This window comes from Oceanobacillus jeddahensis (assembly GCF_000750635.1).
GTDB classification, from domain to species: Bacteria; Bacillota; Bacilli; order Bacillales; family Amphibacillaceae; genus Oceanobacillus; species Oceanobacillus jeddahense.
The window spans coordinates 115,344-230,686 of sequence record NZ_CCDM010000001.1; the positions used below are offsets into that span (position 1 = coordinate 115,344).

The following is a 115,343-nucleotide window of genomic DNA, read 5'->3' on the forward strand; positions in this document are numbered from 1 at the left end:
GTACAATGATTTTGGGAATTGCTGCAGGGGGAATCGGTTGCTTAGCTTATTGGAAAAGACAAAATCTGATGAGTGACGCCCTATCCCACGCAGCGCTTCCCGGAGTTGTTGTAGCTTTCTTGATTATACAGGAAAAAAATCTATTATTACTTGTCATTGGTGCAGCACTTAGTGCGCTTTTGGGGGCATTTTTAATTCAATGGTTTTCAAGTGCGACTAGAATTACGGAAGACACTGCCATGGGGATGACCTTATCCGTTTTTTACGGTGTGGGCATCATGCTTTTGGCGATTGCCAACCGTTCTCCCGGCGGGAACCAGAGCGGATTAAATAACTTTATATACGGGCAGGCAGCGGCGATGGTTCGTTCCGATGTGATTACGATGATTGCACTAGCATCGATTGTAATTTTGATTATATTCGTTGCTTTCAAGGAATGGAAATTATTCTTATTCGATGCTAACTTTGCAAAAGGTGTCGGGTTGTCTATACGTGGTATGAACGTACTGTATACCATTGTACTGGTAACAACCATTGTTATTGGTATCCAAGCAGTTGGTGTTATTTTAATGGCTGCGATGCTGATTATTCCGGCTGTGAGTGCAAGATACTGGACACATTCCTTTAAAATGATGATTTTGCTTTCTGCTGCGATAGGAGGCTTAGCTGGTGCATTTGGTACATGGGTAAGTTCCACAGGAAGCGGATTGCCGACAGGACCATTCATTGTTCTTACTTCCTCCGCTGTTTTTGTGATTTCCTTATTGTTTGGAAAGGAAAAAGGAATTATTATCAATTTCATCCAATTTAAAATCCAGCAGCGAGCGTCTCAAAAAGAGCATCCATTAGCAGCTGAAAAAGGAGGATCACAATGACTTACACGATGTGGATTATTTTAACAGCATCTCTTGTTGGTCTTTCCTGCGGCTTAATCGGTGTGTATCTTATCCTGAAAAAACAGGCAATGATGGCAGATGCGATTAGCCATACGGTATTGCTCGGGATTGTGTTAGCCTATATGGTAACACAGCAGTTATCAGGAACAGCAATGCTGGTAGGCGGTATTTTTGCCGGAATCCTTACAGCGTTCCTTGTGCAATCTCTTAATAACTTGAAGGTGCAGCATGACGCTTCCTTGGGAATTGTATTTACAACCTTGTTTGCTATTGGTGTTATTTTGATTTCTACCTCTGTTGGGAATGTGCATTTAGATGTACAGCATGCATTGATGGGAGAAATAACGTTTGTTCCATTTACAACGATGGATATTCCGTTGATCGGATCTGTACCTAAAGCCACTGCAATCCTAGCACTTGTGTTAATTGTTGTGATTTTCTTTATTATTGCCTTTTATAAGGAATGGAAAATTACTTCTTTTGACCCGGCGCTGGCAGCAAGCATAGGTATACCGGTGATTTTCTTTCACTACTTATTTATGACACTTGTGTCGGTAACAACGGTGGCATCTTTTGATGCGGTCGGTGCAATACTCGTTGTTGCCATGCTGATTACTCCAGCAGCAGCAGCTTACCTATGGACAGATAAATTAATCTTAATGCTGTTTCTAAGCGGCGGATTTGGCATCATATCTGCTGTTGCAGGATATTGGGTAGCTACTTGGCTGAATACGTCTATTTCAGGATCCATGGCGCTGATGACAGGCTGTATCTTTTTTATAACCTTCCTGCTCTCGCCAAAGCATGGCCTGATTTCGAGATGGGTCCGGCCGGCTGAACTCAGAGAAGAGGCATAAAAATTTTTTGAAAAGGAATTTCGTATCTGAGATAGGATATGGAATTCCTTTTTTATTTGCTATACTATTTATAAAAGAAAAAAGCGGGAGTAATCAATGTATGGCGAAAATTTTAGTGGTAGAAGACAATAATGAAATCAATCAAATGATAGCAGACTTATTATCAGAAAACGATCATGTGATACAAGCTTACTCAGGTACTGAAGGATTACTATTATTTCAACAGGAATCTCCTGATTTAGTTTTGCTGGATATCATGTTACCGGGAAAAAATGGTGATCAAGTATTATCAGAAATCAGGAAAGTGAGTCAGGTACCTGTGATTATGCTGACGGCTTTAGGGGAGAAGAAGTTGGTTAGTGATTATTTGCTAAATGGTGCCAATGATTATATTACGAAACCTTTTGATGATGATGAGTTATTTGCCAGAGTAATGGTTCAGTTACGTCATTTTAGGCAGGAATTCAAAGCGGATGGCTTGCAGTCTGTCAAAAATATTATAGTAGATATGTCTAATTTTGAAATCTTTCGTGAAGGGAAGCGTGTACGGCTTGGGAAGAAAGAATTTGAGATTTTAACCTATTTATTAGAACATCCGAATCAGATTTTCACGAAAGAGCAGCTATACGAAGTCATTTGGAAGGAGAGCTATCTGCCGGGGGATAATTCTTTAAATGCACAGTTAAGTAATTTGCGGAAAAAGATCGGTGCTTTAGATTCAGAAGAAGAATATATTGAAACAATCTGGGGGCTCGGGGTGCGTCTGGCAGGTGATAAAAAATGATAAGCTTGATTATTTTAATGTTTGTTTTATGCTGTGTTTTTGCTTTTCTTTATTTCCAGCAAAAAAATGCTTTGAAAAAGTTGTTGATGGATATAGAAACGAAGAAAACTTCAGAAACCAATTTGTTATTAACAAGTCAAACGCAAAATACAGAAGTAACACATGTGATAAACGCGTTTAACCTGCTTTTTACAGAGTTAAAACAGACAAAAGTGGCAAGTCAACAAGAACAGGAAACATTAAAATTAGCTCTTCACAATATTACCCATGATATTCGCACACCATTAACCGTTGCCAGTGGTTATACACAGCAACTTTTGAGAAAGAACATCAGTGAACAGTCAGTATTAGAGAAAATTCAAGATAATATTCGTACCGTTGCTGGCCGTTTAGATATTTTACTTGAATACCAAAATCTTTTAGAACAATCAGTTCAACCAGTTTTTCAGACTGTGAATCTGACGGAGACTGTTAAACAGGAATTATTACAATTTTATGATGTTCTCCAAGAACAAGGTTTTAAGGTAGAGGTTGATTTAGAACAAGCGTGCATGATGACAAGTGATGCTGATTTATTAAAGCGAATCATGCAAAATCTTTTTGGAAATGTGTTGAAACATGGAAGGGAATACTTACAAGTTCAAGTAAGGGGGACACAAGAACGGATTCAGGTAAAAATGTCCAATCGAGAAAGGCATTCTATCAAAAACTTGGAAAAGCTGACAACACGTTTTTATTCAGAAAACTTATCAACGACAGAGGATTCTTCTGGATTAGGATTATATATTGCGCGGGAATTGACAGAATTAACAAATGGTCATCTACTTATTCAAGAGACCGATGATTTATTTACGGTTGTTTTAGAATGGCCCTACCAGTGAAAGGGGAAGTAGAAAAAAAGGGCTCTGCTGTTTAAACAATAGAACCCTCTTTTCCTTATAAGCTTTTATGCCGAAAAGCTTGATAAGCGATATAACTCATTATAATGATAATACCTAAATTACAGCTGAGGAAAGCCAGCCAGGAAAAGTCCGGTAAGTCACGAATCCAGGCTACATTTATCCCAGTTTGAAAATCAAAATATTTCAGCCAGTCCATGGTGAAAAAAGCACTTAGGACATTGATAATCAATGGGATGACAATAACACTAATGATGCCACTGACGTTAGAAAATGTGATCACGAGAATGCAAAGGCTGATCATAAAAATGGCTTGAAATGCTATAAATTGAACACCGATGGTTTGTAAAGCATGGATCCAGAAATATGTTGGGGCAGTACCGATTCCATTAGTAACTGCTGCAGTAACAAAAGCAGAAGTATAATAAAAAATAAACTGCAGAGCAGTGACTACCGCGAAAATAAAATATTTTGACCCGAAGTATTGAAGACGGGAAACACCGGAAGTCAATTGATTTTTATAACTTTGGTGAACAAAGTCATAACCAACAATCATAACTAGTAATGGAAGACAGAAATAGATCAGAAAGCTTGCCATGCTGGAAAAAGCGATAAATGTCTGATAACTGTCCCAATCATGAACCTGCAGGTGACTTTGCATCCCTGCCATTTCATCAGAATCAACAACTCCGACACTTCCGGTAGCTTCTGCTGAAACACTGATGATGACAAAAAGGATTAATAATAGCTGCGTGATATAAAATCCTTTGGTACGAAATAAACGATAAAAATCTGCTCGCATCGCATTAATCATTGGTAACTTCCTCCGTTTCCTCATGGACCAAGCTTGTAAAATAACTTTCTAAATCTTGTTTTTTGTAAAAAATCCCGTCGATAGGAACCTGATGCTGAACCAATAACGTTATAATCTGATTGATTTGATGAGATTCAGCAAAAATATGCATGTTATTTTTTGCTATGATTTTCATCTGATAATGATGGCTTTCTCTTAATACACGGCTGGCATTTTCCATTTGGGGAGTTTGTAATACGATATAATCTTGACTCATCACCTCAAATTCATTTTTGGAGATTTCTTTTACAAGTTCGCCATGATGGATAATTCCAAAGCGAGTGGCTACATGATAAAGTTCGGATAAGATATGACTGGAAATGATGATAGTCATCCCTTGTTCTTGCTGCAACCGTTTTAACAATTGGCGAAATTCAACGATGGAAAGGGGATCGAGTCCGTTAATTGGTTCGTCCAGGATGAGAAAATCCGGGCGAGATAAAATCGCGATGGCAATCCCCAGCTTTTGCTTCATCCCTAAAGAATAATTTTTGAATTTCTTTTTATCTTTTGGGTCCAAACCTACGATATTAAGTGTTTCATGAATGACAGCATTTTCATTAGTAATTCCACGTAACTTGCAGTAATAGGCAAGATTTCCCCAACCAGAAAGTGATTCATAGGCAACCGGGATTTCGATAACACTGCCGGTTCTGCGTAAAGCTTTTACCCAGCTTTTGTCTGAGGCAGAACCGAATAAAGCAATTTGTCCACTCGTCGGGTCGATTAGTTTTACAATGGATTTTAATAGCGTTGTTTTTCCAGCTCCGTTTCTACCAATCAGCCCATAGATTTCTCCTTTTTGGATGGATAAAGAAATATTTTTGAGAGCGTATTGATGTTTATATTTCTTATTTAAATGTTTAATTTCTAATACCGTTTCCATTTTATTTGCCTCCTATTTCCTTATACACTTTATCATAAAGGATCTTTCTCAGATTTTGCTCAATCAATTCTCAAATGTTTCTAAAAAAATTCAAATGCAGTTTGATTTTTAAGCGGCTTATTAGATGAGAAAAAAGAATTGCAAATGAAGAGAAATTTGATTATAATGCTCTTTAACTCTTTGTCTGACATGACTGGTTAGAAAGAAAAGATGGAAGCAGCTAAAATGAAGAAATTGCTGTATAACTGTTTATTCTTCAATGAAACGGTAAAGTGGAGTAAAACCATAATGGTTACCCTTTAAATCAATACATATAGCGCATTTAGGCAAGAATGTTTCACGTGGAACATTTTATAGAGTAATTCTGTAAAACTTTAACCGTTGTGGTTATACAGGCACATGAGGATGGAATTACTGGGCCTGTTAAAAACTTAAAATAGGAGGCAGGAAGTGGCTTTATTTGGAACCATTGTTAATTTAGTATTTATTATTATTGGAAGTATTGTAGGTTTATTTTTCACAAAAATTCCGGAACGATTTAAAGAGACGGTTATGAATGGAATTGGGCTGGTTATTGTTTTAATTGGTTTGCAGATGGCCTTGCAGACGGAGCAAATTATTGTCGTTTTATTAAGTTTATTGTCAGGGGCAATCATCGGAGAAGGGCTAAAGATAGAGGAAGGATTAAATCGTTTTGGAAAATGGATTGGTTATCGTTTTGCCGCTAATGAAAATGATACAAGTATTTCTCAAGGATTTGTTACAGCATCTCTTATATTTTGCGTTGGAGCAATGGCAATTATTGGAGCATTAGACAGCGGTATTCGTGGAGACCATGGTATTTTGATAACAAAAGGGATTATTGATGGATTTACTGCGCTTGTCTTAACGACGACATTAGGTATTGGAGTTATCTTATCAGCAATTCCAGTTGTGCTTTATCAGGGAACGATTACGCTTTTGGCAACACAAATTGATAGGTGGGTGTCGGCTGCTTTGTTAGACGGGTTAATTGTCGAGTTAACGGCGGTTGGTGGTCTGCTTATTTTAGCAATTGGTCTTAATTTATTAAATATCACTAAGATTCGTATTGGAAATTTATTACCTAGCATTTTGACGGTAGTACTTGTTTATTACATATTTACCTTATTTTAATACGAAAAAAATCGGGCAGAGAGAAGCCCGATTTTTTTGGTGTGCTTAAATCATATTTTCAGCTGTGTTTGGTTGCTGGGAATATGATAATTGCTTGTCGATTTGTTTGAGTATACTTGCTATTTCTAAAGCCATATCCATAACGAGTGATAAGCGGGTATTTTGTAAAACAGTATGTTCCATAAAGCCACTGACATTGACAACTCCTGTGATGTTCATATTTCCGACTTGTGGAAGTTGTTTATTTAATGCCAGACCAGGTTTCAAAGGTTTGTTTTCAGCAATAATACTCCCAACAGAGCTGCTTTTTCCCAGACATGCATCAATGGCAATGAGATAAGGTTTATCATATTTTTTATAAATGCTAAAGAGTGATTCTTGTAAATTTACTGCATGGACAGGATTGTGAATTGTTCCATAAACATGTAAATTCCTAGGTTGCATTTCCTCGAAATAAGTGCCAGCAAGCGGACCCAATGCGTCCCCGGTTGAACGATCGGTCCCGATAAAGACTGCAATAAAATTATTTGCTTGCAAAGGAAACCAGGGAAGTACTTGATTAGATAACGTTTTAGCTATGTCAGGTTCTTTATAATTTGCTCTGAAATGGTTTGATTGTATGCGTAGACGATTTTTAAGATTCATAGCAGTTCCTCCAAAATCATATTGTTACAGTATACGGTAATTTACGAAGAACTATACGTATGAATTGGAGGAAATACCATGTGGAGAAGAGGCCTGCAATGGACGGCATTAATCCTTGGTGCAACGATTGGTGCCGGATATGTATCAGGAAGAGAACTATGGCAGTTTTTTGGGCATGAAAGTGGACTGGCTATTGTACTATTTTCCGTTCTTTTTTCATTCTGCTGTTATGTGATCATGGCGATCAGTTACCAATTGAAGAGTGCCAATTATTTGCCTGTTTTAGAAATTATAGCTGGAAAAAGGTTAACAAAGGCATTTGACGGATTAATTCTTCTATATCTTTTTACAACGACAATGATTATGATTGCGGGAAGTGGAGCAGCCGGACAAGTATTTCATTTACCATATTCTTTAGGGATTGGTATTACCGCGGTCGTACTTGTGTTGTTATTTATTAAGGGAATAAACGGACTACTCACTTTTAATGAGCTTATACTACCCATTTTGATTAGCGGGCTTTTGTATGTGCTAGTGATGTATGTCTTTAACCAAAATTTACAGTTGTTTGCATATTGGCATGAGCAACGAAATTGGTTCTCTGCCTTTCCCTTTACAGCACTAAATATCCTTCCGTTAATAGCTATTTTAGGAGCTGTTGGAAATAAGGTGAAAGGGAGAGGGGAAATCATTATTTGCTGTATTGGGACAGGACTGTGCCTGGGTATACTCTCGTATATTTATAACAGCAGCCTGATTCAAATAGCGGATGAAATTATTCTTTATGAGATTCCTTTATTTGCTATTTTAAAAGAGTTTCCACTGGGGATGATTTTATTCATGTCTATTCTTCTCTGGCTGGCGATTTTTACAACTGCCGCTGCAGGAATGCTGGGAATTGCTACGAGAGTGCAGTCATTTTTAAAAGAAGAAAAGCCAATGTATGTGATAGTACTTATTTCAGTATTGCTTATGCTGCCGTTGACAGGGTTTGGTTTTGCTAATTTGGTAAGCTTCCTCTATCCGTTATACGGTATACTTAATTTATATATTCTAGCCAGGCTGCTAACCTATCCATTATGGAAAAAAACAAGATAATATATTGCTTATGAATAGTATGCATATAACTTCTCAATAAAGGACTGTTAAAAAAATGCAGGTATCGGAGAATAGTATAACTCCGATGTTCTAAAACCAGTTACACTGCGATAAACAAAAAAACTTGCAAAATAAAAGATTTATATGTTTATATTTTTTCAGATGGGAAAAACATTACGGTAGTATTTTTTTAACATCCAATAGAAAAACTGTTTATAAGAAAGTGAAAGGAGTTATATACGCATGAACTTGAATTTTATAGGTAATCAAATAAATCGGGTATGGGACTATTTAAGCAATCCTGAGCTTTGGCTAACCATTTTAGGAGGCGCCATCCAGATACTGTTGATTCTCCTTATTTCCTGGTTGGTAGTCCGTATCGTTCGGAAAGTTGTCGATAAATTATTCGTCCAAAAACAGCGTGGACCTATAAAAATTCCGAAACGACGCGAAGATACCCTGAAGCAATTGATTAAAAGTGTAGTTGCGTACGTCGTTTACTTTATGGCGCTTGTCATGATATTGGAAGTCTTTAACTTTGCCATTGGACCACTATTAGCCAGTGCCGGTGTTGTAGGTTTAGCGATTGGTTTTGGTGCACAGAATCTCGTTCGAGATATCATTACCGGTTTCTTCATTATTTTTGAAGATCAATTTTCAGTAGGAGATTATGTGTTAGCTGCTGGTATAGAAGGAACAGTGGAAGAAATTGGATTACGCACATCAAAAATTGTTTCTTGGACAGGGGAGCTAAATATTGTTCCTAATGGAAATATTGACCAGGTAATTAACTATTCTTCCCGAAATGGCCTTTCCGTTGTAGATGTGAATGTGCCTTATGAAAGTGATGTTGCCCAAGTAGAACAAATTATTCATGAAGTAGCAGAAACATTACCGGATAAGTATGAGTTTATTTTAGGTGTTCCAGAAATTATCGGTGTTCAGAATCTGGATGTATCTCACTTTGTTGTTCGTATTATTGCTGAAACAGAGCCAGTTTTCCAGTGGGCTGGAGAACGGAATATTCGCAAAGAGATTCAGGACAAGCTATATAAATCAGGTATTAAAATCCCTTCTCCTCGCATTGTCACTTATTCCGAGGAGCAAATGGATCAACTAACACAAGAACGTCAGCAAAATCGAGGATAAACGTCTCTTAAATTTGCTATAATGGATGTAAGAAAAGCACCAAGTATCTATTTTAAATGATGCTTGGTGCTAAACAGTATAATTTCAAAAGGAGCAGGAGTTATGGATAAAGAATTTGGTTTGCGTGACGTTGTCCAAATGAAAAAGCCGCATCCATGTGGGGAGAACCGCTGGCAAATTATCCGGATGGGAATGGACATCCGGATTAAATGTCTTGGGTGTGGGCATAGTGTACTTATCCCGAGAAGAGATTTTACCAAAAAATTAAAAAAAGTTTTAGAAAAACATGAAGAATAGTAAAATGCTATTTTGCTGAAGAAAAGATAAGGTAAAATGTAATATTCCCCTGGAAGAAAACTCAAAATCAGGCCCGATCATGGTCTGGTTTTGAGTTTTCTCATGCTTGTCTTTTTGTAGTGGACTATCTATAATTGGAATTACGTAGTGTACATGAACGAATCCTTAAGGAGTTGAAGAAATTAAGATGGCATTAACAGCAGGAATTGTCGGTCTTCCAAATGTAGGGAAATCTACTTTATTTAATGCAATCACACAGGCTGGAGCAGAAGCAGCAAACTATCCATTTGCTACAATCGATCCGAATGTAGGGATTGTGGAAGTCCCAGACGAACGTTTAAATAAATTAACAGAGCTTGTAAAACCGAAAAAAACAGTCCCGACTGCATTTGAATTCACAGATATTGCCGGAATTGTAAAGGGTGCGAGCAAAGGAGAAGGATTAGGAAACCAATTCTTATCCCATATCAGACAGGTAGATGCAATTTGTCAGGTCGTACGCTGTTTTGAAGATGAAAATATTACACATGTTTCTGGAAAGGTCAATCCGATAGATGATATTGAAATCATTAATCTGGAGTTGATTTTAGCAGATTTGGAATCAGTAAATAAACGATTTCAGCGTGTAGAAAAGCTGGCACGCCAAAAGGATAAAGAAGCATTGGCAGAGTATGAGATTTTAAACAAAGTGAAAGAGGGTTTGGAAAATGACCAGCCGGTACGTGCTTTGGAGTTTACGGAGGAGCAAGAGAAAATAGTTAAGGGTCTTCATCTGTTAACAAGTAAACCAACCTTATATGTAGCCAATGTGAGTGAAGAAGAAGTTGCAGACCCGGATTCGAATGAAAATGTTCAAAAGGTAAAAGCGTATGCAGCGAATGAAAATGCAGAAGTAATTGTTGTTTGTGCACGGATTGAAGAAGAAATAGCAGAATTAGAACCGGAAGAGAAAGAAGAATTCCTGGAGGATTTAGGTATTTCGGAATCAGGCTTAGACCAATTAATTAAAGCATCTTATAACTTACTTGGACTGGCTACGTATTTTACAGCGGGTGAACAAGAAGTGCGTGCATGGACTTTCCGTCAGGGAATCAAAGCCCCTCAGGCAGCGGGGATTATCCATACCGATTTTGAACGCGGGTTTATCCGTGCAGAGACGGTGTCGTATGACGCTTTAGTGGATGCTGGCAATATGGCAACAGCAAGAGAAAGAGGTCAAGTAAGGCTGGAAGGAAAAGAATATATCGTTCAAGATGGTGATGTTATTCACTTCCGATTTAACGTATAGGTGCGTTCTCTAAAATAGTTGGAATAACGGTGAATGTTGAAAATAAAAGTAAATCAGGTTCTCTCGAAGGCTTGTCATAACATAATTTATTTGGTATAATGTCCAAATGTGAGTAATTAAATAATTATTCCTTGCTCTTATATCCGCAATTCATACGGAATTGCAGAGAATAGAGCCGCTAAGACCAAAAGGAGGTGTAACGGATGAGAAAATACGAAATTATGTACATCATCCGCCCAGATATCGAGGAGGAAGCACAAACTGCTTTAATCGAGCGTTTTAACAAAATCCTTACTGATAACGGAGCGGAAATCGAAAAAGTTGATGAAAAAGGCAAGAAACGTCTTGCATATGAAATCAATGACTATCGTGATGGATATTATGTTGTAATTAATTTCCAAGGTGATGAAAATTCAGTAAATGAATTTGACCGCTTAGCGAAATTCAGCGATGATATTATTCGCCATATGGCAATTCGAGATGAAAAATAATAAGGAGTGGTTCTGATGTTAAATCGTGTCGTATTAGTTGGCAGATTAACGAGGGATCCTGATTTACGCTATACTCCAAGCGGTGTGGCAGTAGCTAATTTTACGATTGCTGTGAACAGACCTTTTTCCAATCAACAGGGAGAACGCGAAGCAGATTTCATTAACTGTGTCGTTTGGCGCAGACCTGCTGAAAACCTGGCGAATTATATGAAAAAAGGGAGTATGATTGGTGTAGATGGCCGTGTACAGACACGTAATTTTGAAGGCCAAGATGGTAAACGGGTTTATGTAACAGAAATTGTTGCAGATAGTGTCCAATTCCTGGAAACAAAAGGTTCTCAAGGTGGAGGACAGTTTCAATCAGATGGATACCAGAATAACCAAAATAATCAGAACCAATATCAGCAAAATCCATTTTCATCAAATCAAAATCAAGGATTTAATCAAAACCAAAATCAGGAAGATCCATTTAAAAATAATGGAGAACCGATTGATATATCAGACGATGATTTACCGTTTTAAATCATTATCTAAATTAATTAAAAGGAGTGTATTCACATGGCAGCTCGTCGCGGACGCGCAAAACGTCGTAAGGTGTGTTATTTCACAGCAAACGGAATTACACACATCGATTATAAAGATGTAGATTTGCTAAGACGTTTCGTTTCTGAACGTGGAAAAATTCTTCCTCGTCGTGTAACTGGAACTTCTGCAAAATATCAACGTAAATTGACTATTGCAATTAAACGTGCTCGTCAAATGGCTTTATTGCCTTACGTAGCAGATTGATTAATAAACCCTCAAGTTCAAAAGAGCTTGAGGGTTTATTTTATATGATGCAAAATATTAGAGAAACGATCGATTTGCTTAACGGAAGCACGGGCGAAACGATCTTTTTTTCAATTGACGTGTGAAGCTTTTGTAAGAAAAATGGAAATTGTGAGGATACATCTTGTTCGTTTAAATAAAAAACCATATCAGCACAGCAGCTAAAATAATGGCAGGCAGGCCAATAAAGTAAATATAGGAAAGACTTGAAAAGCTTTTCTGTCGCTCATAATTATCATCTAACCGTTTCGTAACAAAAATGGTACCAGCTAAGGCAAAAATGCAGACAATAATAACGAGGATGATAAGAATATGGAGCAGCTCCACGTAACTTCACCTCCCTGTATTTCTAACATACTGAAAAACTCTCTTCAAGCATGGAAGACTGATTGACTACGCTTGAAGAGAGTATAGGAGTCTGTGAATCTAATTTTAAAGTGAGACAACACCAATTAAAATTGCACAGCCTAATAGAATGATACTAAATCCCCATAACCAGAAGAAAGAATATTTGATATGTTTCCCCATGTTGGCTGAGGCAAGTCCGATTCCTAACCACAATGCTGGAGAGAAAGGACTTACAAAAGTTCCGATGATATTTCCAATCATCATAGAATATGCTGTAGACACAGAAGGAATTCCCTGTGTGCTTGCAATTTGATCAACAATTGGCAGCAATGCAAAATAATACGCATCTGTACTGGTTAATAAATCTAACGGAACCCCTAATATCCCAACGATCACATGAATAAATGGAATAACAAAAGCTGGCATAATTGCTACTGCCGCTAGTGCAATTTGTTCAAGCATGCCTGATTTATTGAGGACTCCCAGAAAGACACCCGCAGCCAGGATAACGGCAGCCATCATTAAGGCGTTTGGCGCATGTACTTTAACACGGTTCATTTGGTTATCGACGCCCTGATAGTTTAATGGCAAGGCGAGCGCGACCCCTATCATAAATGCATATTGCGGCTCGAGTAAGCCGGCCATCATCGTACCTAATACGAGAACAGTTAGAATCAGATTTGCCCAATTTCTTCCTTTAATATCCCGTGGTTGTTCTTTCGCAGCTGCCATTTCTTCATTCTGTCTTTGTGTGAAGTTATCAGCAATAGCAAGAATATTTATGTTTTCCTCTTTTGTAATCTCACCAGCAGCAGCTTTTTTACTGATTTTTCTTTTTTCACGGATTCCCAGGAGAGCTGCTAAAGCTAAAATAAGAACAATTCCAATTCCCTGTATAGGAATAAGCGGTAAATAAAATTCAATTAATTCCATATCAATAGCTGTTGCTGCCCGAGCTGATGGTCCGCCCCAAGGAATCATATTGATAACACTAGCACTTAAAGCAACTAATAATAACAATAAATAACGACTCATATGTAATTCCTTATATAAAGGAAGTAATGCAGGGATACATAGAAGGAATGTAGATGCCCCGGCGCCATCCAGTTGTGCAATCATTCCAATAACTGCTGTAGCCATTGCTACAATGATTACGTTTCCTTTAGTTACTAAAATCATAAAGCGTATAAAAGGGTTGAATAATCCGCTATCTTGCATAATGCCAAAATAGACAATGGCAAAAATAAACATAATTACAACGCCCATTACCCGCTCAGAGCCATCTGTTAAAAATGCAGAGAGATCTGTAAAATTAAATCCCGCTAGAAAAGCTCCAATAATTGGAATAATTGTCATCCCAACAATCGGGCTGACTTTACTTGCTATAAGCAATCCAACAATTGAAAAAATAATTAATAGGCCGACAATTGTCAGCCAAACTGAAACATCTTCCATAAATAAACCTCTTTCCTTGTAAGCGCTTCACCAAATCTTTAAGTAAATCATATTATTACTATAAAGCGTAAACAAAAGAATTTCAATCATTTCTTCGTAATGGAAGAAAGAGATGAAACAATATTTAGAAATAGTTTGGCTGCGTTTTAAGTGAATAAAAACATAAAATTTCTTTAGCGGACTCTTTTTTGTGGATATAAGAAAATCATCCGTGTTACCAGTAATAATGGATAAATAAAAAAGATAAATAAACTCCAATCTGGAATGGACCAGATAAACGAGATTAATGTAAAGATGAAGAGCGGAACCGTTACAGAACAAGCTGTTAATTTCCATAGCGTGCCATAGTAGAGTTTCCTATTTGCGAGATGAACCACTCCTTTACTTATGTATGCGATTAATGAAATAATGCCCAAGAGTAAAATAGATAAAATTAAATAGTAAAACATAAAGAAATAAATAAGCTGGAAGATAATATTCATTTCCCCTCCTAAACCAGTCCAATTTGTTAAACGGGATACGAGTTCAGGTAATGATACGACCATAAATAAAATAAAGAGATAGATCATAATTTTGTCCATTGCAATTCGATTGATTTGAAACATCGCTTTTTTTTGTGGCAGTAAAAAGCTTTCCTTTAATATTTTTATAAATTTCATTTTTTTCATCCTTCACTTATGCTGTGATAAATCATTCATAGGTATAGTTAGGTATCTACAACGAAATGATATGACTTAATCCACACTTAGTTGGCAACACTACTATTATAAAGGAATAAGCGTTGTAAGGGTAAGAAAATAGCGTTATTCGACAAATTTCCCGGGAAATAATATAAAGATTTATTTATCGCCTATTCTATGTAAGTAATCGAATATAAATATAGCTATTTATCCATAAGCATAGATTCATGCTGGAAATTTAATGAAGGATTAACTGGCTTTAAGGCGCTATTAATTGAAGTTTCCCCTCATATTTCTTGTCCTTTTAATAATGTGCAATACAAGCTATTCTATTAAATTCATGTTATTATAGTAGAATATGTGTTGAATTATTTTATAGTCATCTTCCATCGAACTTTAAGAATCATTTTATAGAGAAGAATGGAAGCATGTAACGAATTTGATTTATCATGGAGAACTGCCCGTAAAATTCCCACCACAAAATAAAGAGGGAGAATAAATTTATTTAGGTAGGAGATCAGGTGAGCTAACTCCCTGAATCACTCAGGCTAATTCAGTGAGAGAAAAGCAGCAGACTAAGTTCGCGACGTCCTGGGACTGGGACTACGATTACTCGCCCCCTCGTAAAGAGCTGTGCGTCGAAAACTCCCACTGAATGAAGTTTCGTTTTATTTCGATGAATATTTTTGCATAGAAGAGGAAATCCCTTCATCAAAGGTTTAAACATCCTTTATTATTATCTATTTTGCTAGAACGAGGTGCAGTATATGAACAAATCGAGACAAGTTACAGAAGGAGCAATGATGATCGCTATTTTAATGGTAATGCTGATCGCTTCTTTATTTCCCATACTTAGCTTAATTACAATTTTTGTATTACCTGTTCCTTTTATTTTCTATGTGAAGCGACATGGAGTAAAGGCAGGTCTGATTATGACACTGGCTGTTATTGTTATATCTTCATTGTTAATGTCCCCGGTTATGCTACCACTATTGTTAATTGCAGCGGCTGGTGGTACTTTTATTGGTTACGCAATGTCTAAAGGAAATACAGCATATGAAACGTTAGCCCAAGGAACATTTGGTTTTCTTGTTGGGATGTTATTGGCTTTTATTTTTAGTCAGACACTGCTGGATGTTAATATTGTAGCAGAGTATGAAAATATTGTAGAAGAATCTGTGAATACGAGTGCAACTATGGTGGAAAGCATCAACCCTTCATTAGGGGAAGAAGATATGGAAATGCTGCAAGAAACGCAGATTAATTTATTACAGCAGTTAATTCCTACTTTTATGGTTGTATTTGCTTTAATAACAGCTTTTATCACACAATGGATTAGTTATAAGTTATTTAACCGAATAGGGAATGAAAAATTAGCCTTTCCTCCATTTCGTCAATTACAATTTCCAAGTGTGATTATTTGGATTTACTTGTTAGCATTAATTCTATCTGTAATCGGCTTTGAAGAAGGAAGCACGATGAATTTTGGAGTACAGAATCTGTTGATGATAGTTGGAATTGCTTTATCACTGCAAGGATTCTCCTTTATCTTTTACTTTGCTTATATCAAAAAAATAGCCAAAGCAGTACCAATTTTAATTGTTGTTGCCACAGTTCTTTTTCCAGGATTTCTTCTTTATTTCGTTCGAATCTTAGGTATAATTGATATAGGATTCCGGTTAAGGGAACGGTTAAAGTAAGAAAAGTGATGAGCTTGTATGTCAGCTCGTGATTCTTAAGTTAAGGGCAAAACACCTAACTGGAACAGCCCGAGAATAGATGTAGAAAAACAGAAAGATTGTTGGATTTTGAAGGAGCTGAATGCCGTGCCAGATTTGCAGAATAGACCAACATTAAGCAAGCATGTATGGATTATTTATATCCTTACTTTTCTATTGCTTTTATGTGTGTGGTACTATCAATGGATAGTTGGCTTAATAATGACAATTGTCTTCGCTGCTTCATTTTATTATAGTATTCGAACGGAGAGAGTGCTTCTAGATGAAGCGGAAGAATATATATCAACCATTTCTCATCGTGTAAAAAAAGTTGGTTCTGAGGCTTTATTAGAAATGCCTTTTGGAATTATTCTATATAATGATAACTATCAAATAGAATGGTCTAATCCATTTATGAATCAATTTAAAACAAGTAAGGATACGATTATAGGCGAATCTCTGAATAATTTATCCGAAGATTTAATTCCAATGATTTTAGAAAACAGAAATGAGATTTGGGTAGAAATTGGAGATTATACGTTCCTTTGTGTGATTAAAAAGGAAGAGAAATTGCTCTATTTCCTTGATCGTACAGAGCATCAAAATCTGAAAGACCGTTATTATAATGAACAGACGGTGCTCGCAATCATTTTTTTAGATAACTATGAAGAGATTACACAAAATATGGATGATACAGCTAAGAGCCAATTAAATTCTCAAGTAACAGCTGTTCTGAATAGCTGGTCCAGTCATTATGGGCTTTACTTGAAACGGACGTCACAGGAACGATTTTTAGCTGTTGGAAATATAGAGATTCTGCAGGAACTGGAGAAAGTAAAATTCTCTATTTTAGATGAGGTCCGAGAAATGGGAGGATCTGAAAGTAACCCAGTGACGTTGAGTATTGGGGTTGGTGTTGGAAACATGACACTGCCTGAGATCGGAGAAGTCGCGCAGTCCAGTTTGGATTTAGCTTTAGGCCGTGGTGGTGACCAAGTTGCCATTAAGGATGAGAATGGAAAAGTGCGTTTTTATGGCGGAAAGACGAATCCGATGGAAAAGCGCACCCGTGTACGAGCCCGTGTGATCTCTCATGCGTTAAAAGAATTGGTTCGTGCAAGTGATAATGTTATGATTATGGGACATAAATCACCGGATATGGATGCGATTGGTGCAGCTATTGGTGTTTTAAATATTGCTAAAACAAATAATGTCCCCGGCTACATTGTATTTGATGAGAATGACGTGGAGACGGGTGTTTCTAAGCTGATGAACCACATTCGTAAAGATGAGGAACTTTGGGATCAATTTATCAGCCCAGATGAAGCAGAAGAATTGATGACAGATCAGCAGAGTTTATTAATTGTTGTTGATACGCATAAACCGAATATGGTTGCGGTAGAAAGTTTATTAAACTATACCGATTATAAAATTGTTATCGACCACCATCGCCGTGCCGAGGAATTTATTGATAATCCAACACTTGTTTATATGGAACCTTATGCTTCATCTACAGCAGAACTGGTGACAGAGTTGTTAGAATATCAGCCTAAAGGGACCAAGTTGAAAGTACTGGAAGCAACAGCGCTTTTAGCTGGAATTATTGTTGATACGAAAAGTTTCACTTTGCGTACAGGTTCCAGAACGTTCGATGCTGCATCTTATCTTAGGTCGCAAGGAGCGGATACAGTGTTGGTTCAACGCCTCCTTAAAGAAGACTTAAGTGTATTTGTCGAGCGCAGTCATATTATTGAGAGAGCCCAAATATATAATGATCATATAGCTATTGCAAAAGCGCCTAGTGGAAAAGCATATAGTCCGGTGCTGATTGCACAAGCTGCAGATACTTTATTGACCATGGAGGGGATCTCCGCGTCGTTTGTTATCTCGGAACGATCAGACGGCAGAGTTGGAATTAGTGCGAGGTCACTTGGCGATGTAAATGTACAGGTCATCATGGAGGAAATGAATGGTGGCGGGCATTTAACCAATGCAGCTACGCAAATGGAGAATAAAACCATCGATGAAGCGGAAGAAATACTTGTTGAAATTATCGATGAACTAGAGTATAAAAAAGGGAGAGATTCAGAATGAAAGTTATTTTCTTAAAAGATGTCAAAGGGAAAGCGAAAAAAGGCGAAGTGAAAAATGTTCCTGACGGCTATGCCCGTAATTATCTATTAAAAAATAATTTGGCAGAAGAAGCTACTTCTGGAAATCTAAAAGCACTTGATGCGAAAAAGAAAAAACAAGATCGATTAGAGATAGAAGAAAAAGAAAATGCGATTCAATTAAAAGATAAATTAGCCGATTTAACTGTAGAGCTGGAAGCTAAATCTGGAGAAAATGGTCGTTTATTCGGTTCGATTACAAGCAAACAGATTTCGGAAGGGCTAAACAAGCAACATGGTTATAAAATTGATAAGCGAAAATTAGAATTAGATGAGCCGATCCGTGCATTAGGGTATACGAATGTACCGGTTAAATTACATCCAGAAGTATCTGGCTCTGTAAAAGTTCATGTGAAAGAAAAATAAGCTTTAATAAATTGAGTTAGAGGTGAAGGTAATAACTCAGCTTATATACTAATTCAAGAGAAAAAGAAATTGGCGTAAGAGAAATAAGCCGATTTCTTTTTTTCACGATAGAAAAGTGTAAGAGCAGCGATTTTGATGGAGCGAGTAATCGCATTCCCAGTCCCAACTAAGGCATTTGCCGAAGGGATTAGCGAATGCCAAGTTTTCTTTATAACGCATATAACAAGAATACGGAGGAGAGGTAATGAGTGCAGCTTTGAATGATCGTACCCCGCCGCATAATTTAGAAGCAGAGCAATCTGTTCTAGGTGCTGTTTTTTTAGAGCCGACAGCATTTGTACAGGCTTCGGAAATATTAATTCCAGAGGATTTCTACCGGGCAAGTCATCAGCTTATTTTTACAGCAATGATGACCTTATCCGAGCGTGGAGAACCAATTGATGTTGTTACGGTTACCACGTTTTTAAACGACCGAAAGCAGCTGGAGGAAGTTGGTGGTGTATCCTATTTAACAGAGCTGGCAGAAAGTGTGCCAACTGCAGCAAACGTAGAGTATTACAGTAGGATTGTGGAAGAAAAATCAACCCTTCGCAGCTTAATTCGAAAAGCAACAGATATTGTAACAGCATCTTTTGAAAAAGAAGATGAGGTTGAAGATGTATTAAATGATGCAGAAAAAAGTATCCTAGAGGTTTCAGGGCGTAAAAATTCTGGAGCTTTCAAAAATATAAAAGATGTCTTAATTGATGTATACGATAATATTGAACAGCTTCACCAACAAAAAGGTGATGTAACAGGTGTTCCAACTGGCTTTTTAGATTTAGACCGAATTACATCAGGTTTTCAGCGAAATGATTTAATCATCATTGCTGCTCGTCCTTCCGTGGGGAAAACAGCATTTGCATTAAATGTAGCTCAGAATGTTGCGGTGAAGACAGATGAAAATGTAGCTATTTTTAGCCTGGAGATGGGAGCAGATCAGTTGGTTCAGCGTATGCTTTGTGCAGAGGGAAATATCGACGCCCAGCGCCTTAGAAATGGTCAACTGCAAGCAGATGATTGGAGTAAACTCACTATGTCCATGGGCTCCTTGTCAAATGCAGGTATTTATATTGATGATACACCAGGGGTGCGTGTCAATGAAATTCGTTCCAAGTGTCGACGTCTGAAGCAGGAGCATGGGCTGGGCATGATTTTGATTGATTATCTGCAGCTGATCCAGGGAAGCGGAAGCTCGAAGGAAAACCGTCAGCAGGAGGTTTCCGAAATTTCCCGGGCGTTAAAAGCGTTAGCCCGTGAACTGGAAGTGCCGCTGATTGCTTTATCTCAGCTCTCGCGTGGAGTGGAATCAAGACAGGATAAGCGCCCGATGATGTCCGATATTCGTGAATCCGGAAGTATTGAGCAGGATGCGGATATTGTAGGGTTCTTATACCGTGATGATTATTATGATAAAGAGACGGAGAAAGAGAATATTATTGAGATTATCATTGCTAAGCAGCGTAATGGTCCAACAGGTACGGTAGAGCTTGCTTTTGTAAAAGAATATAATAAATTCGTGGATTTAGATCATCGCTATGGGGAAGGCGATATTCCGCCGGCGATGTAGATAATAGTTATTTCTTCTAAAAGGTTGTAACAATTCAATAACAAATTGGTTAGTAGAGAAAAGTGAAAGATGTCTTTAAAAAGGCATCTTTTTTCCTTTAGTAAAGGAAAATATTAGGTTTTTCAGAAGAAACGACATAATAAGACATAAGAACTAGAAATGTTTGTAGAAAGAAAATACTGGTGATTTTAGAAAAAGCAAACAGGTACTATAAAAAATATCATATGAAATCGCGCAAACCTTGTATAGACGGTATTTCTAAAGAGCTTAGAATTTCCTATGATGGTGAAAATAAAGTTAAGTCTATCTATTTAAAATAGAATATTTACTTGAATATGTATATTGAGATATTTCAAAATTTTAGTAAATTAATACTATTATTGAATTTATTTGATAGATAGATTAAAATAGAGAAGTAAGACTATACAATATTCTAATTGAGGGGAGTACGAATATGAAATTGTCAAAAAAGTCTTTATTATTATTAGTTTTTGGCCTGTTAGTCAGTGTTGTTCTCGTAGCATGTGCTAGTGAACCAGATGAAGGCGGTAACAATGATTCAGATGGAGATGAGGAAGGCACTTCAGAAGAAGCTACTGAGGGTGGCGAACTAATTATTTCTAACCAGTCTGATATTGTTGCAATGGATCCGGCAGGTTCGAATGACGTGCCATCCAGTAACGTTCAAAATAATGTTTTTGAAACACTAGTAACTTTAGATGAAAATATGGAGATACAGCCTCTGCTTGCTACAGAGTGGGAGCAGGTAGAAGATACTGTGTGGGAATTTACTTTACGTGATGATGTAACATTCCATGATGGAACGGAATTTACTGCAGAGACAGTAAAAGCAAATATTGAACGTATTTTAGATCCGGATGTAGCATCTCCACGTTTCTTCCTTTATGAAATGGTAGAGGAAGTAGAAGTAGTAGATGATCATACCGTACGCTTCACTACGGAGTATCCGTTTGGCCCGTTCTTAGCACATTTAGCACATAACGGTGGTTCCATGGTATCCGAAGAAGCCATTGAAGCAGACTATGAAGCAATGGAAGATGGAGAAGATCCAGGAAGCTATATTAACCAAAACCCAATTGGTACAGGCTTTTTTGAATTTGATTCCTGGGACCCTGGTTCAGAAGTTCGTTTAGTAAAAAATGAAGACTATTGGGGAGAAACAGCTCATCTTGATTCTGTAGTATTCAAGGTTGTAAGTGAAGGCCTTACCCGGGTAGCTGAGCTTCAAACTGGCGATTCACATATTAGTGATCCGCTAAGTCCAAATGATGTGGAACAACTTGAAAATACAGATGGTACGCATGTTGCACCGCAAGAAAGTGTAAGTTTATCTTATATTGGGTTTAATGTAGAAAAAGAGCCATTTGATGACCCAGATGTACGTAAAGCGATCAACATGGCAATTGATAGAGATCAAATAGTTGACGGTATTTATAATGGACATGGTATTCCAGCAACTGGGCCATTGGCACCGCCAGTAATTGGTTATGATGAAAATGCAGCTAGTGGCTTAGAATATGATTTAGATGAAGCGAAACAATTACTCGCGGATGCAGGTTATGAAGATGGATTCTCTACGACGATCTGGACAAATGACACCCAAGAACGTGTCGACGCTGCTACAAATGTTCAATCTCAATTACAAGAATTGAATATTGATGCAGAAGTAGAGGTTCTTGAGTGGGGTACGTATTTAGAAAGAACAGCTCAAGGAGACCATGATATGTTTGTTCTTGGCTGGTCTACTTCCACTGGGGATGCGGATTATGGGTTATATCCACTATTCCATTCCAGTAATCTAGGAGACCCTGGTAACCGTACTTTCCTTCAAGATGATGACTTAGATCAAATGCTTGAAGATGCGCGTCGTGAGGTAGATGAAGATGCTCGTATGGAAATTTTAAGTGACATTCAAGCAGAACTTGCAGAAATTGCACCAATGCTCTACGTGCACCATCAGGAATTATTACTTGGTGTTAGAGATGAAGTACAAGGGTTAACACAGTTACCAACTGGTATTCTGCAATTACAAGATGTATCTTTAGAACAATAATGAAGAAATCAACAGCCGCTTTTCTTATTAAGGGAAGCGGCTGTTTTTCTTGCTTCATAGGAAATTATAGAATTATTGCCTTGTGGATAACTATTTATAGTAAAACAGCCACGTCCAGCTCCGAGCGCCAAAAACTAGGAGATTTCACGTCGCGCCCTACGATAAGTCAACATCGGTTCGTCACCTCACCGTGTTTCCTTTATCTCAGTTGCGCTGCTCCAATCTCTACGTTTTTAAACAGGCGCTCTGCGCTTTTGTTCCTTCATTTGAAAAACTCGTATTTCCTTGTTCTTTATTGAATTCCTTATTTTTAATTTACAAATGCGTGGTCTAACTCTACGGTTTTTAGCCTTATCTGCGTTTTGTTCATACGAACAAGTGGAGCGGCGGAAGAGATAACTGGAAATTATATAGCTAATCAATTCAATGAAAACAAAGAAAATATATATTTAAAATGGAATATTGAGTTCAGTCCTATTTTGAATATACTTCAGTTTAAGAGTGATAAGAAGGACTTCAGCCTGAAGAGCGACTTTAAGCCGTAGAACAAACCACCAGTGTAAACGGATGGTTTTGATTATGCAAACATAGGGAACAGATTCAAAAGCCATATTATGAAGGTGGTAAGGAAATGAGTAAAGGTTTGCAGATCCCTCTTTTTATAATGATTCCCGGAATTGTTGCAGCTGCTATTATGTCAATATTGAGGCTTATTAATAATGAGAGTGTTTCCATGCAATCTGCAGGAACGTCGTTTTTGATAGGTGCAAGCATTGGTGTGATTCTTATTATATTGAGATTGTTAGTAAAAGGAAATTTATGGGGTAGTGGTTGAGGCCAAAAATTGAAACGAATAATTCGCGCAAAAAAGTCACATGATTTTGATATCATGTGACTTTTATTATATTATTACGCATTTACAGTTGGTTGATGCTCACCGGAACGGATTGCCTCCATATGATGACATGCTGCACGATGTCCGTCTTTCATGCCTTCTGCGTTACGCAATTCAGGTACTTTTGTACGGCATATGTCTGTTGCAAATGGACAACGTGTATGGAAACGGCAGCCTTCTGGCGGATCAATTGGAGAAGGGACATCTCCTTTTAACGTTATACGTTCTTTTTTGGCTTCTAAATCGGTACTAGGGATTGCAGATAGCAGAGCCTTTGTATAAGGGTGCATATTATTTGTAAATAATGATTTTTTATCAGCTATCTCTACCACTTTTCCTAAATACATAACAATAATGCGGTCAGAGATGTGTCGGACAACACCTAAATCATGTGAAATGAACAGGTAAGTCAGTCCAAATTCACGCTGCAGCTTTTTCAGAAGGTTAATAACCTGTGCTTGAATAGATACATCCAGTGCGGAAACAGCTTCATCAGCAATAATCAGTTTTGGATCAACAGACAGAGCCCGGGCGATTCCAATACGCTGGCGCTGTCCGCCGCTGAACTCATGTGGATGCCGATCAGCTTGGTGTGGTCCAAGTCCAACTGTATCCATTAGCTCTTTTACGCTATCATTTCTGTCCTTTTTAGGAACAGCATTTTGAATTTCCATTGCTTCGGTTAGTATTTGTCGTACGGTGTGACGCGGATTAATCGATGCATATGGATCCTGGAAGATAATCTGCATATCTTTACGGAATTTATTCATTTCTTTCTTGTTCAGCTCAAGGATATTTGTACCGTCAAATTCTACTTCTCCCTCAGTAGGTTCATCTAATCTGAGAACAGCTCGTCCGGTTGTAGATTTCCCACAGCCAGATTCGCCTACGATGCTTAGTGTCTCGCCTTCATAAACGTCAAAGGAAACATCATCTACTGCCTTTACATGATTCACTGTTCGCCCGAGAATCCCGCCTTTGATCGGGAAATATTGTTTTAAACCATTTACTTTAAGAAGTGCTTTTTGATTGCTCATGAATGTTCACCTCCGGATCTCCATCCCATTCGTCCGAATAAATCCAGCAACGAATTTGGTTACCTTCTTCATCTGTTTCTAAGTCAGGTAAATTATTTCTGCATAAATCGGTAGCAAATGGGCATCTTGGCGCAAAACGACAGCCTTGTGGCATTTCAGCGGGACTAGGGACAGACCCTTTGATCACTGCTAAATCTCCGTCCACATCTTGGTCGTGTTGTGGAACAGATTGCATCAAGCCAACGGTGTATGGGTGCTTTGGATTCGTAAATAATGTTTTTTTATCCGTAAATTCAACGACTTTACCACAATACATAACGGCAACGTAATCACATGTTTCCGCAACAACGCCAAGGTCATGTGTAATTAATAAAATACCCATGTCCAATTTTTCTTGCAATTCTTTCATTAAATCTAAAATTTGTGCTTGTATCGTTACATCTAATGCCGTTGTTGGTTCATCGGCAATCAATAAATCAGGATTACAGGCAAGCGCAATCGCGATCATCACACGCTGACGCATTCCTCCGGATAATTCAAAAGGGTACTGGTCAATACGTTTTTCTGGAGAAGGAATTCCTACCAGCTTTAACATATCAATGGATCTCTTTTTAGCTTCCTTTTTGCCAAGACCTTCGTGAATTTGGAAGGATTCACTGATTTGTTGTCCAACGGTAAAGGTTGGATTTAATGAAGTCATTGGTTCCTGGAAAATCATTGATATTTCATTACCGCGAATTTTACGCATCTGTGCTTCGCTTTTATCCAGGAGGTTTTCTCCTTTAAAGAGAATTTCTCCTCCTTTAACTTTACCTGGTTCTTCGATAAGACGGAGAACCGACAGAGCAGTAATACTTTTTCCTGAACCAGACTCTCCAACAACACCAAGTACTTTTCCTTTTGGAATATTAAAGGAAACCCCATCTACAGCCTTTACTTCTAAATCTTTTGTGAAGAAAGAAGTCTGTAAATCTTTAATTTCTAATATATTGTCATATGAAGTGTTAGGTGCACTTGTCATAGTAAGTAGCTCCTTTCAAAAATCTAGTAATGCAAAAATACTAGTCTAAATCAATTCGCTTGTTCAAGAATCTATAAGCAACATCAACAATCAAGTTTACAAGAACGAAAAGAAGGGATGCAACTAAAATAGTTCCTTGAACAACCGGGAAATCACGAGCTTCAATAGAGTCAATAATCAATTTTCCCATTCCGTTAACAGCGAATACAGACTCTGTTAATACTGATCCACCAAGAAGCCCGCCAAACTGTAGACCGACTACGGTAACAATCGGAATGAGTGCATTCTTTAATGCGTGACGGTAGATAACATATCGTTCTTTGACCCCTTTTGCACGGGCTGTTCGAATATAATCTTGGCCGATAACATCGAGCATACTTGAACGCGTCATCCGTGCAATAATGGCAGCACTACTTGTACCTAATGTGATAACAGGTAAGACGATTTGGCTAAAGCTGCCCCAACCGGAAGGACTGAACCAACTTGTATTATTAAAGAAAGGCACCCATGATGGCAGATCGATTCCAATTGCAAACCACTGAATTAACATGAGACCAAGCCAGAAGTTTGGCATGGATAGACCAAATAAAGCTATCACCATCAGCGTAGTGTCAATAGCAGAATATTTGCGCGTTGCAGAAATAATACCAATAATTAATCCTACGAATACAGCTAATACGGTACTGTAAAAGGCCAGTTCGACCGTTACCCAGAACCTGGCACCAATTTCAGCGGAAACATCCCGTCCACTTCGCATGGAAGTTCCTAAATCTCCTTGAACGGCACCGCTCACATAATTGAAATACTGTGTTGGTAGTGGATCATTTAAGCCTAAGCGTTCTCTGATATTTTCAACTTGTTCCCGTGGAGCACCTTCACCGGCAATGACTTGCGCAGTATCTCCGGGAACCAGATGCATCATGCTAAATACGATAATAGATACACCGATTAGGACGGGTATCGTTTGTAACATACGTCGAATGATAAATTGAATCAAAATGGTTCACCTCTTTCTATTCTCTCGTTTTTGGATCAAATGCATCACGTAATCCGTCTCCAAGTAAGTTAAATGCTAATACAGCTACGACAATAGCAAGCCCTGGGAATAACGCTACATGAGGTGCATTATATAAGTAGTTTCGTCCATCACTCAGCATAGCTCCCCATTCCGGTGTAGGAGGCTGTGCGCCTAAACCTAAGAAGGAAAGTCCACTGGCGGATAGAATCGCTGTAGCAATACTTAACGTAGCTTGAACGATAATTGGAGAGGTGATATTAGGTAAAATATGTTTGAAAATAATTCTGGAATCGCTGGCTCCTAATGCTCTCATCGCATCAATATACTCCAGCTTTTTCACAGATAGCGTAGAACCTCGAACAATTCTCGCGAAAATAGGTACAGATGAAACAGCAACAGCAATAATGACATTAAACATGCTTCCGCCTAATACAGTAACGATAGTTAATGCTAATAGAATACTAGGAAATGCTAATAAAACATCCATAATACGCATAATAATACTGTCTGTCCGTTTTCCATAGTAGCCGGCTATAATACCGAGGAATACACCAACTGTTGCCCCGAGTAAAATAGAGAAAAAACCAATCATAAGCGTTAATCCAGTACCTTGGATTACCCTGCTAAATATGTCTCTGCCAAAGTTATCTGTCCCAAACCAATGATCCGATGAAGGAGTAGCTAATTTATTGGTTACATCCTGATCATATAGAGGGTCGTAAGGAGCCAAGTGTGGTCCGACAAGGGCAATAAGGATAAGTAAAATGATTAATATACCGCCGACAACAGCCGACTTATTTTTTTTAAGTTTATTAAAGACACTCTTCCAGCTTTTAAGTCGAGGATTTGGCGCCTTAACAGCTGTTTCTGACTTTTCGATATGTTCGTTTGAACGACTCATCGGTTTTTTTCATCCTTTCTATCGTGTTATAGGTCAGTCTTGATTATATCATGAAAAGGGTTGAAGAAATATAATTCATTTTAAAATCCTTAGAAAATGCATGGTTTTTAAAACTATCAAAAAACGGAAATCGTTGCCATAAAAGGATTTACACAATTGGGTAAAAAAGGGAATGGTTTAAATTCGTAAAAATAGACCAAATAAGAAAATTGTCATTAATTAAAAAATGAAAGTGCTGTCTAAAGACAAAATCAATTTTGTGTCGTATTCAAGATTATTAAGAAGGATTGCAGAAAATCTTGTATAATGATAATAATTAATTAGTTATGTCATTAAGAAGAGGTGAAAATCCATGAAAAAGAAATTTATTTGGAACCCTGCTAGATTTTTCTTTCATTATATAGGAACAGAAAAATTGGAAGCTCTTGCAAAAGAAGGCTGGGGCGTAGAAAAATTACGATTGGGCGGCCTTCTTATTCAATTAAAAGAAGATCAACCAAAAGACGTACAATATCATCTTGAATTTCAACCTATTCAAAATATAGAGGAAGATACACTACAAACGGGGGAAGGCTGGGAGCTTGTAGATGCAGTAGATTATGTACAAATTTTTCAAGGTTCTCCGGAAGCTTTACCGATGGAAGCGCAGTATGAGGGACTATTGGAGCAGCTGAATCAGGAAGGGCGTTCACTCGGAAAATATACGATCATTTCAAGTTTGTTTTTAATTCTTTTCTTTTTCTTACATATAAAAGCAGGTTGGGCTGTAGTACAAATGATTCTGCTTGGTGGAATGTTAATGCTGGCCATAACGTTTATTTTGATGTTGGCTTTGTATATTTTAAATAAGTACCGGCAGTATAATTTAAAAAACCTGTAATATTATAAATGTAATTGCAAAAAAATAGTAATTATTCAGAAATAAACTCCCCCATTTGTAAAATAAATGAAGTATCTTAAAGGATAAAGGAGAAAAAGGCAGATAAGCTCGGTTATATTAGAGAGAAGGTATATATTGCTTGAAACTCTTAGAATACCGCATGATAAGCGATTTGAGCTTTATTCAGAACTTAACTATAATGAATATTGTTGCCTAGAAACAGGTAAATACATCTATTTAGGTGCCATAAAATAAATGAGTCTATTGTGGGTTCATTTATTTTTCTTTTTAGCATAAATGGTTCAAGAGTACCAAAGGTTTTTTGAATTTAGATGTTTTACAAAACAATATAATTATAGAGAGGTGATTACATGGCAGTAGTTGAAGCAAAAGACCTGTCTAAAATCTTTGGTAAAAATATCAACCAATCTATCAAAATGTTAGATGAAGGTATGTCTAAAGAAGAGATATTGAAAAAAACAGGGAATACTGTCGGAGTAAATCGTGCCAGCTTTTCAGTTGAAGAAGGAGAAACATTTGTTATTATGGGTCTTTCTGGAAGTGGGAAATCTACTTTAGTTCGTTTAATCAATCGATTAATTGAGCCAAGTGAAGGATCCATTCTTATTGATGGAAAAGAGCTGGCAACATTAGATAAAAAAACATTAAGACAAGTTCGGCGTGAAAAATTAGGAATGGTATTCCAGCAGTTTGCACTTTTTCCGCACCGTACCATTTTACAAAATGCGGCGTTTGGATTAGAAATACAAGGTGTTGATAAATCGGAACGGGAAAAGAAGGCCGAAGAATCATTAGAACTTGTTGGTTTAGGTAGCTATATGCAGCAGAAACCTGGTCAATTGTCTGGTGGAATGCAGCAGCGTGTAGGACTTGCTCGTGCGCTAGCTAATGATCCTAAAGTATTATTGATGGATGAAGCTTTCTCTGCACTTGATCCGCTTATCCGCAAAGAAATGCAGGATGAGCTGATGGATCTGCAGGCTTCTATGAAAAAAACGATCATTTTTATTACACATGATCTTGATGAAGCACTTCGTATAGGTGATCGGATTGCATTAATGAAAGATGGAGCTATTGTACAAATCGGAACTCCAGAAGAAATTCTGATGAACCCTGCAAATGATTATGTAGAGAAATTCGTTGAAGATGTGGACCGCTCAAAGATACTAACAGCAAGCCATATTATGAAGCGGCCTGAAACCATTAATATAGCGAAGCATGGGCCTCGAGCTGCGTTAGAAAGAATGCGCAAGGAAGGTATTTCCAGCATCTTGGTTGTTGATGAAAGCCGTCGTCTGCAAGGTTATGTGACAGCAGATGATGCTTCAGATGCACGTAAAAAAGAAATATCAGATATCAAAGAAATCATGCAAACGGATATTTTAAGAGTATCCCCAGATACACCAATGCAAGAAATTTTCTCTATGATTTATGACACGCCTGTACCAATTGCGGTAGTGGAAGATAGCGGACGTTTAAATGGAATTATTGTTCGCGGTGCTGTGTTAGCCGCACTTGCAAATGATGGTGAGGTGAACTTAGATGCTTGATTTTATCGATCAAATACCGTTAGCAGAATGGACTGAAACTGCGACAGATTGGATTCAAGATAGCTTTGCATTTCTTTTCGAACCAATCAAAGATCATCTTGGTAACTTTATGGATTTTGTATCTTCAAATGTTTTAACGGGGATTCCGCCCATTTTATTTATCCTAATTGTTGCCGTGATTGCATTCTTTGTTTCTGGTAAGAAGTTAGGATTAGCCGTATTTTCTATCGTTGGTCTATGGTTTGTTTATAACCAAGGATTATGGGATTTGCTCATGTCTACAGTGACATTGGTTATTTTAGCAAGTATATTATCGGTCATTGTTGGTGTCCCAGTGGGAATATTGATGGCTAAAAGTAAAATTGCCAATTCTATTTTCACACCAATCTTGGACTTTATGCAGACCATGCCGGCATTCGTTTATTTAATCCCGGCAGTAGCGTTCTTCGGAATCGGGATGGTTCCAGGTGTATTCGCATCCCTTATTTTTGCGACACCGCCGACTGTCCGTTTTACAAACTTAGGAATTCGTCAGGTTTCAAATGATTTAATTGAAGCATCGGATTCATTCGGTGCAACAGGATCACAGAAGTTATTTAAAGTAGAATTGCCTATGGCCAAAGGAACGATTATGGCCGGTATTAACCAAACGGTAATGTTAGCATTATCCATGGTTGTTATCGCTTCTATGATTGGTGCACCAGGACTCGGAAGTGAAGTACTTTCTTCTCTCCAACGCGCATCTGTTGGTACCGGATTTGTTGCTGGTGTTGGAATTGTTATTTTGGCAATTATTATCGATCGAATTACCCAAAATATGAACAAAGCGAAAGAATAAACTTGTGTGACAATCTTTTCATGGATGAGAGAGGATATTCCCTCTCATCCATGAAAAGTGTCAATAGATAAGAGAAAAATAAATTTTTAGAAAAGGGGAGTTTTATTTATGTCTAAATGGAGTCTTAAGCGTGCTGGACTTATCGGTTCATTAGCACTTGGACTAGTTGTTGCTGGTTGTGGAAGTGATGATAGTAATGGTGAAAACGGAGATGGTGATTCTGATTCTGCGGAAGGCGGTGTAGATGGAGAAATCGAATTAGCTTACGTCGAATGGGATACAGAGGTAGCATCTACAAACGTTGTTGGAAAAGTATTGGAAGATTTAGGTTACGATGTTACAGTGACTGCACTGGATAATGCATTTATGTGGGAAGCAGTTGCTAACGGGGAAGCAGACGGAATGGTGGCTGCTTGGTTACCAGGAACACATGCTGAACAATATGAAGCTTATGGTGATCAGGTAGAACAGCTTGGCCCAAACTTAGAAGGAGCAGCAATTGGTCTTGTTGTGCCTGAATACATGGACGTTGATTCAATTGAAGATCTTACAGATGAAGCTGGTCAAACCATTACAGGCATTGAAGCGGGTGCTGGTGTTGTAAACGCGGCAGAAAATGCTGTGGAAGAGTATGATAATCTGGAAGACTGGGATGTACAAACTTCTTCCAGTGGTGCAATGGCAACAGAATTAGGTGGTGCTATTGACAGTGAAGATGAGATTGTTGTTACTGGCTGGTCTCCGCACTGGAAATTCCAAGCTTATGACCTGAAATATCTTGAAGACCCAGATGGTGTATTTGGTGAAGCAGAAACAATTGAAACCATGGTTCGCGAAGGTCTAGAAGAAGATGCTCCAGAAGCATATCAAGTATTAGATAACTTCTATTGGGAGACAGATGATATGGAAGAAGTAATGCTGGCTATTAATGAAGGTGCTTCTCCTGAAGATGCAGCAGCTGATTGGGTAGAAGCTAACCAGGATAAAGTAGATGAGTGGACAGAAGGTATTGAATAATTATTCATTATCTAGTCTTAAAGAGCTATTCCGGTAATCATATCGGGATAGCTCTTTTCTTTATCTGATGACAAAATAACTAATTTTCTAAAAAGGCTAATTAATTTAATGGATGCTGTTAACAACAAAGGGATAATATGCTAAGTTAAATAATAATTAAATTATAAAGAGGATAGAAGCTTGATTTAACTTTGTATGAAAAAACAATATAAAGGAGAAAAGAGATGCAAAAATTTCATTTTAACAAAACATATGCATTATTCTTATTTATTTTAACAGCACTTTTTTTAAGCGCATGCTCCAACAGCTCGGAAAAGGCAGCACAAGACTTTAAGGAAACCGTAGACGACAGAGATCCGGAAGGTTTACTGGAGTTAGTAACAGTGGATGAGGGTACATATTGGACAGAGCAGCAAGCGCAGCAGGTTATCGAAACTTTTCATGATGATAGCGGTAAATATCAGGAGCAGCTTCGATTGCTTGAACAACAAGTAAATGCGTTAGATGAAGATACGATGCTATCAAATGAAGAAGGTTTATTCTATTTTGATGATGAAGGTGAATTAAAAGTACGGAACTATGAGGTTACCGTAACGAATGAAACATCCGACCTTGAACCAGATCAAATAACCATAACAGTAGATGAAGGAGACGCACTGGAAGTAGAAAACTTGGATGATACGCTTGGTTTGTTTGGCCCTGGTGAGTACACGTTTGTAGCTGAAGGAGAATTCCCTTATGCGACGGTGAATAGTGAAGGGTCATTTTCGTTATTGAGTTCTGACTCTTTTAACCAATCGATTAATCTAGATTTACAAGGGAGCTTTGTTTACATCACCTCTTCGGTAGATAATACAAAACTTCTCGTTAATGGTGAAGAAGCAGATACGGAGATAACAGCAGATGAGTATGGATATATGGATGGAGTGGAGTTTGGTCCGGTTAGTGATGGAAATACACTACAAGGAGTTGTAGAGTTCCCTTGGGAGGAAGCGCAAAGTGAAGAGTTAACGATTGGTAGTGAAGAAGAGTATGATATAACGCCGGGGATATTAACAAGTGAAGAGGACCGGGAAGAGATGACAGAGCTTCTCAACAACTATTTCGAAAGCAGGATGGCAGCTTTAGTTGAATTAGAAATAGATGAGTTGACAGAGGACGTATCTGAAGAACTACGGGAGTCTCTGAATGATGATATTAAAAGCGACATTAATTCAGAGAGCTCACATGATGGAGAAGTATTTGGAACAAGAATTGATTTTGGGTCTCCATCTTATGAACTTGGCTCGGGAGGCCGTCACTATGTGACTTTGCCAGTAGAAGTTCATCGGGAATATGGAAAAAATTATAAGTATGGAGGAGATGATGACCCGAAAGAAGAATATGTAGATAGGTCCATGACTTTGGAGTATCTGGAAGAAGAAGATAAGTGGATTATTTCGGAGGAAAATTCGAGCGGATTTGGTTCTAACGAGCCAATGACCGGTGATGATATTGTAGAAACAGAATTATAAATTGAAACTTCCCTCAGTGGGAGTTTGACGGGCGGTTCTCAATGATAAAGGAGAATTTCCCTTTTTGGAAGGCTTTCAACTAATTGGTTGGGAGTCTTTTTTATGGCGATAGAATGCAGGATATAACTTGAATTGACGACATCATGAAGCAGCTGATACACTAAAATAGAAAGGTCGTTCTATATAAAAATGTTTTAATCAAAGAGAAGGAGTAGGAGAGTTTTCATTATGTCAAAAAAGAAATTTAATCGTGCCGGCCTTATTGGTTCATTGGTATTTGGATTAGTAGTTGCTGGTTGTGGAAGTGACGCTAGCGGTGAAAAAGGAGATCTTGAAATAGTTTATGTAGAGCGGGATTCAGAGGTAGCCTCTACATACGTTATTGGTCAAGTACTTGAAGAAGCTGGGTATGATGTCACGTTAACGGGGATTGATAATGCTTTAATGTGGGAAGCAATAGCGAACGGTGAAGCAGATGGAATGGTATCTGCATGGTTGCCATTAACAATGAAAGCGCAATATGAAGCATATGCTGATCAAGTTGTGGAACTTGGTCCTAACTTAGAAGGAGCAAAACTTGGTTTGGTTGTTCCGGAATATATGGAAGTCAATTCTATTGAAGACCTTTCTAAAGAAGCTGATCAAAACATTATAGGTATTGATCCTGGTGCCGGTGTGATGGATGCGGCTGCAAATGCTGTAGAAGAATATGATAACTTAGAAGGATGGACCGTACAGACCTCTTCTTCTGGTGCGATGGCAACAGAATTAAGAAGAGCTTATGAAGAAGAAGACGAAATTATTGTCACTGGCTGGACTCCACACTGGAAATTCCAAGAATATGACCTGAAATATCTAGATGATCCGGGCGGGGTATTTGGTGAAGCGGAAACAATAGAAACCATTGTGCGTAAAGATTTGGAAGAAGATGCTCCAGAAGCATATCAAATATTAGATAACTTTTACTGGGAACCCGAAGATATAGAAGAAGTGATGTTAGCTATGAATGAAGGTGCTTTTCCAGAGGATGCGGCAGCTGACTGGATTGAAGCTAATCAAGATAAAGTAGCTGAATGGACAGAAGGTATTGAATAATAAACCTATTAATCTTAGAAAGCTATTCCAATAAGGATGGCTGGGGAGGCTTTTTGGACTATAAAATTAATTGACGTTTTAATTAAGTTACTGATACACTCAAATTAGAAAGGTCGTTCTTCACACAAAAGGAAGTGAAACAATGAGTCGTTCGACAAAAAAAGAAGCATTACTTCGTGTTGCTGAAACGTTATTTTATGAATATGGATTTCGCGGTGTAGGACTGAAGCAAATTATTAAGGAAGCAAATGTCGCCACAATGACGCTTTACAATCATTTCCCTTCCAAAGATAATTTAGTTGAAGAAGTATTGAAACAACGGGAAGCGCGTTATTGGTCTTATTTAGATTCTTATGTAGAAAAAGATTCAGAGTCTCCATTTATTCTTGCTGTGGAAGCGCATGGTTTATGGTTAAAAGAACAATCTTACCAAGGAGATTTATTTTTAAGAGCAATAGAGGATTATGCAGGAACAGATAATGAGATTGAAAACATTGCACGAAGCCATAAAGCAAAACTGCTCAAGTACTTTCAGGATCTTGCTAAACGAAAAGGGAAAGAGAATAAACAGGATTTAGCGAATCAATTTACATTGTTGTTAGAAGGCGCAACTTCTATGACAACATTAATTGGAGCAGAGAAAGCAACAGAATATTCTATTGCGATGGCGAGGACATTAGTCCAACATTCATCGTAATTTTTTTATCTCTAAATTAGAAAGGTCGTTCTATATAACATTATAAAGTGAGGAGGAATATTGGATGAAGTTTTCAAAATTAGTGTTGCCTGGAATTACAATGATTGCTGTTACATACGGTCTGGCAAGGTTTAGTTTTGGTCTGCTTTTACCGGCAATCAATGAATCATTGGAGATGAGAGATTCGACTTCAGGAGTTGTTTCTTCTTTATTTTACGTTGCCTACTGTGTAACAATTGTTGTCTCAACCGTCATTACCACACAAGAAGGGCCAAGAAGAATGATTATTTTAGCCGGATTATCCGCCTTTTTGGGTTTATTGCTGATGGCGATTGCTCCTAATGTATGGCTGTTAGGGTTAGGGGTTCTTCTTGCTGGAGGAAGTACAGGTCTAGCGTCCCCGCCTTATGGTGCAGCTGTATCCATCTGGATGAAAACAGAAAAACAAGGAAAAGCAAATACATGGATTAATTCAGGAACCGGTTTTGGTATTGCTCTTTCTGGGTTAGGAGCTATTTTATTAATGCCACATTGGAGACTTACCTATGGTATTTACGCAGCATTGGCATTATTTATTCTTCTATGGAATTACAAAGCAATTCCAGAAATGAATACGGGTTTTGGAGCAAAATTAGTGCTTAAGAAAGGAAACTTCTCGTTGCAGGGAGTAAAAAGAGCGAATCGATTGATGATAGCTTCTCTTGTACTTGGCTTTTCCACAGCGGCTTTTTGGACATTTTCGAGGACTTTTATCGGAACAGCAGGTGATTATAATGAATGGCAACTGTCAGGATTTTGGGTTATAATCGGCCTTTTTGGCGTTTTGGGAGGTTTTTCAGGCTCTTTAATTGAAAAAAGCGGGCTGCCATTAGCTTATAAAGGAGGCAGTCTTGCAATTGCTTTTGCATCGATACTTCTTGCTTTAGCACCAGAAAATTTCTCGATAGCTTATATATCAGCGGGGTTATTTGGCTGTGCATATATTTTTTTAACTGGCGTTCTACTCGTTTGGGGGATTCGTGTCTTTATTAAGAATGCGTCATTAGGAATTGGTGTGCCTTTCTTGCTATTAGCGGTTGGACAAGTGATCGGCTCATCATTTGCCGGTGTATTTATTGAATCATGGGGTTATTCCTTTACGTTTATGCTGTATGGTCTAGGCGGCATAGCAGCTGCTTTCATAGGACTAGAAAAAGGATAAAACAGCATTACTGCAATATAGACGTTAAAATCCGAACATTCCTTTATTTTTATGCTTTTTAATTCGTCTTTCTTTAATAGAAATCAATAAAATAAGGTGAATTAAGCGAATGATAAAGTCAAAAAGAAAAAATAATGTTCGTGTTTTACATTGACGTCTCTTTTTTTTACTGATAAAATACTAAAAGGTGAGTAAAAAGCAAATGATAATAAGAGATTGTTCTGTTATGGATGAATAAAAAATTCATGCAGGACAAGAATCTTCATATATAAAATCAATCTTGGAGGTGCACCATGTCCTCAGTAGTAGTTGTAGGTACGCAATGGGGAGATGAAGGGAAAGGTAAAATTACTGATTTCCTATCTCAAAATGCAGAAGTAGTTGCTCGTTATCAAGGCGGAAATAACGCTGGTCATACGATTAAATTTGATGATGTAACATACAAGTTACACTTAATCCCATCTGGAATTTTCTTTAACGAAAAGACATGTGTTCTTGGAAATGGAATGGTTATCGATCCCAAAGCATTTGTAGAAGAAATTGCTTATTTACATGAGCGTAATGTTTCTACAGAAAATCTCCGTATCAGCAATCGTGCGCATGTGATTCTTCCATATCACTTGAAATTGGATATTCTTCAAGAGGAAGAAAAAGGCGAGAATAAAATTGGTACGACGAAAAAAGGTATTGGTCCTGCTTATATGGATAAAGCGGCACGTGTCGGCATCCGTGTTGCAGATTTAATGGATAAAGAAGTATTCCATGGAAAATTGGTACAAAACTTAAAAGAAAAGAATCGTTTATTTGAAAAAGTATATGAGTCTGATCCAATTTTAGTAGAGAATATTCTCGATGAATATTTTGAGTATGGACAGCAAATGGCTCCTTATGTGGTAGATACATCCGTTGTTTTAAACGATGCGATTGATGAAGGAAAACGTGTCCTCTTTGAAGGTGCACAAGGAGTTATGCTTGATATTGACCAGGGTACGTATCCATTTGTAACGTCTTCTAACCCGATTGCTGGTGGAGTTACCATTGGCTCTGGTGTAGGTCCTTCCAAAATCAATCATGTAGTAGGTGTATCAAAAGCATATACAACACGTGTTGGTGATGGTCCTTTCCCAACAGAATTACATGATGAAATTGGGAACCAAATTCGTGAAGTTGGTCGTGAATATGGAACAACCACAGGACGTCCGCGCCGTGTAGGCTGGTTTGACAGTGTTGTTGTCCGTCATGCACGCCGTGTGAGCGGAATTACGGATTTATCGCTAAACTCGATTGATGTTCTGACTGGCATTGAAACATTGAAAATCTGTGTTGCTTATCGCTACAAAGGGGAAGTTATTAAAGAATTCCCGGCAAGCTTAAAAGCATTAGCAGAATGTGAACCGGTATATGAAGAAATGCCGGGCTGGACAGAGGATATTACAGGAGTGAAGACATTGGATGAACTTCCAGCCAATGCACGTCACTACTTAGAGCGAATTTCTCAGCTAACAGAAATTCCATTATCTATTTTTTCTGTGGGTCCAGATCGTTCTCAAACAAATGTCGTAAGAAGTGTGTATCGTCCATAATAGATAGTAAATAGATGATTGAAAAGAGGCTGTCTCGTTACAGTCTCTTTTTGCTTTATATAAAGTTACGCTCTATTTGTGAAATAATTTTTAAATGTTTAATTTGTTTTATCCAAAAAAGATTATCTTAAAGAACAGAGTGAATGGTTATAGAGTATATGTAGAGCACTTGTAAAGTACATGTCAGGTACATGTAAAATAGTTGTAGAGTAGTTAGTAATTGTAGAGTATATGTAAAGTACATGTACTCTACAATAATTAAACATTTCGTCAACAAGACATAATTGCAATTTTACGTTAAAATAGAATGAGTAAGTCTATGATTCAGGAGCTTTGTCGTAATTAATGTTACTCTAAAAATGTCACTGTATTTGTGAATTAAACAGAGTGAAGGGCTTTATAATAAAGAGGAATAAACCTTGAATTTACATTAAACAGATTAAAATAAACAAAATGACTACAAACAAAAAACAAATATTTAACTAAAAAAAGGATGTGCAATCAATGAGTCAAAAAATATTAGTTGTTGATGATGAACAACCAATTGCTGATATATTACAATTTAATTTAGAAAAAGAAGGTTATCAGGTAGTTGTAGCCAACGATGGAGATACAGCGATTGAACTCGCTGAATCAGAGCGTCCTAATTTAATCTTATTAGATATTATGCTCCCGGGAAAAGACGGGAATGAAGTATTGCGTGAGATACGTAAGACACAAAGCGTCCCTGTTATTATGCTGACTGCAAAAGACGCCGAAATTGATAAAGTACTCGGATTAGAGCTAGGTGCTGATGATTATGTAACGAAGCCATTTAGTAATCGTGAATTAATTGCACGTGTAAAAGCGAATCTACGTCGTGAGAATGTTCCAGCAGATGAACCCGCAAAAACAACTAAGGATATCGTAATTGGCGATTTAGTCGTTCATCCAGATGCTTATGTCGTTTCCCGTAAAGGAGAAGAGATTGAATTAACGCATCGTGAATTTGAGTTGTTACATTATTTAGCACGTCATATTGGACAAGTCATGACACGTGAACACTTGTTAGAAACGGTATGGGGTTATGATTATTTTGGAGATGTGCGTACAGTCGATGTAACTGTTCGACGCCTCCGTGAGAAGATTGAAGAAAATCCAAGTAACCCATTATGGATTGTGACAAGAAGAGGTGTCGGATATTATTTGCGTAATCCTGAACAGGAGTAAGGCATTATGAATAAAGTTGGTTTTTTCAGGTCGATCCAGTTAAAATTTATTATTATTTACATTTTATTATTAATTTTAGCTGTGCAAGTCATTGGGTCTTTTTTTACAGACCGGTTAGAAGAAGATTTATCGGAAACGTTTAAAGCTTCTGTTAACGAACGTGTGGAGATGCTGAGCTATAATTTGGAACAGGCTTTTGCAAGAGAACGTTCGGAAGAAGAACCGAATTTAGAACAGGAAATTCAAGCAATTATTGATGATGTAAATACAGAAAATTTGGCGACCACCATTCATGTTTATGATGGTCAGAGCCGAATTTTAGGGACAAATCAGATTGATGGACAGTCAGAAGTCGGAAGAAAATCTACGGATATTGATGTAAAGAATACCATACTTTTCGATCAGCCCCGGAAAAATACGTACTTTGACCGGCAAACAGACAGTAGAGTGTATGTACATGTGGAACCATTAATCGGAAATGAAGGGCTTGCAGTTGGAGCGATCCAGTTTAAAGCCTCTTTGGAAGAAGTGTATGATCAGATTGAAGAGATTAATAATATCTTTTTGCAAGGTTCTATTTTAGCAATTAGTATCTCTGCAATACTTGGTATTCTTGTTGCGCGTACAATTACAAAACCAATCAAAGAAATGCGCGAACAAGCGCTGATTATGTCTAATGGAGACTTTACCCAAAAGCTGGATGTTTACGGACAGGATGAGATAGGTCAGCTGGCGGAGACGTTTAATGATTTGAATAGCAGGCTGAAGCATTCCTACGCTACGATTGAAGAAGAGCGAAGGAAGTTGAGCTCAGTTCTTTCCTATATGAGTGATGGTGTTATTGCGACAGATCAGACGGGATCAGTAACATTGATGAATGATGCTGCGGCAAGAATGATTGGGGCGAATCCAGATGATGTAATTGGTGATGATCTCATTGATGTTTTAAATCTGGAAGAAAAAATTGTCGATATTAGTAAGCTTCCAGACAGTGGTTCGATGATTATTGATTTTAGTGATGAAGAAACACCGTTTATCATTCGTGCAAACTTCTCGACCGTCGTAGATGAAGAAGAAGAAATGACTGGCTTTATTACCGTAATTAGTGATGTTACGGAACAGGAGAAAATCGAACAGGAACGGCGAGATTTTGTATCGAATGTATCCCATGAACTCCGTACACCGCTGACGACCATGAAAAGCTACTTAGAAGCATTGTCAGATGGAGCCTGGGAAAACAAAGAAATTGCACCACGCTTTTTAGAGGTCACGCAGAAGGAAACAGATCGTATGATTCGAATGGTAAACGACCTGTTGCAGTTATCTAAAATGGATTCGGATGAACTACCAATGCATAAGGAAAGAACTGAGTTTGTGAGTTATGTGCATCAGGTTCTCGACCGATACGAAATGAATTTACCAGAAACGATTAGATTAGAGCGTAATATACCAAAAGGAAAATCACACGTATGGATGGATAGAGATAAAATAACGCAGGTGTTTGATAATATAATCACCAATGCTTTCAAATACTCACCAGAAGGCGGGAAAGTACGTGTGAATCTCGATGTAAGACGGCATATGACAATTGTTAGTATTCAAGATGAAGGAATGGGTATTCCATACGATAAGCTCGAAAAGATATTTGATCGTTTCTACCGTGCAGATCGTGCCAGAACAAGAAAGTTTGGTGGAACAGGACTTGGTTTAGCAATTACGAAAGAACTTGTAGAAGCTCATCATGGAAAGATCTGGGCGCAGAGTAAGGAAGGGCGCGGAACGACAATTCTATTTACCTTGCCACTCATGGGATCGAAGCGGGGGAAAGGCAAATGAAATTAGAAACTGCAAAATCATTATTACTGATTATTTTAATAGGAACGAGTTTAATTCTCACCTTTGGAATGTGGAACTATCGAGCGGAATATGAGCCATTAAGCGATGTGGAATCCATTGATGAAGCTGATTTAGGTGGCGAGCCAAGTGAAGTAAGTGATGTCCTAAAACCAACAGACGTTGTTTTTAAAATGAATGGACAATTTTTTGCGTATAAAGACCCTGCGGATAGTATGGAGTTTTTTGAGGATATCCAGCAATGGGAATTGACGAATATCCAAAATAGCGATTTAGAAGAAGATAGGGAGCCTGGCGCGGAAGTAGAAATTATTTTTCCAACAGAGGTTCCATTATCATTATTTGACAATATTTTAAATGTGGAAAATACGTTGACGGGTAACACAAATTTTTATGTCGATCGGTTTTATATTGTTTTACAGGAGGATGAGGAGACATTAAATGTTCGTTTTGTTTCCAATGATGAGGAGCAAATGGTTGAAGCTGATATCCAATCCATGTCCGACTATGATAACTTATTAACCATATTTGGCGAGCTCACAGAGGAAGAATATGAAGAGAGGCAGCTGCTGACGGAGACGGATAGGAATATTTATATCCCAAGTGGGAAGAAAACATTGACATCTTATACGTATACTTTTGATACAATCCCTGCTGTCAATGTTAGAAATATTATGTTCCCTAATCCTAATTTAGTGAATATATCCGAATCAGCTCCTGGATCGATTATGTATCGGACGGATAATAGACAATTAAATATTTCTGGTTATGGGATGAAATTTATTGATGTAGCAGAGAGAAATAATGACCCGACAGATAACAGCATTTTGCAGCAAAGCTTAAATAATATAAATGGCCATGCGGGCTTTACCGATGATTATCGTTTAGAGGGCTTTACCGATGATAGTATTGCTTTCCGTCTATTCCATTTCCATTATCCCGTGATAAATAATTCGTACATGGATTTATCAATCATTTATCAGGAATGGCAGAATGATCAATTAAGTGTGTATAACCGCTCCTTAATCTCACTAGAAACAGTTGTTAATACCTCTTCAATAGAATTAAGGGATAGCAATGAAATCATGGATAGTATTCAACAAAATGAGAATGAAGCAGATATTCAGGATGTGAAGATTGCGTATCGTTTAACTATAGAGTCAGACGATAACGGTGACTATGTATTACTAGAGCCGAATTGGTATCAGCGAATAAATAATAGCTGGTCAATTGTGCCAGAACCAAATACAGATACGCAACAAACTATAGAAGGGGGAAGTTGAGAATGCAATGGTCACATATTAAAACACTATTTATTCTCAGTTTCCTCGTCTTAAATGTTTATTTGTTATTTCAATTTATTGGAAAACAGCAGGAAATGAATATTCCGGAGCTGGAGGTTACAGATATGAACCTGGAGGAGGAGCTGGAACAGGAGAATATCACTATTTCTGCAGACACTGATTTTGAAGTGCCAGAACTGAGTTATATTTCATCCTCACAAAAAGAATTTTCCCAATCGGAAGTCAGCGATTTAAATGATATAGACGAAATAGATGCGGTAAGAAGTATGGATAATCAATTATTAACGGTAGAATTCGATTCTCCGTTAGAGATTCCGGAAGATTTGGAGCGGGGTGCACTGTCTGAGTTGGTTAGCCCTTATGTTCCAAACGCCTTTGAATTCAGTTTCGGTACATGGAATCATGATTTAAATATTATCGTCTTCTTTCAAGAAAAAGAAAATTATCCGATTTATTTAAATCAGCATGCCATGCTCACCTTTTATGTTAATGACGATAGAGAGATCACACATTATACGCAAACCATGATCGGTGACACGAGTACACAAGGCAGTACCAGCTTAAACACACCGAAGATTGCTATCCGTTCTTTGCTTCACAATCGTTATTTAAATGCTGAAGAAGATGTGACAGATGTTACCTATGGTTATTATTCAAGAATTGAGGATGAAGGGACGCAAGTATTTGCCCCGACCTATAAAATAACTGTAGATGAAGAAAAGGATTATTATGTCAATGCTGCAGAATCCTTTACGTATCCAGGAGATTATACGGAATACCTTGCAACAATGTTAGAAGATAACTATTTAAAAAAGCTTTATTCAATGGCAGATGAGGATGAGGAAATAACAGATAATCTTATTTCCATCATTGAAGAGAAGATTGAGCCTTTTAGGAGTGAGCCAGAATGACTTTACGTTTTAGTGTGCTTGCATCAGGGAGCACAGGCAATGCATTTTATATAGAAACCGAGCAGCAGCGCCTGTTAGTAGACGCTGGATTAAGTGGAAAAAAGATGGACGGGTTTTTTCAGGAGATTAATATTGATCCATCACGACTGGACGGAATTCTTGTAACACATGAGCATAGTGATCACATTAAAGGTCTTGGGATCTTTGCACGTAAGCACCAACTACCTATTTATGCAAATGAAAAAACTTGGCAGGCAATGGATCATTCTTTAGGCAAATTAACTTTAGATCAAAAATTTCAATTTGATATGGGATCTGTCCGAAGCTTTGGCGATATCGAAGTCGAATCCTTTGGTGTATCTCATGATGCCGCAGAGCCAATGTTTTACACATTTCGCAATAACGGCCAGAAAGTAGCACTTGTTACTGATTTAGGCTACGTATCCGAACGTATTAAAAAGACCGTTGAGGACGCGGATGCTTATATATTTGAAGCGAATCATGATGTGGAGATGCTGCGGATGGGGCGTTATCCATGGAATGTGAAACGACGTATCCTGGGAGACTCCGGACACGTTTCCAATGAAGATTGCGGTCTAGCCTTAACAGATATTATTACGAACCGTACAAAGCGGATTTACTTAGCCCATCTGAGTTTGGATAATAATATGAAGGACTTGGCACGTATGTCTGTTAACCAGATTTTGACGGAGCGTGGAATAGAGGTAGAATTGCACGACACGGACCCAGCAGTGCCAACTCCATTATATGACGTTGGCGCTATAACAGAGCGTGTATAAAAAAGCAGAAAAAAATAGAGTGAAGATACAGAGGCTTGTATTCGGGATAAAAATTTCATTTATGCATAAACTGAAATTAATCGCACCCAATCAGGCCTCTGTTTTATAGGGTATAAGAAATGGTTAAAGGATACTCTGTTTTCTAAGCGATAATAAAGGACAAATGATGATAACGGTTCCTATAAAGCGATGTTAACAAATAAATTACCATATTGCGTTTATTAATAAATGCGTTTCGGGAATACTTAGGTAGATAAACCGATAAGGAGAAGGATATATGGAATATAATGATCAGCCGAACCAGCCGCAGCCAGAACCCAAACCGGATAAGGAGAACAAAAGAAAATGGCTTGTTCCATTATTATCAGGTATTATTATTGGTGGAATACTCGTGTTGCTTATTAATCCCGATTTTCTTCACAGGGAGAATGCGGAGCAAATAAGTCCTGCAGCAGAAGATGAAACCAATGAAAATACTAGTGATAGTGGAGGATTAGAGGATCAGCCGCTGCAGGTAGATGTTTCCACGCAGTTGACAGATATTATCGAACAAGTAACTCCTGCTGTCGTAGGTATTACCAATATCCAGCAAAATGTCTCGTGGGGAGCTGGTGCTGACGGTATTGAAGCCGGCACAGGATCAGGCGTTATTTATAAAGTAGAAGACGATGAAACATATATCGTAACGAACCATCATGTTATTGAAAATGCTGATGCCGTGGAAGTAATTATGCATGATGAGACACATTTAGAAGCAGAACTTATTGGAAGTGATTTATTTACCGATTTAGCAGTACTTAAAATGGAGAGCAGGAATGAAGATAAAGCGATAGAAATAGGGACCTCTGAGAGCCTGAAGGTAGGAGAACCCGCTATCGCTATCGGAAACCCATTAGGCGCATACTTATCGAGCACGGTTACCCAAGGTGTTATTAGCGGCATGGAGCGAACGATTCCAATGGACTTTAATTTTGATGGGCAGCCGGATTGGCAGGCTGAAGTTATTCAGACAGATGCAGCGATTAATCCAGGAAATAGTGGCGGTGCATTGATTAATTTATATGGGCAATTAATCGGGATTAATTCCATGAAAATTAATGAAGAGGCAGTAGAAGGAATCGGTTTTGCGATCCCAATTGATAGTGCTATCCCGGTTATTCAAGAGCTGGAGGAAAATGGAGAAGTCGTCCGTCCGTATTTAGGCGTGGAAATTTATTCGATTGAGGAACTTCCACAATACGAGTGGAGAAATACATTACAGCTTCCTGTAGAAGTAGAAGGAGGCGTATATGTATGGAGCGTGGAAAACTTATCCCCAGCTGATAAAGCAGGAATGGAGCAGTATGATGTTATTGTAGCGTTGGATGGAGTTCCTGTGCACAACACGATCGATTTACGAAAAATCCTTTATGAAGATAAAGAAGTGGGGGATTCGGTAACAGTTGACTATTACAGGGACGGCGAATTAAACCAGGCAGAAATAGAGCTGGAAGTTCAATAACAGCAAAAAGGAGTGGATGAGGAAAAACATCCGCTCTTTTTTTAATCAGCATTATTATCCACAGAAATAAAGAATTATGCACAAACAGTGGATAAAAAAAGAAGATATTTCTATATTTGGTGTGGAAAATATGTTCTTACACAATATAACTGCGAACGTTTGTGCATATGTGGATATAATTGTGGATAAGTTGTGTTTATCCATATACTATAAACAGAAATTTAGAATTACACAGATGTTGTCCACAACTGGGTGTGAGAAAGTTAAGTGAAGGCTTCTTTATCCTTCCGCTGCGTCCAGAGAAAAAGAAGTAGTATAAGTAACGTAAGGTCTAATCGTGATGCAAAGAGAAATGCGAATACGCCATCCTCTGATAGAAGAGGAAGTTTAGTGAAAAATAATGCCCCAAGTAAAATAAAAATAAGAGGAATAAGACATATGTGGATAAATATCCTGCCGATTAATAACATCCCTGCCATGACTTCAAAAAGTGCAACAAAAAAATAAACATAGTTAGATAAAGGAACGCCCATCTGTTCAAAACTGCTGACCATTGAAAGATCCACAAATTTCATTAGTCCGGAAACAAGAAATACACATCCTACTACATAGCAAATAAGCTTCGTTGGTTTCACGTGAAACACCCTCCTTTTCTAAATGATATGCAGAGAGCAGGACAAACTTTCCCAAGAATATTAAGTGAAGTATATTGTTTTCATACAAAATTAAATATATAATTCATTAGTATGCACATCATAGCTTTTATAATAGAAAATAAAAGAAAGGGAGGATAAGCATGCTGCGTCAATTTTTTTCATACTATAAACCGCATAAGCGGTTATTTATTATAGATTTTTCAGCTGCAGTGATTGTGGCGCTGATGGAATTAGCCTTTCCGGTAGCAGTTCAGTGGTTTATTGACCAATTGCTTCCTGGTCAGGACTGGAACGCGATTGTTGTTGTGTCGGTTTTACTGCTGATTGTGTATATCATAAGTACTTATTTGCAATATGTTGTTTCCTATTTAGGGCATAAGCTGGGAATTAATATCGAAACAGATATGCGACGTGATTTATTTTATCAGGTACAGAGACAATCTTTTCATTTCTTTGATAATACGAAAACAGGTCATATTATGAGCCGTATTACTAATGATTTATTCGATTTAGGAGAACTCGCTCACCATGGACCTGAAGATTTCTTTATTTCAATTATGACATTTTTAGGTGCTTTCTTTATTATGTTCACCATTAATCCGGTTTTAGCTCTTATTGTTCTTATTACAGTACCTATCCTGATTTTCCTGATTACATTTGGAAATATTCGTATGAATAAGGCTTGGAGGAGGATGTATGCAAATATTGCAGGAGTCAATGCAAGGATAGAAGACGCTGTCTCTGGTGTACGTGTGGTACAATCCTTTACCAATGAAGAGTTCGAGAAACAGCGTTTTCAGGAGAATAATGAAAAGTTTCGCCTTGTAAAGGTCGGAGCATATAAAGTAATGGGGATTGTCCATTCGAATATTTTCCTGCTGATGCGTTTAATGACGCTGCTTGTCCTTGTGGTAGGTGCCTGGTTCACTTATACAGATCGCCTCAGTTACGGGGAATTAGTCAGCTTTATTCTATTTGTTAACGTGTTGACCACACCAATTAATAAAATTACAGCACTTTTAGAACTGTATCCAAAAGGAATGGCAGGCTTCAAACGTTTTTCAGATATGATGGCAGTAAATCCAGATGTAGAGGATAGACCAGATGCTGTAGCAGTCAGCGAATTAAAAGGGGATATCCGTTTTAATCAGGTGAGCTTCAGTTATGATAAAACGAAAAAACCGGTTCTGAATGATATTAGCTTTCAAATTAAACATGGAGAAACGGTTGCTTTTGTCGGGCCATCTGGTGCAGGGAAAACAACGATTTCTGCATTAATTCCAAGATTTTATGATGTAATCGATGGAGCGATCACCATTGACGGTATGGATATCCGGGATATGACGAAGGAATCTTTGCGTAGTCAAATCGGTGTCGTGCAACAGGATGTATTTCTATTTACAGGAACGTTGCGGGAGAATATTGCGTATGGAAACCTGGAAGCAACAGATGAGGAAATTGAACTTGCTGCTAAACGCGCACATATGGAAGACTTTATTAAGGAGCTGCCAGAAGGTTATGAAACACAGGTTGGAGAAAGAGGCTTGAAACTATCAGGAGGTCAAAAGCAGCGCATTGCAATTGCACGGATGTTCTTGAAAAATCCGCCAATTCTTATTTTAGATGAAGCAACTTCTGCCCTTGATACTGAGACCGAAATGATTATTCAAAAAGCATTGAACGATCTTGCAGCCAACCGTACGACGATTGTAATTGCACATCGTCTCGCTACGATTAAAGAAGCCGATCGCATTATGGTAGTAACGAAAAATGGAATTGAAGAAGAAGGAACGCATGAAGAACTGTTGCAGAAAAAAGGGATCTTTGCCCATTTACATGGCGTACAAATGAAATAGTAGAACAGGCTGTGCTAAGTGCAGCCTGTTTTCTTCTATGCTACCAAAGGGCAAGCAATTCAATCGTTTTTAAAGCTCTACCTTCATTTCCCGGGAAATAAGCGTACACCAATCTATTTAGTATAAAAACATAAAAACAACAAAAGCTAAGGCTAAATAGGAGGTGGCAACATGAACCGGATGTATCGAATTTTTATCATTGCTGGTATTATTATCATTCCTTTACTGATTGGGACCTGGGTGAATGCAGAGGAACCCGAATATGCTGAGTGGGGACAAGTCGCCATGAAAGAAGTGAAAGCTAAATATCCACAAGAAAAAATTGTAGATTATTTGCATGTAGGTAGACAAACAGAAGGCGAAGAAACTGTCGAAACATTTAAGTTATGGCTGGTCGGCAAGGAAAAGGAGTTTGGTGTTATTATTGATATTTATTTTAAAACCGAAACAAAAGACATTGTTGATATAAGAATGAGGGAAACAAAGAAATAAATTATCCTTTAATGTTTCCATTCCCTTGCTAAAAGTCCATACACAACTAAATCCTCATAATGGTCGTAGAGCCATTCTCCTTGCCTAATAATGCCTTCTTTCTGGAATCCGAGCTTTTCAGGAATGGCTCTACTTTTTTTGTTGTAAGTTGCAGCACGAATTTCAACACGATTTAACCGTAACGTATAAAACGCGTAATCAATTAATACTTGGACAGCGGATGTCATAATCCCTTTCTTTTGATACTTTGGATCTAACCAGTAACCGATAGATGTACTGCCATTTTGCCAATCAATAAAATTATAATTGATGCAGCCAATTAGCTTCCGATTCTCAAAAATTCCAAGATTTAATGACTGTCTACGCTCAGCACTTTGAAGGCATAAATCAATAAAAGCTAAACAATCGGAGGGCTGCCTTGTGGCCTCAATCCATGGAAGAAATTCACGAAGATCTTCTCTGCAGCTTTCTACAGCCATAAACATTGCCTTTGCATCATCCATTTGTAACTGCCGTAAAATGAGATGATCATTTAATTTATAGTGAAACATAGGTAATCCCCCATATTCATATTTCCTTTATTATCATCTTCCTATATCATACGTTATTTACGCGTAGATGTTTAATTATTCGGTGAAAATGTATTACAATAGATTATACAAGTTTTTAACAAGAACTCCGTGTTGGAAGGAAGAAGGATGGTAAATGAATGAGGAAAACATTACAAGGCTCCACTTGAATGGAAAAGAATATATACTAATTGGAACAGCTCATGTTTCCAAAAATAGTGCCGAACAGGTCAAGGAAGTTATTGAAAAAGAACAGCCTGATGCTGTATGTATTGAGTTAGATGAACAACGTTTTCAATCGGTAAAGGATAATAATAAATGGAAAAATACAGATATCTTTCAAGTCATCCGTGATAAAAAAGCAGTAATGCTCTTAATGAACTTGGCGGTTTCTTCCTTTCAAAAGCGGATGGCTAAGCAATTTGGTATCCGTCCAGGAGAAGAAATGATACAGGGAATCGAGTCTGCCGAAGAAACAGGGGCAGAACTTGTGCTAGCTGACCGGGATATTCAAATTACCTTCGCTCGAATTTGGGGAAATATGGGTTTTAAAGGGAAGTCTATGCTGCTCATGCAAGTATTTGGAAGTATTTTCAGCAGAGAGGAAATTTCGGAAGAAGAATTAGAAAAAATGAAGCAGCAGGATACGATTAATGCGATGTTGCAAGAGTTTACAGCGCATTTTCCCGATTTAAAGAAACCATTAATTGACGAACGGGACCAATATTTATCGCAAAAGATCAAAGATGCACCAGGTGATAAGGTTGTCGCTATACTTGGCGCAGCGCATGTACCAGGTATTACAAAGGAAATTGAAAAAGAGCAGGATTTATCCCAATTAACAACACGTCCAAAAAAATCAAAATGGCCAAAAGTGGTTGGATGGATGATACCTATTTTAATCATTGGGATCATTGCCTACACATTTATGACAAATCCATCGGCAGGCTGGCAGCAAACGATAAGCTGGATGCTCTGGAATGGGTCTCTTTCAGCACTTGGAGCTTTTGTTGCCTTCGCACATCCATTAACTGCGTTGACGGCATTTATTGTAGCACCATTTACATCGCTGAATCCATTGCTTGCAGCAGGTTGGTTTGCAGGATTTGTACAAGCGTATATTAAGCGGCCAAATGTAGGAGATTTTGATTCATTAGCAGATGATGTACATTCTGTAAAAGGATTTTGGAATAATAAAGTAACACGTATATTGCTTGTGATTGTGTTTGCTAATATAGGCAGCTCTTTAGGAACGTTGATTGGCGGGGCGGATGTTATCCGTGTGTTTATCCAGAATTTATTATAAATAAATGTTTTTAAACGGCTTTTAACGTCTATATTGTTTAGAAAAGATAGTTTTTAAATGAAGGGAGCTATTCTTTTCTGTTCTACATAGTAATGAAGCATACCAAATTAAAATGTCATTTAGGAGGAATTTACTCGTGATCATTGCGATCATTTTTTTGCTATTTGTATCACTTTTCTTTTCAGGAAGTGAAACAGCTTTAACAGCTACCAATAAGGTAAGATTGCAAGCAAGAGCAAATGATGGAGATAAAAAATCAGAAAAACTGCTTCAGCTTGTTTCTAAGCCAAGTGAATTTATAACAGCTATTTTAATCGGAAATAATGTGGCAAATATTTTGCTTCCTACCCTTGTTACGATGTTGGCGATAGACTATGGAGTAAATGTCGGTGTTGCCTCAGCAATGCTTACGATTACAATTATTATATTTTCTGAAGTTATCCCAAAATCTATCGCAGCCAGCTTTCCAGACCGGATTGCAGCTTTGGTATTCCCAATTATTCGGGCTGTTGTATGGATTTTAAAACCAATTACCTTTTTGTTAAATGGATTAACAGGCATGATTACGAAAGCACTCTCAAAAGGAGAAGTGCAGGCAGAGTCTGTTTCCAAGGAAGAACTGCGGGCAATTGTAGATATTGCCGACTCAGAGGGAGCTTTCCAAAAAGAAGAGTCTTCCCGGATCCGTGGTGTATTTGATTTTTATCATTTGAATGTAAAGGATGTGCTCAAAACACCACGCGTTGAAATTGCGGGAATAGAGCATGAAGCAAGTTATGAAGAGGTTAAAGAACTGGTTCTCTCCAGTCCCTTTACGAGATACCCTATTTACGGAGAGGATGTCGATGATATTACCGGTATTTTTCATTCTAAATACTTAATTTCCTGGAGCGACAATAAAGAAAAAGCACTTGTGGATTATAGTGATATGGAGCCGCTCCGTGTCTATGAATTTAATAATATTGAATGGGTATTTCATAAAATGCTGGAAAAAAAGAAGCATATGGCTATTGTATTAGATGAATATGGCGGCACCGAGGGAATTGTTACACAGGAAGATATTATTGAAGTGATGATTGGACAGGAAATAGAAGATGAAACGGATGTAGAAGAGGATGCACTTATCGAAAAGCAGACAGATACTGAAATTATTTGTGATGGAAAGATAACGCTGCATCAGCTGAATAATACGTTTGATACAGATATCCCAGAGGAAGATGATGTGCTCGCAGCATATATTCTGAGAAACTTTACTACCTTTCCTGTGGAAGGTGACACCATGGAAAAGGAAAATTTAACATTCCACATTTTAGAAATAGATGGCCGATACATTAAGCGGGTTCAAATTATTAAATAGATAGTAGAAAAGAGATGAAGGCTTCTTTGGTTTGTGGCATGATAAAAAGTGCAAGAAATACTTTCGGTTTAAAGGAACCTCGACTATGTTTCCGACAACCTTGTGGGAATGAAGAAATCAACACCTCCTTGAGCCAATAAATGTGTACGAATACAAATTTTTCTAAATTGGTTCGTACAAAAGGTCTTCAGTCTGTTTCCATTGTCCGCATTTCAATATGACAAAATTCGTAACATCGTGATTTATCGCATATGAGCCTGTCTCTTTCCTGCAGAATTCGTTATAATGTAGGGAAAGGAACAGGGTAGAGAGGAGTGCGGTGCATTGAAATCTATCAGCGTACAGAACTTGGTAAATGAATTTCGATTAGAAGTATTGGCTGGAGCAGATGAATTAGAACGTACTATAAAAAAAGCCAGAACCCATCGTCCAGGCTTAGAATTTATCGGCTATTTCGATTTTTTTCCAATGGAACGTGTACAAATTTTAGGAAAAAAAGAAATTAACTTTTTGAAGCAACAGAGCATTGAAGAACGTAAGGAACGGATTGACCATGTGGTAAGTTATCATCCACCATGTTTTATTGTGACATCCAATCAAGATGGACTTACTTATTTAACAAAATTCTGTCAGGAGCAAAATATTCCGCTGCTTCGTACAGCGGAAACGGCAGTTGATTTTATTGCCAAGTTAGATAATTATTTAACGCGCAAGCTGGCATCGGAAATTGCAGTTCATGGTGTCTGCTTAAATGTTTTTGGAATTGGCATTTTAATTCGCGGAGAATCTGGTGTCGGGAAAAGTGAATTGGCTCATACCTTAATAGGACGCGGACATCGTCTCGTTTCCGATGACATCGTTATTTTGAAAAAATTGAGCCATCAGACAGTTCTCGGTACACATAATGATATTAACCGTGAATTTCTCGCGCTTCGCAGTGTGGGGCTGTTAAATATTGTTCGGATGTATGGAAGAAAAGCGTTCCAGGATGAATCGCGTATCTCTTTGGTTATTGAATTGACAAAATGGGAGAAGGATGCCCTTAATAATGATTTAGAGCTGAAGACAGAAACAGAAGATTATATGGGAGTAAAGATTCCAATGATTGAAATTCAGCTGCAGCCGGGGAGAGATGTTGCTGGATTAGTAGAGGCAGCAGCCAATAACTGGTATCTGCAGCAGCAGGGATATAAAGCTTCCGCAGAATTTATGCAGCGTGTACAGTGGGAAGAAGGAGACGATTGATTGATCGTTTTCCTGCCATAAAATGAGAGGAGAATATAGAATCTCCTCTCATTTTTAATTAATGAAACATATTTAGTTTTTCTTGCAATTCCTCCTGATAATCCTCTGAATCATCCCAGCCTTCCACATAGATAGATTGAATCCTGGAGTCTTCCAGTGCAATGACTGCTTCAAAATCCGTTGCTTCATTCGTAACATAAACCTCAGACTCTGAAGTATCAGAAGGAGACGCTATTGCTGATACACTGGCATTTGCTAACTGTGATATATAATCAGCTTCTGCATTTGCTTCCAGATGCTCAGCGATATTAGCAGTCGTTAAGGTTTGAATGCCCTCTATATTGATAGCACCATCATCAAGCAGGGAGAGAAATTGATTTACGTGTTCTTCACTCTCCTCAAGGTTCGCAGCCTCTGCGGATTCCTGCAGCCCCTCTATGTTTTCTGTCAAACTGTCCGCACGCTCTTGGGAAGTATTTTGAAGATGCTCTTTTAGATCCTCATCTACCGGCTGTGGTGCGCCCTGGTCAGAAAACTGAGGATAGTATTGAATAAACATAGCAACAAGGCTGACTGCTATAGAAAGAAAAAGTGCTGCATAATTTGCCTTTCCTTCCTTTGGATAGCTTAAGAGACCCGTCTTTTTCTTATTCTTTGTTTTTTCAGTCTGATCCCTTTGAACGTGTAAGCTTTCTGGTGCCTTTGTTTTTATTTCCTCTATTTTTTCAGAATCTGATTCCCAAATGGTTGCAAGATTTTCTTCCAGGCTTTGAAATGCTTCATAGTCTATAGTTGTACTAGAGGCGGTTTCTGTAAGATAATTAGAAAAAGCTTCTAAATCTTTATTGATTTGCTTCTGTATTTTTCGCAGCCGGAAATCTGTCTGCGTATCAAGACCACCCTGTTCAGAATCGGAAAAACCGGCTTTTTGTAGGGTTTTCTTTCCAACACGCCCAGATATGATTGACCAAATGATAAACCCGCCAAATAGGTAGAAAGCACCTTTTCCAGTTAATGCATAGAAGCCTGCAAAAAGAATAGCAAACATCATAAGTATGGAGATTGCATATGTCAAATAGGGATGTTTCGCAGTTTGTTTTTTAGGAAACAAGCGCAAAGGAAGCTGAAAATACTTTGATAATAGTCTGTTTGTTGCTCGTTTTAACCGAACAAAACGGTTCGATACAGGATAAATAGAAGAATAATGATAGCGGACAAATTTACTATCCGGCTCTAATCGCATCGCCTCCTTAATAAGATGGAGTGATTTATTGTATTTACCTTGATCGTAGGCATTCTTTGCAAATGTTGTCAGATGGACTGTATTTTCTGGATCCGCTTCTAAAGCAAGTTGTTCATATTTCTTATAATCCTTCCAATTTCGAAAAAAGATGCTAAAGGCAGCAATAGTTTCCGGGTATTTTGCATTTTCTGGATCCATCCGGGCAGCTTCTTTCACATGTTCTAAACCTGCTCCATTCTCATTTAAAAAAGCTAAACCATACTGATAGTGATAAAAAGCATCTTCTGGGTATTTTTCAAAGCCTATTTTCGCCAATTCCCCCCAGCGAAGAAGATCAGCCTGTGAATCTTGATAGAAACGTAAGGCAGACTGGAAGACAAAAGGGTTGTCAAAATCCACCTTGAGCGCTGATTCCATCCATTTTTTTGCTGCATCCAGATTACCAGTGATGAAATGACAGTGGCTTAATAATACATAGTTTTCGCCTTTTTCCTCTTCTTCTCGTATTATATCTTCTATGGTATACAAAGCTGTTTTGGAATCATTCTTCTTCAATAAGTTAAAAATGAGCGCATATTTTTCTTTTAATGAACGCGGATATGGCATAACTCCTTCAACATCTGCGAGCACTTCTTGAAATTCATGGCTGGTATCATGATGCGCTGCATAATCTCCAGCAGTCTCAAGCCACTCCAGTGTTATCGGTTCATGGTAATCGAGCGCATATAATAAGTCATGATTATCCAAAGGCTGAATGGTACCTGTTTTAAGTGAATGTGTGATTGCTGAATCAATCGCCTCTTGTATTAGATGAATAAGGTCCGCTTCGGAAAAATCTTCCGTATAATCTGCAATTAAATCCAGCTCCAAGTTATCTGCTACGGGCTTATTTTCCAGCTGTGCTGATAAAATTTGCTCCCTGGCTTTGTTATCTGGAAGCGGGAGATAGATGAGTGAATCAAACCTGCCTGCTTGGCGAAGTTCGGGAATCAAGTCCCAAGGGGCACGTGTTGCTCCAAGAAGATGAACCGCTTCGTTGTTGGATACAGATCTGTCTAATTCATGTAATAAGACGTGCTGCATTTCTTCGGAAAAATCCAGGTTATCAATAAATAGTACACTGGGAGCCTGTTTACTTGCTGCTACAAAAACTTGCTGGATAATCTGCTCTCTTTCCGTATTTTGTTTGGAAAGAAGAGATTGCAAGTTTAAATAGATGAAATTTGCATGAATCTCTCCGGCAATGGCCTGAGCCAGAGATTTTTCATCGAATCCCGGTGGTCCATAGAAGAGCAATCCGCCTAATTTCTTATCGAAAGCTTCTAATATCTCTGGCGATTGGATAGGCGTAATGAATTCTGTCTGTATTCGATTTTTCACATCTTCTAACCCGATAATATCATGAAGTATTGTCCGTTTTTCTTCGGTTTCAACAATTTTATTTACATTTTCGTCAAAGGAAATAACCTTTAAATCATGTTGATCGTCCGCTTCCAATGATGTCCCTCCTTTTATCACGGAGAACCGTCCGTAAAACTCCCGCCTCCAAATAAAGCGTAAAAATAAATTTATTTAGACGGGAGATAACGGACGCTAACTCCCTGAATCACTTAGGCTAATTCAGTGGGAGAAGAACAGCAGACTAAATTCGCGACGTCCTGGGACTGGGGCTGCGATTACTCGCCCCACCGAAGAGCTTTTGCGGTTACTCGTCCCATCGTAAAGAGTTGTGCGTCGAAAACTCCCACTGAGTGAAGTTTCGTTTTATGAATGATTGAAAATAAATAATACTATTAGTTTAACAAAAAATGAATTAATTTCCATGAGTCCCAGGTACTTAAATCCTGTTTGATAGATTGTATGGATATTTTATACGGATAGGAAGAATTGCAAGTGTAAAAGAATACCTTATTGATTTAAGCTGTAGATCTAGCTTTATTTTTATTAAAAAAAGAGGTATACTAAAAATAACAACGTTGTTATTTGGAGGGGTAGAAAATGGGCAATTTTAATATGCTTACACATGAGTCGAATCAGATCATGCTATATAATCAAGATCAAGCAATTTATGCACAAATTAGAGTACTAGAATCATCTATTATCAATGTGAAAATAAGCGACAAGAAAGAAATTGAACTGCCGACTTGGACTATTACTCCGGCAGATACGGAACTTCCTTATGAAGGCGTTTCACGCAACGATTTGAAACCGTTCTCTTTGCCGGAATATAAATTTTCAGAGTCAGATGAAGCGATTACCATTACAACAGCAGATTTAAAACTGGATATTCAAAAAGAGGGATTATATTTAACGTGGTTCCAAAAAAATGCGGATGGTTCTTTTGAACAAGTGATGACAGACCGCAGAACACAAAGCTATCAGCATCACATTAGTCCTAATCAGCCTAAATGTCATTACCTTGAACGAGATTTAGAAGATATGTATTTTGGATTAGGAGAGAAATCCGGTGTTGTGGATAGACATGGCAGACGATTCCGAATGAATAATATTGATGCAATGGGCTACAATGCAGAGACGACAGATCCATTGTACAAGCATATTCCTTTTTACATTACGTACAAACCGAATATTCGTCAATCCATTGGAATTTTCTACGATGATTATCAAAATTCTGTACTTGATTTTGGGCAAGAACTAGATAATTATCATGGATATTATCGTTATTATGAAACAAATAGTGATTTCCTGGATTACTATGTCGTCGCTGGACCACAGATTAAAGATGTTACGAAACGCTTTAGCTGGCTAACAGGAAGACCAACAAAAATGCCAGCATGGGCAATTTCTTATTCAGGATCTACCATGCAGTATACAGACTTGCCAGATTCGCAGGAACGATTAAATGGTTTTCTAGAACAATGTAACCATCACGATATGAAAGTACGCTCGTTCCATCTATCTTCTGGCTATACGTCTATCGATGGAAAACGCTATGTATTTAATTGGAATTATGATAAATTTCCGGATCCCAAGGCATTTGGAAAGCATTTTGTTGATCAAGGAGTGGAAATTGTCGCAAATATTAAGCCATCTCTTATGCTGAATCATCCATTACTTGATGAGGTCTTAGCATTTGATGGGTTTATTAAAGATGAACATGGAAACCCTTTATTAGTTCAATTCTGGGATGATGAAGGATATTATTTAGACTTTACCAATCCAGATACGATTGACTGGTGGAAAAAGCAAGTCAAAACGAAGCTGTTGGATAACCACATTAACTGCACCTGGAACGATAATAATGAATTTGAGGTTTGGGATGATAAAGCTAAGGTACATGGATTTGGAAAGGGCGGTCATTTCCAAGAATACCGGGCAATTATGCCGCTTCTTATGGTGAAAGCATCTAGAGAAGTACAGCTTGCCTATAATGAGGAGGAGCATCCTTATATTATTAGCCGTTCAGGCTGTGCAGGAATCAGTAAATATGTGCAGACCTGGACTGGAGACAATCGTACAAGCTGGCATACGTTAAAATTCAATAATAAAATGGCACTTGGACTAAGTTTATCGGGTGTTTATAATTTTGGTCATGATATCGGTGGATTTTCTGGACCAAAGCCGGACCCTGAACTATTCTTAAGGTGGGTGCAGTGTGGTGTGTTTTATCCTCGTTTTTCCATCCATTCATGGAATGATGACGGGTCAGTAAATGAAGCTTGGATGCATGAAGAGGTGTTGGAAGAGGTGAAGGCAGCAATGCACCTTCATGAGCGTCTAAACCCTTATATTCAAGGTCTTGTTGAAAACTCCCATGATCATTATGAACCAATTATTCGTCCAACATTTTATGAATTTGAAGAAGACGACAAAACGTTTAAAGATAGTGATGATTTTATGCTTGGAGATAAATTACTTGTCTGCCCAATTGTAGAAGAAGGACAAACAAAGCGGCAAATTTACTTGCCAAAAAACCCAAAAGGCTGGGTGGATTATTATACTGGTGAGGCTTACGAAGGAGGAAGCACCATTACGTTAGATGTTTCCTTTGCGAATATTCCTTTCTTTGTTAAAAAAGGAGTTACGTTACCAATGTATAATGATGAACTAACAGAGGTGGAAACAAAGACATTTTAATATATAAGTAGAAACCCCATTTGTATTCTTTGATTCGGAATACAAATGGGGTCTTTTAAATCCTGCTTTAACAGATTGGACTCCTCCAAAAAATGGAGACTGCGATTTAATCAGCAGCCTCCATCTTATTTCTATACACCTGAGTAGGAAGAAAATCCTCCATCTACTGGGACGACAATACCTGTAACAAAACGACTCGCATTTGGATCCAACAGCCATAATAATGTGCCAACTAAATCTTCCGGATCTCCAAAGCGTTTCATAGGTGTTTGACCTAGTATTTTGTGTGCACGTTCTGAATAAGATCCATCTTCATTTCGAAGTAGTCCTTTGTTTTGTGCTGTTTCAAAAAATCCTGGTGCAATCGCATTTACCCTTACTTTTCCTTCAAAATACGTGCTTAGCCATTGGGTAAAGTTACTGATAGCTGCTTTAGCACCGCTGTAAGCTGGTATTTTTGTTAAAGGTTGAAAAGCATTCATGGATGAAATGTTAATAATCGAATTTCCTTCCCCTTCTACTAAATCCGTTCCAAACACTTGAATTGGGAGGAAGGTTCCAGTGTAGTTTAAACGAAATACACTTTCCACGCCTTCTTCACTCAATCCAAATAAATTTTTGTCGATGCTCTTCTCAAAATGCTCATCATTTGTCGTAGCGTCAGGATGATTTCCGCCGGCGCAATTAATCAAGGCATTCACTGCGCCGAATTTGTTATTAAAGATTTGTTTTGCATTCTCAAGGGAAGCTTTATCTAAAACATCCGCTTCTAAAGCAATTGTATACGTACCATTAGTATCTACTTCCTCGATAAGCTGCTCCAATTTTTTTCTGTTGCGGCCAATTAAGCCGACATGTGCGCCTTCTTGAACAAGAGCTTTCACAAAAGTACTTCCAATTACACCGCTTGCTCCAGTGACTATAACCTTAAGTCCTTCAAATGATAATTTCATGGCTTACTCCACTCCTTCAAACAAACCATTAATATAAGTTGCACCTAATGCACGATCAAAAAGACCATAGCCTGCTTTTCCAGTTTCGCCCCAGATCATTCGGCCGTGATCCGGGCGAATGGTTTTCCGATAGTTAATATCCTTCAACGCACGGGCCACTTCTTTCATATCAATGGATCCTTCTTTAGATAGGTGTGAAGTCTCTATAAAAGAATGGTTATCTAACCGTTTAATATTCCGCATATGCACAAAGTGAATATGATCTCCAAACTCACGAATCAGTGCAGGAAGATCATTTTCTTCTAAGCAGCCAAGTGATCCCGTGCAAAAGCAAATGCCGTTATTTTTAGCATTATTAATGGATAGCAAGCGCTGATAGCTCTCTCTTCCCTTCATAATCCGTGGAATACCAAAAAGAGACCAAGGCGGATCGTCTGGATGAATAGTTAGATCAACGTCATGCTCGATGGCAACGGGTAGTACTTCATTTAAGAAATAGCCAAGATTTTCCCAAAGATTCTCTTCGGAAATGTGGCGGTATTTTTCAATTAAAGCAGCCATTTCTTCTTTGGTATAACTTTCATCCCAACCAGGTAAATTTAAATTTGTTGTGACAGGGTCAATTTTTTGAATAAAATCATGGTCATATAATAAGGCAGTAGAGCCATCCTCCAATTCATGCTCTAAGTCCGTTCTTGTCCAGTCGAAAACAGGCATAAAATTGTAGCAGACTGTTTTTATCCCTGCCTCGGCAAGATTTTTCAGGGATTCTTTATAATTAGCGATATAGTCATCGCGATCCGCTTCACCAAGCTTGATAGACTCATGGACTGGGAGACTTTCGATCACTGCTAAAGAAAGTCCTTCTTTTTCGATAGATGCTTTTAAACTATTAATTCGTTCCTTTGGCCAAATTTCGCCGACAGGAACATCATAAATAGCAGAAACAATGTTTTTCATATCGGGAATTTGTTTTATTTTATCTAATGTTACTGGATCGGTATCTCCATACCATCTAAAAGATAATTGCATTAGTGTACCTCCTTGATATTTTCAACCTTAAATAAGCGTGCTGCATTGTTAAAGCAGATATCTTTTAAAATACCTTCTAGCAATGCTGGATTATCTTCAATTTCGCCCTGTTCGACAAGAGAGCCGATCAGCTGACAAAGAATTCTCCGGAAATATTCATGCCGGGAATAGGACACCAGACTTCGTGAATCTGTAAGCATTCCTGCAAATTCAGAAAGCAGGCCAATATTTGCATAATCGATTAAATGCTGCGTCATTCCATCCTTTGTGTCATTGTACCACCATGCTGCGCCGAGCTGGACCTTCACGTCTTTGGAGGTGAAATTACCAGCAGTAGCCTGAACCATTTGATGATCATGGGCATTATGAGGGTAAATAATGGTGTTCGTTAAAGCATCATTTTGGTTAAGATGGTCCAATAATTGATTTAATGCTTCTGCATTAAGCAGATTTCCAAGGCTGTCAAATCCTGCATCCGTTCCTATTTTCTCAAACTGACGTGTATTGTTGTTACGAAGCGGCCCAAGATGCAGCTGCATCACCCAATCATATTTTTTATACGATTTTGCTAGTTGAGCTAATAGATAGCCTGCTAGTTCTTGTGTTTTTTCATTATCAAGTGCTTTTCCATTTTTTAAATCCGTGAAGTATGCAGCAGCTTTTTCTTCAGAAAGCCCTGTTAGCACCACCTCAGAAAAGCTTTGATCAGCGCTTTTTGCACCGTGCTCGTTGAAATAATCTACTCTATTTTCCAGAGCCTGGATATAATCAGATAAATGATTAATTTCTAACCCGGTAGCTTCCTGTAATTTTTGAATCGCTGTCTCGATATTTTCCTGCTTCAAGCTGATATAGAAATCTGGCCGGAATGTTGGCCGGACTTCGATCTCAAACGATTTATCTTTCGCGAGTTCCTGATGATAGCGTAAATCGTCACAAGGATCATCCGTCGTACAAACTACTTGTACATTACTTTTACGCAGGAGGTTTCTTGGTGACATATCCGGCTGTGTTAGCTTTTCATTCAATTTTTGATAAAGCTCTTTTGGTTCGCTATGCTGTACGCCTTCAAAATGATCAAAATAGCGAGCTAATTCTAAATAGCACCAATGATACATTGGGTTCATAATGGCTTTTGGAAGCATCTCGATAAAAGCTTTAAATTTCTCAAAGTTGTCTCCATCTCCAGTAATTAGCTTTTCATCAATGCCAAAAGCACGCATCAAACGCCATTTATAATGGTCATGACCAAGCCATAAATCTGTAATGGTAGTGAAATTTTTATCTTCATAGATTTCCTTTGGACTTAAATGACAGTGAAAGTCAAAAATCGGAATATCTTTGATAGATTGATAGAGCTCTTTTGCTTTATTCGTGGTTAGTAAAAAGTTTTCAGTAATAAGTGCCATAAACTACTCTCCTTAGATTAATTAATACTTATAGTTCAAATAGGTTTGGCAGGAACATAGATAATTGCGGGATAAATGTAATTGCCAGGAGCATAACGATAAGTGCAATGAAATAAGGAACTAAAGTCCGGATAACACTTTCAATCTTAACATTGGCGACACTGGCTCCCACAAATAGCGCACTTCCTACAGGTGGTGTAATGTTACCAATACATAGGTTAAACGCAATTACAATCCCGAAATGTACTGGATCTAAGCCGATTGATGTAGCAACCGGAAGAAAGATCGGTGTAAAAATAAGTACTGCAGGCGTAATATCCATAAATGTACCGATAATCAATAGAATAACGTTCATTAAAAGCAGTAATAAAATTGGATTCTCTGTTAATGATAAAATTCCATTTGAAATTGCTTCTGGCAATCCTGTGAAACTCATGACTAATGAAAATAATGCAGAAGCAGTAATTAATAACAAAATCATCCCTGTAATTTCAACCGTTTCTTTAACAATGACAGGAATATCTTTTATTTTAAAACTTTTATAAATCAGCGAAAGAATAAACGCATATAATACAGCGATTGCTGCTCCTTCTGTTGCTGTAAATATACCGCCAACGATTCCACCAATAACGATAATAATTAACAATAAGCTTGGAATTGCATCAAGAATAAGAAAGAACCGATCTTTCCAGCCAATTTTTTCAGATACGGGGTAATTATTCTTTTTTGCTAAAATATACGCGATCACCATTCCAGTCACTCCCCATAGAATGCCTGGAATATACCCAGCCATAAAGAGTGCTGCTATAGATGTACCGCCGCTGACCAAGGAATATACAATTAGCATGGAACTAGGTGGAATCAAAAGTCCTGCTGGTGCAGATGCGATATTTGCAGCAGCGGAATAATCCCTTTTATACCCTTGCTTGTCCTGAAGCGGCCCCATAATTCGTCCCATTGCGGCAGCTGCAGCAACACTAGAGCCAGAAATGGATCCAAACAGCATGTTTCCGACAATATTTGTATGCGCTAAAGATCCTGGCATACGTCCCACTAATACTTTAGAAAAATTGACTAGGCGAAACGCAATACCGCCGTTATTCATTAAGATACCGGCAAGAACGAACAGAGGAATAGCGAGCATGGTAAAATTATCAATTCCTGTAATCATTCGCTGCGCTGCAGTAATAATTGTTACATCAAATGGTAAGATTAAAAGTAAAGTCAAAATGGAACTTAAAATAATCGATATCGCAATTGGTATACTTAACAGCAGCATGATGAAAAAGGAAATAAATAATACGAGTCCTGCAATAACCGTCATAGCTGCTCACTCCCTTCCTCTGCCGATATAATGTTTCCTGTTATCAAATTGTAGATGGCATAAAACACAACAAATAACCCAGCAACAGGCAGGGCTCCATACATAAATGCCATAGACATACCCGTAGAAGGAGCTGCTTGAGTAAGCGTTAAGTTAACGACTTGGATGCCTCCCCAAATCATCAGAACAATGGCAACGAATAATAAAATGATATTGGATAATCGAAGCAGCCAGATTTGCCCTTTCATAGGCAGCTTATCGCGAACAAAAACGATGGCAATATGCTTTTGCTGTCCAAAAACATAGGCGGCACTTGTTAAAGCAAACCAGATTAAAAGCATACGGATGACTTCTTCGCTGGTTGTACTGGGTGTATTCAGAATGTATCGAGCCAACACTTGCCAAACAGATAAAACGGACATGACAGCAATTAAAATTCCAGTAAGTACGAGAAGGGCTTTGTCTATATATTTTTTGACATTACTCATTGTTATTTTCCCCCATAATTAAGTCATACTGTTCCCTGGTAGCTTCATTTTCTTGAAAAGATTCCTGCAATGGTTCAACCGCTTCCATAAAACTGCTTTTATCAACATCATGGAAGGTGACTCCCATTTCCTCTTCGGCGATTTGACGCGCTTCTTCCATGCTTTCATCCCAGCGGGGTTCATGGAGCTCAGTTGATTCTGCCGCTGCTTCCTGAACCCATTCCTGCTGCTGTTCGGATAATTCGTTAAAGGCATCTACGTTCATAATAAGAATATCGGGAACCATCGCATGTTCTGTGTAGAAATAATGCTTGGCAACTTCGCCATGATTATTATCTGTCAGTGCAGATTCATTATTTTCAGCCGCATCAAGCATTCCAGATTGGAGAGCCGTGTATACCTCCCCGAATCCCATTGGTGTTGGTGTACCGCCAAGCGCTTCGATCATTTGTACACTTGTTTGGCTAGGTTGTACCCGAGTTCTTAATCCTCGCATATCGTCATTTGTTTCTAAAATACGATCATTGGTGTACATATTCCGAACCCCAGCATCATAGTAAGTAATTCCAATAAATCCATTATCTGAAGTTTTATTATAAAAAGCTTCTTGAATTTCCGGCATTTTCATAGTTTCACGATATTGTTCTTGTGAATCAAACAGGTAAGGCATGCTAAACAAGGAATAGGATTCGGAGAACCCTTCCAATGCACTTGCAGATACTTTCGTAAACTGTATAGCATTAGTCTGTGTCATTTCAATAGCTTCTCTCTCACTGCCAAGCTGTTCATTTGCATAAATTCGAAGCTTCATAGTTCCATCTGATTTTTCTTCTAAAATCCTTTGAAAATCAACCAATGATTCATGAATAGGATGGTCTGTAGGCATGTTGTGAGCAAGCGTAAATTCCTCTGTATCAGATGACTCTGATGATTGCGCACAACCAGCCAATAAAGTTAAAACGCTTACAACCCCTAATAAAAAAATCCGCATGAAATTTCCTCCTTATACTCATAAAATAACAACGTTGTTATTTTTGTGCAAAAAAATTTATCCAGCTAATTCTTATGATATAATGTTACTAACTAAAAATCAACAGATAATTTTAAGGAGTATAGAAATGGCTGTTACTTTAAAGGATATTGCAATCGAATGTGGCGTAAGCTATTCAACGGTGAGCAAGGCATTGAAGGACTCTCCGCTTGTTACAGAAGCCACAAAGAGAAAAATTAAAGAAAAAGCGGAAGAAATGAATTATATCCCTAATAATTCTGCCAGATCACTTGTGTCGAACAAAAGCCATACCATTGGTTTGATTTGGCCAGCAGTGGATAGAGTGGCAATAACAACGTTGGCAACGCAAGTAAACAAAGCATTAAAGCAAGCTGGATACTTTATGGCAGTTTCCATTGATAATCCGGTTACAGCAGCAAGTAAATTTTTAGAGCTTCGTTTTGATGGCGTGATCGTTTTTGATGAAGGGGAATATACAACACTTCCAGACAAAATTACGAATAATATCCCAGTCATTGCCTATGGAGTGGCTCGAAAATTACCTTACCCAATCATTAATGTTCATCATGATTGGGCTATGAAACAGGCGGTTGACTTACTCATTGAAAAGGGATATCAGACGATTGATTATATCGGTGAACTTCATACAAAAGATATCCGGCAGATTGTAAAGAAAGAAACTATAGAAAAGTACTGTAAGGAAAAACAAATAAACTTTCGCCTAATTGATTCAGGTGGTTTGACGGAAATGGCAACCAAACAAACGATCAAAGAATTTTTAAAAACAGAGACACTGCATGGAGGCATTATTTGTGGAAGTTATGATATTACGATGGGCGTTTTACATCACCTCGATGATTTGGAGACGAAAAAAACCATCGTCGCCTATGATAATATCAAGCAATTCAAGTCCATTGAGATGCCAATATACTCTGTCGGTGTACCAGCTGAGCAAATTGCGGAAAGTTTGGTGAAGCATCTTACTAGAAATATAGAAACAGACCGGAAGAATAAACGTGAGGTTATTGATCTCTTTCCAACGTTACAATATCATGAGAAGAAATAGGAAAAAAGCTTTCCCAGAGTATACATGGGAAAGCTTTTTAAACTAGAAGAGTGTAGATTTTGTTTGGTTAGCAAATGTTTACTACATCCGCTTCAATCCTTTACGAATTGGCGGAAGCTCCAACTTCCCTTTCTCAAATAGCTTCTTAATCGTCTGCTTGGAATAGTTCGTTATCTGATCATAAGATAACTTTCCTGGAATTGGCGGTTCATCTTCAATACATACATCTATAATGGTCGGCTGATTAAACGACTTTGCCGCTTCCAGAGATGGCTTCAGATCTTCAAATTTTTCGACGCGATACCCTTTACCGCCGCAGTTTTCCGCAAATTGAGCAAAGTTAAAGCTTTCTAAGCCGGTCTTATAATCCAAATGTCCGCCAGCCTCTTGTTCGTATTTAATCATGCCAATCCGTTCATTATTAAAGATAACAATGATCATAGGAAGTTGATACTTCACAGCAGTCAGAAAATCCTGCATGTTCATGGAAAAAGCCCCGTCACCGCATAGGCTGATTACTTGCCGATCGGGGAATGCGATCTTACCAGCAATCGCTCCAGGAAGACCACATCCCATGGTTCCAAGCCAGCTGGAGATTAAGAAATCCTGCGTCGTTTTCATACGGAAATGGCGCGTCGCCCATACAGTGACATTGCCGACATCAACAGAGAGGACAGCATCGTCTGCAGCAATATCTTGGACAGCATGGATAACTTGTTGCGGCTTAATTGGTGTGGAGGTTAATTCCTCGTCCGCTTTCATCTCTTCCCACCAGCTGTTCATTTTCTCCTGATATTTCTCTAAGAAATCACGTTTCTCTGTGCGGGGGAGCTGTTCAATGAACCAAGTAAGCGTCTTTTTTGCATCCCCGGCAACACCAATATCAACAGGATATCTTTTACCTATTTGCAGTGGATCACTATCAATTTGGATGCATGTAATTCCTTCTGGTAAAAATTCTGTATATGGATAAGAGGTGCCGAGCAGAATTAGCAGATCTGCATCCTCCATCGCTTCATAAGCGGGCTTCGTGCCAATCATGCCAAGGTTACCGAGGAAGTTTGGATGTTCATCCTCCATGACGCCTTTAGCAGGTAAGGAAATAACGACAGGAGCGGCAATTGTATCAGAGAATGTCGCCAGCTCTTCCTTTGCTTGCTTTACCCCTGTGCCTGCTAAAATAATTGGTTTCTTTGCCTTTTCAATCGCAGCAGCAGCCTCCTGCATCGTAGCTGTATCTGGTGTAAGCGCAGGTGTTTCATACATGACTGCATTTTTCTGCACTTTATTTTTAATTTTTTCTGTCGGAATATCATCCGGCAAGGTCAGCACAGCAACCCCATTTTCCGCATAAGCTGTACGAATAGCCTGGTTAACCATAGAAGGCAGCTGTTCTTCTGAAGCTACTTCTTTATTATAAACGGCTACATCATCAAAAAGGCGTTCCATATTCACTTCCTGAAAGCTGTCTGTGCCAATCTGATCAGTTGGAACCTGCCCAGCCAGAACAAGGACAGGAGCTCCATCTTCCTTGGCATCATATAAGCCGTTTAATAAATGAATCGCGCCCGGTCCTGCAATTGACAGGCAGACGCCAAGCTTTCCAGTCAATTTTGCATAAGAAGCAGCAGCCAGTGCTCCAGCTTCTTCATGACGCACTTGAATAAATTTTATTTTATCCTCTACTTTTCGCAGCTCCTCCATTAGATTATTAATGGAGTCACCGGGCATCCCATAAATATGGTTCACGCCCCAGTCTTCTAGTAAATCTACGAGTACTTTTCCTGCACGATCATCAAACATATATCATGTCTCCTTTTTGTGAGTATGAGTTGGTTTATATGTCTATCGCGTGGTTTAGAACGACGAATGTATTCTCTTTTGTGCCTACTTAGTCTATTCCACAATGATACGTGTATGAAACTAGAAGGCATCGGAAAAAATGGAAATAAAAACAATTCGGAAAAATATCGAATGCCTAGCTTTTCATCTCGTTATCTTTTAGAATAAGGATACAATTATGATTACTCCATTAGGATTTATGGGGAGGGCAAAAAAATGACGAAAAAACCCGTTGTATTTTTTGATTTAGACGGAACTTTATTAACAAGTGAGAGTAAAGTATCACAAAGCAGTATAAAAGCAATTGAAAAATTAATTGAAAACGATGGAATACCAGTATTGGCAACAGGCAGACCCCCATTTGAAACAAAGGGCATCCGTGCAGAAACAGGTATAGCTTCCGCAGTATTAATGAATGGCCAATTCCTTGTACATGAAGGAGAAGTCATTTCCCGAAACCGGATCGACCCGATTCAATTAAAAAAATTGGGAGATTACGCGACAGAAAGAGGCGTTACACTTTCCTTCCACACAGCCGAGCAAATTTTCACAACCAATAATCAATGTGAGCTGTTAAAAAAGGACTGCGAATATTGTGATCGGGAGATTCCAGAAGTAGATGATGATATTTATATGAATAAGCCGGTCTACCAGGTCGAAATATACTTGGAAGAAGGGGAAGAGGAGTATCAAGAGAAATTCCCAAAGCTCCACTTTGTCCGCAACTCTCCTTACAACTGTGATGTCTTTCCGGAAGGCGTATCCAAAGCTACAGGCATCAAGGAATTTTTAGAGATCACAGGATTACCGAAAGAGAATACATATGCTTTCGGTGATGGATTAAATGACTTAGAAATGTTTGAATTTGTCAAAACATCCGTAGCAATGGATAACTCCGTGGAGAAGATCAAACAAGTAGCAACGTATGTTACAAAGTCCGCTGATGATGATGGGGTTGCGGAAGGATTGAAGATGTGTGGGCTGATTGAACAGGAAGAGAGTGAAAAAGCTGAATAAATATTTATGGAGAAAACCGAGGTTTTTGTGTGATAGATGCAGGAAACCTCGGTTTTTATATATAGGCATCAAGAGAATTTTAAAAGTTGAAGTAACTTTAGAAGGGGAAATATGGTAAAATAAAGCATATTAACAGAAACGAAAAAGCTGAAATGATAAAGGAAGATTTTAATGAATATAACCCTTGTGACTGTCGGAAAATTAAAGGAAAAATACTTAAAGCAAGGCATTGAGGAATATAAAAAGCGATTAGGCGCTTATGCCAAAGTGAATATTGTCGAAGTAGCGGATGAAAAAGCTCCAGAGACGATGAGTGAAGCGGAAATGGAAGAGGTGAAGCGTAAAGAAGGAGAACGTATTCTTGCGCAGATCAATCCGGATGCGTTTGTGATTACCCTTGAGATTGATGGGAAAATGCTAAGTTCGGAGCAGTTGGCGAAAAAGTTGGATGAGCTGGCGACTTATGGGAAGAGCAAGGTTGTGTTTGTGATTGGTGGTTCGCTTGGGATTAGTGAGGATGTGCAGAAGCGGAGTGATTTGGGGCTGTCGTTTTCTAAGATGACGTTTCCTCATCAGTTAATGCGGCTGGTGTTGTTGGAGCAGGTTTATCGGAGTTTTCGGATTAATAGGGGGGAACCGTACCATAAATGAATGAGGTTTTTAATTTTTAAAGGGGTGAAGTAATGAGGTTATTAGATCTTTTTAAAAGAAAGAAGAAAATAAAAAAAGAACCAAATATCGATATAAAAAAAACGGTTAAAAGTGAATTAAGCATTGCAAATAATTTTTTCGTAGTTCATTCCGATATTAAAGATCTTGTATGGATCAAGAATGGTCCTAAAAAGAATTACATACCTGCATCACCTAAAAATCAAAAATTTGAATTAGATAGCTTCATTATCACATTTTCCATAATGAATGAAGAAGAGCCCAGCTTAATTGACTTAAATAAAACTGTAAACAAGCCTTCAAAAGAAATTGATAGACCACCGTACTACCCGACTTATGAAACTCTAACTCCCGAACAGAGGTATCAGTATTGGGCATTTTTAGCTAACCCATACAATAATTCTGTAGACACTGGGTATCTGTTTATATTTTACTATGGATTAGAGAGACACTTATTAGAAGGAAAAATAGAAAAAGCTATAGAAATAATAGTTAGGTTGAGGGATGTACATTCGAATAAATCATTTCAGTACTATTCAGGAAATGCAATTACCTTATCTTGTATCAAGAATAAAAGACCTGACTTAATGCAACGATTTTTAGACTCATTGGATAAAGAACATGAATATCATTTCTCTGATTCTTTACTATTGCTGGCCCTTTATAGCTTCAACAAACCACTAACTGCTAAAGACATTATCAGACTCTCTAAATCATTCGGATACACAAAAACAAATTATGTAAAGGGCTACCCAGAGCTTTTTGAAAGAGTTCTTTCAGATAGGATTCAAAGTAATTATGGACAAAAAGATATTATGCTTGCGGATTTAATAACTGACTTATCTCAAGTTAAATCTAGTCGTCTTCAACTATTTGCAAATATGTCATTAATGAATAAAGAGGTCGCTTTTCCAGATATACTATTAGATACTAAATTTACAGGGGTAATCAATACTTTATTAAATGATACTCATGAACAATTAAAATCAGACTTAGCCGAAATGAGAAAAAATAATATTGCGCCTCAAAAAAAGAACAATTCCAAGCCTAAAAAGGTAATAAAATTTGATCAAATGGAAGAAAGGCGTCTTCTAAAAGAATTAGGCAAGAATAAAGAAGATCCAGTGAACAAGCATTTTACGTATATTCAGTTGCAAGACTTCTATTATAAATACAGAAATCTAGACCCTAAATATTTAAACGAATGTATAGCATATTGCTTTAAAGATATAGAATCATTAAAGGAGCTGCATGAATCCTATGTCAATCAAAGAATAAAAGATGAAATGAGTTTAATAGATTACCGCTCTAAATTGGAGTCAGACAACAACATTGATAAGATAGTGAAAGAAAAATTTCAAGGTAGAATTCCTGCTTTTAATAGGTTAGCAATTATTTATGAAAAGAAAAAAGATTATGAAAAAGCTATTGAAGTTTCTAAGCAGGCAATAGCTTATTATCAAGATTTAAATGATGAGGTTAACTTAGACGATTTTGTTAAGAGAATTGCTCGATTAGAAAAAAAGGTTTCAAATGTTTAATTTCCAAATGCGTGGTCTATCTCGACCATCTTTAGACAGTATCCGCTTTTAGCCTTATCTTTTTTGTCCATACTAAAGGATGAGGTGATAGTATGGACGGTTAGCGAAAAAGCGATCATGCAGTAAGAGCAAGAGAATTCATAATTTCGGTGATTTTATTAGGGTCATGAACTTATTAATTTCAGTTTGTTAGATTGGCTATGTATTCGGTGAATCTATCAAGAAGAAACCCTAAATCAAAAAGAAAAATAGTAAAACAAGTTTGTGAATTGAGATACCAAAGAAAGAGGGAATGGATTGAAATTTATTTACTATAATGATACAGGAAGAAGGGTAACTGTACATCCAGCTACTTTTTCACATGGTTGTATTGGATCAAGAGAAGTAATTAAGCCTTTAGAACAAAGAGAATTTGTACTACCAGAAGGCACGTTTCCTTGGGTAAAGATGTGGGATTACGGTACAAGTGGGTTAAGTATATTGATTTCTCCTATGCAAGAAGACGAATAAACCACCTATCAATATATGTGATGCATGCTAGTTTATTGTGTTAATGTAAGAAGCTCTACGGTGGAATAATAAAGCATAGAAATAGAGTTGGTCTAACATAATAAGTATAAGGGCAATCTCAAGTCAATATAGTGAGAGATTGTCCCTTTTTATAATCAATTACCTTTAGATAGTTACGGTGAGACTTATCCTAAGTAATAGTGAATAAAAAAGAGAGTCTAATGTGAAAACAGTGAAAAAAGTGACTGAAATGACTATACTCCTATGAAGCATATCTAAATACACAAAAGATGACTACATTTCGAAAACACAAATTCTATGTTAAGACACCGACATTATTAAAAACCAAAAACACATAAATCAAACTATTCCTAAACGTTATCTAGTTAATTTTATCATCGCTTGGAATTGATGTTTTAGAGCTGAAAAGAACGATCAACAAGAATGAATTAACGAACCAACATGAAATGATCTATAAGCTCACTATAAAAGATGCAAAAGCTCAAATGAAAAGAAAAAAGACAAGTATATTGTGGTACAATGATCAATAACGACAGTCGACGATAGAAAGTCTATAAATAGATCATTTAAAAAGATTCATCACACATTAGTTCTTAGCAGTATTTTACAACTGAATGATGACAAAAACCTTTATGAATCCAAGTTATGCTTCAGCTGTTGTTGTAAGAGAAGTAGAGAATGGTAAAGTGTGATAGAAATATAAAGGGAAGAATCTCAATGAAATAAAAGCCGAAGAAATTGATCTTTATCTTTAGTAGCATATAACGTATAGCAAAAATAATATATGGGGGGTCTATTATGTGGAAACACATCCTGGTAGTATTTTTATCAGCAATTATTATTCTTAGCGGGTGTGCAAATGATACAGTGGAGAATGAAAATAGCTCTTCGGATAGTGAAAAGGATAATATGGTTGAAGATAGTAATGATGAAGAGAAGGAAAATCAAGAATCGAATAGTAATGAATCATCAGAGGAAGAATTTGACGAGGTTATTCATATAGAAAAAGAGCTGTTGGATAAAGGGGTTCCCAGAAGAGGGGTAAATGATATATTAAGTGGAAGAGAACTGGAATATGAGAGGCATGACGATGAATCTTATACATATAAGCTGACCACGCAGGAACTTGAGGAAATAAAAGAAGAAGTAGAAAGAGGTATTGAGGAAGATATCGTTAAAGAATTTGCAGATAGTGAAGAAATGGTATCCTTACATGAAATTGAGGTAAATGAACCTTATACAAAATTCACGCTTATTGTTGATGAGGATGTTTATAAAGATACCCGGGATGCATTTGCAGCATATGCTTTAAGTATATCCAGTTTGTTTTGGCAAGCTCTTGAAGGAAAGGACTTGGACTCCTATGAAGTTCAAGTTGATATGAAGGATGCAGAATCTGGAGAAATCTTTGAATCTGTTAACTATTTAGAAGAAGATATTAACTATTATGATTAGCCAGCCAAAAGAGAACATACCATTATATAAACACATTCTCTTCCAAGCACCCGCTACCCTATAAAAATAGGACAAAGGAGTTACTCTCCCTTGTCCTATAAGTTTTTTTTGGTTTTTCTAGTAACACTTATTTCGTATAATTATCAAAATACCCCTGAATAAAAACAATCGGCGTCCCTTTATCCCCACTGCCTGAAGTTAAATCAGACAGCGACCCGATAAGGTCTGTCAGTCTCCGAGGAGTAGTTCCCTGAGCTTCCATTGCTCCAACCAAGTCATCCTGTTTCTCATTAATGTGTTTAGAGATAGCCTCTTTTAGCTCTTCCCCTTTTAAGTCAGCAAATTGATTGTCAGCCAAATACTTTAATTTAATTTCATTTGGTGTTCCTTCTAATCCAGTTGTGTAAGCAGGGGAAACAACCGGATCTGCCAATTCCCATATCTTTCCTACAGGATCTTTAAATGCTCCATCGCCATAAATCATGACCTCAACCGTTTTACCTGTCTTTTCTTTCAGGATTTCTTGAATGTTGTCAACGACAGGCTGACAATTGTGAGGGAATAACTTTACACTATCCTCTGTTGCTTTATTTGAGCCCAGTAAGCCATAAGCTTCATTAAAGCCGCTTCCGTCAATTGATTCAGAAAGAATATTATCAAGGCTATAAACTTTTTCCCCGCCATTACCCTTTAAAATTCGCTTCATTCTGTCCCGAGAATGAATATCACAACAAAGTACGCTCTTTGTGTATTGCAAAATCGTCTTTGGATCATTTGAAAAGATGACTTCGCATTCTATTCCATATTCTTCAACCAGGGACTTGTAATAATCGATATAATCTACACCTGTGAAGGTATGTTTGTTGTAGCCAAAGTGCTCCCGAAATTGCTTTTCTGTTAGAACATCTGTCCAAGGGTTTATTCCTTTTTCATCAAGTGTATCTAAATCCACTAAATGATTGCCTACTTCATCGGAGGGATAGCTGAGCATTAACACGATTTTCTTGGCGCCTTTTGCGATTCCGCTAAGACAAATAGAAAAACGGTTACGGCTGAGGATTGGGAAAATCACACCGATGGTATCATCCCCAAATTTAGTTTGAACATCGTTGGCAATATGGTCAATCGTAGCGTAGTTGCCTTGTGCACGTGCCACAACGGACTCCGTAACGGTTACAATATCTTTATTCTGAATGGTAAAGCCTTCAATTTCTGCTGCTTTTAATACACTATCCGCAACAATTTCCTCAATGTTATCTCCCGTATTGATGATGGGACAACGCAGTCCTCTGGCGATAGTTCCTACAACTCTTTCCACAATCATTCGCTCCTTCTTGGTAATGTTGCTGTATTCTATAAAATATTCACTTGTTTAAAAGTATCTTAACTAATACGCTAACAATCTAAACAGTCTCCTCTTGTAATATACGGCTTTTTATGATATAAGTAAAGTCAATATATCTAATATAGGGTATAAGGATGGGTTATATGACAGGCAAATTGGATTTATATTATCTTTTTTATACGGTTGGTAAAAATAAAAGCTTTTCTAAAGCGGCTAAAGAGCTGTATATGTCCCAGCCGGCAATAAGCCAATCAATGGCACAATTAGAGAAGGAATTAGATACAAGGCTGTTTAATCGGCTGTCTAAAGGTGTAACGCTAACAGATGAAGGAAATTTATTGTTTGAATATGTCAGTTCAGCACTTCAATTTATACAAGCTGGGGAAGAAAAGCTTTTAGAATTTAAAAATTTAATCATTGGTGAGTTTAAAATAGGGGTCAGCGATACCATTTCGCGATTTTTTCTGCTTCCCTATTTAGAAACATTTCATAATCGGTATCCAAATCTCAAATTCAAAATAGTTAATGGGACTACGTGGGAAATCATAGCTGCCTTAAAAGCAGGAGAAGTGAACATCGCTATCTGTAATCTCCCCATTGACGACAAATCATTAGAAGTAAATCCTTTATTGGAAATTCAGGATACCTTTGTATATGGCGAAAAATACCGAAAAGAATTATCTAAGCCGATTGAACTGGAAGAATTGGTTAAGTTCCCGCTTATTTTATTAGACAATTCCAATTCCCGGAGATATGTCGAAGAATTTTTTCTTACAAAAGGAATTAAAATCCAACCGGAATTTGAACTAGGTTCCCATGAACTGCTGTTAGAATTTGCAAAGATTAATCTTGGCGTTGCTTGCGTCACAAAAGAATTCTCTGAACAGTTTTTGAGAGAAGGCCTGCTTGACGAAGTGGCTTTAATGGAACCTATACCTAAAAGAAGTATTGGCATATGTTATTTAAAAAATGTTCCTTTAAATCGAGCTGCGGAAAGGTTTGTGGACATTATGGAAGAGAATATGAGGGATTTCTAATAGCAATAAGTGTACCATTCGTTTGGTTAATATGAGAAGATGTATGCAGTACAAAATAAGATGATTTTTATATTTGAAAGCTTATTAAACAACCATTTTGGAACCATAGGAGGTAAGTAAATGAATGATCATTTTATTGTAATGGCAAAAAAGGGAAGGATGGTCATGCTGACTATTTTTTCTCTCATGTTTGTTGTGCTGGGCATATTCATTTTATTATTCCCGTTTAACGAACCAATGTTACCCATGGTGATAGGGATTCTGGCTATTTTAGTATTTGGGCTTTGTTTCCTGTATTATGTTAAAGCACTCGTCAAAAGGGAACCAGCCCTCATTATTACAAAAGAAGGAATCATAGATAATTCCAGTTACATTCGAGCAGGTCTCGTCAAATGGGAGGAAATTGAAGCAATTGATTTTTTGAACTTTTCAGGTCAGGTGTTTCTTGGCATTTTTACATATAATCGTGAATTGATTATCAACCGGTCAAGTGGAATGAAAAGAGTATTTAATCGATTAAACAAAGGGCTATTGCCATCTCAAGTTAATATACCCTTTAAGAATTTGGAGTGTTCTGCGGAGGAACTGATGAAGGCTATTGAAGAACGATGGGATACAGCGTTGGAGGAAGAAAGTAAAAAAGAATGAAGCCAAAAAGCTGTCAGCAGAAGTAATTGGAAAATACATGAGAAGAAGAGGAATTTTACATCAAAACTCGATGTGAAATTCCTCTTCTTTTATTTTAGGCTGATTAAGTCTTATGTTATGATTTCCGAGCTTTTAATTTTACATTCCGTTTCTCCTCCGATTTATCAATCAGGACTGCTGCAGTGGCATCGCCGGTGATGTTCATGGTCGTATAAGCCATATCGAGTAATCGATAGATGGCTGCGATAGGACCCATCAATTCGATCGGCAGGTTAAGAAGCGTGAGGAAGGATGCTCCGAGTACAATTCCGCCGCCTGGGATGCCGGGCGCTGCCATATTTAAAATGGTTGCAATCATGACGAGATAAATAATTTGGCCGACACCGAGCGGGATATCGTAAAAGTCAGATACAAAGACAGCAAGCAGGCTAAATGATACTGCTCCGCCGGCCATATTAATGGTTGTCCCCAATGGTACAACAAAGTTCGTAATAGATTCGGAAACTTTAAAATCATTTCTGGTTACCCGCATGGTTGTTGGCATCGTTACAGCAGAACTTGTAGTGGATAGCGATACCAGCCACACTTTATAAATGCCCTTAATAAAATCAATCGGATTGAATTTACTATATAACCAGACCGGAATCAACATCACCAGGATAAAGACGATAATACATGCGAAATATGCTGTGAAAATATATAATCCAAGTGCAGAGAAAATGCCGGCGCCATATTCAGCAATAGCGAAGGCCATCAGAAAAATAATTCCAATCGGTGTGAGCTCCATGATGAAATCAAGAATTTTAAAGATGACTTTGGACAAGCTGTTGATAAAAGCTTTGACTGGATCCGCCTCTTTCCCAACGATAACGATGGCTACCGAGAAAATAACGGTAAATAAAATGGTTGCAAAAATATCCCCTTCAGAAATCGCCTGGAATAGATTGCTTGGTACAATATTCATAAAGAAATCTGCCACACTTGGTTCGGTAATTTCCCCGTCATATCCGCCGCCAGCATCCATATTAATTCTCTGACCAGGACGAATCAGGTAGGAAATAAATAAACTGATGGCTGCAGTGGTGATAAACATGGCAACAAAGACAACGATACTTTTAAAGCCAATTCGGCCGAGGTCACTGGAACTGCCGATATTAATAATACCAGTGGAGACGGCTACAAAAATAATGGGAATAATCATCATCTGAATTAAATTTAAATAAATATCGCCAATAAATTTTGCTTGAATAGAGAATTCGGGTAAAAGGATACCAAATAGGATTCCGAGCCCGAACCCAATCGCAATTCGGGTGAATAAGTGTTTTTTAGCGGTTAACAAGTTTTTCATACTGTAAGGCTCCTTTGTATGCTGGGATTTTACCTTTACGGTAATTGCCTAAAATATTTATATAAGTGCAGAAATCTTCTAACTCTTTTAACGCTATATGGAGTGCCTCGTGGTCAGCACTGTTATCCATGTCGATAAAGAATCCATATGTGAACGGTTCAAATTGAACTGGACGAGGCATCAAGTAGAGCACATCAATAGCATGCTTTTTAAAAATGTTTAACATATCGTATAGTGAGCCTGTGCTGTGATTGGCTTCGACATAAATAGATGTTTTATCCTGTATTTGATTTACGAGCGCCTTTTTCTTTTTAAAAAATAAGAAACGCGTCGTATTGAATGGATTGTTACTGATATTTTCTTGAATCACGGTCATGCCGTACAATGCTGCAGCATGGCTGCCTGCGATGCTGGCGATGGTATGATCCTCTGCGTATTTAACCATTTCCACTGCACCAGCTGTATCCATATAGTCGAGGACCTCAATATGCGGGTACTGACTTAAATAGGTATCACATTGTTTAAGTGCTTCCGGATGTGAATACACTTTTGTGATTTCCGACAGCTTCATGGGATGCTTTGTAATGAGTGCATGATTAATTTTTACATAGATTTCATCCGTAGCAATGACATCTAAATACTTCAATAAATCAATCGTTCTTGTAATAGGACCGCTTGTTGCGTTTTCTACTGGCAGCGCAATATAGTCAACCTCCTCATGGAGCAATGCATCCACTAATAATGGAAAAGTAAGATACCCCTTCGTCTGATAATTGTTTCCTTCACTAAACTTTTGGCATGCAATCGTACTGTAACTGCCTTCCACGCCTTGATAACCAATTAACAATTTATTCACTCCTCTACTGATGATAAAAAAAGACCATTTATGTTTCTGCCGCTAGAATAAGAGAAACGTAAATGGTCTAAAAAAATATAAAAAAACCAGCCACTTCGATTTCTCCTGTGACTGGTTAAACATGTTTACATGCTAATCAGCCATCTTAGATATAGGTCGTCTATATCCATGATGGCATATAGACGCTATCTAAAATAGCTAAAAAAGAAACGATTTAATTGTCGGGATGGATGCTTTAACATAATAATCACTCGAATCTTTTAATTGTTAAATAGATTCTAACGATTTGTTGGTGTGTTGTCAATACGAACTGACAGTATGTGTAGTAATAGATATAAAATACAAAATATATAATTCAGAGGAATTTTGAAATAAAAAAGATCATTTTACACAAAAGGAAAGGTTTATTTGCTATTCCGATAAGGCCTTGATAAAATATCAATTGCTTTACCACTATTTTTATTCAGAGGAGACTTTTCCATGATTATTCAATTCATTGTTTATCGATAGTAAAAGGTATAGACTGTATTCAAACCCAGTTCAATTTTTTAAAACATTTGACGAGGGTTTATTTGTCTATGCCTTTTTTATTTATCTATAAAACGAATGAATGAGGTGTCTACTTTGTCTAAAATAACTAAAAAAGTGAAAAGCGCAAAACATGTAAGTGAATTTGAATCCATTTTTAAGTGTCCTATTTGTGAAGCATCTATGAAAGTATTTGAATTAAAAAGTTTCATTTGCCTAAACAATCATACATTTGATTTCACCAAACAAGGATATATTAACTTAACCACACATCCAATAAAAGCGAAGTATAGCAAAGAACTTTTTGAGGCGCGACGGAAACTTATTGCAGAAGATAAATTTTTTGAACCTCTTATTCAAGCAATTGCCGAAATTATAAGAAGGCAAGCTGATATAAAAAAAGAATCATTATTGCTACTTGATACAGGATGCGGGGAAGGTTCACATCTATCTAATGTATGCGAAAAAGTTCGTCCGGACTTTGGAAATACAGTAACAGGAGCAGGAATTGATATTTCTAAAGAAGGTGTATTAGCCGCCGCTAAGAACTACACTAATCAGATTTGGGCTGTAGCAGACCTTGCCAATACACCGTTTAAGGATAAACAGTTCGATGTTATCCTTGATATCTTGTCACCTTCTAATTATGCAGAATTTAATAGGCTATTGAGAGCGGATGGCTTAGTTATTAAAGTTGTCCCACGAAGCGGCTATCTAAAAGAAATAAGAGAGGCTTTATTTGATGAACGGGCGAAGCAGGAGTATTCTAATATAGAGACTGTTGATCGCTTTAACGAAAATTTCCAAAAAGTGGACAGTTTAAGAGTGCAGTATACCAGAGAGCTTAATAATCTATCTATGCAATCGTTGGTTTTTATGACTCCTTTAACGTGGACAGCTAAAGAGGAAAGAATAAAATTATTTTTAGAAAGAGACTCAGCTGACATAACCGTGGATTTGGAAATATTAATTGGCAGGAAAACAAATTGAGTCACAAAATATACTGGCTAAGTTAGCTAAGTAGGCGAGGGATTTTTGTCTCTCGACTGTTTTTAATCTCTTACTCGTAAGTAAATGAGAATTTTCTAATAAACGAACAAGGTACCTAGCTTTTAGTATTAAATTATTTCATATTTAGCTAGCAATCCATTCCCGCCTTTTCATTTAATATTGTAAGAAGTTTGGGAAGTGATTAAGCAGATAATGTGCAACATAGATTTTCCCTTGTTTCCGAATACTTTTTTCATGATGAGGGTATTGTATATTATGGCTAATAAATTCATAAATTTGGTTCTGAATATGAATCCGTATATATAACGAAAGGAGAATCATACCTTGAACAAAGAAGAACGCATAAAAATCTTACAAGATATCATAAAAATAAAATCAGTAAACGATAATGAATCAGAAGTAGCAGATTACTTAGCAAATCTATTCGAAAAATATGGGATTGAATCTGAAAAAGTAAAATATAGTGAAGGCCGTGAAAGCTTAGTAGCCGCTTACAAAAAAGGTGATGGTAAAGTATTAGGCATCAGCGGACACGAAGATGTTGTAGCAGCCGGTGATGAGAGTGAATGGAAATTCCCGCCTTTCTCAGCCGAAATCGATGGGGATAAATTATACGGCCGGGGTTCCACAGATATGAAATCTGGTCTGACAGCTCTAGCGATCGCTATGATTGAAGTGAAAGAAGAAAATGCAGATATCAACGGTACTTTGAAATTCATGGCAACGGTTGGTGAAGAAGTCGGTGAATTAGGTTCGGAACAATTAACGAAAGAAGGTTATGCGGATGATCTGGATGGATTAATTATAGGCGAACCAACCGGCCCAGCATTGATTTATACGCATAAAGGGTCCATAAACTATACCATTGTTTCACGTGGAAAATCTGCACACAGCTCCATGCCTAAAGAAGGTATTAACTCCATTGCTAATATTAATGAATTTGTGACGCGTGCTAATGCAGAGATGCAAGCAGTCACGGATAAATACAAAAATAATGTATTAGGGGAAACTGCTCATGCTATTACCATCATCCATGGTGGAGATCAGGTTAACAGTATTCCAGCTGTGACAACATTACAAGGAAATATTCGTACGATTCCTGAATTTGATAACAGTAAAGTGAAAGCATTATTACAAAGTATTGTTGAGGATTTGAATAAAACAGAAGGATTTAACTTAGAGTTAATCATTGATAATGATATTTATCCTGTCAAATCTAATCCGGATTCTGGATTAATTAAAGCTATCCAGACTGTTTCCAAGCAAGAATTACCTGTGACTGGTATTTCACCGACGACGGATGCAGCTGCATTTACGAAAGCAGACAATGATTTTGACCTTGTTATTTACGGTCCTGGTGTTTCAGATTTACCGCATCAGACAGACGAATATGTATCCATTGATAACTATTTAGAAATGATAGACAATTACAAAGCAATCTACAAAGAATATTTAAAATAAGTTGCTGACTATAAAACATCTCAACGAACTATGGTTGAGATGTTTTTTTTGGTCTTATATTCTGAAATTTCTCCATTGAATAAAATTTCCCATTGACAGTTTAAAAAAAGTATTTTAACATTTTTCATATATAGAAAATTAACTTTCACTATATGAAAGTAGGTATGTACATGCAATATCAAAATAAAAGCTTAGGGAAATCATTTGATATTATCGAGTCGTTGTGTAGAGAGCCTAAAACTGCTACAGAGTTGTCTATGGAATTAGGCTTGAACCCAACCACCTTGCACAGGTTTATTATGACATTGCAAGAGATGGGGATTGTGGAGAAGTTAAATGATAATAAACTTCGGATGTCTTATCAATTTATTAACTTAGGTAAAATGGCAGAGACCCACTATGATATCGCAGGAGATTCAAAACCATTTTTGGAAGCGCTTGCGAAGGAGTCGGGTGAAAGTGTTCTGATTTCAACGTTTCAAAATTTTTCAGTTTCTTATCTATCAAAAGTGGAGAGTTCCCATGCTATCCGAATCGTCCTTGACCCGGGAGATAAAGTTCCCTCCTATACAGTAGCTTCAGGGAAATTGTTTTTATCCAGTTTAGATGAGACGCTACTTCATAAATTCCTTGCGAAAGTAAAGCTGGAAAAGAAAACGGAGAACACCATTACGACAAAAGAAGCATTGCTGAAAGAGCTTCAAGAGATTAGAGAACGAGGGTATGCCATCGATAATGAAGAATACTTAGTAGGGTTAAAAGGAATGGCGGCACCGATTTACAATTCTACTGGCAATGTCGTCGCAGCACTTAGTGTAGCCGGGGTAGCTCTAAGACTTGATAATGATAAAACAACCAGCATTGCGGAAAGGCTCTTGTATTATGCAAATAAGATATCGAATACACTGGGCTGGTTTCCTGAGGAAAGTAATAATTGATGAACTAAAATAAGAATTGGAGTGAAGAACATGTCAACATTAAAAGGAAATGTATCGATCATTACAGGTGCTTCGAGAGGGATAGGGGCTGCCTCCGCTATAGCTTTAGCAAAAGAAGGCTCACACGTCGTTTTAGTGGATATTTTACCATGTGATGAGACGAAAAAAACGATATCAGAATTAACGGAGAGCAGTGAAACAATCGTAATGAATGCTTCTATTGATATAAAAAACCGTAACGAGGTTCATCAATTAATGAAAGACGTCTATGACAGATTTAACCGGATTGATGTTGTGGTGAACAATGCAGGTACTTGCTCAAGATTGGATCTAGAAAACATGACGGATGAAATATGGGATCGAGATATTAATACCAACCTGCGAGGCACATTTTTAATGACCCAAGAAGCAATTTATCCATATATGAAAAATCAGGGACATGGAAAAATAATTAATGTCAGCTCCATTTCAGGAATAATGGGCGGGCCATTTGCTTTTAGTAATGGGGAAAAATCAGAACGTTCAGGTCCAGCTTATGCTGCTTCCAAAGGTGGCGTAATCGCCCTCACCAAGTGGATCGCAAAAGAAGTTGGAGAACTTGGAATTACGTGCAACAGTATTGCTCCAGGGCCGGTAGAAACAGAGATTACGAAAGGGCTCAATTATCCATTAGAAAATCAGGTCGTTAAAAGAATGGGAAGACCGGAAGACATTGCAGGAGCGGTAGTCTATTTTGCTTCTGCCCATTCAGACTATGTGACTGGAGAAGTATTAAAGGTTTGTGGGGGATCAGCAATCGGGTAATTTATCAAATTCTGTTTAGTATGGGGGTTTATTATGTCTGTTAAATCAACGAGTACTAATCAAGTTATTTATGGCGCATTAGGTTGTGGAGAAGACCTGATGGAAGGAATCATCAGAATCTGTAAGGAAAACAACTTAAATTCTGGGATGGTTACATGTATTGGATCTTTAGATGAAGTGGGTTTTACAGTGTTTAAACTAAATTCAGAAAATCAACTGGATGGCTACGCAGAACCGACCATCATTAAAGAACCTGTGGAATTAATTCAAGCAACAGGTTTTGTATGTATTGATGAAAACGGAGAACATGACTTGCACATGCATGGAATGATAGAAAGGATGGATTCAACCATACAAGCCGGACATTTTTTAAGAGGCTATAATAAAGTTTGTGTGACGGTTGAATTAACGATTGTTGCATCGCCAGAAGTTACAGCTTATAGAAGATACAATGATTCACTTGGCTATAAGGTTATTCAGTTTGAAGATTCTATTTGATGACTAAGGGAGGTACCCATGATGATAACATTATCTCAATTAGCAAAGAAAGCGTTTACGCAACATGCCGATAAGGTAGCAGTAGCTGATAAGTATAAGGAATTAAGTTATAAGGAGCTGAAAGAACATTCCTGTCAATTAGCGAATGCATTAATTAGTGAAGGTTTAAGAAAAGGAGATCGTGTGGCTATCCTGTCTACGAATCGAGCAGAGCATATCATGATCGATCTCGCGATAGCGATGACCGGGCTGATCAAAGTACCCATAAACACCAAATTACATCCAAGAGAAACGGAATATATACTTAACGATTCGAATGCAAAGTTGTTACTTGGTGAAAAACATTTAACCGATAAAATCAATTATAATGGCAAAGTGGTTACATTTGAGGGTCAATTCACATCCTTTATTAAAGATGAGAATTCTGAATATCCGGATATTTCCGTTTTTGAAAGTGACCCTTTTGCAATTATGTACACTTCGGGAACAACAGGAAAACCCAAAGGTGCTGTATTATCACATCAAGCGATGGTAGCCTCCGCGCAGTCTCTAATGATGGCATGTGAGATAAGCTATGATGATACAATCGGACATGTAGCTCCATTAACCCATGGCAGTAATTTCTTAGCACAATGTGCCATTTTCTTTGGCCTGAAGCAGGTTATTTTTGATAAATTTGAACCTGGAAAATTTATTGATGATCTGGAACGTGAAAAGGTTACTGTTATTTTTATGGTTCCCACTATCGTAAATCTTATGGTGATGGATGATCATTTTGATGCGCATAAACTTAGATATGTTAAATCGATCAATATGGCTGGAGCACCAATAGCTGCAGAAAAATTGCGATATGCCTTGGATAAATTAGGACCAATATTTGCGGAAACGTATGGACTGGTAGAAGCACCGATGGCGATAACAATCATGCCAAAAGCAAAGCTGCCAAATTACTTATCCTCATGTGGCGCGGAAGGACCGATGGTTGAAATGGTACTTCGTGATGAAGACGGAAGTGCAGTCGCACAAGGAGAGGTAGGAGAAGTAACTTGTCGGGGACCTCTGGTGATGGATAAGTATTGGAATAATGAGAAAGCCACCAATGAATCAATAAAAGATGGTTGGTTTTACACCGGAGACCTTGGTTGGATTGATGCATATGGCCATTTAAATCTTATCGATAGAAAAAAAGATATTATCATAAGTGGCGGGATGAATATTTATCCGAGGGAAGTAGAGGAAGTATTAAATTTACACGGTGCTGTAAAAGAAGTTTGTGTATTCGGTGTCCCGAACGACAAATGGGGTGAATCTGTTTACGCACATGTTGTATTAAAAAATGATTCTGAAATAGCTTCCCAGGAGTTAATCGAACATTGTAAAGAGCACATGGCAAGCTATAAAAAACCATCACATATAGAAATTGTTTCAGAACTGCCAAAGAGCCCTTACGGAAAAGTATTACGAAGAGAGTTGAAAGAAGAATATCAGGAAGGTGTGACATAAATGGTGCGTGTAGCAGTAACCGGTTCAGGTATTACTCATTTTGGAAAGCGTCATGAATCTCTTAAATCCCTTCTTTTAAATGCCTGCCGCCAAGCTTTGGTAGAGGCTGGGAAACCTAAGGTAGATGCAGTCATGGTTGGGAACTTTATAGGAGGCCCATTAGAACAGCAGGAGATATTGGGGAGTATTTTGGTTTCAGAACTTGGATTAGGGCATATTCCTGCTATGAAAACAGAAGGTGCATGTGCTTCAGGAGGAATTGCTTTTCGCCAGGCATACCAACTGATTAAAGCTGGAGAATACGATACGGTATTGGTCGCAGGTGGAGAGAAAATGACACATATGCAAACGAATCAAGTCATCTCCGCTGTTAATTACGCAATGGATAACAGTACGATGGAATCTAAAACAGGTATCACATTTCCAGGTTACTTTGGAGTCGTTGCTAATCGATATATGTATGAATATGGGGCAACGAAAAAACACTTGGCAATGGTTGCTCAAAAAAATAGGAATTATGCCATAAATAATCCGATTTCTCAGTTTAAAAGTGCGGTTTCATTAGAGGAAATTTTAGAAGCAAGAATGATTACAGAGCCGTTAGGATTATTTGATTGTTCTCCAATCTCTGATGGTGCCGCTGCTGTTGTATTGCAGCGTAAAGCTGACGACGGTGTGGAAGTATTGGCCTCTGGGCAGGCTTCAGGAACGCCTATCATGCAAGAAGTGGAAGACTTAACCAGAATTACTGCTACACAGAAGGCCGCAGAGCAAGCCTATACCAATGCTTCTCTAGGACCGGATGATGTTGATGTTGTGGAATTACACGATTGTTTCTCGATGACAGAAATTATTGCCATAGAGGAATTAGGCTTCTTCGAAAGAGGAAAAGGATTTGAAGCAATTGAACAAAAATGGACTGCCCACGGCGGGAAAGTACCAGTAAATACAAGCGGAGGATTATTATCTAAAGGGCATCCTATCGGAGCAACAGGGATTGCACAAATTGTTCAAGTGGTAGATCAATTAAGAGGTACAGCATGTAATCAGGTTGATAATGCACGGATTGGTTTGGCTCAAAATTTAGGTGGTACAGGAGCATATTCTATTGTTCATTTGTTTAAAAAGGAGGGAGCTTAGATGAATATTGCTATTTCACAATGCTCCAATTGCCAATGGGAGTGGGTAGGCGAAAAACTATACTGCCCCAAATGTTTAAGCGATGATTATGTGATCATAGAATCAGACGGAGTTGGAACGGTATACTCTCATACAACCATTCACGCGGCCCCTGATAAGTATAAAGATTTGGCACCATACACCATCGCGCTTGTAGATATGACAGAAAAAATCCGATTATCTACTAGAAGTCTTAATGAAAGTATATCGATTGGAGATACCGTTCAGATTACGGAGATAAAGAATGGAGCCTATATAGTAGATAAGGTTGAATCTTGATCTAGCAGATAAATAGATTCCATGCTAATCGAATCGCTAGAAAAACATGTATAAAAAGTATAAAGGTGAGTACTTCTAGGTAACTCACCTTTAATCTCCATAGCAAGTCATAAAATGTAACCGCTTTATCAGAAATGAAGATGTGAGGTGACAGATATGCTAAAAAAAGTTTTTATATTAAAGGTCTTTGTTTGTTGCATTGTATTTATTGCTGGATGCGGGGCAAATGCAACACCCGGAGAGGACGTGCATGAATGGAAAATGACTATTACCGTTGGGCAAGGATCAACTTGGTATGAAGGAGCAATAAAATTTGCAGAAGATTTAGAAAGAGAAAGCGGAGGGCGTTTATCCATTGATGTATATACAAATGAACAGCTGTCGGCAGGAAATCCGGAAGCTGGTGTAGAGCAATTAATGGATGGACTAAAAGATTTTTCTTATAACTCGAGCATTATTTATGCTGGGATCGATCCAAGGTTCGGTGTCTTAAGCGCTCCTTTTTTAATTAATGATATTAATGATGCAGAGCGTGTATTGAACGGCGAGAGTGGAGAGATTATTGAAGACATGTTAAGGGAAAGAGGCGTGGAACCGCTTGGTTTTGCAGAAAGCGGCTTTCGACAAATTACCAACGATACGCAGCCGATTAGAAGCCCGGAGGATCTAGATCATCTTAAAATTCGGATACCAAGTATGGGGGTTTTTACAAATCTTTACCGGACACAAGATGCCGATCCGATTACAATGGCATTTTCAGAAGTGTACACCGCCTTGCAGCAGGGCACGATAGATGGTCAAGAGAATCCTGTTGACGTTACCTATTCTTCTGGCTTGGAAGAGGTTCAGCAATATATGACAATGTGGAACTACGTATATGATGCTTTGATATTAGGAATGAATAAAGAGTTGTACGATTCTTTGTCTGAAGAAGATCAAGCGTTAATTAAAAGGGTAGCAGCGGAAGCAAATGAGTATCAAATTGCTTTAACAAGAGAGAAGGAGGAAGAACAGTTAGCCGAGCTTGAAGAAAAAGGCATGGAGATCTATTATCCTTCCGAATCAGAGATCGAGGAATTCAGAACGAGCTCTCAACCAGTTTACGATTATTTTGAGGACGTATGGGGAGCTGATCATCTAGAAACGTTTCAAAGGGAAGCGGATGGAAGCGGGGAGATGGATGAATGAAATACTTATCTTATTTTGAAAATACGCTTGTTATCTTAGCAATGGCAGGAATGGCAATCATCACGTTTGCGAATGTATTATCAAGATACTTTTTTGATGTTTCATTTGCCTTTGCAGAAGAGTTAACCATCAATTTATTCGTACTAGCTACCCTTGTCGGAGCATCCATTGCGATAAAACGTCAATCCCATTTTAATTTTCAGTTCCTATATGAGAGATTAAATCCAAAAGCACAGAAAGTCGTACTAGTTATCATAAGTATCTTGATGCTGGCGTTTCTGGCATTAATTTTCATTTTTGGTTTAGAGCTTGCCCTGAATCAATTGGAAAGAGGGAGAATGACACCCGCATTAAATATTCCGCAATGGTTATTTACGCTCGCCCTTCCATTGGGTTCATTACTCTGTATGATCAGAACCATAGAGATGACAATCATACAAGGAAATTTTACGCTTAAGCGAAAACACGAATATGAAGAGATAGAAATCGAGCGTAAGGAGTTGAATAGCTGATGCTAACGGTGTTGATGTTTGTTGTTTTCTTTCTATTGCTATTTATAAGCCTTCCTGTTGCTTTTGCACTTGGTATTGCAGCAGTAGTTACATTATTTATTGACTCTGGCTGGTCATCTCTTGCCCTGATTCCCAGCATTATGTACTCATCTATATCTTCATTCACTTTATTAGCAATTCCTTTTTTTGTTCTTGCAGGAGTGATCATGGGGTATTCCGGGATATCGAAACGTTTAATAGACTTTGCTTATCTGGCATTTGGCCACCGTAAAAATGGAATGGTGATTGTGACCATTGTAGCAGCGTTTTTCTTTTCTGCGATATCTGGTTCAGGACCTGCCACCGTAGCAGCTATGGGGACCATTCTAATCCCGGCGCTCGTAAAAAATGGCTTTAAACCAGAAAGTGCTTCTGCATTAGTAGCGAGTTCCGGTTCTTTAGGTATCATATTACCTCCAAGTATAGCGTTTATCGTTTTCGGAGTGATTGCCAGTGATTTTATCAGCATTTCGATTGGCAGACTTTTTATAGCTGGTATCGTTCCTGGAATATTGTTAGCAGCTAGTTTGTTAATTACAAGTATCATTATTAATAAAAAAGATAGAAAAAGGCGTGATGATGCAAAAGAAGAATTTACAGTAGCTGAGAAGGCACCAACAATCGAAATAATTAAGGCCTTTTTTAAAGCTTTGCTTGGATTAATGATACCAGTCATTATTTTAGGAGGAATTTACTCCGGAATCTTTACACCAACTGAAGCAGCAGTAGTTGCAGTGTTTTATTCTTTAATTGTAGGCCTTGTGTTTTATAGAGAATTGAAGCTTAAAGATCTTTCCAAAATACTTATTGATGCTTCCGTACAATCAGCTGTCATTATGATTATTATTGGAATTGCTTCCCTGTTTTCATACATTATTACGACACAACAAGTAGCTGAAACGATTACGTCAAACGTATTATCTCTCACTACCAATCAAGCCATTTTATTGTTAATCGTAGCTATTATTTTGCTTATCATAGGTACTTTTATCGATGCAATTTCAGCATTTTATATATTTGTTCCGTTACTTATGCCCGTGTTGTTGGAAGTCGGTGTTGATCCTACTACAATCGGTGTAATGATGACTGTTGGTTTAGCAATAGGATTGTTTACCCCGCCGGTCGGACTAAATTTATTTGTAGCCAGTGGCATATCCGGAGTCTCTTCAGAGGGGATTGTAAGAGGGGCGGGACCGTACTTGGTAGCTTCTCTTGTTGTATTGCTGCTTGTGATGTTTTTCCCTGTTATCTCAAACGGGCTGCCGAATCTTTTGGATGTTTAAGGGTTGGCGAAAGTTGTTTGTTATGGATTTTTAAAGTTATATAGAAAGGGAATCCCGGAGTTCCGTTAATATTAAGCCTTGGCATTTTAGATTTATCTCACCAAATAGACAAATATGTATTTATTGAAAATTATTTAGAAATGATAGATAATTTACAAAGAATATTTTAAATAATCGGTTAACATTTACTGATTATAAACACCTCAATGAACGATAGTTGAGGTGTTTTGATATGCTTGATACTGTGCAATTAATTTTATAGTAAACATAGGAGGTATAAACATGCTGGTAGAAGAATATAAAGCGTATTTAAAAAATCCAGATACTAGATTTTTTATCATTGATACTCATGGAGGAAAGGATATACAAAATATCTATGAGGACAAAGATTTTGTTAAATATGCCTGGGATACAAGCAAGTTTGGTAAGGTAAGAAAGAATGATATGTTTATTTATAGAAGACCAGGAAAAAACTCAGAATTAAAGGAATTTTATTTCTTTGGAGCTGGTGTATTCGGAGAAATAGAGAAATCAGAATCGGATAATCACGTTTTTTCTTATATACATACATCTGTACGTTTTAAAAACTATATTAGCGCTACAGATGAAAGATTAGTTGCTTATCAATGGAAATTTAAAACAAGAGTAAAAGACAACTGGGCACATTTCTTCAATCAATATGGCATGAATGAGATAAAGAAGGAAGATTTTGAGTTCTTGTTGGGTTTAGGGATAGATTCAGACGATTACACCTTATTAGATGGTGAAACAAATATTGCCGATCAAAAGGATATGGCTGACGAGCTTGCAACAACTGCTGTTGACAAGGAAGGTAAGAGAATTAAAGTATATGGATATCGTTACGAAAGAAAGCCTAAGTTAAGAAAAGAAGCACTTAAAATTCATGGTTATACATGTAAAGCATGTGGTTTTAATTTTGAAGATAATTATGGGGAGATTGGAAAGGATTTTATTGAAGTACATCATGTAAAGCCCTTAAGTGAGGTTCAAGAAGAGTCAGAAGTTGATCCGCGGCATGATCTAGTTCCTTTATGTTCAAATTGTCATCGAATGATTCATAGGAAAAAAGGGGGTATGTTAGGTGTGGAGGAGTTGAAGGCAATTATTGCATCGAGTAACGTAGTGTGATTGAAGGAAATTTTAGATGATAATTTTATAGTTTTTGTCTATAGGATGGCGAATAGCTATCAAGCTAAATTTATAAATTAGGAATAACAAAGTTTTTTACTAAGTTTCTTTCTAAAGTAATTGTTAGGGAGGAGCTTTTATAATATTGCTAAAAGTAAACATACAAGGTGCCTCTGACTTATAAAACCATGCTCCCTGTGTGTGGTTAACTAACAATTGAATCATTACAAACAAGGATGTATATGTCAACGTATCAACAAGATGAAGTTATTTAAATTCTCTTTTTTCTTTCTTAGGAACAGTTGTGAGCAGTGTATTTTTTCTTGTATATTTTTAATTCATCAGAGATGTTGGGGGAGGCAACAGGAGAGAGGAGGTTGTTAAGTGAGATAATAGGTGTGTTTTTGGATCTTGCCGATGGTTAATTTAGGTATAATGGTAAACTTTCCTGTTAGATATGATAGAATTAAGGTACATTATGACTGGAAATATTATTTTAATAAAAAAGAGAGCAATACTTTCGTAGATTAATCTGGCTACTTCTGCAGTTGCACAGAAGTTTGAAAGGAAGCTGCTAAAGTTCAGAACAAATGTCGATAATCTTGTTACTTTGGGAAAGAGAGAGTTTGGGTTTGTGATTGTCGAATTTCTTTGGAAACAATGAGAGTATGTATAAGCATAAGCATAGTGATTTGGCTTTGTTGTTTTCTAGGATAACATTCCTCAGCATCTAATGTATGTAACAAGTGTTGTTGGGATTGAGTTATCGAATTAATAGGAAGTTATACCATAAGTAAAGGGATATTCTTAGAAAAGTTGAGGAAGACTCTTGCTTTGGGCAACGATGGAGAGATTCATTAAACACAGAGGGGGCAAAGAAATTAAGTTTGATTTAGAACAAAACAATTAGCGAGGTGTAATTTATGATAAAAAATATCAATTTATCTGATTTTAATTATGTTTTTAATTCTTCTGAATTATTAGATATTAAAAAGAAAAACTTTATTTATGGTAAAAATGGTACTGGTAAATCATCTTTAACTAAAGCAATACTGAAACAATACCAAACTACATATGATATCCATGTTTTTAACGGGTGGAAAGGTATAATAGCGGAGAATGATAGACTTGATTCTATTGCTTTAGGTACAACAAATTCTTCAATACTGAAGCAAATAAAAGAAATAGATAATGATATTGAAATACTTGGTAAAGAAATTGAAGAACCAGAAGATAAATCCGTAGAAAACTTGTATACAAAAATTAAAAACTCAAAAGATAAACAGAAAAGACAAGAAAATAAATTAGAAAAATTCTATACAAATTCGGCTAGAGAAATAACAAATCAATTTTCTTTAGCAAGGTCTTATAATAAAAATCATTTTAAAAAAGACATAGAAAATGCAAGAACTCTGATTGATGATGAAAGAAAACAGTTAAAAGAAACCATTGAAATAAAGTACTTAGATATAGGTGAAGAAGAACAGAAGTTTATTTCAATAAATCTAGAAAGTATATTAAATTCGGTAAATGAAATTCTTCAAATGGCAGTAATTCCGAGTGTTGTAATCCATGAATTTAATGACAATTTTAAAAAAGAACAATTTGCAAAAGAAGGTTATCATATACATGATAAAGGAGAAAAGTGTGCTTTTTGTGGAAATGAAATTAGTTCTACACGTTGGGAGCGGCTAGATAGTTATTTTTCAGACGAGATAAACAATTTAGAGGGAAGAATAGAAAATGGATTAAAATATCTAGATAATAAGTTAGAAGAAGTAAAAAAATTAACGGTAATTAATGAAAATATATTTTATCCAAAATTTAAAGATATAATTACAAATTTGAATAAAACAATTTTAGAAAAAAAAGATGAATATAGGAATTTTTTGGAGAATTTAAGAACTAATCTAGAAGATAAGAAAGCAAAGATGACAATTGAAGTACAGAATATTAAAATAGACATTCCTTCTGATTTTAGTAAGATTGAACAAGAATATAAAGTTGTTTTTACAGATAATAGAGAATATAATGAGAATTTTAAATTAGAGCGGGAAAAGGCGCAAAATAAATTAAGATATCATAAAGTTCAAAGTTTGCTTTTTATGTTCGATTATAATAAAGAAAAAGATAAATATGGAGATTTGCAGGTAGAAATTAATACATTAGAAGAAGAGCGTGATGAAAAAGCAAATAAAATCAGAAACTTAAAAACTCAAAAAGATGAATTAATCAAAAAAAGTACCGACGAAACAAAAAGTGTGCAAAATATAAACGAATTATTAAAGGGTTTGGGAAATAGAGCTTTTGTTTTAGATTATGTAAAAAATGAACATGAACAAAAAGGTCAATATTCTATAAAAGACCTTAAAGGAGCAGAAAGAAGTATACAAACATTAAGTGATGGTGAAAAAAATATTGTTGCTTTTCTATGGTTTATGCATAATATAAATAAAGTAAAAGAAGGAGAAGAGCGGGGAAAGGAAAAAATAGTTATATTTGATGACCCTATGACTAGTAATGATGATAATGCTCAATATTTGATGATTGGGCTTTTAAATAAATATTATCAAGATGATAACAATCCACAAATATTTATATTAACGCATAATAATCAATTTTTTTTACAAGCAACACCAACTACAAAGAAATACCCTACAGATAGTAAGCCAAACCCGAATCAAAAGTATATAAGATTAATTAAAGTAGAGGAGAAAACTGACATACAAGTAATTGAAAATCATAAAGACGAAATAAAACCGTTGTATGATGAGTTATGGGAAGAATTAAAGTTTGCTTATGATAATAATAAACCAATATTTATGTGGAATAATATGAGGAGAATAATAGAAACATTTAATAAATTCAATTATAGAAAAGGTTCCCCTAGTGATATTGAAAGGCAATTGGTAGGTATGGTTGATAAAACATTAGCAACCGCTTTAATCAAGAGTTTAAATGTGAATTCTCATATAGGATATCAAACAGATATAGATATTTCTGGTAAAACAAGAGAAGAACTGAAAAACTTATTTGAAGATATCTTTAATAGACTAGGAAACAAGTATCATTTTGAAAGCTATTGGAGTAGGTGAAAAGTTACGATCAATCTTGTTTTTCAATTGAATCGGACCTATAATTTTGGATTCAAGAGTGAATTTAACTGATGAATTAGGACTTCGGTCAAAGGGAAAGCAGTCAGCACTATGGTTAATTATTATTTAGCGATAAAGACTTCTGTCATCTAGTGATAAACAAATACAGAAATGATACATATTGAATGTAAATTTAAAAGGTTTATGAAAAACATATGTTGTGAAGAAAAAAATTTAAGTCATATTTTAGACTAAAATAGATGGATATTGCTTACCCTATTGATGAAAAGTAGGTGTGTAGGCAACGATGCAATCCTAACCAGAAAAGCAATAAATCAGAATATGCTTGAGAAAGTAGAAATAGAAAAATATTCGCCACCAATACTTTGATTGCTTCGCACAATGTAATAACAGGTCATGTGATAGAAACGATGTGGACAACATTCAAAGGGGAAGATGTTGTTTATCATATTAGCTAGGCTATTGAGTTGAATCCAAATGCTTCTTATGTGTTCGTTATGGATGAGCTCAGTAACATAAATCAGAATTGTTTGTTCGTTTTATTGCAGACCAGTGTGGCTCTTAGCAAGACTCTGTTAGTGCCTAGGGGTAAAGTGGTAAAAACATATGGACACTCGATTTTACCTTTTAATAGGTGTAAGCTATTGAATCCGGATGATTTAAATGTCTAAACAGTGTTTATGACTGAGCAAGATTGAATGATAATTTAGCTTCTACCTTATTGTCTAGTAATTTAGGTTTTTCTGTGAAAATGTTCCTGCAAAAAGTCATTTATCGATTTCTAGTACAATTATATAATCAGACTATCTCGGTAGATGAAAAAGGTTAAAAAACTTTCGAGTATAAGAGAAGCTGATTCCCAGTAAGTGGTGATAGAATTTATATTACTTGTTATAATTTTATGTAATTCTTTTAAATTACTATTGAGATGTTGACGTTTTGTTTTATAAGTGGTATTATTCAATTTCAATTAAGTAATTTCAAAGAATTACATTGTGAGGGTGGGGTATGAAACTTGAAGATATCGTAACGGTTAAAGTAGGAAGAAATCTCTCCAGAGAAAATGAGATATATAATCAATCTTTAAATATTTATACATACGAGGATTTAACAGATGATTTGAATGGCTTCTTTCTCGATTTACAAGAAAGTATCTCTAACGGAAATACAAATTATAAAGACAACCATTTAAGCAGAGTCGGGGAAGTGGTTTTCAGTTTTGTTAGTTCCAAGGCTGCCCTAGTTAGTGATGTAAACAAAGGGAAGGTTATTAATCAAAACTTTGCTAAACTTATCATTAAGTATAAACAATTAGATTGTAGCTATCTTTGTTATGTACTGAATGAATCAAACTATATGAAAAAGCAAATGTCTATTTCAATGCAAGGGAGTACAGTACGGAAACTAACACCTGCAATTTTAAAATCATTGGAATTAAAATTACCAACTATAGAAAAACAAGAAATGATAGGGAAAGCCTACCTCAAATTAAAGAAACGGCAAGCCTTAGCAAAAAAACAAGCAGATTTAGAAGAGCAACTTTATCTAGAAGTATTGAAACAATTAGAACAATCATAGAAAAGCGGGGAAGTTACAATGTTTGAATTAAATTCAAAATTATTTAGTGCTGCAGATAGCTTGCGCAGTAAAATGGATGCATCCGAATACAAAGATTATTTATTAGGGTTAATTTTCTATAAGTATTTATCGGATAAGTTATTAGTAAAAGTTGTGGAACTAGCGGATGAATCACTAGAAGAATACAACACACAAGAAAAACAAACCCAATTATATCGAGATTTATTAGCAGATGAAAATGTAAAGGATGACTTGGTTGAAACATTAGTCGATACATTAGGGCATCATATGGAACCGGATTACTTATTTAATGTATTGGCTGATCAAGCGAGACAAAATACGTTTCAATTGAATGATTTAAATAAAGCTTTTATTGATTTGTCTACGGGTTACGATCAATTTAGTGGCTTGTTTGATGATGTAGATTTGACTTCCAAAAAGCTCGGGTCAGATGATCAACAGCGTAACATTACTATTTCTGACGTATTGAAGAAATTAAGTGAGATTGATGTTATGGGACATGATGGCGATGTCATCGGGGATGCTTATGAGTATTTAATTGGTGAGTTTGCTTCAGAGGCAGGAAAGAAAGCTGGCGAATTCTATACCCCGAGTAAAGTGTCGGACATGATGGCTCAGATTGTAGCAATCGATCAAGAGGATAGAAAATTATTTAGTGTTTATGACCCAACGATGGGGTCTGGCTCCTTGATGCTGAATGTGCGAAATTATATTAATCATCCTGAAAGCGTGAAATATCACGGACAGGAGCTGAACACCACAACGTATAACTTGGCGAAGATGAATTTAATTTTGCATGGTGTTCGAAAAGAAGATATGCGCCTGCGTAATGGAGATACATTGAACAAAGATTGGCCGACAGATGAGCCTTATTTGTTTGATTCCGTTCTAATGAATCCGCCTTATTCTGCCAAATGGTCATCAGATAAAACATTTTTAGATGATTCCCGTTTCAATCGTTACGGCAAATTAGCACCTAAATCAAAAGCAGATTTTTCCTTTCTTTTACATGGATATTATCATTTGAAAGATTCAGGAACAATGGCAATCGTTTTACCACATGGTGTGTTGTTCCGTGGAGCTGCAGAAAGTGTCATTCGCAAAAAACTACTGGAAGATGGGAGTATCGATGCGGTTATTGGTATGCCAGCAAACCTTTTCTTTGGAACATCCATTCCGACAACCGTAATCATTTTAAAGAAAAATCGTGACAATCGTGATGTGTTATTTATTGATGCGAGTAAAGAGTTTTTCAAAGGAAGAAACCAAAATAAGTTGACGAAAGAAAATGTTGATAAGATAGTAGAGACGTATAAAAACAGAGAAAATGTGGAGAAGTATGCTTATCTAGCTTCTTTTGAAGATGTTAAAGAGAATGAGTTTAATTTGAATATTCCTAGATATGTTGATACGTTTGAAGAAGAAGAACCGGTTGACATGGCTGCGCTTGGTTCATCGATTCAAGAAATTCGAAAAGAAAAAGCGGAATTGGAATCGAGCCTGTATGAGACTATTTCTTCCTTGCAGTATGATAATGAAAATGAAGAATGGATTAAGGGTGCATTAGAGGTGTTTAATCGTGGGAAATAAACGAGTGCCAGAAATTCGGTTTCCTAGGTTTAGTGAAGAGTGGGATCCGCGTAAGTTAAGTGAACTTATGGATTTTTCAAATGGAATTAATGCACCAAAAGAGAGTTATGGCAAGGGTAGAAAAATGATTAGTGTTATGGATGTTCTTGATGAGAGTCCTATAAAATATAAAAACATTAGAAATTCAGTTGAAGTAGATAAAGAAAATGAATATAAAAATAGAGTAGAAAAAGGTGATTTGGTTTTTGTCAGGTCATCGGAAGTAGTTGAAGAAGTTGGATGGTCAAAGGCCTATTTAGAAGATGAATATGCTCTTTATAGTGGGTTTGCTATCCGCGGTAAGAAGAAAAATGAATATGATGCTAGATTTATCGAACTTAATTTAAATAGTTCTAGTCGAAAGCAAGTTGAGCGAAAAGCTGGAGGAAGTACACGTTTCAATGTCAGCCAATCCATTCTTAACAGTATTGTTATTAGAGACCCTAGTATAGAAGAACAAACCAAAATCGGTGAGCTCTTCAACCAACTAGAAGATACTATCACTCTTCATCAGCAAGAACTAACCACCCTCAAACAAACAAAACAGGGGTTCTTGCAAAAAATGTTTCCAAAAATAGGGGAGTCTCTGCCGGAAGTACGTTTCCCGGGGGTTACTAGTGATTGGAAAGATTATCGCCTATCAGATATAGGATCGACTTATACGGGGTTAAGCGGAAAGACTAAGGAAGATTTCGGTGCAGGAGAAGGTAGGTTTGTTACTTATAAGAATGTATTTGCAAATGTAAGAGCAAAGGAAGATTCTAGAAGGCTTGAAAAAGTAGATATCAGTGATGGAAAACATCAAAACAAAGTTATAAAAGGCGATCTTTTATTTACAACTTCTTCTGAAACACCTGAAGAGGTAGGGATGGTATCTTATTGGGGCGGTAGTATGGATAATGTTTATCTAAATAGCTTCTGTTTTGGCTATAGAATTAATGTCCCAGATATTGACCCACTATTTTTAGCTTACTTATTACGTTCAAGTAAGTATAGATTAAAAATAACAATACTAGCACAAGGATCAACTAGATTTAACTTGTCAAAAAAAGAACTGTTAAAGTTAATAATTGAGATTCCATCTATAGAAGAACAGTTGAAAATAGCCAATTTTTTCAAACAACTAGACAACACCATCGCTCTTTATCAACAAGAACTAGACACCCTAAAACAAACCAAAAAAGCTTTACTGCAAAAAATGTTTGTTTAAGCTGCAGAGAGGAGGAGGGAAATCATGACAAAGCCATCCCATAACAATGAAACGGAAGTCGAACGTCGGCTGATTGAAGTGTTGGGAGAAGGGTATAATCAGTGGTATTATCGCCCTGACTTAAAGTCTGAGGAAGACCTCTGGAACAACTTGCGTAAAAAAATAACACAAAATAATTTATCTGAACTTGGAGAACATCCGATTACAGATCAAGAATTCGATAAGATTAAAACAGAACTTTTATTAAAAACAAAAACCCCCTTTGATACTGCAAAATGGCTCAAAGGGGAGAATGGAATAGCACGAATCACTATTGAACGGGAGGACGCTTCATTAGACCCGATGTCATTAGTGTTGTATTCGAATCATGACATAGGCGGTGGAATTTCTTCATATGAAGTTGTCCATCAAATATCCAAACAAAAAAAGTACATAGATGATCGTGATCGACGCTTTGATGTTACGCTGTTAATTAACGGTTTGCCGATAGTTCAAATTGAATTAAAGCAAGCGAGTGCAAAAGATGGCGTATTCCAAGCGTTTAACCAAATAAAAAAATATGCTGAAGAAGGGATGTATCGAGGGAATATCTTCTCCACATTGCAGCTATTTGTCGTTTCCAATGAACAAACGACACGCTATTTTGCCAATGCGATGCCTAAATATATGCATAGGAAATTTTTATTTAGCTGGAGAACGACGGACAATCAAAAAGTAGAAAATCTCTATGAATTTGTGAAACAAGTTTTAAATATTCCGGATGCTCATCGATTGATTGCCGATTATACCATTGTGAGTGAAGACCAGGACAATAAAGTATTAATAGTTTTACAGCCGTATCAAATACATGCAATCCAATCCTTATATAAATCTGCCATGCAGCATAAGTCTGGGTTTGTTTGGCATGCAACTGGTTCTGGAAAAACATTAACCAGTTTTGTGTCTACCAAACTATTAGCGCAAAAGCCAGGTATCGATCGTACTATTATGCTTATAGACCGCAAAGATTTAGATAATCAAACAACATCAGAATTCACAAAATTTGCTTCAGAATATAATACTGGCATTTCTTCTGGTAATGTAAGATCTAATAGTTTAATTGTTGGTACTGGCAGTGCAAAAGAATTAAGTAGCACGCTGTTATCAGATGCCAATACAAATGCAGTCATCATTACGACGCGCCAGAAGTTAGAGTCTGCATTACGTTACGCACGAAAGGCTGAAGAGAGTAAAGGTACACAACGCTTTAAAAAGTTGTTGGGACAACATATCGTTTTTATCGTGGATGAATGTCATCGAGCTTTAAGTGCAGAAGGAATGGAAAAGATGAAAGATTTCTTTCCAAATTCTACATGGTTTGGTTTTACAGGTACACCAATCTTTAATGTTAATAAAAAGCAGGCGAAAGGGCAATTAGCACGTACGACCCGTGATCAATATGGAGAGGTTTTACATACTTATACCATTAAAAATGCCTTAGAAGACGGTGCTGTTTTAGGGTTTCAAGTAGAGCATGAAGATACAATTGAACGCACGTCTCTAAATAATTACATCTATGACAGGCTCCGTCAAAGTGAAAAGTATGCTGATGCAAAGGATATTAAAATAAATAATGAGATCGATCAAATGGATGGAATCAAGAAGGAAATGTATATAGAACCTGCTTCTTTTGAAAAAGATGAACATATTCAAAAGGTTATCCGCAAGATTTTCCGTCCAGATAACGCCTATATGAAATTTGATTTTCAAAATGGACGTCCGCAAAAATCCGCCATCTTAACAACAAGCTCTATTAAAATGGCAAAACGTTATTACCATGCAATTAAAGATATGGTTAAAGATGCTGATTGGCTGACAAATGAATTTGCTGATCACCCGATAAGAAAAGGGCGTACCATTGAAGATCCAGACTTTCCACGGATTGCGATTACGTATTCTTTAGAAGAAAACGAAGATAATGTAACAGAGAATCAGGATGAAATGAAAGAAATCATCAAAGATTATAATGATTTTTACGATACAGCCTGGTCTTTAGAAAGTATGGAACGTTATAACGGGGATATTAATAATCGGTTAGCACGGAAGAAAGCAGAATTTAAAGAGTTTGGCAAACAAATTGATCTTGTTATTGTCGTGGATCGTTTATTAACAGGGTTTGATGCACCAACTGTTCAAACGCTTTTTGTGGATCGAAATTTAAGTTATGCGAATTTGATTCAAGCTTTTTCTAGAACGAATCGAACTTACCCTGAAAAGACAAAGGGGTTAATTGTCACCTTTAGGAAGCCTTACACAATGGAGCAAAATGTACAGGAGGCAACAAAGCTCTATTCCGAAGACCAAGAAGAAACTTCATTGATTTATCCAACGTATGAAGAATCAAAAAAACGTCTCAAAAAGGCCCATAAAGAATTGCAGAAGATTGCACCAAATATAGAGGATATAAATGAACATACCCCTATGGAAACTCGAGTTGAATTTGTAAAGGCATTTCAGGAATTAAATAATTCTTATGAAGCGATAGTAACCTACGATGAATACAACGATGACATTAAATATTCAAATACATTCCAAGACCAAGTCATGACAATAGAAGAAACTGTAGGCATATATAACACAGTTAAAGGATCATTAATGGATGAAGAGGAGTCTGATGAACCAGAAGTTGATTTCTCTGATATTGAATTCTACGGGGGAAATACGGCTAAGATTTATGATATCGATGCAACCTATATTGATAAGTTATTAGAAACTTACTCAGCCAATAATAAAAATATCCGTGACGATATTGAAAATGCTCTCCGAAAACTAGAAAAAGCAGAAATCGTTAAGAATGTGTATCGTGCCATTTTAAACGCGATTGATAATAAAGAAGTAGATGTAGATGAAGATATTTTTATCATTAAAAGAGCATTCTTTACAGAGGCAAAAAATAATGCGATAGAGGATTTTTCCAACACATGGTTTGTAGAAAAAAATGCATTACATTTATCTGCGATTCAATATATGGTTGGGATGAACTATATTCCGAATACTAGTGACATCATTAATAGCAGGGATTTTAGTAAGTATAAAGATGTTAACCCTGAAGCAAAACCATTGAAGTATGGACCGGAGATGAAGCGCCAGTGGAGGAAAACATTAGATGAAGTGATTATACCATTGGATGATGAATTAAGATAGAATTGTTCATTTTTTCTCTCCCTACCTTTATAAATTAGTGAATCAACTATTTGGAATTACTTTGAATATTGCGAATGAAAAGAGCCGCTTGTGCGGAGTTTAAAGCCAGTAAGTGTGGAGAAAAGAGCCACCGTTTGCGGAACAGTGAGCCACTAATCGAACTAAATCATTTACAGAATATAGCCTGAGCCACAGCTAAGATGCTTGCTATTTACTGTAACGCCGGATTCTTTGCATTTATTTGCTGGGGGCCCTATCAGCGAGTGCTTAGATTCGGCCTGCCGTGTTATCATATTTGAGCAGGTGTGCCTCTTAGGCATTAATTGTGCCAGACCTGCGATAGTTCCCCAACACGGACAAAAGTTAAGTCAATGGTGACGGGCTAAGAAATTGCACTACTCCAAGAGCTGTGAGATAAGTTGTTTCAGAGTTTTATTGATAGCAGTTCTCTTTGTCGCACTTACTGGCCCAGTTGTCCACAAACGGTGGTTCAAAACTCCGCGCAACTGGCTCAATCTGTCCGCAATACTTACTTTGACTAAAATGGAGTTTATTATAACTGATTAATATTTCTATTTTATAATTTTGGTTATAATCATTTGTACTTCATTATAAAATGAAATGCAACGGCTAAAAAAACATTTTGAAACCACGTATGATAAACTAATCCTTTTTTTCAAGAGATTTATTATTAGAAAGAATAAGAATAAGCTGCAATTTAAATAAATACAAAAGTCAAGTTGATAAGTTTGAAGCATATCAGATGAAGGATATAAATGGGAGAATAGTACATCCTATTGAAATGTATAAATAAATTAAAGAGAAGTATAAATAGTCATCAAAACATAAATTCATAAGCTTAATATAGAAATATAATGTATCTATTCATGTATCTTTTATAGTATTAAAGAATTTGCTTTCATCCATTTTACAACCCTCACAATACTCTAGTATAATAACTACAAATACTCAAACCATGAACAATTGTGCAGGAGGTGGAACATGGATAACCTAGAAGAAGAGCGAACGCTATTAAAACTAGCACAAATGTATTACGAAAAAGACATGACACAAAGCGAAATTGCCAAGGAGCTAGATATTAACCGCTCAACAATCAGTCGTATGTTGAAAAAGGTGAGAGATAAGGGAATTGTAACTACTGTAATTAACTACGATATGTTTGATACATTTACTGTAGAGGAGCAGCTGAAAGAACGTTTCCAGCTGAAGGATGCTATTGTGGTCCCTGTGGGAGAAGAGCATTCCAAAGAAACAAAGCTATTAGCGATGGGACAAGCTTGTGCAAACTATCTCAATCAAATTGTCCAAAATAAAGATGTTATTGGCTTTTCGTGGGGAACCGGTTTAGGTAAGGCAGTAGAGCAATTAGAAACTACATCAAAGAAGGATATCCTTTGTGTGCCAATGATTGGTGGACCTTCTGGAAAGCTGGAGAGCAAATATCATGTAAATACGATTTGTTTCAAAGCTGCTGAGAAATTTAATGCACAGTCGCTGATGATTGATCTGCCAGCGATTTTAGATAATAGAGAAACACGAAATCAAATTCTTAAATCCGGTTATTTTGAGGAAATTTCTACAGTGTGGAATTTGGTGACAGTAGCGGTTTTTGGAATTGGATCGATGGAGATTAGCGGAGAAAGAATCTGGAAAGCTTTCTATGGCAATGCGGTGACGGAGGAATTTAAACGGGATAATGTAGTTGGTGATATCTGTTCTCACTTCTTTGATATCAATGGAGATGTTGTGAAAACAAGTGTGACGGATCGAACAATTAATATTGGCCTGGATAAAATAAGAAATGCGCGTTATTCCATTGGAGTTGCAGAGTCTAAGGAAAAGGTGAATGGAATTATTGGAGCGTTAAATAGCGATTTGATGAAAGTGCTGGTAACGACGGAAGAAACAGCAAAGTTAATATTGGAAAAGTCATCTTAATGATTAGAAGAATGGGCTAATTAGACGGTTTTCTTAGATAAAAAAGAGAATCGTCTTTTTTGTGGTCTAAAAAAGTTCACAGAAAATTATTTACAGAATGAATTGACAGAGCTAAACGATCACCTTATAATAAAATCAATCACAAATTCTCATTAGTTGCACAATTGTGCGATTAGATATTTAAAGGAGGAGAGAAAATGAGCGATTGGTTAGGAATTGGTAATAAGACGGTTATTGTAACAGGCGGTTCTTCAGGAATTGGGAGTGCGATCTCGGACGAGTTAGCGAAGCAAGGAGCAAATGTTGTTATTGCAGATATCCAGTCATCTAAGGATTTGCAAGAAAAACAAGTGTTTATTCAAACGGATGTTACGAAAAGAGACAGTGTAGCAAATATGGTAGATGAGGTTATAGATCGATTTGGAACGATCGATGGATTAGTGAATAATGCGGGTATCAATATTCCACGTTTATTGGTAGACAATGAAAGCGATTACTATGAATTGAATGATGCAACGTTCGATAAGATGATTGATATTAACCAAAAAGGTGTCTTTATTTGTTCGCAGCTGGTGGGTAAGAAAATGGCAGAAGCAAAACAAGGTGTCATTATTAACATGGCCTCTGAAAGCGGTTTAGAAGGTTCGGAAGGTCAGAGTATATATGCTGCTACTAAAGCTGCACTTTATAGTTATACAAGATCTTGGGCGAAAGAGCTTGGAAAATATCATATACGTGTAGCTGGTGTAGCGCCAGGAATATTGGAAGAAACAGGATTACGGACACAGGAATATGAAGAAGCACTGGCTTATACGAGAGGAATTTCTGTCGATGAACTTCGTGCAAGCTACGATAAAGTTTCCATTCCTATGAAGCGAGTTGGGAAGTTACAAGAAGTAGCAGATATGGTTAGTTTCTTACTTTCGGATCGCGCTTCCTACGTAACTGGAACAACATATAACATTACTGGAGGAAAATCCAGAGCATAATCAAGGTATAAAGGAGAGGTACTATGTTTTCAATTATCGTTGCAGCACATGGCAATTTAGCTGCTTCTCTCATGGAATCAGGAGAAATGATTAGTGGAGAAGCGAAGAATGTGTATAGTGTGGAGTTCAGGCCAGGAGAAAATACAGATACACTTATTGAAAAATATAACATCATTATTAATGGAGAAGGATTGACAGATTCCAAAATATTATTCTTAGTTGATTTATTTGGTGGTAGTCCATATAACGCAGCTAGCATGCTAGCAATGAAGAATGAGAATATCGATATTATCACGGGAGTGAATCTACCAATCTATCTAGAAACAAAGATGAACCAAAATTCCAAAGAATTAGAGGAAGTCGTGTCTTATATTAAAGAGATTGCACCATCAACGGTTGTTTCTTTTAAAGATTTAGCCGCAAATGTAGAGGAGGATGATTTAGATGAAGATTAATTTATCACGAATTGATGACCGCTTAATCCATGGACAAGTAACTACCGTTTGGACAAGAGAGGCAAATGCAGAAAGAATTATTGTGATTAGTGATGAAGTAGCAAAAGATGAAATGCGAAAAACGTTATTAAAACAAGCTGCGCCTCCAGGTGTCAAAGTCAATATCGTGGATGTAGAGAAAGCAGTTCGTGTTTATAACAATCCTAAATATGCAGATACAACGGTGTTTTTATTATTTGTGAATCCAATTGATGTATTAAATGTGGTGAAAGCAGGGTTGCCGTTAAAAGAAATTAATATTGGCGGAATGGCTTATCGTGACGGACGAAAGCAAATTACAAAGTCTATCAGTGTCAGTGAGGAAGAAATAAAAGCATTTAAAGAATTAAATGAGCTTGGTGTTTATTTGGATCTACGTGTTGTTTATTCGGATTCGTCTCAAGATTTTATGAACAAGCTTAAGGAAGTTTAAGAAGGAAAAGGAATGTTATTTGAAAAGAGGGGTGAAACATCTTGGATATTTCCGTTTTACAAGTAATATTGATTACGATCTTCGCGGCGATTGCGGGAATGGGCAGCGTACTAGACGAATTTCAAACACATCGGCCCTTAATTGCTTGTACAGTAATTGGTTTAATTCTTGGGGATGTAACAACCGGCATTATTTTAGGTGGAACGCTGGAATTAATCGCATTAGGTTGGATGAATATTGGAGCAGCGCAGTCACCAGATACAGCATTAGCCAGTATCATTTCTACCATTCTGGTTGTTGTAGGTGATCAGAGTATTCAAGCAGGTATTGCGATTGCTTTACCAGTAGCAGCAGCTGGACAGGTTTTAACCATCTTTGCAAGGACAATTACAGTTGCCTTCCAGCATGCTGCAGACAAAGCCGCAGAAAAAGTCAATTTCAGGGCTATTGATATGCTTCATTTGTCTGCTTTAGGTGTACAAGCGCTCCGGGTAGCTGTGCCATCCGTTATTGTAGCTGTACTTGTAGATGCTGCCACGGTTAACGCGATGCTAAACGCTATACCAGATGTAGTGACAGGTGGTTTGGAAGTTGCTGGTGGATTTATTGTAGTTGTTGGTTATGCCATGGTACTAAATATGATGAACGTCAAATATTTGATGCCCTTTTTCTTCTTAGGGTTTATCGTTGCAGCTTTTACAGATTTTACATTAGTTGCATTTGGAGCAATGGGTCTGATTATAGCAATTATTTACTTACAGCTAAATCCAAGATATCAAAACAGTCCGGCAGTAGCCACATCATCAGGTGCACCTCATCGTGGGGATGATGATTTAGACGATGAATTAGATGACTAGAGGAGGGATAAAAAATGAGCGAAAGTCAAGAAACTACTAAAAGCGCAAAGGGATTAGCAGCATTTAGCCTAGCTGATTTAGATGCTAAAAAATTAACAAAGCGTGATCTAATTAATATTTTTGTTCGTTCTAATTTTCAACAGGCTTCTTTTAACTATGAACGTATTCATGGGTTGGCTTTTGGGTTTGATATGATTCCAGTTATCAAGCGAATCTATGACACGGAGGAAGAGCAAAGGGCAGCGTTACAGCGTCATTTAGTGTTTTTCAACGTAACACCTGCCATGGCTGGACCGGTAATTGGTGTTACAGCCGCTTTAGAAGAAGCGCGTTCAGATGGAAAAGATATTGATGAAGGAACCATAAATAGTATGAAGGTTGGCTTAATGGGACCTTTAGCTGGTGTTGGTGATCCCATTGTATGGGGAACATTACGACCAATCACTGCAGCATTGGGGGCTTCATTAGCGCTCGCAGGAAACATTTTAGGCCCTATTTTATTCTTCCTATCATTTAATGCAGTTCGTTTAAGTATGAAATGGTTTGGTCTTGTTTACGGTTATAAAAAAGGATTAGATATTGTTAAAGATTTAGCTGGAAATATGCTGCAGAAGCTTACAGAAGGTGCAACGATTTTGGGACTCTTTATCATGGGCGTACTCGTATCTGAATGGACCGAAATAAATGTTCCCTTAGTTGTATCGGAAACGGTCAATCAAGAAGGAGAAACCACTGTTACAACCGTACAAAGTATTTTGGATCAATTAATGCCTGGATTATTAGGGTTACTACTAACATTACTTATGATGAAACTATTGAAAAAGAAAATCAATCCAATCTGGTTAATTTTCGGATTGTTTGGAGTAGGTATCTTAGGATACTGGTTAGGAATATTAGGATAAACAATATAAATAAAGGAATATTGTAAGAAGCAAGGAGTGAATAAGTTTGAAAACAACTGGATTGAGGTTATACGGACAAAGGGATTTACGTTTGGAAACATTTGAATTACCAGAAATAAAAGATGATGAAATTCTTGCATCGGTTGTAACAGACAGTTTATGTATGTCTTCTTGGAAAGCAGCAAATCAAGGTGAAAATCATAAAAAAGTGCCTGATGATGTTGCTGAAAATCCTGTGTTATTAGGACATGAGTTTTGTGGAGAAATTCTGGAGGTAGGTTCTAAATGGCAAGGGAAGTATAAGAAGGGTGAAAAGTATGTTGTGCAGGCGAATTTGCAATTAAAAGATCGTCCAGACTGTCCGGGCTATACCTTCCCATATACAGGCGGAGATGCTACCTATATTATTCTAGCAAAAGAAGTGATGGAGCAAGACTGTTTGCTTGAGTATAATGGAGAATCCTATTTTGAAGGATCGCTGATTGAACCATTATCGTGCGTGATTGGCGCATTCAAAGCAAACTACCATTTAATTGAAGGTACGTATGATCATAAAATGGGGATAAAAAAAGACGGTAATCTTATCATCTTAGGTGGCACTGGACCAATGGGATACTTAGCAATTGATTATGCTCTGCATGGACCTGTCCAGCCGAAAAAGCTAGTTGTCACTGGAAGATCACAAGAAAAAATTGATTTAGTAGAGAAACTGTATCCAAAAGAAGAAGGCGAAAAAGCTGGTGTCGAATTGGTTTATGTGAATACAGGAGAAGAAGAAAATCCTGCTGATGCATTAAATCAATTGGTTGATGGAAATGGCTATGATGATGTATTTGTTTTCGCTCCAGTTCAACAGCTCGTAGAACAAGGATCAGCTATCTTGGCTACAGATGGATGCTTTAACTTTTTTGCAGGTCCGCAAAATACGGATTTTAAAGCAGCTATTAACTTCTATGACATTCATTATCGATATACACATTATGTAGGAACCTCTGGTGGTAATACGGAGGATATGCGCGAGGCAGTAAAATTAATAGAAGCGAAAAAAGTAAATGTACAAAAAATTGTCTCTCATGTATTGGGACTAAATGACGCGAAGGAGACAACACTTCAGCTTCCAGATATTCCAGGAGGAAAGAAGTTGATTTACACGCATAAAGATATGCCAATCAAATCATTGGATGAAATCATGAAAGATACAAGTGATCCTCTTCATGAGATTTTAAGAAAGTATGATGGTCTCTGGTCGAAAGAAGCGGAAGATTATGTGTTAGCAAATCAGAAGGAGATTCAGGTGTAGGTTAAGAAGTTAATAAGAGTTTAAAAGAGCTGTTTGATTTTATCTTTAAATCGAACAGCTCTTTTTCATAGTAGGAAGCCAACATAGCTCGCTGAGAGTGAACAGTCATCTCGCATGCAGAATTGATATTCAACTATTATAATCACTCAAGTGTATGCATTCTTTCACCTTCTCCATATCCATCAGCTGTAGTTACTGTAATTTTTAAATTTCCAATCCCAAAGTTCCTAATATTGGTAATAAGATAGATCCTGAAGTTAAGGTCTAAATCAGCTTTATTAAGATGCACATTTAAATAAATGAGTATCTTATTACTCCCCGGATGAGCTTCTTCATTAATTTATTCAGTTTGAGTAGTTGCATTTACTAAAGTAAGTAGTAAAAAACCTTTTAGCTAATTAATTATATCAAAGTGATTTGAAATATATAGGAAATTAATTAATCCTAAAAGATTTAAACGACAGTTAGCTGGAAAGCAGAAAGTATTGAAATATAAATATCTTGGTAATATGGTTAGACAAATAAGCAGCGACTACGCAAGGTTGGATTGTACCAGCGTATATTGGTGGTATAACAGTAATGAAGTTTAACAAACAGTTTAGTAGGAGTATGGGATTTAGATTTAAATTGAAAATTTAAGATCTGATAATATCTATTCATTATTGATAGTTGTATTTCAGCGATGGTATTCAAAGGTATGTAACAAGATTAAATCAAATTAAATATCTATATTCTTCTGCTTCACTATTCTTCACTCTTTCTCTCCGCAATCAATTCCAAAAAATTAGAAAGAAGTTTCATCTCCTCATCCGTTAACTTCCGGGCACTCTCAACTAATTTAATAAGCTCTGCTGGCAGTTCCGGAACGGATCCAAAAAATTCACTCAATGAAATATCCAATGCATTACAAATTAGAGCTAATTTATCAAGGGAAGGAGAAGTTTTTCCACTTTCTATTTCACTTAAATAAGGCTGGGTAATGTATGCTTTTTTAGCTAGCCCAGTAACAGATATACCTTTAGCTAATCTGAGATTTTTAATTCTTTTTCCAATTTCCATACCACACCTCCTTATTCCATTATAAGGGCTGGAAAATAAGGATAAGCGGAGGTAAAAAGAATTATTTATAGTAAATAACTATAAAAATATTGACATTATCGTTATATGCTATATTATAGTATTTAATAAAAATTAGTATAACTACCATACTAGTATAAATAGAATACGGAGGTGTTTAATATTACTATTAACCTTGATATAAAAGGTTCTACGCGAGAGTTTGCATATAATCATCTTAAGGAACAAATTATAAATTGGGATTTGAAACCAGGTACGAAAATATCTGAAAAAGAAGTTGCTCAAATCTTAGAGGTGAGTCGTACGCCTGTCAGAGAAGCTTTTTTACAACTAGCTCAAGAGGAGCTTTTAACAATCGTTCCTCAGAGAGGGACCATTGTCTCTAAGATAGATTTGAGTTTAGTGGAGGAAGGCAGATTTGTTAGGGAACATATTGAAAAAGCGGTTGTTAGAGAAGTATGTGCAACTATTAATGAGAATCAGTTATTTCAATTAGAAACAAATCTTACTATGCAGGAGCTATGCCTGGAAAAAGGTTCACATAATCGGTTATTTCAGTTAGATGAAGAGTTTCATCAGCTATTATTTGAAATTTGTAATAAGAAAAGAACTTGGAATAATGTCAGAAGAATGAATAGTCATTTTGACAGATTAAGAATGTTAAGACTCGTGGAAAATCATGATTTTGAAGTTGTTTTGGATCAACATAAAGAGATCTTTAAAAGCATTTCTGAAAAAAATCCAGATAAAGCAGAATCAATTATGGAAAAGCATATGAAACTTGTATTTGTAGAATGGAAAGAATTAAAGGCTAAGAACCCGGAATACTTCAATTGATATAGTAATTCCTGGTTTAAAACTATTTGTAATCGTTATCGCAGGTTGCTGCTGGCTGGAGGTTGTTTAAGTGAGAATGGTATTTCGATGGTTTGGAAAAGATAATGACAGCGTTTCCTTGGAGCATATAAAACAAATCCCAGGTGTTGAGGGAGTTGTTTGGGCACTGCACGATGTTCCTGCAGGAGAGGTGTGGCCGCTGGATAAGATTAAGGAGCAAAAAGCTGAGATAGATGCTGCGGGGCTTCGCATGGATGTGGTGGAGAGTGTAAATATTCATGAAGATATAAAGCTTGGGCTGCCCTCCCGTGATCAATATATTGAGAATTACAAAAGGACAATTGAAAACCTTGCAAAGGTTAATGTAAAAGTGATTTGTTATAATTTCATGCCTGTTTTTGATTGGATTCGCACCAATCTTTTTGAAAAATTGGAAGATGGTTCTACCGCGTTATTTTACGAAAAAAGTAAGGTTGATAACATAGATCCGTTAGAGTTAGTAAAAAAAATATCTGCTAATCCGGATTATACAATGCCAGGGTGGGAGCCGGAAAGATTACATTCGCTTTCTAATCTATTTGAAGCGTATAAGAACGTAACAAATGATGATTTATGGAGGAATTTAGAGTATTTCTTAAATGAAATAATTCCTTTTGCCAGAGAACATGATATTAAATTGGCGATACATCCGGATGATCCGCCATGGCCAATTATGGGATTGCCAAGAATTATTACGTCTCAAGACAATATCCGAAAGTTATTGAACTTGGTAGATGATCCGTATAATAGTATAACGCTGTGCAGCGGTGCTCTCGGAGTAAATCTTGAAAATGATATTCCGGCAATGATTAGAGAATTCAAAGATAGAATTGCTTTTGCTCATATTCGTAACGTTAAAGTTTACGAAAATGGTGATTTCATAGAGACTTCCCATCGCTCAGAAGACGGATCTCTTAATATGAACGAAATTGTTAAGGCATATTATGAAACGGATTTCAAAGGTTATGCAAGACCAGACCATGGGAGACATATTTGGGAGGAACAATGCAGACCTGGTTACGGTCTCTATGATCGGGCTTTAGGAATTATGTATCTGTGGGGAATATGGGATACATTTCAACGAACAAATTTGCGCGAGAAGGCATTAAATGAATCGTTTGTAAGGTAAATTATTTAGATAAAACAAGGAAAGGGTAGATAGAGATGATTAACGTTGCAATTATAGGTACGGGGGCAATATGTCCATCCCACATTAAAGGATATTTAGAGTTTCAAGATAAGTGTAAGATCACTGCTCTCTGCGATATTTATCCTGAAAAAGCAGAGAATCAGGCAAAAGAATTTGAATTAGATGTAGATATATATAGTGATTATCAAGAATTACTTAAACAAGAGAATATTGACCTTGTATCTGTTTGCACTCCACCTTACACACACGCAGATATTACAATTGAAGCTTTAAACCAAGGAAAGAATGTGATTGTAGAAAAACCTATGGCTTCATCTTTAGAGGAATGTGATGCAATGAATGAGGCTGCTAAAAAGTCTGGAAAGATCTTATCAGTTGTTGCACAAAATCGATTTACTTCTCCCATGATGAAATTAAAACATGTTCTAGATACCAAATTAATGGGGCCCATTGTCCATACGCAAGTTGATTCTTTTTGGTGGAGAGGTCACTGTTATTATGATTTATGGTGGAGAGGTACTTGGGAAAAAGAAGGCGGTGGCTGTACATTAAACCATGCAGTTCACCACATTGATATTTTCCGTTGGATGAATGGAATGCCTTCAGAAATTACTGCAGTAATGAGTAATGTCGCGCATGACAATGCAGAGGTAGAAGATATATCTATTGCCATTGGACGCTATGAAAATGGAAGTCTGGCACAAATTACAAGTTCTGTTGTTCATCATGGAGAAGAGCAGCAACTTGTTTTCCAAGGAAAAAATGCACGTGTATCCGTTCCATGGAAGCTAAAAGCATCTAAATCACTCGATAATGGATTCCCTGCAGAAGACGAAGAGTTGGAGAACAAATTACAAAAAGCGTATGATTCATATGAAAATCTAGCATATGAAGGACATGCCGGGCAAATAGAAGACGTATTACAGGCTGTTGAAGGGAAAAAAGATGTATTAGTAGATGGGAATGACGGACGAGAAACTCTCGAATTGATTACGGCCATTTTCGAATCTGCAACCCTGGGAGAGACGGTGAAACTTCCTTTAGATAAAACAAGTCCATTCTATTCAAGAGCAGGAGTTATTGAGAATGCAACACATTTTTACGAGAAAAAGGCAAGTATTGAAAATTTCCAAGTAAATGAGATCACAACTGGTGGAAATTACGAGTGATTATTTAAAAGTAATGCGGTTACATTTATAGAAATAATTTCATGTTAAGTGGAGGAGATAGAAATGAACAAAAATGATGGAATGAATTATGCCCCACAAGGGAAACCCAATCGTGTAGTAGAAGAGGGAGAGTTCTCTTTTGCTGCAATTGGTTTAGATCATGGCCATATTTATGCAATGTGTAATGGGCTGTTGGAAGCAGGTGGAGAGCTGGTCACCGTTTATGACCCTGATCCAGAGAAAGTAAAAGCCTTTATTGAAAAATTCCCTAATACGAAAGCTGCTGATTCAGAAGAAGAGGTGTTGTCAGACCCTTCTATAAAACTCATCGCAGGTGCAAGTATTCCATCCATGCGTTGTGATTTAGGATTAAAGGTTTTAGATCATGGAAAGCATTATTTTGTAGATAAACCTGCATTTACAACGAAAGAGCAGCTGGAAGCAGCTAAAAAGAAGACAGAAGAGACTGGCTTACGGTGGGGAATTTATTATAGTGAACGACTCCATGTAGAGGGAGCTGTCTTTGCGGGTCAGTTAATAGAAGAAGGGGCAATTGGTCGGGTAGTACAGGTGATAGGAACAGGCCCGCACCGAGCAAGCCCATCAGCTAGACCGGAATGGTTCTTTGATCGGAACTACGTTGGAGGAATCTTATGTGACATTGGAAGCCATCAAATTGAACAATTTCTATATTATACGGGAGCAAAGGATGCAAAAGTGCTTCATAGTAAAGTAGCTAATTACAATTTTAAGGATCATCCTAAATTTGAAGACTTTGGTGATGCTACGCTCGTTGCTGATAATGGTGCCACTTTTTACTTTCGGGTAGATTGGTTAACCCCTGATGGTTTAGGTACTTGGGGAGATGGACGTGTCACTATTTTGGGAACAGACGGTTATATTGAGGTACGTAAATATATTGATATTGCCCATAAGGATAGCGGAGATCATGTATATTTAGTAAATCATGAAGGAGAAAAGCATTACGAGTGCCAGGGAGAAATTGGTTATCCATTTTTCGGGGAATTTATACTAGATTGTTTAAATGGAACAGAAAATGCTATGACACAAGAACATGCATTTAAAGCAGCTGAATTATGTATTGTGGCACAAAATATGGCAATACAAGTGGAGACTACAGATAGTATTACTTCAAAATAAATATAATAAGTTAATTATAAGAATGAACAAAGATAGAAATCTCCCTTTCTCTCATATTTTGCATAAATAATAGTAAGGGGTTAGGGAGAATCAAATAATGGTGGTGAGTAAGTTGTTATCAATAAATGAAAATCTAAAAGGAAAAGTAGCAGTAATTACAGGTGGAAGCGGTGTCCTTTGTAGTGCAATGGCAAGAGAATTAGGGAGACAAGGTGTTAAGGTGGCTATTTTGAACCGTAGTGTAGAGTCTGGGAAAAAGGTTGAAAAAGATATTATTGCAGCCGGCGGAGAAGCACTAGCGATTTCTTGTGATGTCCTTGATAAAAACAGTGTAGAAAATGCAGCTGCGCTAGTGGAAGAGAAGCTAGGAGATTGTGATATTTTAATTAATGGTGCAGGAGGAAATCATCCAGATGGAGTAACAGATAAAGAAACTTTTGATACCGAAGATTTAAACAAAGGTATAAAGACTTTTTTTGATATAACAACAGAAGGGTTTCAACATGTATTTAATTTAAATTTAATTGGAAGCGTTATACCTTCTCAAGTATTTGCTAAAGGAATGTTAAATAAAAAAGGTGCAACGATTATAAATATGTCTTCCATGAGTGCACCCAGCCCAATGACAAAAGTTCCTGCCTATAGTGCAGCTAAGGCTGGCATTAATAATTTTACACAATGGCTAGCTGTACATATGACTGATGTGGGTATACGTGTTAATGCGATTGCCCCTGGATTCTTTTTGACAGAGCAAAACAGAGCGCTATTGTTAACAGAAGAAGGAGATTTGACAGAGCGTTCTGAAAAAATAATTTCACAAACTCCGATGGATCGGTTTGGAAAGCCGGAAGATTTATTAGGAACATTAATTTGGCTGGTTGATGAAAATATGTCTGGCTTTATCACAGGAATTACTGTACCGGTAGATGGAGGTTTTTTGGCTTATTCTGGAGTTTAAAAGCGAGAATAACGATCAGTATAATGAAAGGGATTACAATGTTGGGGCTGCATTATACTCCAACAATGTTAGCTAAGGAGGAACGTCATTGAAAAAACTTACCGTTAGCATAATGATTGGTAGTCTATTAGTGATATTGGCCGCATGTGGAGACAATGAGGTATCTTCAGGCACAGCGAGTGCAGAAGGTGGAAAAGTAACCCTAAAATTAGCTCATGATTTAGGTGACGACCACCCAGTTTACTTTGCGTTAGAAAATTTTGCTGAAACAGTTGAAGAAAGATCAAAAGGACAGATAGAAATTGAGATTTTCTCCAATGGTGTATTAGGAAACGAACGTGAAATGCTTGAGCAGATACAAGGCGGAGGAATAGATATTACTAAGGTAAGTGGAGCCTCGCTGGAAAGTTTTGCTTCACCTTACTCCGTATTTAGCTTGCCATATGTATTTGATGATGAAGAACATTTCTTTCGATCAATGGAATCAGAGGCAGTAAGTGATTTATTTGCCTCTACGGAAGAACAGGGATTTTTAGGTTTAACCTGGTATGATTCGGGTTCACGTAATTTCTACACGGAAGATAAGCCAATTATGCATCCAGATGATTTAGAAGGATTAAAGATTCGTGTAATGGATAGTAAAACACAAATTGAATTGATGTCAGCATTAGGCGGTGCACCTACACCAATGCCATATGGAGATATTTATACTGCTATACAATCAGGAGTTATAGATGGAGCTGAGAGTAATCCTACTGCGCTGACAACTGGAAAGCATGGAGAGGTGGCAAAAGCATTTTCTATGGATGAACATACTCGTATTCCAGATGTTGTTGTTATCAGCAGTGATACGTGGAATGGCTTGACGCAAGAGCACCAGCAAATCATAACAGAAGCTGCGGAGGAATCGACGGAATTGCAAAAAGAGATTTGGGCCGAAGCAGTAGATGAGGCGATGGAGGAAGCAGAAGAGATGGGAGTAGAATTTTATTACCCGGAAACTGAGCCTTTTCGTGAAGCCGTAAGTCCGTTATACGAAGAATTTCGTCAAGATGAAAGAATCGCAGAATTATTAGACGCTTTTAATGAGCTTCGTTAAAAATATACAAGAAGTGGGGAT

102 protein-coding genes (2 of these 102 cut by a window edge) are annotated in these 115,343 nt (G+C 37.2%); 78 read left to right on the plus strand and 24 right to left on the minus strand.

Going from position 1 to position 115,343, the window contains the following annotated elements:
• From BN986_RS00580 to BN986_RS00595, 4 genes are all read left to right on the plus strand, one after another.
• Positions 1–875: the 3' portion of a metal ABC transporter permease gene (locus tag BN986_RS00580; protein ID WP_040977720.1), read on the plus strand. It extends 46 nt beyond the left edge of the window; only the last 875 of its 921 coding nucleotides appear in the window; its start codon lies beyond the left edge, outside the window; it ends in the stop codon at positions 873–875.
• Positions 872–1,753, plus strand: coding sequence for a metal ABC transporter permease (locus tag BN986_RS00585; protein WP_040977721.1), 882 nt, complete (start codon positions 872–874; stop codon positions 1,751–1,753). The genes BN986_RS00580 and BN986_RS00585 overlap by 4 nt, the downstream gene beginning before the upstream one ends.
• A gap of 100 nt (positions 1,754–1,853) precedes the next feature.
• Positions 1,854–2,537 carry a response regulator transcription factor gene (locus BN986_RS00590; RefSeq protein WP_040979076.1) on the plus strand — a complete coding sequence of 228 codons (684 nt, stop codon included), beginning with the start codon at positions 1,854–1,856 and terminating at the stop codon, positions 2,535–2,537.
• Positions 2,534–3,418, plus strand: coding sequence for a sensor histidine kinase (locus tag BN986_RS00595; RefSeq protein WP_040977722.1), 885 nt, complete (start codon positions 2,534–2,536; stop codon positions 3,416–3,418). Before BN986_RS00590 ends, BN986_RS00595 begins: the two co-directional genes overlap by 4 nt.
• 55 nt (positions 3,419–3,473) lie before the next feature.
• Here the strand turns inward: BN986_RS00595 and BN986_RS00600 are convergent, their stop codons facing one another.
• Positions 3,474–4,250 carry an ABC transporter permease gene (locus tag BN986_RS00600; RefSeq protein ID WP_040977723.1) on the minus strand — a complete coding sequence of 259 codons (777 nt, stop codon included), beginning with the start codon at positions 4,248–4,250 and terminating at the stop codon, positions 3,474–3,476.
• A complete protein-coding gene (locus tag BN986_RS00605) occupies positions 4,243–5,175 on the minus strand; it encodes an ABC transporter ATP-binding protein (protein WP_040977724.1) in 933 nt (310 codons plus the stop codon). Before BN986_RS00605 ends, BN986_RS00600 begins: the two co-directional genes overlap by 8 nt.
• A gap of 450 nt (positions 5,176–5,625) precedes the next feature.
• On the opposite strand from BN986_RS00605, the gene BN986_RS00610 reads away from it, so the two are divergent.
• Positions 5,626–6,330 (plus strand): DUF554 domain-containing protein, encoded by a 705-nt coding sequence (locus BN986_RS00610; protein WP_040977726.1) that lies wholly within the window; start codon positions 5,626–5,628, stop codon positions 6,328–6,330.
• A 45-nt stretch (positions 6,331–6,375) separates the two neighbouring features.
• Here BN986_RS00610 and yyaC read toward each other — a convergent pair whose 3' ends face one another.
• Positions 6,376–6,975, minus strand: a complete 600-nt coding sequence (yyaC, locus tag BN986_RS00615) for a spore protease YyaC (protein ID WP_040977728.1) — start codon at positions 6,973–6,975, stop codon at positions 6,376–6,378.
• 78 nt (positions 6,976–7,053) lie between these two features.
• Here yyaC and BN986_RS00620 point away from each other — a divergent pair, with 78 nt between their 5' ends.
• The 7 genes from BN986_RS00620 to rpsR all read left to right on the plus strand — a co-directional run bounded on the left by BN986_RS00620 (position 7,054) and on the right by rpsR (position 12,087).
• Positions 7,054–8,073 (plus strand): YkvI family membrane protein, encoded by a 1,020-nt coding sequence (locus tag BN986_RS00620; protein WP_040977729.1) that lies wholly within the window; start codon positions 7,054–7,056, stop codon positions 8,071–8,073.
• Between the two features lie 243 nt (positions 8,074–8,316).
• The gene (locus BN986_RS00625; RefSeq protein ID WP_074435593.1) at positions 8,317–9,222 is read left to right on the plus strand and encodes a mechanosensitive ion channel family protein; all 906 of its coding nucleotides are present in this window, start codon (positions 8,317–8,319) and stop codon (positions 9,220–9,222) included.
• A 102-nt stretch (positions 9,223–9,324) separates the two neighbouring features.
• The gene (locus tag BN986_RS00630) at positions 9,325–9,519 is read left to right on the plus strand and encodes a DUF951 domain-containing protein (protein WP_040977730.1); all 195 of its coding nucleotides are present in this window, start codon (positions 9,325–9,327) and stop codon (positions 9,517–9,519) included.
• 187 nt (positions 9,520–9,706) lie between these two features.
• Positions 9,707–10,807 carry a redox-regulated ATPase YchF gene (gene ychF / locus BN986_RS00635; RefSeq protein WP_040977731.1) on the plus strand — a complete coding sequence of 367 codons (1,101 nt, stop codon included), beginning with the start codon at positions 9,707–9,709 and terminating at the stop codon, positions 10,805–10,807.
• Between the two features lie 203 nt (positions 10,808–11,010).
• Positions 11,011–11,298, plus strand: coding sequence for a 30S ribosomal protein S6 (gene rpsF, locus BN986_RS00640; protein ID WP_040977732.1), 288 nt, complete (start codon positions 11,011–11,013; stop codon positions 11,296–11,298).
• A 15-nt stretch (positions 11,299–11,313) separates the two neighbouring features.
• Positions 11,314–11,820, plus strand: coding sequence for a single-stranded DNA-binding protein (ssb, locus tag BN986_RS00645; RefSeq protein WP_040977733.1), 507 nt, complete (start codon positions 11,314–11,316; stop codon positions 11,818–11,820).
• Positions 11,821–11,856: 36 nt separating this feature from the next.
• The gene (gene rpsR, locus BN986_RS00650; RefSeq protein WP_040977734.1) at positions 11,857–12,087 is read left to right on the plus strand and encodes a 30S ribosomal protein S18; all 231 of its coding nucleotides are present in this window, start codon (positions 11,857–11,859) and stop codon (positions 12,085–12,087) included.
• A gap of 171 nt (positions 12,088–12,258) precedes the next feature.
• Here the strand turns inward: rpsR and BN986_RS00655 are convergent, their stop codons facing one another.
• From BN986_RS00655 to BN986_RS00665, 3 genes are all read right to left on the minus strand, one after another.
• A complete protein-coding gene (locus BN986_RS00655; protein ID WP_040977735.1) occupies positions 12,259–12,453 on the minus strand; it encodes a hypothetical protein in 195 nt (64 codons plus the stop codon).
• 105 nt (positions 12,454–12,558) lie between these two features.
• Positions 12,559–13,929, minus strand: coding sequence for a CitMHS family transporter (locus BN986_RS00660; RefSeq protein WP_040977736.1), 1,371 nt, complete (start codon positions 13,927–13,929; stop codon positions 12,559–12,561).
• A 173-nt stretch (positions 13,930–14,102) separates the two neighbouring features.
• Positions 14,103–14,588 (minus strand): hypothetical protein, encoded by a 486-nt coding sequence (locus BN986_RS00665; RefSeq protein ID WP_040977737.1) that lies wholly within the window; start codon positions 14,586–14,588, stop codon positions 14,103–14,105.
• Positions 14,589–15,376: 788 nt separating this feature from the next.
• Here BN986_RS00665 and BN986_RS00670 point away from each other — a divergent pair.
• From BN986_RS00670 to BN986_RS00695, 6 genes are all read left to right on the plus strand, one after another.
• A complete protein-coding gene (locus tag BN986_RS00670) occupies positions 15,377–16,309 on the plus strand; it encodes a YybS family protein (protein ID WP_040977738.1) in 933 nt (310 codons plus the stop codon).
• Between the two features lie 126 nt (positions 16,310–16,435).
• Positions 16,436–18,421 (plus strand): DHH family phosphoesterase, encoded by a 1,986-nt coding sequence (locus BN986_RS00675; protein ID WP_040977739.1) that lies wholly within the window; start codon positions 16,436–16,438, stop codon positions 18,419–18,421.
• A complete protein-coding gene (gene rplI, locus BN986_RS00680; RefSeq protein WP_040977740.1) occupies positions 18,418–18,864 on the plus strand; it encodes a 50S ribosomal protein L9 in 447 nt (148 codons plus the stop codon). The genes BN986_RS00675 and rplI overlap by 4 nt, the downstream gene beginning before the upstream one ends.
• A gap of 244 nt (positions 18,865–19,108) precedes the next feature.
• Positions 19,109–20,473, plus strand: coding sequence for a replicative DNA helicase (gene dnaB / locus BN986_RS00685; protein ID WP_040977741.1), 1,365 nt, complete (start codon positions 19,109–19,111; stop codon positions 20,471–20,473).
• 454 nt (positions 20,474–20,927) lie between these two features.
• Entirely contained in the window at positions 20,928–22,547 is a 1,620-nt protein-coding gene (locus tag BN986_RS00690; protein WP_040977742.1) for a glutathione ABC transporter substrate-binding protein, read from the plus strand.
• Positions 22,548–23,178: 631 nt separating this feature from the next.
• On the plus strand, positions 23,179–23,382 hold the full coding sequence (locus BN986_RS00695) for a hypothetical protein (protein WP_040977743.1): 204 nt from the start codon (positions 23,179–23,181) through the stop codon (positions 23,380–23,382).
• Positions 23,383–23,456: 74 nt separating this feature from the next.
• On the opposite strand, the gene BN986_RS00700 is transcribed toward BN986_RS00695, so the two are convergent.
• From BN986_RS00700 to nikC, 4 genes are read right to left on the minus strand one after another with little or no spacing between them, the layout of a single operon-like run.
• Positions 23,457–24,479 carry an ABC transporter ATP-binding protein gene (locus BN986_RS00700; protein ID WP_040977744.1) on the minus strand — a complete coding sequence of 341 codons (1,023 nt, stop codon included), beginning with the start codon at positions 24,477–24,479 and terminating at the stop codon, positions 23,457–23,459.
• Positions 24,454–25,500 (minus strand): ABC transporter ATP-binding protein, encoded by a 1,047-nt coding sequence (locus BN986_RS00705; protein WP_040977745.1) that lies wholly within the window; start codon positions 25,498–25,500, stop codon positions 24,454–24,456. Before BN986_RS00705 ends, BN986_RS00700 begins: the two co-directional genes overlap by 26 nt.
• A 40-nt stretch (positions 25,501–25,540) precedes the next feature.
• Positions 25,541–26,497, minus strand: a complete 957-nt coding sequence (locus BN986_RS00710; RefSeq protein ID WP_040977746.1) for an ABC transporter permease — start codon at positions 26,495–26,497, stop codon at positions 25,541–25,543.
• A gap of 16 nt (positions 26,498–26,513) precedes the next feature.
• Positions 26,514–27,419 carry a nickel transporter permease gene (gene nikC, locus BN986_RS00715; protein WP_040977747.1) on the minus strand — a complete coding sequence of 302 codons (906 nt, stop codon included), beginning with the start codon at positions 27,417–27,419 and terminating at the stop codon, positions 26,514–26,516.
• A 352-nt stretch (positions 27,420–27,771) separates the two neighbouring features.
• Here nikC and BN986_RS00720 point away from each other — a divergent pair, with 352 nt between their 5' ends.
• The 15 genes from BN986_RS00720 to BN986_RS00790 all read left to right on the plus strand — a co-directional run bounded on the left by BN986_RS00720 (position 27,772) and on the right by BN986_RS00790 (position 45,394).
• Entirely contained in the window at positions 27,772–28,299 is a 528-nt protein-coding gene (locus BN986_RS00720) for a DUF2812 domain-containing protein (RefSeq protein WP_040977748.1), read from the plus strand.
• Between the two features lie 371 nt (positions 28,300–28,670).
• On the plus strand, positions 28,671–29,870 hold the full coding sequence (locus BN986_RS00725; protein WP_040977749.1) for a quaternary amine ABC transporter ATP-binding protein: 1,200 nt from the start codon (positions 28,671–28,673) through the stop codon (positions 29,868–29,870).
• Entirely contained in the window at positions 29,863–30,708 is an 846-nt protein-coding gene (locus BN986_RS00730; RefSeq protein WP_040977750.1) for an ABC transporter permease, read from the plus strand. The genes BN986_RS00725 and BN986_RS00730 overlap by 8 nt, the downstream gene beginning before the upstream one ends.
• Before the next feature lie 108 nt (positions 30,709–30,816).
• On the plus strand, positions 30,817–31,725 hold the full coding sequence (locus tag BN986_RS00735) for a glycine betaine ABC transporter substrate-binding protein (RefSeq protein ID WP_040977751.1): 909 nt from the start codon (positions 30,817–30,819) through the stop codon (positions 31,723–31,725).
• Positions 31,726–31,949: 224 nt separating this feature from the next.
• Positions 31,950–33,239 (plus strand): TcaA 3rd/4th domain-containing protein, encoded by a 1,290-nt coding sequence (locus tag BN986_RS00740; protein ID WP_040977752.1) that lies wholly within the window; start codon positions 31,950–31,952, stop codon positions 33,237–33,239.
• 228 nt (positions 33,240–33,467) lie between these two features.
• Positions 33,468–34,334, plus strand: a complete 867-nt coding sequence (locus BN986_RS00745; RefSeq protein WP_040977753.1) for a glycine betaine ABC transporter substrate-binding protein — start codon at positions 33,468–33,470, stop codon at positions 34,332–34,334.
• A 142-nt stretch (positions 34,335–34,476) separates the two neighbouring features.
• Positions 34,477–35,031, plus strand: coding sequence for a TetR/AcrR family transcriptional regulator (locus BN986_RS00750; RefSeq protein WP_040977754.1), 555 nt, complete (start codon positions 34,477–34,479; stop codon positions 35,029–35,031).
• A gap of 64 nt (positions 35,032–35,095) precedes the next feature.
• On the plus strand, positions 35,096–36,232 hold the full coding sequence (locus BN986_RS00755; RefSeq protein WP_040977755.1) for an MFS transporter: 1,137 nt from the start codon (positions 35,096–35,098) through the stop codon (positions 36,230–36,232).
• Positions 36,233–36,525: 293 nt separating this feature from the next.
• A complete protein-coding gene (locus BN986_RS00760) occupies positions 36,526–37,815 on the plus strand; it encodes an adenylosuccinate synthase (RefSeq protein WP_040977756.1) in 1,290 nt (429 codons plus the stop codon).
• Between the two features lie 504 nt (positions 37,816–38,319).
• Complete coding sequence (yycF, locus tag BN986_RS00765) at positions 38,320–39,024, plus strand: response regulator YycF (RefSeq protein ID WP_040977757.1); 705 nt, start codon at positions 38,320–38,322, stop codon at positions 39,022–39,024.
• A gap of 6 nt (positions 39,025–39,030) precedes the next feature.
• On the plus strand, positions 39,031–40,860 hold the full coding sequence (gene walK / locus BN986_RS00770; protein ID WP_040977758.1) for a cell wall metabolism sensor histidine kinase WalK: 1,830 nt from the start codon (positions 39,031–39,033) through the stop codon (positions 40,858–40,860).
• A complete protein-coding gene (locus tag BN986_RS00775; protein WP_040977759.1) occupies positions 40,857–42,161 on the plus strand; it encodes a YycH family regulatory protein in 1,305 nt (434 codons plus the stop codon). Before walK ends, BN986_RS00775 begins: the two co-directional genes overlap by 4 nt.
• Positions 42,162–42,163: 2 nt before the next feature.
• On the plus strand, positions 42,164–43,093 hold the full coding sequence (locus tag BN986_RS00780) for a two-component system regulatory protein YycI (RefSeq protein ID WP_040977760.1): 930 nt from the start codon (positions 42,164–42,166) through the stop codon (positions 43,091–43,093).
• Complete coding sequence (locus BN986_RS00785; RefSeq protein ID WP_040977761.1) at positions 43,090–43,893, plus strand: MBL fold metallo-hydrolase; 804 nt, start codon at positions 43,090–43,092, stop codon at positions 43,891–43,893. The genes BN986_RS00780 and BN986_RS00785 overlap by 4 nt, the downstream gene beginning before the upstream one ends.
• Positions 43,894–44,170: 277 nt before the next feature.
• A complete protein-coding gene (locus BN986_RS00790) occupies positions 44,171–45,394 on the plus strand; it encodes a S1C family serine protease (protein ID WP_040977762.1) in 1,224 nt (407 codons plus the stop codon).
• Positions 45,395–45,657: 263 nt separating this feature from the next.
• Here BN986_RS00790 and BN986_RS00800 read toward each other — a convergent pair whose 3' ends face one another.
• Entirely contained in the window at positions 45,658–46,029 is a 372-nt protein-coding gene (locus tag BN986_RS00800) for a DoxX family protein (RefSeq protein WP_040977764.1), read from the minus strand.
• A 161-nt stretch (positions 46,030–46,190) separates the two neighbouring features.
• Here BN986_RS00800 and BN986_RS00805 point away from each other — a divergent pair, with 161 nt between their 5' ends.
• Both BN986_RS00805 and BN986_RS00810 read left to right on the plus strand, forming a co-directional pair.
• A complete protein-coding gene (locus BN986_RS00805; protein ID WP_040977765.1) occupies positions 46,191–47,906 on the plus strand; it encodes an ABC transporter ATP-binding protein in 1,716 nt (571 codons plus the stop codon).
• A gap of 171 nt (positions 47,907–48,077) precedes the next feature.
• Positions 48,078–48,398 (plus strand): DUF3889 domain-containing protein, encoded by a 321-nt coding sequence (locus tag BN986_RS00810; protein WP_052400558.1) that lies wholly within the window; start codon positions 48,078–48,080, stop codon positions 48,396–48,398.
• Between the two features lie 8 nt (positions 48,399–48,406).
• Here BN986_RS00810 and BN986_RS00815 read toward each other — a convergent pair whose 3' ends face one another.
• The gene (locus tag BN986_RS00815) at positions 48,407–48,949 is read right to left on the minus strand and encodes a GNAT family N-acetyltransferase (protein ID WP_040977766.1); all 543 of its coding nucleotides are present in this window, start codon (positions 48,947–48,949) and stop codon (positions 48,407–48,409) included.
• Positions 48,950–49,103: 154 nt separating this feature from the next.
• Between BN986_RS00815 and BN986_RS00820 the strand changes: the two genes are divergently transcribed.
• The 3 genes from BN986_RS00820 (at position 49,104) to hprK (ending at position 52,875) form a co-directional block, all read left to right on the plus strand.
• A complete protein-coding gene (locus BN986_RS00820; protein WP_040977767.1) occupies positions 49,104–50,273 on the plus strand; it encodes a TraB/GumN family protein in 1,170 nt (389 codons plus the stop codon).
• A gap of 136 nt (positions 50,274–50,409) precedes the next feature.
• Positions 50,410–51,630 (plus strand): hemolysin family protein, encoded by a 1,221-nt coding sequence (locus BN986_RS00825; protein ID WP_040977768.1) that lies wholly within the window; start codon positions 50,410–50,412, stop codon positions 51,628–51,630.
• A 324-nt stretch (positions 51,631–51,954) separates the two neighbouring features.
• Complete coding sequence (hprK, locus tag BN986_RS00830) at positions 51,955–52,875, plus strand: HPr(Ser) kinase/phosphatase (RefSeq protein ID WP_040977769.1); 921 nt, start codon at positions 51,955–51,957, stop codon at positions 52,873–52,875.
• A 58-nt stretch (positions 52,876–52,933) separates the two neighbouring features.
• Here hprK and BN986_RS25600 read toward each other — a convergent pair whose 3' ends face one another.
• Complete coding sequence (locus tag BN986_RS25600) at positions 52,934–55,615, minus strand: ATP-binding protein (protein WP_052400559.1); 2,682 nt, start codon at positions 55,613–55,615, stop codon at positions 52,934–52,936.
• Positions 55,616–56,116: 501 nt separating this feature from the next.
• Here BN986_RS25600 and BN986_RS00840 point away from each other — a divergent pair.
• Positions 56,117–58,216, plus strand: a complete 2,100-nt coding sequence (locus tag BN986_RS00840; RefSeq protein ID WP_052400560.1) for a glycoside hydrolase family 31 protein — start codon at positions 56,117–56,119, stop codon at positions 58,214–58,216.
• A gap of 131 nt (positions 58,217–58,347) precedes the next feature.
• On the opposite strand, the gene BN986_RS00845 is transcribed toward BN986_RS00840, so the two are convergent.
• Genes BN986_RS00845 through BN986_RS00870 form a run of 6 tightly spaced genes read right to left on the minus strand, consistent with a single transcriptional unit; the run spans position 58,348 to position 64,413 of the window.
• Entirely contained in the window at positions 58,348–59,169 is an 822-nt protein-coding gene (locus BN986_RS00845; protein ID WP_040977770.1) for an SDR family oxidoreductase, read from the minus strand.
• A gap of 3 nt (positions 59,170–59,172) precedes the next feature.
• The gene (uxuA, locus tag BN986_RS00850) at positions 59,173–60,201 is read right to left on the minus strand and encodes a mannonate dehydratase (RefSeq protein ID WP_040977771.1); all 1,029 of its coding nucleotides are present in this window, start codon (positions 60,199–60,201) and stop codon (positions 59,173–59,175) included.
• Positions 60,201–61,610, minus strand: coding sequence for a glucuronate isomerase (gene uxaC, locus BN986_RS00855; RefSeq protein ID WP_040977772.1), 1,410 nt, complete (start codon positions 61,608–61,610; stop codon positions 60,201–60,203). The genes uxuA (BN986_RS00850) and uxaC overlap by 1 nt, the downstream gene beginning before the upstream one ends.
• Positions 61,611–61,638: 28 nt before the next feature.
• Entirely contained in the window at positions 61,639–62,934 is a 1,296-nt protein-coding gene (locus BN986_RS00860) for a TRAP transporter large permease (protein WP_040977773.1), read from the minus strand.
• Positions 62,931–63,422 (minus strand): TRAP transporter small permease, encoded by a 492-nt coding sequence (locus tag BN986_RS00865; protein ID WP_040977774.1) that lies wholly within the window; start codon positions 63,420–63,422, stop codon positions 62,931–62,933. Before BN986_RS00865 ends, BN986_RS00860 begins: the two co-directional genes overlap by 4 nt.
• A complete protein-coding gene (locus BN986_RS00870; protein ID WP_040977775.1) occupies positions 63,415–64,413 on the minus strand; it encodes a TRAP transporter substrate-binding protein in 999 nt (332 codons plus the stop codon). The genes BN986_RS00865 and BN986_RS00870 overlap by 8 nt, the downstream gene beginning before the upstream one ends.
• A 127-nt stretch (positions 64,414–64,540) precedes the next feature.
• Here BN986_RS00870 and BN986_RS00875 point away from each other — a divergent pair, with 127 nt between their 5' ends.
• Entirely contained in the window at positions 64,541–65,500 is a 960-nt protein-coding gene (locus tag BN986_RS00875; protein ID WP_040977776.1) for a LacI family DNA-binding transcriptional regulator, read from the plus strand.
• An 81-nt stretch (positions 65,501–65,581) separates the two neighbouring features.
• Here the strand turns inward: BN986_RS00875 and BN986_RS00880 are convergent, their stop codons facing one another.
• A complete protein-coding gene (locus BN986_RS00880; RefSeq protein WP_040977777.1) occupies positions 65,582–67,303 on the minus strand; it encodes a pyruvate oxidase in 1,722 nt (573 codons plus the stop codon).
• Positions 67,304–67,558: 255 nt separating this feature from the next.
• Between BN986_RS00880 and BN986_RS00885 the strand changes: the two genes are divergently transcribed.
• The 5 genes from BN986_RS00885 (at position 67,559) to BN986_RS00905 (ending at position 72,555) form a co-directional block, all read left to right on the plus strand.
• Positions 67,559–68,359 (plus strand): Cof-type HAD-IIB family hydrolase, encoded by an 801-nt coding sequence (locus tag BN986_RS00885; protein ID WP_040977778.1) that lies wholly within the window; start codon positions 67,559–67,561, stop codon positions 68,357–68,359.
• Positions 68,360–68,530: 171 nt separating this feature from the next.
• Positions 68,531–69,010: a 23S rRNA (pseudouridine(1915)-N(3))-methyltransferase RlmH gene (gene rlmH / locus BN986_RS00890; RefSeq protein ID WP_040977779.1), complete on the plus strand. Its 480-nt coding sequence runs from the start codon at positions 68,531–68,533 to the stop codon at positions 69,008–69,010.
• Between the two features lie 32 nt (positions 69,011–69,042).
• The gene (locus BN986_RS00895) at positions 69,043–70,569 is read left to right on the plus strand and encodes a TerB N-terminal domain-containing protein (RefSeq protein WP_040977780.1); all 1,527 of its coding nucleotides are present in this window, start codon (positions 69,043–69,045) and stop codon (positions 70,567–70,569) included.
• A gap of 297 nt (positions 70,570–70,866) precedes the next feature.
• Entirely contained in the window at positions 70,867–71,079 is a 213-nt protein-coding gene (locus tag BN986_RS00900; protein WP_040977781.1) for a hypothetical protein, read from the plus strand.
• Positions 71,080–71,898: 819 nt separating this feature from the next.
• Positions 71,899–72,555, plus strand: coding sequence for a hypothetical protein (locus BN986_RS00905; RefSeq protein ID WP_040977782.1), 657 nt, complete (start codon positions 71,899–71,901; stop codon positions 72,553–72,555).
• Positions 72,556–72,682: 127 nt separating this feature from the next.
• On the opposite strand, the gene BN986_RS00910 is transcribed toward BN986_RS00905, so the two are convergent.
• Positions 72,683–73,873 carry a coenzyme F420-0:L-glutamate ligase gene (locus BN986_RS00910; RefSeq protein ID WP_040979084.1) on the minus strand — a complete coding sequence of 397 codons (1,191 nt, stop codon included), beginning with the start codon at positions 73,871–73,873 and terminating at the stop codon, positions 72,683–72,685.
• A gap of 170 nt (positions 73,874–74,043) precedes the next feature.
• Here BN986_RS00910 and BN986_RS00915 point away from each other — a divergent pair, with 170 nt between their 5' ends.
• On the plus strand, positions 74,044–74,937 hold the full coding sequence (locus tag BN986_RS00915) for a LysR family transcriptional regulator (protein ID WP_040977783.1): 894 nt from the start codon (positions 74,044–74,046) through the stop codon (positions 74,935–74,937).
• Between the two features lie 120 nt (positions 74,938–75,057).
• Positions 75,058–75,585, plus strand: a complete 528-nt coding sequence (locus BN986_RS00920; protein ID WP_040977784.1) for an STM3941 family protein — start codon at positions 75,058–75,060, stop codon at positions 75,583–75,585.
• A 115-nt stretch (positions 75,586–75,700) separates the two neighbouring features.
• Here the strand turns inward: BN986_RS00920 and BN986_RS00925 are convergent, their stop codons facing one another.
• Together BN986_RS00925 and BN986_RS00930 are read right to left on the minus strand one after the other, a co-directional pair.
• Complete coding sequence (locus BN986_RS00925; protein WP_040977785.1) at positions 75,701–76,933, minus strand: dicarboxylate/amino acid:cation symporter; 1,233 nt, start codon at positions 76,931–76,933, stop codon at positions 75,701–75,703.
• Positions 76,911–77,789, minus strand: a complete 879-nt coding sequence (locus BN986_RS00930) for a prephenate dehydratase (protein WP_244444914.1) — start codon at positions 77,787–77,789, stop codon at positions 76,911–76,913. The genes BN986_RS00925 and BN986_RS00930 overlap by 23 nt, the downstream gene beginning before the upstream one ends.
• 624 nt (positions 77,790–78,413) lie before the next feature.
• Between BN986_RS00930 and BN986_RS00935 the strand changes: the two genes are divergently transcribed.
• The 24 genes from BN986_RS00935 (at position 78,414) to BN986_RS01055 (ending at position 107,832) form a co-directional block, all read left to right on the plus strand.
• Entirely contained in the window at positions 78,414–79,307 is an 894-nt protein-coding gene (locus BN986_RS00935) for a putative RNA methyltransferase (protein ID WP_316244912.1), read from the plus strand.
• A gap of 345 nt (positions 79,308–79,652) precedes the next feature.
• Entirely contained in the window at positions 79,653–80,789 is a 1,137-nt protein-coding gene (locus BN986_RS00940; RefSeq protein ID WP_040977786.1) for an ArgE/DapE family deacylase, read from the plus strand.
• 170 nt (positions 80,790–80,959) lie between these two features.
• Positions 80,960–81,727, plus strand: coding sequence for an IclR family transcriptional regulator (locus tag BN986_RS00945; protein WP_040977787.1), 768 nt, complete (start codon positions 80,960–80,962; stop codon positions 81,725–81,727).
• Between the two features lie 30 nt (positions 81,728–81,757).
• On the plus strand, positions 81,758–82,531 hold the full coding sequence (locus tag BN986_RS00950; RefSeq protein ID WP_040977788.1) for an SDR family NAD(P)-dependent oxidoreductase: 774 nt from the start codon (positions 81,758–81,760) through the stop codon (positions 82,529–82,531).
• Between the two features lie 33 nt (positions 82,532–82,564).
• Positions 82,565–83,029 (plus strand): PPC domain-containing DNA-binding protein, encoded by a 465-nt coding sequence (locus BN986_RS00955; RefSeq protein WP_052400562.1) that lies wholly within the window; start codon positions 82,565–82,567, stop codon positions 83,027–83,029.
• Positions 83,030–83,050: 21 nt separating this feature from the next.
• On the plus strand, positions 83,051–84,532 hold the full coding sequence (locus BN986_RS00960; RefSeq protein WP_040977789.1) for a class I adenylate-forming enzyme family protein: 1,482 nt from the start codon (positions 83,051–83,053) through the stop codon (positions 84,530–84,532).
• On the plus strand, positions 84,533–85,672 hold the full coding sequence (locus tag BN986_RS00965) for a thiolase C-terminal domain-containing protein (RefSeq protein WP_040977790.1): 1,140 nt from the start codon (positions 84,533–84,535) through the stop codon (positions 85,670–85,672).
• A complete protein-coding gene (locus tag BN986_RS00970; protein WP_052400563.1) occupies positions 85,673–85,990 on the plus strand; it encodes a Zn-ribbon domain-containing OB-fold protein in 318 nt (105 codons plus the stop codon).
• Positions 85,991–86,146: 156 nt separating this feature from the next.
• Positions 86,147–87,178, plus strand: coding sequence for a DctP family TRAP transporter solute-binding subunit (locus BN986_RS00975; protein WP_040977791.1), 1,032 nt, complete (start codon positions 86,147–86,149; stop codon positions 87,176–87,178).
• Complete coding sequence (locus BN986_RS00980) at positions 87,175–87,690, plus strand: TRAP transporter small permease (protein ID WP_052400564.1); 516 nt, start codon at positions 87,175–87,177, stop codon at positions 87,688–87,690. The genes BN986_RS00975 and BN986_RS00980 overlap by 4 nt, the downstream gene beginning before the upstream one ends.
• Positions 87,690–89,012: a TRAP transporter large permease gene (locus BN986_RS00985; protein ID WP_040977792.1), complete on the plus strand. Its 1,323-nt coding sequence runs from the start codon at positions 87,690–87,692 to the stop codon at positions 89,010–89,012. The genes BN986_RS00980 and BN986_RS00985 overlap by 1 nt, the downstream gene beginning before the upstream one ends.
• Positions 89,013–89,294: 282 nt before the next feature.
• The gene (locus BN986_RS25605; RefSeq protein ID WP_052400565.1) at positions 89,295–90,161 is read left to right on the plus strand and encodes an HNH endonuclease; all 867 of its coding nucleotides are present in this window, start codon (positions 89,295–89,297) and stop codon (positions 90,159–90,161) included.
• Between the two features lie 923 nt (positions 90,162–91,084).
• On the plus strand, positions 91,085–93,256 hold the full coding sequence (locus tag BN986_RS01000) for an AAA family ATPase (protein WP_040977793.1): 2,172 nt from the start codon (positions 91,085–91,087) through the stop codon (positions 93,254–93,256).
• A gap of 1,029 nt (positions 93,257–94,285) precedes the next feature.
• Positions 94,286–94,855, plus strand: a complete 570-nt coding sequence (locus BN986_RS01005) for a restriction endonuclease subunit S (protein WP_040977794.1) — start codon at positions 94,286–94,288, stop codon at positions 94,853–94,855.
• Between the two features lie 18 nt (positions 94,856–94,873).
• A complete protein-coding gene (locus tag BN986_RS01010; protein WP_040977795.1) occupies positions 94,874–96,466 on the plus strand; it encodes a type I restriction-modification system subunit M in 1,593 nt (530 codons plus the stop codon).
• A complete protein-coding gene (locus BN986_RS01015) occupies positions 96,456–97,715 on the plus strand; it encodes a restriction endonuclease subunit S (RefSeq protein ID WP_040977796.1) in 1,260 nt (419 codons plus the stop codon). The genes BN986_RS01010 and BN986_RS01015 overlap by 11 nt, the downstream gene beginning before the upstream one ends.
• A 24-nt stretch (positions 97,716–97,739) precedes the next feature.
• Positions 97,740–100,898, plus strand: coding sequence for a type I restriction endonuclease subunit R (locus BN986_RS01020; RefSeq protein ID WP_040977797.1), 3,159 nt, complete (start codon positions 97,740–97,742; stop codon positions 100,896–100,898).
• A 1,002-nt stretch (positions 100,899–101,900) separates the two neighbouring features.
• Positions 101,901–102,857 carry a sugar-binding transcriptional regulator gene (locus BN986_RS01025; RefSeq protein WP_040977798.1) on the plus strand — a complete coding sequence of 319 codons (957 nt, stop codon included), beginning with the start codon at positions 101,901–101,903 and terminating at the stop codon, positions 102,855–102,857.
• A gap of 197 nt (positions 102,858–103,054) precedes the next feature.
• Positions 103,055–103,846, plus strand: coding sequence for an SDR family oxidoreductase (locus BN986_RS01030; RefSeq protein ID WP_040977799.1), 792 nt, complete (start codon positions 103,055–103,057; stop codon positions 103,844–103,846).
• 23 nt (positions 103,847–103,869) lie between these two features.
• Positions 103,870–104,301, plus strand: a complete 432-nt coding sequence (locus BN986_RS01035; protein WP_040977800.1) for a PTS sugar transporter subunit IIA — start codon at positions 103,870–103,872, stop codon at positions 104,299–104,301.
• On the plus strand, positions 104,291–104,773 hold the full coding sequence (locus BN986_RS01040; RefSeq protein WP_040977801.1) for a mannose/fructose/sorbose PTS transporter subunit IIB: 483 nt from the start codon (positions 104,291–104,293) through the stop codon (positions 104,771–104,773). Before BN986_RS01035 ends, BN986_RS01040 begins: the two co-directional genes overlap by 11 nt.
• Positions 104,774–104,820: 47 nt before the next feature.
• Positions 104,821–105,630, plus strand: coding sequence for a PTS mannose/fructose/sorbose transporter subunit IIC (locus tag BN986_RS01045; protein WP_244444958.1), 810 nt, complete (start codon positions 104,821–104,823; stop codon positions 105,628–105,630).
• A 14-nt stretch (positions 105,631–105,644) separates the two neighbouring features.
• On the plus strand, positions 105,645–106,532 hold the full coding sequence (locus BN986_RS01050) for a mannose/fructose/sorbose PTS transporter subunit IID (RefSeq protein ID WP_074435594.1): 888 nt from the start codon (positions 105,645–105,647) through the stop codon (positions 106,530–106,532).
• A 46-nt stretch (positions 106,533–106,578) separates the two neighbouring features.
• On the plus strand, positions 106,579–107,832 hold the full coding sequence (locus tag BN986_RS01055) for a zinc-binding dehydrogenase (protein ID WP_040977803.1): 1,254 nt from the start codon (positions 106,579–106,581) through the stop codon (positions 107,830–107,832).
• Positions 107,833–108,576: 744 nt separating this feature from the next.
• Here the strand turns inward: BN986_RS01055 and BN986_RS01060 are convergent.
• The gene (locus tag BN986_RS01060) at positions 108,577–108,891 is read right to left on the minus strand and encodes a helix-turn-helix domain-containing protein (protein WP_040977804.1); all 315 of its coding nucleotides are present in this window, start codon (positions 108,889–108,891) and stop codon (positions 108,577–108,579) included.
• 171 nt (positions 108,892–109,062) lie between these two features.
• Between BN986_RS01060 and BN986_RS01065 the strand changes: the two genes are divergently transcribed.
• The 7 genes from BN986_RS01065 to BN986_RS01095 all read left to right on the plus strand — a co-directional run.
• A complete protein-coding gene (locus BN986_RS01065) occupies positions 109,063–109,746 on the plus strand; it encodes a GntR family transcriptional regulator (protein ID WP_148417050.1) in 684 nt (227 codons plus the stop codon).
• A gap of 70 nt (positions 109,747–109,816) precedes the next feature.
• Complete coding sequence (gene uxuA, locus BN986_RS01070; protein WP_040977805.1) at positions 109,817–110,914, plus strand: mannonate dehydratase; 1,098 nt, start codon at positions 109,817–109,819, stop codon at positions 110,912–110,914.
• A gap of 35 nt (positions 110,915–110,949) precedes the next feature.
• Positions 110,950–112,104 (plus strand): Gfo/Idh/MocA family protein, encoded by a 1,155-nt coding sequence (locus BN986_RS01075; RefSeq protein ID WP_040977806.1) that lies wholly within the window; start codon positions 110,950–110,952, stop codon positions 112,102–112,104.
• Positions 112,105–112,167: 63 nt separating this feature from the next.
• Positions 112,168–113,265 carry a Gfo/Idh/MocA family protein gene (locus tag BN986_RS01080; RefSeq protein ID WP_040977807.1) on the plus strand — a complete coding sequence of 366 codons (1,098 nt, stop codon included), beginning with the start codon at positions 112,168–112,170 and terminating at the stop codon, positions 113,263–113,265.
• 97 nt (positions 113,266–113,362) lie between these two features.
• Positions 113,363–114,223 (plus strand): SDR family oxidoreductase, encoded by an 861-nt coding sequence (locus BN986_RS01085; RefSeq protein ID WP_392392221.1) that lies wholly within the window; start codon positions 113,363–113,365, stop codon positions 114,221–114,223.
• A gap of 88 nt (positions 114,224–114,311) precedes the next feature.
• The gene (locus tag BN986_RS01090; protein WP_040977808.1) at positions 114,312–115,322 is read left to right on the plus strand and encodes a TRAP transporter substrate-binding protein; all 1,011 of its coding nucleotides are present in this window, start codon (positions 114,312–114,314) and stop codon (positions 115,320–115,322) included.
• A protein-coding gene (locus BN986_RS01095; RefSeq protein WP_244444915.1) for a TRAP transporter small permease crosses the window boundary here: on the plus strand, positions 115,309–115,343 show its beginning. The gene runs 538 nt beyond the window's last position; only the first 35 of its 573 coding nucleotides appear in the window; its start codon is at positions 115,309–115,311; its stop codon lies beyond the right edge, outside the window. Before BN986_RS01090 ends, BN986_RS01095 begins: the two co-directional genes overlap by 14 nt.

Coding starts and splice junctions, on each gene's coding strand:
- BN986_RS00970 (WP_052400563.1), top strand. CDS start 85,673: ATGAATATTGCTATTTCACAATGCTCCAATTGCCAATGGGAGTGGGTA.
- BN986_RS00875 (WP_040977776.1), top strand. CDS start 64,541: ATGGCTGTTACTTTAAAGGATATTGCAATCGAATGTGGCGTAAGCTAT.
- BN986_RS01025 (WP_040977798.1), top strand. CDS start 101,901: ATGGATAACCTAGAAGAAGAGCGAACGCTATTAAAACTAGCACAAATG.
- uxuA (WP_040977771.1), bottom strand. CDS start 60,201: ATGCAATTATCTTTTAGATGGTATGGAGATACCGATCCAGTAACATTA.
- rplI (WP_040977740.1), top strand. CDS start 18,418: ATGAAAGTTATTTTCTTAAAAGATGTCAAAGGGAAAGCGAAAAAAGGC.
- BN986_RS00865 (WP_040977774.1), bottom strand. CDS start 63,422: ATGAGTAATGTCAAAAAATATATAGACAAAGCCCTTCTCGTACTTACT.
- BN986_RS00905 (WP_040977782.1), top strand. CDS start 71,899: ATGTGGAAACACATCCTGGTAGTATTTTTATCAGCAATTATTATTCTT.
- BN986_RS00760 (WP_040977756.1), top strand. CDS start 36,526: ATGTCCTCAGTAGTAGTTGTAGGTACGCAATGGGGAGATGAAGGGAAA.
- rlmH (WP_040977779.1), top strand. CDS start 68,531: ATGAATATAACCCTTGTGACTGTCGGAAAATTAAAGGAAAAATACTTA.
- BN986_RS00585 (WP_040977721.1), top strand. CDS start 872: ATGACTTACACGATGTGGATTATTTTAACAGCATCTCTTGTTGGTCTT.
- dnaB (WP_040977741.1), top strand. CDS start 19,109: ATGAGTGCAGCTTTGAATGATCGTACCCCGCCGCATAATTTAGAAGCA.
- BN986_RS00965 (WP_040977790.1), top strand. CDS start 84,533: ATGGTGCGTGTAGCAGTAACCGGTTCAGGTATTACTCATTTTGGAAAG.
- uxaC (WP_040977772.1), bottom strand. CDS start 61,610: ATGGCACTTATTACTGAAAACTTTTTACTAACCACGAATAAAGCAAAA.
- BN986_RS00960 (WP_040977789.1), top strand. CDS start 83,051: ATGATAACATTATCTCAATTAGCAAAGAAAGCGTTTACGCAACATGCC.
- BN986_RS00725 (WP_040977749.1), top strand. CDS start 28,671: ATGGCAGTAGTTGAAGCAAAAGACCTGTCTAAAATCTTTGGTAAAAAT.
- BN986_RS01075 (WP_040977806.1), top strand. CDS start 110,950: ATGATTAACGTTGCAATTATAGGTACGGGGGCAATATGTCCATCCCAC.
- walK (WP_040977758.1), top strand. CDS start 39,031: ATGAATAAAGTTGGTTTTTTCAGGTCGATCCAGTTAAAATTTATTATT.
- BN986_RS00665 (WP_040977737.1), bottom strand. CDS start 14,588: ATGAAATTTATAAAAATATTAAAGGAAAGCTTTTTACTGCCACAAAAA.
- BN986_RS01080 (WP_040977807.1), top strand. CDS start 112,168: ATGAACAAAAATGATGGAATGAATTATGCCCCACAAGGGAAACCCAAT.
- BN986_RS00630 (WP_040977730.1), top strand. CDS start 9,325: ATGGATAAAGAATTTGGTTTGCGTGACGTTGTCCAAATGAAAAAGCCG.
- BN986_RS00860 (WP_040977773.1), bottom strand. CDS start 62,934: ATGACGGTTATTGCAGGACTCGTATTATTTATTTCCTTTTTCATCATG.
- BN986_RS00590 (WP_040979076.1), top strand. CDS start 1,854: ATGGCGAAAATTTTAGTGGTAGAAGACAATAATGAAATCAATCAAATG.
- BN986_RS00620 (WP_040977729.1), top strand. CDS start 7,054: ATGTGGAGAAGAGGCCTGCAATGGACGGCATTAATCCTTGGTGCAACG.
- BN986_RS00885 (WP_040977778.1), top strand. CDS start 67,559: ATGACGAAAAAACCCGTTGTATTTTTTGATTTAGACGGAACTTTATTA.
- BN986_RS00955 (WP_052400562.1), top strand. CDS start 82,565: ATGTCTGTTAAATCAACGAGTACTAATCAAGTTATTTATGGCGCATTA.
- BN986_RS00980 (WP_052400564.1), top strand. CDS start 87,175: ATGAAATACTTATCTTATTTTGAAAATACGCTTGTTATCTTAGCAATG.
- BN986_RS00745 (WP_040977753.1), top strand. CDS start 33,468: ATGTCAAAAAAGAAATTTAATCGTGCCGGCCTTATTGGTTCATTGGTA.
- BN986_RS00920 (WP_040977784.1), top strand. CDS start 75,058: ATGAATGATCATTTTATTGTAATGGCAAAAAAGGGAAGGATGGTCATG.
- BN986_RS00870 (WP_040977775.1), bottom strand. CDS start 64,413: ATGCGGATTTTTTTATTAGGGGTTGTAAGCGTTTTAACTTTATTGGCT.
- BN986_RS00775 (WP_040977759.1), top strand. CDS start 40,857: ATGAAATTAGAAACTGCAAAATCATTATTACTGATTATTTTAATAGGA.
- BN986_RS00660 (WP_040977736.1), bottom strand. CDS start 13,929: ATGGAAGATGTTTCAGTTTGGCTGACAATTGTCGGCCTATTAATTATT.
- BN986_RS00895 (WP_040977780.1), top strand. CDS start 69,043: ATGAGGTTATTAGATCTTTTTAAAAGAAAGAAGAAAATAAAAAAAGAA.
- BN986_RS00780 (WP_040977760.1), top strand. CDS start 42,164: ATGCAATGGTCACATATTAAAACACTATTTATTCTCAGTTTCCTCGTC.
- BN986_RS00720 (WP_040977748.1), top strand. CDS start 27,772: ATGAAAAAGAAATTTATTTGGAACCCTGCTAGATTTTTCTTTCATTAT.
- BN986_RS00925 (WP_040977785.1), bottom strand. CDS start 76,933: ATGAAAAACTTGTTAACCGCTAAAAAACACTTATTCACCCGAATTGCG.
- BN986_RS00750 (WP_040977754.1), top strand. CDS start 34,477: ATGAGTCGTTCGACAAAAAAAGAAGCATTACTTCGTGTTGCTGAAACG.
- BN986_RS00690 (WP_040977742.1), top strand. CDS start 20,928: ATGAAATTGTCAAAAAAGTCTTTATTATTATTAGTTTTTGGCCTGTTA.
- BN986_RS00840 (WP_052400560.1), top strand. CDS start 56,117: ATGGGCAATTTTAATATGCTTACACATGAGTCGAATCAGATCATGCTA.
- nikC (WP_040977747.1), bottom strand. CDS start 27,419: ATGAGTCGTTCAAACGAACATATCGAAAAGTCAGAAACAGCTGTTAAG.
- BN986_RS00820 (WP_040977767.1), top strand. CDS start 49,104: ATGAATGAGGAAAACATTACAAGGCTCCACTTGAATGGAAAAGAATAT.
- BN986_RS00985 (WP_040977792.1), top strand. CDS start 87,690: ATGCTAACGGTGTTGATGTTTGTTGTTTTCTTTCTATTGCTATTTATA.
- ssb (WP_040977733.1), top strand. CDS start 11,314: ATGTTAAATCGTGTCGTATTAGTTGGCAGATTAACGAGGGATCCTGAT.
- BN986_RS00790 (WP_040977762.1), top strand. CDS start 44,171: ATGGAATATAATGATCAGCCGAACCAGCCGCAGCCAGAACCCAAACCG.
- BN986_RS25605 (WP_052400565.1), top strand. CDS start 89,295: ATGCTGGTAGAAGAATATAAAGCGTATTTAAAAAATCCAGATACTAGA.
- BN986_RS01040 (WP_040977801.1), top strand. CDS start 104,291: ATGAAGATTAATTTATCACGAATTGATGACCGCTTAATCCATGGACAA.
- BN986_RS00600 (WP_040977723.1), bottom strand. CDS start 4,250: ATGATTAATGCGATGCGAGCAGATTTTTATCGTTTATTTCGTACCAAA.
- BN986_RS01050 (WP_074435594.1), top strand. CDS start 105,645: ATGAGCGAAAGTCAAGAAACTACTAAAAGCGCAAAGGGATTAGCAGCA.
- BN986_RS00735 (WP_040977751.1), top strand. CDS start 30,817: ATGTCTAAATGGAGTCTTAAGCGTGCTGGACTTATCGGTTCATTAGCA.
- BN986_RS00950 (WP_040977788.1), top strand. CDS start 81,758: ATGTCAACATTAAAAGGAAATGTATCGATCATTACAGGTGCTTCGAGA.
- rpsR (WP_040977734.1), top strand. CDS start 11,857: ATGGCAGCTCGTCGCGGACGCGCAAAACGTCGTAAGGTGTGTTATTTC.
- rpsF (WP_040977732.1), top strand. CDS start 11,011: ATGAGAAAATACGAAATTATGTACATCATCCGCCCAGATATCGAGGAG.
- BN986_RS00880 (WP_040977777.1), bottom strand. CDS start 67,303: ATGTTTGATGATCGTGCAGGAAAAGTACTCGTAGATTTACTAGAAGAC.
- BN986_RS00785 (WP_040977761.1), top strand. CDS start 43,090: ATGACTTTACGTTTTAGTGTGCTTGCATCAGGGAGCACAGGCAATGCA.
- BN986_RS00755 (WP_040977755.1), top strand. CDS start 35,096: ATGAAGTTTTCAAAATTAGTGTTGCCTGGAATTACAATGATTGCTGTT.
- ychF (WP_040977731.1), top strand. CDS start 9,707: ATGGCATTAACAGCAGGAATTGTCGGTCTTCCAAATGTAGGGAAATCT.
- BN986_RS00815 (WP_040977766.1), bottom strand. CDS start 48,949: ATGTTTCACTATAAATTAAATGATCATCTCATTTTACGGCAGTTACAA.
- BN986_RS01000 (WP_040977793.1), top strand. CDS start 91,085: ATGATAAAAAATATCAATTTATCTGATTTTAATTATGTTTTTAATTCT.
- BN986_RS01085 (WP_392392221.1), top strand. CDS start 113,363: ATGGTGGTGAGTAAGTTGTTATCAATAAATGAAAATCTAAAAGGAAAA.
- BN986_RS01030 (WP_040977799.1), top strand. CDS start 103,055: ATGAGCGATTGGTTAGGAATTGGTAATAAGACGGTTATTGTAACAGGC.
- BN986_RS00975 (WP_040977791.1), top strand. CDS start 86,147: ATGCTAAAAAAAGTTTTTATATTAAAGGTCTTTGTTTGTTGCATTGTA.
- yycF (WP_040977757.1), top strand. CDS start 38,320: ATGAGTCAAAAAATATTAGTTGTTGATGATGAACAACCAATTGCTGAT.
- BN986_RS00740 (WP_040977752.1), top strand. CDS start 31,950: ATGCAAAAATTTCATTTTAACAAAACATATGCATTATTCTTATTTATT.
- BN986_RS01020 (WP_040977797.1), top strand. CDS start 97,740: ATGACAAAGCCATCCCATAACAATGAAACGGAAGTCGAACGTCGGCTG.
- BN986_RS00730 (WP_040977750.1), top strand. CDS start 29,863: ATGCTTGATTTTATCGATCAAATACCGTTAGCAGAATGGACTGAAACT.
- BN986_RS01060 (WP_040977804.1), bottom strand. CDS start 108,891: ATGGAAATTGGAAAAAGAATTAAAAATCTCAGATTAGCTAAAGGTATA.
- BN986_RS00810 (WP_052400558.1), top strand. CDS start 48,078: ATGAACCGGATGTATCGAATTTTTATCATTGCTGGTATTATTATCATT.
- BN986_RS01035 (WP_040977800.1), top strand. CDS start 103,870: ATGTTTTCAATTATCGTTGCAGCACATGGCAATTTAGCTGCTTCTCTC.
- BN986_RS00625 (WP_074435593.1), top strand. CDS start 8,317: ATGAACTTGAATTTTATAGGTAATCAAATAAATCGGGTATGGGACTAT.
- yyaC (WP_040977728.1), bottom strand. CDS start 6,975: ATGAATCTTAAAAATCGTCTACGCATACAATCAAACCATTTCAGAGCA.
- BN986_RS00805 (WP_040977765.1), top strand. CDS start 46,191: ATGCTGCGTCAATTTTTTTCATACTATAAACCGCATAAGCGGTTATTT.
- BN986_RS01010 (WP_040977795.1), top strand. CDS start 94,874: ATGTTTGAATTAAATTCAAAATTATTTAGTGCTGCAGATAGCTTGCGC.
- BN986_RS00845 (WP_040977770.1), bottom strand. CDS start 59,169: ATGAAATTATCATTTGAAGGACTTAAGGTTATAGTCACTGGAGCAAGC.
- BN986_RS00945 (WP_040977787.1), top strand. CDS start 80,960: ATGCAATATCAAAATAAAAGCTTAGGGAAATCATTTGATATTATCGAG.
- BN986_RS00705 (WP_040977745.1), bottom strand. CDS start 25,500: ATGACAAGTGCACCTAACACTTCATATGACAATATATTAGAAATTAAA.
- BN986_RS00700 (WP_040977744.1), bottom strand. CDS start 24,479: ATGAGCAATCAAAAAGCACTTCTTAAAGTAAATGGTTTAAAACAATAT.
- BN986_RS00695 (WP_040977743.1), top strand. CDS start 23,179: ATGAGTAAAGGTTTGCAGATCCCTCTTTTTATAATGATTCCCGGAATT.
- BN986_RS00605 (WP_040977724.1), bottom strand. CDS start 5,175: ATGGAAACGGTATTAGAAATTAAACATTTAAATAAGAAATATAAACAT.
- BN986_RS00595 (WP_040977722.1), top strand. CDS start 2,534: ATGATAAGCTTGATTATTTTAATGTTTGTTTTATGCTGTGTTTTTGCT.
- BN986_RS01005 (WP_040977794.1), top strand. CDS start 94,286: ATGAAACTTGAAGATATCGTAACGGTTAAAGTAGGAAGAAATCTCTCC.
- BN986_RS00670 (WP_040977738.1), top strand. CDS start 15,377: ATGAACAAATCGAGACAAGTTACAGAAGGAGCAATGATGATCGCTATT.
- BN986_RS00915 (WP_040977783.1), top strand. CDS start 74,044: ATGACAGGCAAATTGGATTTATATTATCTTTTTTATACGGTTGGTAAA.